The sequence below is a fragment of the Pacificibacter marinus genome (assembly GCF_900109555.1).
In the GTDB taxonomy this organism is placed as follows: Bacteria; Pseudomonadota; Alphaproteobacteria; order Rhodobacterales; family Rhodobacteraceae; genus Celeribacter; species Celeribacter marinus_C.
Genome location: NZ_FNZV01000009.1, coordinates 57672 through 155872, shown reverse-complemented (window position 1 = coordinate 155872; position 98201 = coordinate 57672). Strand labels below are relative to the sequence as shown.

Sequence of the window (98201 nt, the reverse complement as noted above, 5' to 3'; positions counted from 1 at the left end):
CGAACAGATCATTGCGATGATCAAGGAGCAGGAAGCTGGCGAGAAGACCGCTGATGTGTGTCGGCGGCACGGGATCAGTTCGGCGACGTTCTATAAATACAAATCGAAGTATGGCGGCATGGAGCCGTCTGACGCGAAGCGGTTGCGAGCGTTGGAAGACGAGAACGGCAAGCTGAAGAAGCTGTTGGCAGAACAGATGTTGGACAACGCAATGTTGCGAGACATCAATTCAAAAAAATGGTGACGCCCGTTGGAAAGCGGAAAGCGGTGGCGCATCTGATGGACGCTCATCAGGTCAGTCAGCGGCGGGCGTGTGAAGTGCTTCAGGTTGATCGTTCTTCGGTGCGGTATCTGTCGCGACGGGGTGATGATGCCGAGCTAAGGGATGCCATCAAGCGGGTTTCGAGGGAACGGCGACGGTTTGGTTGTCGTCGTGTCCACGTGATGATCACGCGGGAAGGTTTTACTGTGAACCACAAGAAAGTCAGGCGCATCTATACCGAAGAGAAGCTGCAGGTGCGCCGCAGAGGTGGCAGAAAGCGTGCTTTGGGCACAAGGAAGCCAATGGTGCTGCCGGATGGCCCGAACCAACGCTGGAGCTTGGACTTCGTGTCAGACGCGCTGACAGACGGGCGCAGGTTTCGCATCTTGGCAGTCGTCGATGACTTCAGTCGTGAGAACTTGGTTCTGGTTGCTGATACATCGCTGTCCGGACACCGCGTTGCTCGTGAACTGGACAAGGTGATCGCAGAACGAGGCATGCCGAAGACAATAGTTTCAGACAACGGCACTGAGTTCACCAGTATGGCGATCCTCAAATGGGTTCAGGAAACGGGTATCGATTGGCATTACATCGCGCCTGGAAAGCCCCAGCAGAACGGCTTTATCGAAAGCTTCAACGGCAAGCTTCGAGACGAATGTCTCAACGAAACGCTGTTTGGCACATTGCGCGATGCCCGCAACACGCTTGAAGAATGGCAGGAGGATTACAACTGGCGCAGACCACATTCAGCATTGGGCAACCTCACCCCGATGGAATTTTTGCAGAGAAAGGCAATGGACAAGATGGCGGCCTAACGCCAAAGATTTAACCCCAAGGACTCCGCGCAAGGCTGGAGGAGACTTGGGGCTCAGGTCAACGGTGGTAAGCCCTGCTAAAAATGCAAATGATCCTGCGTTGCATGTTTGCTTTAAAAATAGTGGATTACCGAGAAATCTTACGGCAATCACTGGTGTCTGCAAGGATGCCTTTAAAGGCCCTTCTAGGGGAGATCGAGAATAGTGAAATTGCTACCAACGAAATTACGGAAGCTGACAGGCCGCCATTTAACTCGTGGCGAGCAATGAAAACACACACAATTAGAGAAAATCCTATAATGATTGATACGATTGCGACTGCGACCGGAATTATATCTTTAACGTGTTCCTCGCCAATTTCTTCACCAAACTTGAACATTTTTTTCCCCGTGGAGGCTATTGCACAAAAACAAAATGCTACAGAATGCTCAGGAAATGTTTAACGGCTTAGAAAAATCGGCCTAGCTCAATCAAGTTTATTGGCAGTAACTTGGCAATTCCATAGAACTCTGAGCTGACTTCTGTTCAAGTAAAGCATAACGACCAAATGAAAATGATGGGCAATCCAATCCAAGTCCTGCCCTCACAAGCTCTCCTGCAATATCGATCTCATCGACGAAGCAGACACCTACAAGTCGGTCGAAGGTCCTCTCACCACTCATCAAGCACTCAATGGGTTGGTCAAGATAATGATTTTCCATGAAGCGTCGCGCATCTTCGCCGAACGGATCAGAGAGCTCGGGTGCATGAAGACCTTGAATGCGCACTTTCTGTGCTGCAACTGTAATGGTATCTCCATCAGTGACACTGTCGACAGTCCCTTGCAACGTTTTGTAACCAAGGTCGATGTAAAGGCTTGGTGTAGGCAAGCTATGGAGGTCAAATTCCGGTTCAACAGTCACTGTCGACTTCACGTCTTCGCCGAAGATAGGCACGTCATGCTCGGCATCCACGTCGAGGAAATTCTCAATCACCATGTCATCAAGTGTTTTCAGATCAACGGCGAAGACAACTCTTCGCGATAATACACGATCTTCTTTACTATTCGTATCGAGGACGGGCCGAGCTGAAGAATAACCGACTGCGGCAAGACGAGATTTGGCCCAATCCTTAAATTCTGTGGCATCAGCGAAATCAAGGCAACGTTTGTATACGTTTGCGGCACGTGCTTGGCTTAAATCCAAGTTGTTTCGGAATGCACCATCTGTGTTAGTGCCATTCCATTCCGATGAAGCATGACCCTCAATCTGAATATTTCGTAGTGATGTGTCAAAGCCATATAAAACCTCAAGCCACGGAACGCAAAAGTTGGATAAAACCTCTTCAAAAACAGGTTTAATATTGGATCGTCCTGGGTCAAATAGAAGGCTTTCCGGAAACACAACGTTACCGTTGTCGAGTATTTCCCCACCCATCGACGAGATTAGACTGCCGGCCCGCTTTCGAATTTCACTGGCAACCCGTTCTCCACTTATTAATTCAGCGTCACGTAGATGTTCAATTGAGGCTAGCAAACCTTGCATTTCTTCAGCACTCAGACCTGTGGCTTGATATTCGCGCAATTTCTTTATCGAATCCAACAGTTCATTTGGCGCATTATTTGCAACATCTATGATAGCGGGAAAAGCCTCAAGCTCTGTCAACTCTGCCAAGCTCAATTTTGTATTTGGTTCGAGTTCAACCGCAGCTTCCGAAATACGCTTAACAACATCCTCGTCCAGAAGGCGTATTCTGTCCGCAACCTCTTGAACGGGTATGCCAGAGAACTCTTGCAATACAATAAGTGCATCGCGCAGTCGGCCTTCACCACCGGCAGCGACGACCAACTGCTCGAAGCTTTTACTATCCTCAAGTTTCTGTCCAAAACTTTGCAGTTGTTCACGATATAACACCGCTGCAGCTCGTTGACCCGGGGTGAATTCGTCATTGAACTTTGTAGCTTCTCGGGTTGTTTCCATCCACAAACTTAGAAGTAAAAGTAAAATAAAACATATGAGCATAAAGGCTTCGGCTGCCGTCAGTCCCATGACGGTTCCGCGTCGGTAATTTGCTTCTCTTGGCGGAGGAAGGCTCATTTAATCACGTATTCACAGGGCCGAGTGAAGGCACTTTGTCTTCCGACACAATTGGACGTTCTTGAGGTGCCGAGCTTGTGTCTTTTGCGCTACGGACTTCGGCTTGCAACTTTAATATAGTTTCAGAAAGGCCTCGTATTTGTTTCCCAAGATCAGTTTCCAAACGTTGGGTGAAATCGGGCATTTCATTGATGCGTTTGACTTGCGCTTCAATGGAATTTGAAAAGGTATCGAGTGCTTTTGAAGTTCGGTCTGAGTCTTTTTGGAGCCTTTCAGCGTTAAGAGAAAAGGCAACAGTCAGCTTTTCGCTGTCGGTTAGGACTGCCATAGATGCTTGAGAGAGTGATTGCTTTGACGCATCAAGCATTTTTTCGTTCGCGTCTCGGACAACCTCAATTATTCCATTACTATTCTTTTGAACGTTCAAAATTGCGGTTTCGAGATGGGTTTTGATCGTAGCATTCAAATCGGAAATTTGTGTTGATGTCATAGCCAAACTTTGTTGGGTCTGAGCTGAAATTTTGGTCACCGTTTCAGACAGATCACTTACCGTATCTTCGAATGCCTCCTTCAATGACACTTGTGCGGCAATTCTGGCATCCTTTGAACTTTTTAGAGCAGAATCCGTATTTTCAAAGATCTCATGAGTGATAGTCCCAAGGCGGCCACTTATAGGATCAAGGCCACGATTGAACGCTTCAAGGATTTCGGCATGAATTTTCTCAGACATTTTAGCACGATCGTCGGATAATTCAGTATGGTGCTCATTCAATGTTTGGCGGATCTCGACGCCTAAATATCTCACACCCCGAATAGCATCTGCGATTTCAGAGCGAAATAAGCGCATTGCATCGTTAAGCGCTAAGCGCGCTTCTCGATCCCGTGCGACAAGATCCAATCGAAACTGAAGACAGACAACGCGAACAGTAACACCGACAATCGTAGAGCTTAGCGCAACTCCAAAACCCGAAATGACATCGCTGATGAACTCCGTTTGGCCTGAGTGACCAGCCAATTGATAGAGTGTATGTGCTAACGATGTGAGCGTCAGGACAAAGCCGAGATAGTAAGCGTTGTCGCCAATCTGGTCACTCTCAAGTTGTGTTCTCGGCAGGACGGAAACGATAATGGCGTAAAAGACAATTAATAACCCCGAATAAAGGGCAGGAAGCCAGACAGGTGTGTTAATTTCTTTCAGTATAAGACTTCCGCATATGCCTAGCACAAAAACCGTACCCAACAGATACTTATCTGCATTGTCACGTCCTTGAATACGGAACGTTTGCCTGCGTGAAACAGCCGCCATCATAAATCTCCCACGAGTTCATAGTGCAAAGATGTGACGCCTTGTGCATCGAAATATCGGGCCCAAAAATTCTCAAGGTCAGGCTGGAATGTTTCTCGCACTGGAAGTTGAAGTAGAAAAACTTCCATACCCATCAAAGCTCTTGAAAGACGATTGACCGCGCCAGATTCAGTGAAGGCATCCCAATCATCGCCTTTGTAAAAGCTCAAGGTATCACTGTGTTGGGCGAGGTTTGAAAAGATAACGAGTGTTGTGGGTTTCTCATTGGCAAGAAAGTCTGGAACGCGTGACAGCAACTCTTGTAAGTTTTCAATGATGGGTGAACTATCTGCAGTTGATACTACCATTAGTGACGCGAGAATGGTTTCCATCGGCTTCTCAAAGTTCTCCCGATAGGTCGCAGCCACACGCATTACATTTTGAGTTAATGCATTTGCTTCAGAAGCTGGCTTACAGAGAGACAAAAAGGATTTTTCTCTTTCTAAGGAGTTCGGTGCAACAACACCGATGCTAATACGTGTTCCGGTTTGCACATCATTTATCATCCGTTCTACTTTTGTCTTCGCGAAGGTGAGTTGTGTCATCGAAACGGGATCTGTCTGATCAATCAAAAACACTAGATTCCCCATAGAGCCTCGTTCTGGACAAAGTGAAACTTGATCGATTTTGTCTTGGGTTTTTGCTGAGTATAGAAACCAAACAATCCCGCTGGCCAATAATAGAGCTAAAATGGTTAGTAACAATGATCCTATTTTTAGTGCCGCAGACCCGCCGTTTCGATTTGTGCGTCTACGTTTTGCCATCACAATTCACCTTTTTCTTCGGATTCGTCATCAAATAGAGGCATTTTCTCGGCTCGTTTTTTTGTAATTTTAGTTTTTGCGGCGGGAGTTTTGCGCGTCTTCTTTGGTTTCTCTTTCTCAGTGTCCTCTGGCGTTAAAACTTCAGTGTTTTTTGATGCCCTAAGAGAGGGGGCATTAATTTCAGAAAGCAGATTTTCCAATTCTTGGTTGCTTTCACGAGACTTTCTATCAGTTCGACCTGCTTTTACGTCCTGAACCGTTGAGAATGCTTGGAGAGAACGTTTTTGCGCACGTGTCAGTCGTTCTACCCCCATGTTCATGAGGGCTTCCATCTTATGAATCTCAGCTTCGACAAAACCCGTTTTTAGCCCGTCTTCTTTGGAGACGGAAAAGTCAACAAACTCAAATTTATGGTCCGTATTGAAATAGCTTGGAACAGGCTCACTGCGGGCTACGGTATTTGCTTCGCGGTAAATTCGGATAAGCTGGTTTGCACAATTTTCGATGCTATTTAAGAATGTGGTGAGATTGTTGGAAAGGGATCCACGGCTGTTAACTGCCGCTACGGCAGAGCGTAAATTTGAACGTCGAGCTTCGACTTCTTGACGCAATTCATCTTTCTGGGATTGAAATTGATTGTTCAGTGTCTCTGCAGCTTCTTCATATAGTTCAGCGTATTCAGAAATTGAATTTTCCACAGAATTCCAAAGATTATTATATCCTGGAACGGGATCAAGTTGCGAATACCCCTTCAAAAAACTCACCCCAGTGATGAAACACCCGACTAGAAATAACATCCAGGATTCAAGGGATCCTATGTTTAATGGCGCTGTAAGCGTATTAGCCACTGCCGATGACAAAGCGCCGTTCCAGCTTTCATATTCGAGCGCATCACGAAAATGAGCAACTGCCAGATTAAAAGCTAATACAACTGCGAGCCAAAGTGACAGCGATAGAAGGCCGATGATCCTATGAAAGAGGCCCTTGAGGTTTTTATAACGTGTCATGATGCCGGATAGAAAACCGATTGCGATGTTGACCAGTGAAATCATCAAGGCTTGACCTACACCGCCTACAAGTCCGAGGTCATGACGTTCTGCAAAAAACTGTCCATTGATAATACCTTCAATAAAAAACAAAAACAAAATTAGTGAGGCTGTAAAATATAATGGTGTCCTATCTCTAGGAGGGCCAACAAGTTGGTTCTTTGTCTGGAAGTGTTTTAGCTTCATCTGGAAACCCTGAACCCGATCACGGGAGGTATCGAGGTGGTTATCCTCCTGGTCCTCCAATTGTTGAAGCTTAGAGACACCGTCAGCAATTTTTAGTTTTATCTCGGTGCTATCGGATTGGGCGTCAGAAATTCGGGTGCGATAGGTAGCCATCTCATCATCAAAATTATTGAGCGCTTCCTTGCGAAGGTTAGAGATTTCTTGGACCGCATCCAATTCTGCGCGAGTAAGCGTGGTCTGTTCGGAGGTTGGAATATTTTTCTTTCCATCTTCTCGCCCCCGTTTCTCAAGTCGCAGATTCTTAGCAATAGAATCGACATTGATGTCAGGGAAACGATGAAGACTCGGATCAAACTTGATGCCTTTGCGGCTGAAATAACCAAGCACTAAACGGACCTCTTAATTTAGTTAATAATTCATTCCTATCACCTATCCTGATCTTTACAAGGCAGGGAGGAAACGGCTTGATATACTCATTCTGTTTTTTTTGCACTACTATTGGGCAACGACATGAAGACGCATCAGGTATTGATGCTTCGTATGGTCCACCGAGTGCGTTGCCGCATGAAGCCAGACTTTTTAGATCAGCCTGTAACCAGACCATTTTGGACCATATGCTTGGGGCATTTCTGTTCGGTGGGATTACCGCTGCTCTTGCAAACAAACCAAGTGTTGCCGCATGCGTGCTGCCCGTTCAACCAACCAGAGACCAACGCGGGTGGCCATTGGGGCAGGGCGATACTTTGGGGCAAGCACTTTGGATTGCCCGTAAGTGCCGCGCTGGGTTTCTATCACCGGGATGTCTTCGCCTTGCAAGGCTTGAAGGCCGCTCAGGAGGACCTGCAGGGCTAAACCGCGTCAGTAGTTACACCATTGTAGATACGGAAACTGGCCGCTTGGATTCGAAACTCTCGACCATCCTGACACTCCTAAACGGCCTCGGGTTCTCTCTTATGGTGGTCCCAAACCACATGGCACATCGAGTAAAGCTGCTTGAGGCAGTCGAGCTCAAGCCCGAGGCAGAAGAATATTTAGGCGAAATTAACGGTTGGTATTTTGACATGGATCTGACCAGGTGAGCGATAAGCTAAATGCCTTCATTGATGAAATTTTGGTCGGGTCTTTCAAAAGGGATGTCTTAAACGAGCGCGTTTGGTGGCACGAAAACGCGACAGGTCCATTTTGAAACAAGGGAAGTGATGCAACGATTTTCAATCACGGTCCCACTTCATCTAAACTTCTTTAATTTTTCTCATCTTCCAAAAACACTAAATCACTACAGTACTACACCTTACTTTATGCGAAATAAATTATCCTAAAACTTTACTCCAGCGTTGCTTACTTCGAAGTGCACAAAAAAGTTTCAAATGGTCGATGTAAAATTATGCATAAAAATCAATTGGATAATTTTTTATACCATATACTTTTGTGCATTTGGCTAAAAAAACATTTTGCAGGAAAAAGCCATATCTCCTCCAATAGTTGTAGAAACCGAATTGGAGAAATAGCAGATGAAGATTAATTTAACGGTGATTGCAAGTGATGAGCCGCGTCGGTTGACGAAACACATCACGCTCCAGAATAAGGAGCTCATTACGGAGGCGGGTGGCTATATGACGCGTGGCACATATGCCGTGCGCCAGCTTGAAACACTCGAGGATTTCTCGGAAATTCTGGCATCGCTTCGCTCGAACGAAGCACTGGTTTATGGTGTTCCGAAGGGCGCTGCTGCAGGAGTCGTCGTGACGAAGTCTGCACTTGAGAACATGCCTGAGGACAAACGTCAGGGGCACATTGCGCGGTCAAATGACTGTTTTGAATGGTCCAGTGGACCTGGTATTTTCATGATTGATATCGATCCGCCAAAACAGGGCTCGGCGCTGACCAAAGAAGATGCGATCGCAAGTGTCCGCAGTGTCGCTCCCGAGCTGAGAAATGTACCAATGCTTTGGTTCCCCTCATCCAGTAGTTACATTTTTGCTGACGACGGCAGCGAGCAGAGTGGTCTGCGCGGACAGCGTCTTTATGTGCCTGTTTTGGATGCCAGAAAAATCCCTGAACTCGCGGATGCTCTGTGGAAGCGAGCGTGGGCGTCAGGACATGGATCCATTTTGGTGAGTAAAGCTGGACAGATCCTCAAGAGGACCTTTTTTGACAAGTCGGTCTATCAGCCCTCACGTCTTGATTTCGCCGCCGGTGCCAGCACAGGAAAAGGTATCATTCAGAAACGCGGAATGCCGGAGCTCGTAGAATGAAACATTCAGATAAATTTCTCGACGCCGAAAAGGTCACCGTAGACCAAGAAACCTTGGACCTTGCTCAACAGAACATGGACGAGGCCGTCAACGCCGAGGCAGACGCTGCAATGAAGATGCGCGATGCATGGATTTCCGCACGGGCAAAAGACATGCCTGATGTGCCAGAGGCGGTTGCAATTGAAACGTTGGAGCGTGCGATTGACGATCAAGTGTTGTCGGGGGCTTTTGTGCTGAGCTTGCGCTGTCCGAAAACCGGATCGCTGCGCCATCACTCCGTGTCCGAAGTTTTGACGAACACGGGCGCGTTCGATGGTTGGGATGCGCTTGACCCGATCGACATTAATTCTTCGGAGGCAAAGGTTTCTGGAAAACTCCGCCTGAAGGGCAAGGCACCGCATCTTGATAGTTTTTCCAGTGGTGCTTGTAGATATCGCCTGCAAAAGGACATCGACGCACACGAGGCCAAGCGTGTGGCGGTGGAAGTGTCTCGTTGTGATCCCGCATCAACGGTGGACCGCTGTGTGGAGGCTTTAGCTGGTGCTGGAAAGTTTTACATGTCTGGGCAAACAGTGCTCACCATTAGCAATGGTGCATCGCGACCATTGTCTGTGAGCCGCCTTGATTATGAATTGTCGAGGATTGTCGCACCGTATGCGGCTGTTGAGACGAAAGGTTTTGAGACACAAAAGTCAGTCCAGCTTTCGCCAAGGTCACTCAATCAAATCCATGAACTCCTTATCGACCATTTGCCCAAGCTTTCGGCCGTCGTGTACCATCCTGTGCTGCGTCCTGACGGGACGTTGATCAAAAGTGCAGGTTATGATGCTGCGACGGGTGTCTACGTTAATAATGGTGTCTCTCGCTTTCCAAAAATTGAAACAGAGTTCGACCCTGAGCGCATCGAAGAGCTTGTCAAAACCTGTCTCAAGCCGTTTCGCGAGTACCGCTTTGCAGACCACCGCAAGGGGCGCACCGCCATGCTTGCAGCTGTTCTCACAGCTGTTTTGCGCCCTGCGATGGAGACTGCGCCCATGATCGCCGTGACGAGCCCTGAAATTGGCGTTGGAAAGAGTTTCATCGCTCAGGCTCTTGGCATTATTGCGACGGGAGACCTGCCCAAGATGAAATCCGTGGAGCGGTCAAACTCATCAGAAATGCGCAAACTTTTGTTTGCGGACCTGCTCGAGCAGAACCCAGTGATGGTTTACGACAACATGGACGGCGCGTTCAGGAATGAAGTGCTGACGTCGTTCATTACGACACCGGTATGGTCGGACCGTGTTCTTGGAGAAAGCAGGACAGGCGGCAGTATTCGCAATACGGCGCTTCTGGTCACCAACGGTGTGAACATGTCCTTTCCGCGCGGCATGAGCCGCCGCTATCTTCTCATCGACCTGCGCCCGCCCTGTGACAATCACATCACGGCTGACTTCGGGTTCACGCCACATGGCGAGGCCAAACTGCACCGTCCCGACATTATTGCTGCCGCATTGGGCATCGCCGTCGCTGCGCGTCCTGAAACGCATTATGGTAGGACATTGGGATCGTTCGAGACGTGGACACGTCTTGTCCGCGATCCGATTTTGCACCTGATGAGAGAAGTTCCTGACATTCATCTTTGTGACCCACTCGACCTGTTTGTCGAGGCGATGAGCAATGCCGTTGATGATGAAATCTATAGAACGTTCCTCGAGAAACTCTTTAAGCATGTTGGGGGTGAGGAGTTTGAGGCAGATCAAGCTCGCACCGTCATTGCTGAAAAGGTAGATATCAAGGATTTGGTCTTTGAGATATCAACGTCAGAGCCGACGCTTTCGAACCGCAGCGTTGCCGCGATCCTCGGAAAGCTGCGTGGCCTCAACCTTAATGGGGTGCGCCTCACGTCGAAGAAACGCGCCGGACGCAACCTGTGGAAGATTGAAGGGCTGGAGTGAGGTGGGCCTTGGAGTACCATTGCCAAGGACTCGCAGGCCGGCATGTCAGGGCGTCCAGTTTACCTCAATTTGCTACGGGTATGCGCATACTGCCTCTGCAATTGGCGTACACCATGAGAAAGGTGAGCATGACACATGTGATAGCAATGGCGGCTTATAGGGCGTGCGGTTGTTCGTTCTCTGAAAGAAACTTAAAAAAATCAAATTTATTGATCGTTTAATAATTAAGTGGCGAACCTCATGGTTGTTAAACGATCAACAAATTAACGAAGGATCTCTCGACGGTTTTCGGGTTTCATTTCTGAAACGATGCACTTGATGTACCAGAGGATGCCCCTGTCGAGACGGAAACCTTCGCATCCTGTCCGGACGCCTCCCCATTCAAAATTCCGAACAAATCCTCGCGCGTCAACTCCCGCTTACGGATGAGTTCCCGCGCAACCCGATCAATGACATCGCGTTGATTTGAGATGATCTCTGTGGCCCGTGCTTCGGCATGCAGAATCTCTCGGTTCAAGTCAGACACGAGGTAATGACTGGGAATACGAAGATGCAATTCTTCTGCGTGGAGGAGGGTGTCTGGGTAGAATCCCCAAGCATGGCGCATTTTAAACGCCAAGTCAGTTGCCATACGCAGATCGGTTTCCGCGCCGGTAGACACGTCCCCAAAGCACAGCATTTCCGCGGCACGCCCTGCGAGTAATACAGCGAGATGCGCCTTGGCTGATGCCAACGTGAGTGGGCCTTTTGGTGTGGACAGAAGTTCACCGCCTGTCTGGGTGATGCGTAATTTTTCGAGGCTCAGTGCACCCAGAGCATGCCCCACAACCGCATGGCTGGCTTCATGAACAGCGACGCGGTGCTCCAATTCTGGCGCCATTGCAGGGCAGAGTGTCTGTGCTGAATCGCGCAGATGTGTGTCATCAAGCGTCTCGCCTCGGTGTCGCGCGCGACCACGGGCATCTCGCACAATGGCCGTGACTTGGGCAGCAGACACACCAACAAGTTGATCTGCAATCGGGATGAGCTCTCCGGTACAAATGTCACCCCCGATAGCAATTTCAAGAATGCGGAGAATTCCGGAATGATCCGGATTTCCAAACTCGATCTTTCGATCAAAACGACCAGGCCGAATGATGGCTGGATCAATCATTTCAGGATAGTTTGTTGCCCCAAGAATGATAACGCCAGATGTGCTCGCCAGACGTGTCAGGTGTTCCAACAGGGCGTTCACAACGCCTTTGATATAGTCAGAGTTCCGACTGGGTTTGTCGCGGCGAGAAAAACTATCGAGTTCGTCGATAAAAAAGATCGATGGAGCACGGCGGATGGCATGGTCGACTGCATTCGAGAGGGCCAACAGCATGTCACCTTGATGTCCCGCTTTTTGGCATTCGGCGTAGCTTGTTGAGATTAATGGGATATTGGCGGTCCCAGACAATGCCTCTGCCAGCAGGGTCTTGCCATTGCCCGGAGGCCCGTAGAGCAAGAACGACGCAGTAACCTCGGACCAATCCAACTCTTTGGCTCTCCACGCCGATAAGTCGGCCAGGAGCTGATCGAATGCATCACGGGTGAGGGCAGGGAGGGACATGCTGTCGAGGGTGATGCTTGAGCGTTTCCGCAGGTCTTGGGCCTTTCGGACATAAGCTTGCAGGCGCGTGGCAACCGCGAGCGATGTGTCCGCGTGAAGCGCCGCGCGCAAAGCAGGAAAGGACATCTCTGCTAGATCCGCATCCTTTGGCAAGCGATCACGAATTTCTCGTTCCGCGAGCTGTTCGGTGCAAGAATGTGTTTGCCGCAGCACTTCGATCAAAAGATCGCGCGACACGGGCGGTAATACAAGATGGCCTGTGACCAGAGGTTGAAATGGTTTTGGCAGGCAGTCCGCACTGGGCACATAGACAAGCGCGCTTTGCCCCTTGGCGGTCTGCAACCCCAGGTCAATATTAAAGCTGCGCGCTGTGCGATCCGCGTCAGAAACACTGTCGTGGGGATCACCGTAAGCAATGGACTTGATGTGGCGATGCGGAGGCAATTCCGGAAACAGCTGTCCGACTTTGGCCAGAATACGGTCCATGACCCCCGCGACACGTTTGCGTTCCTCGGCATCGCCAATCTCAATCAAGGTCAAGGCTTGCGGCGCCACAACCGCCTCCAAATTGGCTCGGTTGGGAAACGCGGCAGAAAACTGAGCCCCAATGATCATTAAGCTGAGAGAAAACTCAACCCGTCGACGCGGCGGCTGGCGATCGACGCCCTGTGCCCATGGATCGATCTGTTGCCCAATGCAGGTTGAGTAGTCGGCGAGGGTCAGAGTGGGCGCCAAGGGCAGGGGCACCTCAAACGCGGGGCCGGTGGAGAGAGGCGAAGTGTATAGCGCACGTAAAAGATCGCGTTGAAACTGCAGAGAGAAGCTGTCGTCAGATTGGCTCATTCCGGAATGTCCTCATTGCTATGCCCAAGCCGGTCCTCGATGTCATCAAGCATCGCGTGAATGGTCGGCTCTGCTGCGGGATCATAAATCTCGGAGGCCGTGTTGATCGCATCGCCGTAAGCGGCTTTCGGGATGGCCCATTCCGGATACTCCTGTTTCAACGTGCGATGACAGCGCTCCTCCTCCTGACGCGCCAGGTGGCCCGTAGGCATCGGAACTGTGCGAATGATCTCCGTTGGAACTGTGATGGCGATGCCCAATTGATGACGCAGGCGTTTTTGAGGCCGTACGCCGTACCCCAGTTTGATGACGGGGAGATCAGGAAGATCAATCCGGAAGAGATAAATGAACGATGGCTGTGCTGTGCGTCCAGTCCAACAGCCTGAACATTTACAATCTCCCCAGAGCATGTTGCCGATCATGACATCCTGCAGTTGACCGCAGCTATGGCGGTACTGGCGATATCCGCGTTTGCCACTTTGGGCAGGGCCGATCAGCTCCCAATCAAAGCGCAAGGCTTCTTGTTTATAGCGCGCTTCGCGGCAGATATCGCAGCTCAGGGCGTGGCCCCCTTCAGCTGCGGCTTTCATGCGATGATGCTGCCGTTTGACCGTGTGCCCGCAGGCCAGTTTAATAACAGAAATTTGCGCAGACTTTGGATCAACGCCAAGATATGTAGCGCCCACGGTTTTGGCCTGCGCAGTTCTGGCTTTCCGGATGCAATGCGGACATTCCGGAATGTTATTCAGGACGACGTTTATGCGTTTGGGCTGCGTCCCATCACAGTGATGACAGCGGATCAAGACATGCAGTCGATCGATGACTCTCGCAATGATTGTGAAGTCTTTAGACTGTGCTGCTTTTTGCCAGTGTGGCGGAACTTTGCCCCGATGAATGGGGTAGCTGTGCGCCCCAGAGCGAATGCTGGTCTGAGACTGACAAGAAGAACGCTGAGACGAAAGGTCGGGCTTAGATTTGGACATGAAACTCTTTCTGTAACCTGAAATTGATCGCACCAAAGGGTCGGGCGCAGCTAAGGCCCGGCTTTCGAAGACTGAGTGTGTTTGAAATCAGGTGATCAGAAGGTCGCTGACATCAGGCCGTGGTAAGTTGTCCTCACTCTGGCAAAGCCCATAAATCGCAGCCATATCGATCAGCTCAGCAATGCGGTCGTTTGGAGTGGCGCCCGTCTGAAACGCTGCGACAGCATTGTCCATCACTGTCATATTGAGACTCGCGCGTTTTTTACCCTGCAGACGGTTCTGAAGCATCGCCGTGAGTTGGAACGCGACATTCACCAGTGTGGTGTGTGTGAGTGCGACAGGGGCAAAAGTCGACAGGCACAGCTTAACGCGCGCCCAAGCCTCAAAAGCCTCCACATGTTTTTCGATACGGGCTTCGTGGTCTTTCACAATGCAATGTTGATAATCGGCTGTCATAGCGACCAAAAGTGCATCGCAGACAGCTTCCAAAGCATCGATGGATTGTTCAGAATTCCAATTGGATTTTGGGGTTACAAGAACGCCTTTTGGCGTGATAGATACAACATTATCCATAGTGATCTCCTTGGCAGATCGTTGTGGTCAGCATGTGGATTGGAGTTCCCGCTCCTTTCCTCATGTGTATCTATATAATAATTGATATTAAGAAATCAAGTAATCATTCGGAGTCAACATCGTGACAGCGCGAGGACGGCCAAAAACAGATACGCAACCCGTCATGGTCCGCCTGCCAACTGAGGTCATCGCCGAGATAGACGCAGCGCGAAAGCAACAAGACGATCTGCCCACAAGACCCGAAATGATCCGCAGGATGATTGATACGTGGTTGCGAGAACATTCAGGCGACAGTTGAGTGCGCGCAGCAGGTAAGCTTCAGGAAGCCCACTGGCAGGTTTTAAATGGATGTGTCGCTGTACCGGATCACAGCCATGCATCTCACCACTTTAGGCAATACTGCCGAAAAACAGTAACTCATTGGAAATACTGAAATGAACAACGTCAACGGCATATTGCTGATGATCTTAGCTATGGCCGGATTTGCGCTCGAAGACTTGTTTGTGAAGTTGCTATCCAGCAGTATCTCGACGGCTCAAATTCTGATCGTCATGGGGCTCGCCAGTTCTTCTATCTTCGCGGCAATGGCGTTCAATAAGGGCCATAATGTTTTTGCAGCGCAGTCTTACTCTAAGACAATGATTGCCCGGGCAGTCGTTGAAGCGATGGGGGCGATAGCGTTTGTAACGTCACTTTCATTGGTTCCGATTTCCACCGTTGCCGCAGTTTTTCAGGTCACGCCGCTGGCTATCACTATGGGCGCTGCATTGTTTTTAGGCGAACAAGTCGGGTGGAGACGTTGGACTGCTATCGCTGTTGGGTTTTTCGGGGTGATTGTCATTATCAGACCAGGTCTTAGCGGGTTTGATCCCGCCGTGCTTTACGTCCTTGTCGCAGTTGTGTGTATCTCCGCACGCGATCTTCTCACCCGGCGCATCCCAACCAATATCGCATCGACGGTCATTTCATTCCAAGCCTTTGCATCGCTGATTTTCGCCGGAGCACTCCTGCTTGTTCTGAGTTCAGATACGATGGTTCAAGTTTCAAAATTGGAAGTCGCGTACTTTGCAGGTGGAATTGTGTTTGGCGTGGCAGGATACTACGGCCTCGTCACGGCCACACGGATTGGGGATGCCTCAACCGTTACCCCGTTTCGCTACACACGCTTATTATTTTCGATTGTCGTCGGTGTAATTGTCTTTAACGAACGCCCCGATGCTTTGACACTTCTCGGAGCTGCAATCATTATTGGAACGGGATTATTTACGTTCTTGCGTGAACGCAAACTTTCGTCTCGATAGGCAATGGATGCGATGGTCTTTCGCACTCAATGTATGTCGCAGCACGGGTGGCGACTTGCTGGTATGAGCCGAGATGTATGCGCTTTCTGTGGCGGCCTGTGTTCGGCACCCGATCTCAATTCATGAAGAGTTTCTTCGCCCTCCAGATCTGAGATGTTAAACAAATGCCCCCGCGAATAACGTCATCTACATGAGAGACAGCATCCAACCCCAAAATAGCGGCAAGCCTTCGCAACATGGCCAATCTCTTCAGCGTAGCGCAAAATCCGCAGCTTACGTTGAATCTCGCGTTGATCCTTGTTCATGAACATCTCCTTCTTCCCAAGTCTGGGAGGTTAACGGAAATGCCTCGCGAGTAACGACATATCTACACTGCTCGAACTCTTCTTCTCTCGGGTGTTCCCATGCCTGTGATCTTCAACACGGAATAGGGGCCGCATTGAAGATGTGGCCCGTCGAACGCTTTGGATTGATGGACGAAGGAAGCAACCTTATTGATGCCGTTGCATAAACCTGCGTTCATGCCCTGTGCATGCACTTTCTGCCTCTCGGTCGCGGGGGGGGAGCAACATCACGAGGCCCACGCAACCTCCAATTCGAAACAGAAGTCGTGCAGTTTTTCAGTCAGTTCGTCTTCGTGCGCGTGGAACAGATGGTGTGCTTCAATTAGGCCATGCTTACCATTGACCCGGTCTATATGCAGGCCCACATTCGCACCGAAATATTCGAATATAATCTGAATCCCTTCAGTCACGCCATGCGCTTCGATAGATACGTCCATCGTATAGAAAAATTTGTCGATGCAGCGGACAGAATTGACCGTGATTATCGTTGTGTCTTTTGTCATGTTCTTTGACCTTTCGTGTTTGTGAACATCTGATTTCAATTGATGCGCTTTTTCTGAAAGTTCAAATTCAGTATGGGAGTTATCCACATAATACATCGATATTATGTGTGACTTTAGGCCAAGGACTTAAGGTGGTTCCGCAAACCTGATCAGGTTGTCGGCTTAGCTGAGATGTAATGCGATTTCAGATGGGCCTATAAACCCGACCTATTTTTTGAAAATTCCGCCCGTTTTTTGGCGAAACGTCACAGTTTTGGGTGTTTTGTCACGCTCTGTGACATCGTTGTGACAAATTTTGTGACACGTAACTATATGAAAATTATATATATTTATATGTTTGTCACAGTATTACAAGAAATACAGAATAGTGTTCATGCACGCATACACACACGCGCGCGCATGTACACACGCATACACGCGCACGCACATGAACTCATATTTTGGTGTGACATGTGACAACGGTTAACTCATTGATATTAAACAATTACCGTGTCACAGTGGCTTTTATCTAAGTTTTAAATTAAAAAATATACTATATATATCAGACACTTACGAATATTTTCAAAAATGGTCGCCTGTGACATTTTCTGTGACGCCGGCCCAATACCGCTGCGCTCGGTCTCAAAGGTTGTCCCTATGGGGTTGGTTCTATCTCAGCACAATCGTGGATGACTACAGCCGCTACATCATCTTATGGAAGCTTTGCTCCGACATGACGAGCAATGTGTGATAAATGCGCGGGACCTCGCATTGCAGGCGTCAGGATGTGACTAAGTTCACGTCATCCACAAACCACGCCTGTTCGGCGCAGATGTCGTTGAGATATCAATTTCGGCCATCCATCTAGGGTCTTAGCAGCCGTCTGGGTTAAAGGCGCGATCCAAGCTGCATCAGCGAACAGGGATCCTTGTTCGGCATTCTCGGTTTCGGGCCTGCCGTATTTCGCGATGGATTCCTTTGATGCCTCGACGCAAAATCTGGTGTCTGAACTGCCCCTTGTTGGATGCGGCAGGGGAATGAATAGCAGGGAGGTGATGCAGTGGTTTTCAGTCACGGTCCCACTTCATCTAAACTTATTTAATTTTTCTTATCCCTCAAAAACACTAAATCACTACAGTACTACACCTTGACGTCGTTCATTCCGACGCCGGTGTGGTCGGACCGTAACCTTGGCCTTACCAGCCTCTCACCGCTGAGCTCTATGCGAGAACTTTTGACTGCCCTGAAAGTTCACAAAACTGGGCGAGGGCGCAAGTAATCGATCTTGATGTCGGCCCCGTGTTCGAGGCGCAAAATGATCACGGGAGGATAAAACCCCAGAAATTCGAAGCAGACCACGCAAATGTGGATAACTTTCCCGATGCTGCAGATTTTCCTTTGTTTGAGAAAATTAAGACATATTTAGCTACATCGATAACGAAACAGGGAGTTTGAAATGGCGCGGAATTACAATCATAGCCTTCAATATATCGCGGAGACGATCAAGAAACTCACCCAGCAGATGGGCAAGAAACCGATCTATCGCGAAGTGCGGGCGGCACTCCCTGGTGGTGCTGGAAATGACAGGATTGCAGCTGCGTTTAAATTGGTGCGCGCTTCAAGCGAGCCTGAATCCGCATCTGGATCTGTGGGACATCAGGAAACGGATATGACGAAAACGCAGAACTTCGCCAGCGCTCTCTTGGCGGATATTGAGAAGCTTATTCCTGGTCGCGAAGAGGTGTTGGTTCCTCTAATTTCAATGATACACAAGGCAATCACTCAGGCGCTGCATGCTCAGGAGGAAGAAGTATCTGCACTTAAAGCACATGTCACTGAACTTAAAACTGAATTGATTTCGGCACGCGATGAGGTCACCAAGCATGAGAAAGCTATCGGGGCAGCTCATGAGGCAACAGCCACTGCACAAAATGCTGCAGGCGAGCAGATGACGCGCATGAAAGCCAAGCATCAAAAATCATGTATGAAAATTGCTCAGAAGGCCTATAGCGATGGCCTGAACTATTGGGTTCCTTATGACGAGGATGACATGCCCGTAAGGCTCCTGTTCCTGTCTCGTTGTGTACCGATCGTCGTCTATTTTTTCCGCCGCTTTAGGTCATCTGTAGTGACGCGGATTTCTTCTTCAACGTGTGCTCCACGGTAAACATATGAGGTTTCATGGCGCATGTATTGCCCTTCGCGGTCTGCGCTGAGCCAGTTGAAGGACCCTACGCAAAGAAGATCATCATCTACTGCCACAATCTTGCTGTGTAATTTTTCGAGGCGGTGAAGTGAGACGCCAATATCTCTAAGTGCACTGTCAGCTTCGTCGATCTGAGTTGCACCACTTGCTGTCAGGCTGGCATTGAGCAGAGGGTCGGCATAAATATCGATGGTTGCGCCACGTTCAGTGGCCGTTTTCAGAGCCTTTAGGATACCGGTGCGCTTCATTGTGCGCAGTTTTATCCAAGGGCTTACGATTAAATATTTTTGTCCCTCGCCCGAGAGTATTTTTTGAATAAAGGCATCGTGTTCGACAGCATCACGCAGGCTTTGAATCTCGCTGTTGCGTTCTTGCAGATCAAGTCGTGGCATGGGCTCAAAGTCGAGATCCCGTCCCGGGCGATCCAGAAACGCGGACAGCAGCGCACGCGGAGAGCCAGGTGTGGCGCTGGCCAAAAGATCCATATCCCCAAACAGCAAGAAGCTGTCTTTCGCTCGTGATACAGTCACGTTCAACATGCTGGGTGAGGCATCGATAAAACCACCATCGGCGTGTTTCGAATAAACAGAAGAAAAGATCACGACAGGCCTTTCTGCACCTTGCAGGGCATGGACTGTGCCAATCGTCATACCGTCGCGACCCAAAGTTGAGATTTTCTGAGCGGAACAGGCCGCACGTAATGTGCGGACTTGCGCACCAAATGGTGTGACAATCCCGACGATCTGTTCGATGGGGCGGTTGTATTTTTCTTCAAGAGCTTCGCGATTTTCGGCGATCCAAGCAGCGATCGTCTGCGCTTCTGTTGGGTTGATGCGACTGTTCCCTGAACGGATCGCACGCCCGTCGACATGGACATAGCCCATAGCGGGCAAAAGGGCATCACTCGGGACCGCACCTCGCATTGGGCGCAGTTTCCCTTTGTAACAAAGGGCATTGCTAAAGCTGATGATTTCGTCGTGGCAGCGTCGATGCTCAAATAGCCAAAGCCCCTGATCTAGGTCCGGCCATGGCGAAACTTGGCAAGCCGCTTGGGCTAAGCGCATTGCGCTTCCTGACGTGCTGCAAAAGGCGGTGGACTTTAGCGATTGAAACCCTTCGGTTTCAGACAAGAATTTCGTTTTGCGCAGATTTCCAATGTCGACCGATCGGGGCAGGGATGAGATGGGTTCGATTTGTCGTGTGTCTCCGATCACCAGAGCGCGCTTTGCAAGCGAAAAGGCCGCACCTGCAACCTCGGGCAGGACTTGTCCCGCCTCATCTATTATCAACAGGTCGATGAAATTATAAAGATATTCGTTGGCCCATTTCCCACCACTGCGCCTGCTGTAAGCAAGTTTTGTCGGTAGGGTCGCAAATGTAGAAACAGCGCAAGGCGTGAGCATCATACGTCGATGCCAGCGGGGCACGAGTGTTGCTTTGCCTCTTTTGTTGGCCGAGACGGCAATCTCAGCAAGATCCTCTTCCATTGCCAAGAGCCAACGCCCTTCCCAATAATGGGTGGCAAGGCGGAACATGTCGAACCGCATGCCAAGGTCGAGATGATCCTCAAGCCCATCTTCTCCGCCCAACCTCTCCAGCATTGCCTGATTTTCCGCTTCGGCACAGGCGAATGCCGCACGCAGCGACTTGATTTTCCTGAGAGTATCCTCACTGGTTGCAAGGTCTGCGTCTGCGGTTGATGTCTGTTTTAAAAGATGGCGATCAATGTCTTCGACGCGGTTAAGGTTTTCAATTCCTTGAAGCCCTGACAAGGCTATCCGTGTTCTCAGGGTACGCTTTCGTTCAACAGAAGGAATAAAGCTGAAGACTGCAGTCAAACTCGATTCCGCTGCAATGTGGTGATCAAATGCGGCGCGATAGTTGCGCAATGCGTGAGCTTCCACAGATTTTTCTTCAACCAGCGCTTTTGCATGTTGCTCTGTGGCCTGCGGGTCAGGGCCGAGGGGGTTAGCCATGACTGTGGCCTCGACCAAACGCTCGAGGCTGAGGTCCGCATCGTTAAGTTTTTTAACAGAGGCCATTATGGACTGTCGTAGGGCCTCAACGAACTCTGTGATGCCCCCGATTATATCTGGGAACGCAGCACGGGCCGAGGTCAGCCACGCCACTTTCGACGCCTCGAAGACATCGACGGTTTCCATACGGGTTTGGAACTCCTCGGTTTGATATTTTTCTGCGGCCTCCCGTCTGCGCGAGTTCGCGGGAAGAAAAATTCCGTAGCTATCAACTTCAGGAAGCCAACGGCCTGCAAAAGGTCCTGCGCCTGTCGCAAAGTCTTGACCAAAGGCATCAATGATATTCGTGACCGCCTGATTGTTTGAGGAGGCGGCCACAATCACAGGTGGGGCGCCACCTTCGAGGGCTGCACGTACCCAAAGCCCCGCCACAGCCGACAAGAGCATGGTTGTCTTGCCTGTGCCTGGTGGGCCATTGACCGCGATCACTTCACCTGTCTGTGCTGCATCGAGCCAAGCCAAAACTTGTCTTTGTTGTGCCGCCAGTGGGAAATCTGGATTCGAATGGCCAAGACGCCTAGACAGTGCCCGTTCAACCATAGGGTCGACGGCAGAAGTTTTTCGTGGGGCTGCAAAATTCTCAAGCAAAGGGGTGTTGGGCTTGTCTGTGAGAACTTTATCGTAGAGATCAAGGTTGCTGCGCACAGTCACAGCGGCATCCTCCGCTGGTTCCAAAAAACCATATCCTGCGGGTCGGTAATGTTCATCGCCCTCTGGCCATCCCTGCGTTACGGCGTCGAGCATCTTACGACTGTGGGCCAAATATCCTGCCCAGTCATATGGGTTTTGCAGATGCAGTGGATCAGTCGTCAGAAAATCGTCTAGTGTTGCGACCTGTCCAATTGAAAATGCATCGGAGGGCAGCGGCGTCAGAACATCTCGGGCGATGGTGCTGCGCTGAGGAAGAATGCATCCCTCTCGATCGATCACGGCTTCGGTCACGACTGGGCCGACAAGATCGGGACGACCATCTCGGACACCAGAACCGTGGGATGTGCGCCGTGCCACGACAAGGGGCCATAAGCGAACACCGATTGTTTGTGCGCGCGGCCGATCCTTGAAAAGCTTATTGATTGAGGTGGTTGGCAAGCGTCCATCACGCAAACTTTCGGGCGACACCTCTATAAAGCGATTTCGATCTCGATGGCTGTAACTGCCCTCTCCAAGAGCTCCATCTGCAAGAGATGTGCGCCAATAGCACAAGATAGCGTCGAGAGGTCCTGTCATTGCATATCTCAAAAATCAGGTCTGTTAATCCACTTTGCTTTTCCAATTCAGAAGACGCAAGTGGTGTGAATGTTATTGCGTAATTTTTTCAGTGTTTTATCCGACGATTCTAACAAAGTTCCATTGGACGTGTACACACCAAATCAATCGGGCTCAGGCAACGCCTGAAAGCCCCCACTTTTGATAAGGTTCAAGCCGGTCATTTGGACAGCTCCGATCCTCGTCTCACACATGGGAAACCGCAGCCACACTACCGTAGGCGCCATCAGTGAAAGGCAGGAAAGGGGCGCTCGCTCATATCTACGTGTGATATACTGACATTAACCGCGGCAGTTTCTCAATTGCCTCCCGCTTAACGCTGAGTGGTGTTTCGTCGCGATATGTGGATGTGTTGGTCCCTTCTTTCTCATCATTATCGATGTGGCCCACCAAGTCAGTCCGCGTAACCCCAAGTACATCATTGCAGTGCAACAAGGTGTGGTTGACGTAATGTCTGAGGCTATGAATGCAAAGTTTGCGCGGGTTATCATCTAATGAAATATTCATTGCTTTGCGCCAAGCGTCATCAAAACGTTCCCCGAATTTTTCTACCGACAATGCAGGATCTTCGGCTTTTGAGCGCTTAGATCCTTTTCGTGGTACAGGTACAACATCGGGAAATAGTAGCTTGTGACCCTTCTTGGCGATTGAACCGGCATATTCAAGAAAGCCAAGTTCTATCAGATGGGAATGAATAGGCACGACGCGCGTCAACTTATCATCTTCGTTGATGTCCGCCGCTTCACCTTTGATGCCGCGGTAGACGTTGGACTGGATCACGAGGGCAGGGATGCCTTCTATGACCTGAACGTCTGACGCCAACATACCCGAAATCTCAGCCCGTCTTGCGCCAGTATAAGCCAAGATGAGCGGAATCCAGTATTTTCCATCTTGCACAACGGTTGTGCCCTGCTCGTGGCGGCGCCCCGCCGAGTGCGCTCCTGTCCAAATCGTGTGGGAAAACAGTTTACGGGCTTCATCTATACGAAAAACAGCACGTGCTTTATGTTTGTTGCGTGAAGATTTCTTTTTCGGCTTCAGGTTTTTCGTGTCGAGATCAGGCAGCGGAATTCCTTCTGCCTTTGCGCGTGCAATCACCAATTCAACTGATTTCACATGACGCCGACGCGTGCTTGCGTCTAAGCCAAGCTCATTGGCTGCCATATGCTTGCCATTCAAGTACACCTCTTCAACTGTGCGGTGTGCATCTTTAGAAGAACGTAAGAAGTTTTTAGGGAACTTCTTCAAGCTATCAGACCAGTGGGCCAAGTGCGCCTGACGAATATCGGTGACATTGGCAATGCCGGTAATAAACATAAAACGACGGATATCTGATCCTCGCTGTTTTTTGACGTCATTACTCATGTTGTTATCGACTGCAGATCGCCAGAAGATATGTGCGATATTATTTGACCATTCTTCTGGTGTGGCAAGTTCAGCGTATTCCTGTTCGTCATAAAAATACTCTTCAAGAGTTTTCATGGTCTTACATATATTTTTTGAAGTGGCGGATGCCCCAAAGTTTTGCGGTATTTCTGGTGTTTTGGTGCTTATGGCTGAGGGCGCAGCAGGCAGTGAGGCACTCAGAGCAGGATTCTCTTCGGGGGTGGTGCCCACGCACGCTGTTGCCAGATGTTTAGTATGACTTACCGTCTTAAGTTCACCATTATCAACGTGGGACTCGGATCCCAATTGAAACTTTTGCAATGCCTGCAGGCGTGCGCGAAAATGTGACCCACGAAGCTGCGCCAGATGTTCTTGGTCATTGATGACTTCATTTGTTAAATCCGTGAAGGTGGAGCACAGTCGATCGGTAGTTGGTTTTGAAAAGGCCTTGCGAGCTTCAACAGCATACAAATGCAAGAGTGTATCTAAGGTCTCTTTGTCCCAAGTTGGATCAATGTCATTCATCGGAAACTTTTTACGAATACCGCGTTCAAGAAAACTCTGATAGATAATGGGAAGCAGATTTAGTATGCGCTCATTGAAATCTGAGTACCGACCCTTCATCCGAGAGAAATTAACCTGACGATTCAGTTCCGAGATGCAATTTTTGAGGTAATGCTCGAAATACCGAGACACAATATCGTCTGGTAAAGCTGGTTTAAGCAAAAGAAAACTATCAAACATTTGGTCGAACTCCATCTTAAGGCACTCAATCCATTTAAGTGCAAGATTTTGATCTGTCGTCCCCAATGTGATGCATACTGGCGAGAAAAATGTGGATAACCCTGGGATGCGGCGGCGAAAGTAGAAGCGATTGCGTTTGCAGTAGAGGTATTTTTGATTTGTCACTGTGGACCTCAAATTTGAGGCCATCGCTTACGAATACTAAAAATCGGTACCCTGTGAACCCTTTGTGAGACGCCAGTGAGACGAATTTAAGGGGAGAAACGAAAGTGGTTGGAGCCACTTTCGTTTTCTCATCCATATCAACAACTTAAGTTGTTTATGGCTCCGGCGGTAGGGATCGAACCTACGACAAATTGATTAACAGTCAACTGCTCTACCGCTGAGCTACGCCGGAATGTGTGGGCTGTATAGCCATGGGGTTTGGAGGCCGCAAGAGGAATTTGTGACAAAATTCGACTTTTTTTAAACTTTGTCATTTACCAAGGAAAATACAGCGGTTTCGCTTAAGCTTGGTGTGGCTGAAACCTTGTATTGTTGTTGCAGATCAATGAGGTGGGCGAATGTGTTGCGCATAGCTGCCTGAAACGTGAACGGGTTTAAATCGCCGTAGACCGCTTGGGTGATCTCTGGCAGCGTGCTGTTTTTGCTGCTCAAAGCCTGTAAAACTTGGGTCTCGCGTTGGGCACGGTGATCCAGCAATGATGTGATCCTTGCGTGGGCGGTTTCTAGCGCGTCCCCATGCCCAGGATAGAGCGGGCCGTCACGGCGCGCCAAAAGCGCTTGGCAACTGCTGCGAAACGTTTCGGCGTCTCCATCGGGGGGTGAAATCAACGAACTGGACCAGCCCATAATCAAATCGCCGCTGAACAAACGACCTTGCCACGCAAAGCACAAATGATTGCCCATATGCCCAGGGGTGTGCAGCGCAGTGATCTGACCTGCGGCGGTGTGAAGCGTCTCACCATCCCCAAGACAAATGTCAGGCGTGAAATCCAGATCAACACCTTCGCCACCCCCCAAATTGAATGTCTCAGCCAAAGCCTTCATCGTATCAGACCGGCCTGCCAAAGCATCGCCAAAGGCATAAATCGGCGCGCCTGTGGCCTGCGCCATGTGCCGTGCGCCTGCGCTGTGATCTTTGTGCGCATGGGTCACCAAAATATGCGACACCCGCGCCCCGTCTGGCAGCACGCTGTGCAACGCATCCGCATGCGGCCCGCTGATCGGACCCGGATCAATCAACACGCGCTCTCGTCCCATGCCCAAAATATAACTGTTGGTGCCCCAAAACGTCATCGGCGATGGGTTGGGGGCAATCACCCGCACAAGATCTGCGGCAAGCTGGGTGATGGTGTCTGGGCGTTGCATCGTGTGTTTCCTCTTTGCAAGCCACGCGCACGCAGCTACCAATGGCCTATGGTATTTTCATGGCTCAAAAAATATATGCCGCGCGGATTGTATGGCCGTGCTGTGCTCATCTTGTTGGTGCCAATCGTTGTATTGCAACTTGTGGTTTTGATCGCCTTTTCGCAACGCTATTTTAGCGATGTGACCCGACAATTGATGCGCGGTGTGCAAGCCGAAGTGTCGTTTTACACCGATGGCTTGGAAAATCTTGATGCTGCCGTGCTGCCAGAAGTGCTGGTTGCGCTTGATATGAAGCTTGGGTTCACCTCGTCCTTTGGCGATGATGTGGCGCCCGTGCAAACCCGCAGGCCGTGGTATGATTTTTCAGGCATCTTGATTACGAGCACTTTAATCGAAAATGTTCCAAATATCGAAGGGGTCGATTTAACCACAAATGATCGTCTTGTGCAGCTGAGCATTGCCACACGTGCGGGGCGCCTTGGGTTGGCGATCCCGCGTGAGCGTGCCTCGGCCAGAAATCCGCACCAGTTAATCTTGATGACCACTGTGACCAGTGTGATCATGGCCTTTGTCGCGTCTATTTTCTTGCGCAATCAACTGCGCCCGATCCGGCGTTTGGCGCGCGCCGCCGAAGCATTTGGTCGCGGACGCAATGAACCGTACAGGTTGGCTGGCGCTTTAGAAGTACGTGCCGCAGGGGCCGCTTTCGTTGACATGCGCGCGCGCATTGAACGCCACCTTGAACAGCGTACTTTGATTTTATCAGGGGTGTCCCATGACCTGCGCACGCCGTTGACGCGGATGAAACTAAGCCTGTCACTTTTGCAAGTCGATCCAAGTTTGGACGACGATATTGCCGCCATGCAAGAGGATTTGTTGGAAATGGAGCGGCTCTTGGACGAGTTCTTGGCCTTTACCCGCGCAGATGCGTTGGATGCGCCGCAAACGGTCGATGCCAATGTGATTTTATCTGCCGCGCACACGCGGGCTGTGCGGGCAGGCGGGCAGGTTGAACTGTATGCCTGCGATCTGGGTGAAACTATGATGTCGGCGCGCCCTGACGCTTTGGCGCGGGCTTTGGACAATCTGATTTCCAACGCTCTAAGATATGGCAAACGCGCGCGTCTGTCATTGACTGTGCACGAGCGCTCTGTGGTGTTTAGCGTCGAAGATGATGGTCCGGGGATTGTTGCATCAGACCGCGAAAAGGCATTGCAACCTTTTGTGCGTCTAGATGAAGCCCGCAATCAAAATCGCGGGTCTGGGGTTGGGCTAGGGTTGGCCATTGCAACCGATATTGCCCGAAAACATGGCGGCAGTTTACGTTTGGGCGACAGTGTGGAATTGGGCGGATTAAAGGTCGATTTGGTCATCGCACGATAGGCCCACGCGCATCTCAAATATGCGGCACACATAGCAGACGCAAATCCGACAGTTGCCATACCAATAGCCGACGCCAAACATACCGCCCAAAACGGCAACGCGTCGTTGCCTTTTGGTGTACTTTGACGCAGCATCCAGTGATAGATTTGTTTGAAAAAATACCCTGAAATTGATTGCGCATGCACACATCCAACACCAACACCAAAACCAATCTGCAAGCTGCGATCGACGCGGACCGTGGTGTGGGCAATCGCATCACGCTTGGTGATTGTCTTAAAGATAAACCTAGCAAATCTGTCTGGCACTGTACGCTTGATGGCGAAGATGTTATTTTAAAGTATTACAGTGGCTTAGGTGCTTTTTCTCAGGTTGAAGAAGAGTCATTTCTTGTTCGAAATATTGCAGATATTTTGGGATCAGACACCCCCGCGCGGGGGCCGAAACTGCTGTTGTCGCGTCCTGATCTTGGCTTTTATTGTCTGGAAAAATGCCCCGGAATTTCGGGGGATGCGCTCTTGATCCCAGATGAAGACCCTTTGCCGTTTTTAGTGCCCCGCGCTGCGCTGTGGTTGGGGGTGTTGGTGAAAAAAACAAGTAAAACCAATATGATAACTTCAAATTATTGGCGTGATGTGATGAGCGCACAGACTCATTTTGAGTTGGTAAATGACACTGCACAGCAGCTTTATGACGCCATTTTGCAAAAGGCGCTCATCCATCTGCAAGGGGCCGCAGGGTTGGTCACAAAATCTGTTATCCATGGTGATTTCCACTTGGGTAACCTATTGATCAGCCAAGATTATATCTACGGTATAGATTTTCAAGCCAAGAACATTGGGATCGTGGTGCGTGATGTGGCGCATTTTCTCATCAAAACCAACGCCAAATGCCAAACCGCAGGCACGATCTTTGGCTTTGATGAAAGCGTGATTGCGCCGTTTCGCAGTATCTTACCCGAGGGCGAACTTGATCGTCTTTTGCCCGTATTTTTGGGTGTGGAACTGCTCAACAGTTTCAAAAATGACAGACGTTGGACCCCGCGAACTGTGCAGCGGCGCAATGATTTGGCTGAGCGCTACATCACCTGCTAACGCCGTCGCAAATTGTGCAACGGCGCTGAGCTGGGATGTGGGAAATGCCTTGAGTGCGCGTAATCAGCGGATCAATTCAAGTTGCAGCACCCATGGAGTGTTTCAACACCGCCTTGTCCGTTTGGCTTTAGCAATTGAAGGGCCATTGAATACGATATGTCAGACATTCCGTCGGAACACATTTGTGAGTTTAAGGTTCCGGTGTAGGATTGTGCAGCGAAATCATAGGGGTATCCGCCACCTATGGCAGGTGTCGTTTGCTTCAACGCCGTGATCGGATCAGGCCCATTGATTAAAGATGTATACTGTACAGAGCGATCTTCTGCGATGGTAAGTGTCCAAAAAGGTTCGGTGCCACGACAGATGATCCCAAGTGGAAACCCGTCTGGAGTGGTGCCCGCACTGCTTTCGTTAGCCCGTGTCAGATAGCTGGAATTGATGTACCCAATCTGACCGTTGAGCGTGATTTGCACCCAATCTCCCGAAGCTGTGCCATCAACGCCCACCAATTCGCCCGGCTCCAAGCTGCCAATGCGACCGCCTGTTGGCTGGGGCGCATCTCGCACCCAAAGACGGTCATTTGCAGCCACGCCGGTCACGGTGAACACAGCGGGTAATACCCCACCATCCGAGGCAATCTGCGGACTGGCAGAGGGCATCGGTGTTGGCGTCGCGGTCTGCCCCTTGAGATAGGATGTGCTGACCCATCCTGCATCACCACCAAAGCCAATCATGGCCCATTTTCCATCACGGCTTTGTTGAATTACATGCACCATTGTGTCATTGCGCAGCGCCCCGATTGCTGCAAATTCAGTCCCTGCGCCACTGCGCACAACCAGACCGCCATCGGGGTCATCAGCGGCGATGCCCGTGACGATATTTGTGCCAATGGTGGCCTTAGGCATGTCGCCGCGTAACAGGTGTTTGGCAAAGACCCAACCCGCCGTTTCACCATATTGAATACGGGCCCATGTTTGATCAATGTTGTACCCAATCACGTCGATATACGTGTGCTCATCAAGGTCACCGATATCTAGTGCGGACGCAGACGGCCCTTGGCGGACATTCAAGGTATCTCCATCAGCAATATCAACGACTTGCATCATTTCAGCACTGCAAATACCCGCCCACAAGCTTAGGGCACTTGCTGTGATAAATGTGAAAGATTTGGGCATAAAAGAACAGAGCATGAAGGGCCTCATGGTTTGAAAAGGGGACGTTATTTTAAGATATTTGGTCAGGCCCACGTCGCGCGCGGGCCTGATATGTCGGTTTTATGCAGAGATCGACATTTTTATTTGTAACAAGACTTTGCGATGTCTGCCGGGGCGACTTTTTTCTCGATCATGTCAAGAATTTTGCCTGTTTCACAGCTTTGTATATGTGTGCCTTTCGCGACGGATTCGACGCTTTTGGCTTTTGCAAGACTTGGCGCAGCCTTGGCTTTGGCCATAGCTTGCGCGCCTTTTACTTTGCCGACCTGCTGTTCGCCTTTGACGGCATCAATTTTCATATAGCCTGCGGACATCAGCTTATCGATGCGATTGGTGTCTTCTCCGGTCAGGTCCAATTGTCCGCCATGAATATAGTCTCCGTCCAGTTTTTCGGACAACCAGCAACCGATATAGTCAGCGTTGCGTGCCATACAGCCTTCAAAACTTGCGTGTGCTGGAGCTGCTGAAAGTGTGGCGGCACCTGCAAAGAGGGTCGCTGCAAAGAGTGTTTTGAGATTGAAGTGAGTCATTTTGATAGCCTTTTTATAAGTGGAAATGCACTGACAATCATCGCCAGAGGTTAGAATAAAGGGTTATTTTCGGACCGATTTTACGTCACATTCGGCCTGAATTTTTTCAAATGGAACGCGCTTTTCGAACAGGGTCAGCGTTTTTTCGATGCCGCAGGATGATGTGTAGGGGCCCTTTTTAAGGCCCAGCGCATCTTTGGTTTTGCGCGCTTCATCAAAGGCACCAGATCGGGACAATTTCGTCATGCGCTCTGTGAGTGATGCAAGCCGTTCTTCATCCTTGAATTTGACTTCCGCACTGCCTTCCTTAAAGCATTCAATGGGGTTTGGACTGAGACAACAGCCAACAATCCAATCCAAATCATTTGCCGAAGCGGGGGCACTGAAAAGTGCGCCCAATGGCAACGCGATGGCAAATGCGATGTTCCTAATGTGGGTCATTGTTATGTCCTTACTGTTTAGGCAGTTCTTTGAGTTTCGGGCATGGTTTTCGTGGCGCAGTCACGCTCATTTTCGTCGGACGTGCGATGGCTTCAGAGTTGAATTTTAATTGAAGTGTGTCGCGCGTCGTCTGCATCAATACGTTTGGACACGGTCGAAAGAACAAGGTCTAAGCCCGCCGTATCTTTTAGGCCGTTAAAGGTTTTGAATTCGTCTTGATCCAAAGAAAATGGTTTGATCGGATGAGAGCCGGGGTCTTCATTAATAATGATATCGATGCCACCGATCGGATCATTTCCGCTCGCAGAAAAACTCGGCGCGGTGGTAAACATCAACGCGGTGGCAAGAGCTGCGGCATGAGCCGTAAATTGACGTTTACGCATCAAATTTTGGGTCCTTGTTACAAACTAATTCGGTTAACTTATTTGCCTAAATCATCGGCTCACAATCGATGACGTATCGGTGAAGATTATGCGATATCAGGTGTTTTATATCCAATAACACCTTGATAAAAATCTATTTTTTTATGCAAATACCGTTGAGTAGTATCTTGCATTTGTCAGCCTCGGCTGCCTCATCTGTGGGGCGCGGAACACTGCCCGTATCTGGGGCAGGTTTTGGCGTTGGATTGATCTCCACAGGCAGGCATTTCCCGCCAATCATCGGCAGTCCATTGGTGCAACGACACTGAGTCGGCGAGACGTTTTGCGCGTTCTTTGGATCAAGGCAAACACATTGATCACCACGCAAACGTGTGGTCGCCGCATCACAGACCAACGCGGGTGCATCGGGTGTATCTGGGGCAGGTTCTGGATCGGGATTGGGCGCAGGCACAGGTTGTGGGGCAGGGACTGCGTCAACCACACAGCCTTTGCCGCGAACGAATGTGAACCCACCACCACACTGACAAGACGTTGCGGTGCGGCGTTCCATATTGTCAAACCGACACGCACAGGATTCGCCTTGTTTCACCGTTGTTGCAGGCTCGCATTGCAAAGAGGGCGCTGGCATATCTGGCAAATTGGCCGTCACACAAGATTGCGCACCTGCGCGCGCCAATGGCAGACCCAAAGCTGCAAACAATGCGTCATCAAAATCTCGTCCAACCGGCAGGCCAAGTTGTTTTTGCAATACCGCTAAAGCAGCATATGTTTTGCTGCCGGCAGCTCCATCAACAGGGCCTGCATTCAGACCGCGATCATTCATGATTTTTTGGACCAAAGCCACACGCTGCCTGCGATCTTCAGTGACCCCAGTTGTGGCGCAGTTTTGATAACTGCCGCCATTACGCAGACCGTTCACTTGAACGCGCAGATCAATATGTGTTGATGCACCGGGGGCCAAATTGGCGGCAGATTTGGTGCAAGACATCGCATTGCGCACAACTGGGCCACAGCGCCAACCATTGTTTGAAAGTGCCGTTGCCGCGTGCATTTGCGGTGTGCCGCCCGTGTCTGTCATCACAAGTCGCCCCAAATATGTTGTGGTGCCGGTGTTCGTCACTGAAAGACGGAAACCACAGTCATAGGTTTGGCTGGCACGATTGGGTTCGCAGGCCGAGGTTTGCGATTTGACGATTGTTAGGTTTGGGGTGATTACGGGCGTTACTTGCGGTTGAACCTCGGCTTCTTGTTGTGGTTCTGGGGGCATTTCATCGTCGCCCATATAGACACCTGCCGATTTGGGTATCGCTTGCAACGCTGTCATCAATGAAAGCTTTTGCGCGCCCGTCATTTTGCCTCGGCTTGGACAATAGGCCTGTGCGATGGCTTCAAACGCGGGAATGATCAAATCAGAGGATGGAATGGAAATAACGTCGGTGCTTTGCGGATCAATGGCCACATTGCCGCCTGCAACGACAAGATTGTGTCCAAGAAACTGAGTGAGGCGCGTCGCGACCCCCGCACCACCGATGGTAATCCCCACAACACGGCTGCCTTGCGCGCGCAAGGCATTTAACGCAGGAACGGCTTGAGTGATGGGGTAGTTTCCTACAGGGCCAGTCGCGGGAGATGGTCTATTGGGAAGTCCATCCGTGATGAACAAGACCAAAGGCTTGTCGGTCAGCGGTGAGACAACCAGATTGGCCATTTCAAAGCCCGATTGCCAATTTGTTAGACCCAAAGCACTTAAGTTTGAAATCGCGGCGTCCAAAGCTTGTGATGGCAGCACAGCCGAACTTGCGCCTATAGGTGCGGCGGTTGTGCTAAAAGCAATGGCACCTGATTTTGAACCACCGCCTTCAAAAATATGCAGGGCGGAAAGTACGGCCTGTTTGGTCAACTGCAAACGGTTGTGTGTATTCATCGACCCAGACCGATCAATCACAAACAATGTATCAAAACCACAGCCCGCAGGGGATACGACAGTCACGGGAATGTCCGTATCCACACTGATGCTTCCTGTGCCTGGCGTTGGGGTCAATGGTGGGGCAACATGGTCGATGATCGGTCCCGGATGGGCTTCGCCAGTTCCCAAAATAGGCTCGCTGGGCTGTGCTGGATCTGCAATGACGGGTTTACTGCCGACAACGGCGGACAATGGGAAATTAAGCGGCACACATAGTTTTTCGGTTCCAAGTGGACCTGATGGGGCACGTAAGTTGAGCGTTGTAATGTAGACCCACGTGCAATTCATCGCCTGCGGTCCTGAAAGAGGACGTCCGCCTGAACCAGAAAATGTTGCGGTATAGGGCACGGTAATTGTGCCGCTGCCATCTGAACCAATGTAGTTATGGCTCATACCGCTGCCTGAGTTGTAGCCTGCAGGGGTTCCTGTCGTCGGCCCCCAACTGCCCATGCCCATCGTTGGGAATGGCATTAATGAGGTCAACGGGGTGTGAATGCCATCAAGTTGCAATTCGTCGCGCAGATAAATTTGATGCGGCTGTTGAGGGTCAAATCCTTCAAGTTCAACGATAATTTCGCAATCAACGGTCCAAATTCCATCACTTCCACGCACACCCGCAGCGCAATTTTTTGAGATATCAAGACTTGGCGTTTGTGGGGCAGGTGGGCCTGCGATCACATCGCAATCATTGGCCACTTCAAGACCATTGGCATGTTCTTTACCCAACAAAAGCGAGGCACAGTTCTGCGCGCCGAAAAGATCCATTGACGCATTCATCAAAAGATCGACCGTCAGTGTTGACGTGCCTGATGCGGGGAATTGGCTGCCTTGAATGCTGCAATTGGGTTGGGTGCCTTGCCCCGGTGCCGCGAAAGGCGGTGTCGCGCAAACCCAAGGATCGGCCGAGGTTAGGTTTTGAATTTGCGCTGCGCCTGGGTTTTGACCAAAGCTAAGGTTTTCGGTCATCCACAGCGTCCCTGTAAGGGGCGCGCCGTTCGTTGTGACCGTCAGTGTGCATTGGTAGGGCTGCACCCAAAATGTTGGACTAAAGGTCATTCGGTCGCCCGAAGGCCCGCATGTTTTTTCGATGTCAAACGTCGGCTCGACGTCACGCTCGATATCGATGCATTCGGATGACCCGACAACTTTGTCGCCGATGCGCACTTGGGCGCAGTTTTTAAAACCTTCTTTGACCAAAGCTGCGGTTGGAATCGAAATTTGCGCGTCAATCCGGTGGTTCGTGTTGCCGTTGAAATCCGCTGCTGAAATGGTGCAAGACGCGCCGTTCGCAAATGCAGGCTGCTGACAGAGCCACCCATTCGGAGCGGCAGGCGTGCCTTGTAGTGCTTGGATGTAAGTCGTGGCAGGTGCGCCAGAGACGGTTGTGAACAATTCATCAAGCGTCAATGGAGACGTGAGCGTGCCACTGCTGGGCGGGCTGACGTAGATTGAACACAGATAGTGCGCCGTTCCATTTTCAACGCCCATGGCGCGGCAGCCCTTTTTTAATCCAAAATCGACGGGATCTTTTTGGGGGACAGGATCTTCGCAAGCTATTTCAAGCGACGCGTTGTCCATGTTCACGCTGTGCCCCAGTTCGACCATATAGGCATAGACTTGCCCTGCGGTGACGGGCACTTGGGTTGAGATGGGGGTCCATGGGTAGGCCTGAGTTGACCCCGCGCCCAAGACAAATCGCAGTTCTTCGTTGTCGAATTGCGTTTTTAACGCTGAGACAAGCTGCGCATTGGGACCCGTTTCAACCGCAAACCCCGCAGGAAAGGGGGGCACTTGAGATGAGACAGGGAAAACTGCCAATCCGCCCTCTGTGGCGAAAAATTGACTTGGATCGGCAGGTGTAGGTGCTCCGTTTCCGATCACTGTCGGACCACTGAGACCGTGGTCTTCGCGGTTGGTCACATAGAGGGTTGCCGTTGCCGTACCTGAACAACTTGGCGTGACATATTGCCAACCCAGCATTGGAATGGTGCCGCTGTCGATATAGTATTGATTGGTTCCTGCAACTGCGCCCGAGGCGTCGGATTCTGGCCCTAAATTGCTGTAATTGTATCCGCCCGCACCATCAACCGTTACAAGATTGTGGGCATTTTGAATGATGCCGCCTGTGTTCATGAGGGTGGCAAATGACCATGGGGTCAGGTCTTTGGGACCAGCGTTTCCAAGGGCGGTTTGTGGCGCTGCATCAAACCCGCTATCGACCAATAGGTTTTGCGCCTGTGCGTATGTCGGAGCAATCAGCGTGACGCATATAACAATTGTTATAACGCGCAAAATTGAAGGGACTGGGAAAGATGCGGTCATTGGGCGACATTCCAATTCAAATACTTCAAACAAACCACCAGCTTGTGCGGCGGACTAGAAATACGAATAGGCCTCAGGTCACTCTATGCGAACTACCATTTGGTAGTTCAGGTTCATTTTTGATAAATTTGACCATTTGATCTATGAATATTTTCAATTAAATCGTTATTTAGCAGTGCATTATAGTAATGGTCTGGATATCCATACCATTTAAGCCCATGACTTGTGGATGGGAAAATGTTTAAGTCATCACATCGCCTAGGTAGGCTTTGTTACCATGTTGCTCGCCCAGTTTTATGAGGTATCCGTCCATGCAAAATCTGCTTGAAACGCTTGAAACGACTCTTGCTTTGGCCGTTGACGACGCCCAGTATTGGGATCCCGCACTTGATATTGTCGTTGAAATTTTAGGGGCTCGGGGCGCGCTTATGCCCGCGATTGATCCTTTTTTTCGCGGTATGTGGATGGCTGGCACCAAAGAGATGAAAGACGCTTTGCCTGCCTATCTCAAGGAAGGGTGGTTCAAGAACGATCCGCGTGAAAAAGTTCTAAAGCTTATGATGCAAAAGGGGAGTGCTTGTGATCATGATGTCTTTCCTGACCGTGCTCAAAAAGACCTGATCCCGATCTTTCGCGACTACCTTTATCCGCTTAATTTCGGGGTAAGCTATTGTGTACGTATTCTGACGCCAAACGGCTATTGGGCGATGGCGATCCATTTTGACAACGACCATCCGGCCATCAGCGCAGCAGATAAAATTCTTATCGAACGCATTCAGGCGATGTTTGACAAAGCAACCACCCGCGCAGATGAGATCGCTCATAAAAAAATTGCCCAGTTCGCCCAATTTTTCAAAGGAACGGAATCTGAGGTTTTTGTGCTGGATGTGGATGGGGCTGAGTGTTTTAGCATTAATAGCCAAGGAAAACTGCGAAAACAAAACCGCATAGGATATTTGCTGCCTGAAGAAACCAGCGAAAAGATTGCCACCGAAATTCGTGAACTTTGCGTCAGTGACCCCAGCTTATCGATCAGTCGCGCCTATCAGTTTGATACGGGCAAAGTCAGTACCAACGTTTTGATCATCCAAATCCCCCCAAGTTTGCGCCATTTTTTCATGCACTTTAAAGTGTGTGCCATCCGGACTGAATGCAGCGTCGCCACAGGTTTGAAACACACGCGACTTCGCGAAGATTACAGCCTGACCGTATCAGAAATCATCGCTATCGATCTGCTGGTGGATGGCAACACCCCAAATATGATCGCGGATATTCTCAGTCTTAAAGTGTCAACTGTGCGCCAACGATTGAAACAAATTTTTGAAAAGGTGCAGGTGAACAGCCAAGTGGAACTGATCGGGTTTCATAAAAACCTATAAGGCCTTCGCCGAGTGATGCGTGTGGCAAACTTTCGGCAATAAAGCGCATCATTTATCACAAACCTGTGTGGCTCTTGGATATGTCCGATGGTCTGCTTATGTTATATGGGAATAGGCCTTAAAATGGACTTCAATTCTTAACTTTGGATTCACCATGATCAAACATCTACCGCTGCGTGCCTTTTGTGTGTCCGTCTTGATCGGCACTCTTGGGGTTTTACCCGTATCTGCCGCTCCAATCGATCGGCTTATGGACTTGATGAAGTTTGAAGAGGTGATTGAAGTTCTGGCCGAAGAAGGCCGCAGCATGGCGGATGAAACCGCTGATGCGGACCTTGGTGTGCCGCGATTTGCATGGGACCAAATGATGGTCCGCCTTTACGACGAGGCGACGATGAAAGATGCCTTTCGGGCTGAGTTAAACGATGCTTTGGGAACAACCGATTTGACCCCAATCGTTGCGTTTTTTGAAACCGATCTGGGGCGTCAAATCGCTGATCTTGAATTAAACGCCCGCAAAGCCATTGCAGATGAGGCCGTTTTGGCGGCCGCAGGTGATCTTTGGGCCGAACTTGATCCGCAAAGCAAACGCGCACAATTGATAGAAGACTACGTCACAGTAAATGACTTGATCGAACTCAACATTGTTGGCTCACTCAACTCTGATATTGCCTATTATCGCGGGTTCAGCGCGGGCTCTCCTGGCGATCTTGCTCTGGATGAATCCGAAATCATGCGCGAAGTGTGGGCCGGTGAGCCTGAGGCTCGTGCGCACGTAAGTGAATGGGTGTATGGCTTTTCCGCCTTGGCGTATGAGCCCCTGAATGAAGCCGATTTTGGCGCTTATGTTGATTTTGGTCGGTCCGAAGCTGGTCGGGCACTTAATCTCGCTATGTTTGCGGCATTCGATAATGTCTACGCAGATTTGGCGCGCGGCCTCGGTGCGGGAACTGCGACATTGCTGAAAAATTTCGAAGGCGAAGAGTTATAAGGCCTTTAAGCTGTTCGGGTTCGGGCGTTTTGCGGTGATATCTAAAGAAACCTTGCCAAACGCCCATTGCAGTCTTGACATGTTGCCCTGAAAACTTGATACACGCGCCACTTGGCGTACCATAGGTGCAGCCGAGGGCTATTGATTTGGGAAATCCTGTTTTGCAGATCTCATTCAATAGGTTTTGAAAAATCTCGTCCCCACTGAGGGACGCGCTGTTCGAGGCATCAAACACTGGCGCATTGGGGCAACCTAGATGCAAAAGGGCCAAAGAACGCGGGTATATTGAAAGGACGACTGCATGTTCGCAGTTCTGAAAACTGGCGGTAAGCAATACAAAGTACAAAGCGGTGACGTTTTGCGCGTTGAAAAGCTCGCTGTCGCAGCTGGTGAAAAAATCCAGTTCAACGAGATTCTCATGGTTGGTTCCACTGTTGGTGCCCCTTTGGTTGAAGGCGCTGCCGTTCAAGCCGAAGTGATCGACCAGATCAAAGGCGAAAAGCTTATCAACTTCGTTAAGCGTCGTCGTAAGCACTCTTCCAAACGGACCAAAGGCCACCGTCAGCAACTCACATTGTTGCGTATCACGGATATCCTTGAAAAAGGTGCCGACGCTTCTGGTGTAAAAGCCGCTGTAGGTGCAAGCCTTGCACGTAAAGAAGCACACGGTGCTGGTTCAACTGCGGCTCCAAAAGCTGCAGCCGCGAAAAAAGCTGCTCCTGCAGCTGCCGCTGGTGCAGACGATCTGACTGCAATCAACGGTGTGGGTCCTGCTGCTGCCAAGAAATTGGTTGAAGCTGGTATCACATCTTTCGCAGCACTCGCAGCCGTAGACGTTGACACATTTGACGCAGTCAAAGTGAAAGCGGACTGGGTTGATCAAGCCAAAGCTTTGGCGAAGTAAGTAGAGTTAAGGAGAGCACACCATGGCACATAAAAAAGCAGGCGGTTCATCCCGCAACGGTCGCGACTCAGCTGGTCGTCGTCTCGGCGTTAAACTCTACGGTGGTCAGGCTGCAATCGCAGGCAACATCATCGTGCGTCAGCGCGGCACAAAGTTTTACCCAGGTGAAGGCGTAGGCCTTGGCAAGGATCACACAATCTTCGCAACAGTCGAAGGTAATGTGAAATTCCACAAGGGTCTTAAAAAACGTACCTTCATTTCCGTGCTTCCAGTGGCTGAGGCCGCTGAATAAGCCGACCTTGATGGTTTAAAATCTAGGGATCGGCCATTAGGCCGGTCCCTTTTATTTTGTGATGCCCCGTGTCTTGGTAGGGTCATCTACTGACCTTATGTAAACAGTGAACATGTTAAAAATATCGACAGTTTCCTTGTCTAGGGACTGTTGCCAGCGCCCCTTGGGAGGGGGACGCTATTATGAGTTACTCTTCGAGGAGGAGAGATATGAAATTGGACCATACCATCGTGCGCGACATTGCTGTGACACAAGTTCCGATTAAAGCGGATCGTTTTACACTGCGCGCGCCTAAGACGTCTGACGTTGGGCTGTTGTCACTCTATGCGGGTGATAAACGCGTTGCCATGGCGTCGCGGTCTTTGCCGCACCCCTTGCCGCCGGGCGCGACCGAAGCCTTCATTGCCAGATCGCTTGACCCCAAAGTTGAGCTTCACACCTATATTCTCGATGGCGAAACTGCCGGCTTGTCCGAAGTGCTTGGTGTGATGCAACTTAAGCCGCTTGAGCGTGGTCAATCCGAGGTCAGCTTTTGGGTTGCGCCGTCTTTTTGGGGCACCGGTATTGCGTCATCTGCACTCAACGCGCTGGTCGCTGCCAATCCTTTGGGAGACAAGACTATGTTTGCGGAAATTTTCCAAGACAACCAAGCCTCGGCACGTGTTGTGACCAACGCAGGCTTTGAATACTTGGGCGATGCGGAAACCTTTAGTGTGGCGCGTGGAGCGCGTGTGCCGACATGGACTTATGTGCGTAAACTCGATTGATCCCATGTGATAAGATCAAGGGCATCCCGTTATAGGCGCCCTTGATCAACGCGAATGTGCGCTGGGATTTGCACATAGTTTTGCCGCTCTGGTTTGACTTTGAGTGCGCAAAGGTAGGTACCAGTCGAAGCCTTTGGCAACGGACCGCAATAAAACAACTAAAATTATCGAAACTGCGGGGCAAACAGACCAAATCCCGCATTTTAACTCTTACGCCCGACCGCTATCACGCGCATAAGGCACATTGAAATTGCCGCGCCCGCACGTTAAGTCTCGGGTCTGAAGGGATCCCTACATGAAATTTCTCGATCTTTGCAAAGTTTACATTCGCTCTGGCTCAGGTGGCAACGGCTGTGTGTCGTTTCGTCGTGAAAAGTACATCGAGTATGGTGGCCCAAACGGCGGTGACGGCGGCAAAGGCGGTAACGTCATTATCGAGGCCGTAGATGGTTTGAACACGCTTATCGATTTTCGCTACCAGCAGCACTTTTTTGCCCAAAACGGGCAGGGTGGTATGGGCAGCAATCGCACAGGCAAAGACGGCAAAGACATTTATCTACGCGTGCCTGCTGGCACCGAGATCATGGATGAAGATCAAGAAACAGTTCTATATGACGTGACTGAAGTTGGCCAAAAATTGGTCTTGGCCAAAGGTGGCAATGGCGGTTGGGGCAACCTGCACTTTAAATCCTCGACCAACCAAGCGCCGCGTACGTCAAACCCTGGCCAAGATGGCATTGATCGCACCATTTGGTTGCGCTTGAAATTGATCGCTGATGCGGGTCTTTTGGGCATGCCTAATGCGGGCAAATCGACGTTCTTGTCCGTGACATCGAACGCACGTCCAAAAGTGGCTGACTATCCGTTCACAACCATGCACCCGAATTTGGGCGTTGTCGGCATCGACAATACCGAATTTGTTGTGGCCGATATTCCGGGACTTATTGAGGGCGCGTCTGAAGGTCGTGGTCTGGGGGATTTGTTCCTTGGTCACGTTGAACGCTGCGCTGTGCTATTGCACCTTGTGGATGGCACATCTGAAGATGTGGCACATGATTACAACGTTATCATCGGCGAGATTTCCAATTACACCGACGAATTGGGCGACAAACCACGGATCACTGTGCTCAACAAAGTCGACAGCCTGACCGAAGATGAAATTGCCGAAAAAACTGCAGCGCTTGAAAAAGCCAGCGGCGGGCGTGTTTACACCATGTCTGGTGTCAGCCGTGATGGCGTCGACACTGTCTTGCGTGCTTTGAAAGCTGAAATTTCTATGGACCGCTTGCGCGTCAAAAAAGCCGACGGAGGCGATGAGGAAGATACATCGTGGCGACCTTAACCGATGCAAAACGTGTTGTCGTAAAGATCGGTTCGGCCCTTTTGGTCGAAAACGGCGCTTTGCGGTCAGACTGGTTGACGGCTTTGGCGGCTGATGTCGCGATGTTGAAAGCACGGGGGATGGATGTGATTGTGGTTTCATCCGGCTCTATCGCTTTAGGTCGCGGAATTTTGAAACTTTCCTTTACAGAATTGGCGCTTGAGCAGTCTCAAGCCTGCGCATCGGTCGGGCAAATCCGTCTGGCGCGGGCGTATCAAGAGGCGCTTGAACCTCACGGCATCACCACAGCACAAGTGCTTTTGACACTGGATGACAGTGCAGATCGCCGTCGCTATTTGAATTCTCGTGCCACTCTCGCAGCCCTTTTGGCGCTTGGGGCCGTGCCAATTGTCAACGAGAATGACACCATCGCCACTGATGAAATTCGCTATGGTGATAATGATCGTTTGGCGGCACAAATCGCTGTCACTGTTGGTGCGGATCAGCTGGTTTTGTTGTCAGATATTGACGGGTTGTACACTGCCAATCCTAACACTGACCCAACAGCCGTTCACATCGCGCAGGTTTCAAACATCACGACAGATATCGAAGCTATGGCGGGCGATCCTGTATCAGGTCTGTCCAAAGGCGGGATGAAAACCAAAATCATGGCGGCTAAAACCGCGATGGCGGGGGGGTGTGCAATGGCCATCACCCAAGGGGCAGTGAACAATCCGCTGGCGGCGCTGATGAACGGTGCTCAGGCCACGTGGTTTATCCCGTCGCAAGACCCAGAACGGGCGCGTAAAAACTGGATCGGTGCGATGAAACCCAAAGGGTCCATCACCATTGATGCGGGCGCTGCGCGCGCTTTGATAAAAGGTAATTCGCTGTTGCCAGCAGGAGTCACGGGGGTATCAGGCCAATTTGGCCGTGGTGACCCAGTTGAAATCCTTGGACCGGATAAGGTCCGCGTTGGACTGGGGCTCATACGATACACCGCTGCGGAAGCAGCGACGATCAAAGGGGCCCAAACACAAGATATTCAAGCAATTCTGGGCTATTCAGGCCGTTCTGCTTTGATCCATAGGGATGATATGGTGCTATGACAGATGTGAACATTTCCGAGCTGATGCAAGACATCGGTAAACGTGCAAAAGCGGCTGCGGCTGAGTTGGGCTATGCCTCTGCTGAACGCAAATATGCGGCCTTGATTGGGGCGGCTGATGCGATTTGGGCCCGCCGCGCTGAAATCATGACTGCCAACGATAAAGACATGGCATTCGGGCACGACAAAGGTCTGACCGATGCCATGCTCGACCGGCTTAAACTAGACGAAGACCGTATTCGCGGCATCATGGATGCGCTGCGCACCGTCGCCGAGCAAAAAGACCCAGTCGGCGACGTGATTGCCGAATGGGACATGCCTTCTGGTATTCACATCAAGCGGACACGCACACCGCTTGGGGTGATTGGTGTGATCTATGAATCGCGCCCGAATGTGACGGCTGACGCTGGTGCTTTGTGCTTGAAAGCGGGCAATGCGGTGATTTTGCGCGGTGGATCTGAGAGCTTTCATTCTTCTGGTTTGATCCATGAATGCCTTGTTGAGGGGCTTGTCTCGGCTGGTCTGCCAGCTGATGCAATTCAACGCGTGCCGACGCGGGACCGCGAAGCCGTGAAAGAAATGCTGACCATGACCGACTATATCGACGTGATCGTACCGCGCGGCGGCAAGGGTCTTGTCGGATTGGTGCAACGAGAGGCTCGCGTGCCTGTTTTTGCCCATCTTGAGGGGATCGTCCACATATTCTTGGATGCCTCTAGCGATCCGAAAAAAGCGATGGATGTGGTAATCAACGCCAAAACACGGCGGACTGGCATTTGCGGCGCTGCCGAATGTTTGTTGATTCACAAAGGTATAGCGGACACTCTTGGTGTAGATGTGATCAAAGCACTGATCGCGGCTGGGATTGAAGTGCGTGGGGATAAGGCCCTGCAAGCTATCAAAGGTGTTGTGCTGGCCACGGATGATGATTGGGGCTGTGAGTATCTTGATAGCATCATTGCAGCCAAGGTTGTCGATGATATTGATGGCGCAATTGCGCATATCCACGAGTATTCATCATCGCACACGGATTGCATTATTTCCGAGACGCCCGACCATGTGGCACGGTTTTTTGAACGTATCGACAGCGCCATTTTGATGCACAATTCGTCCACGCAATTTGCCGATGGCGGTGAATTTGGCATGGGGGGCGAGATTGGAATCGCAACAGGCAAGATGCACGCACGCGGGCCTGTTGGGGCGGAACAATTGACATCGTTCAAGTATTTGGTGACATCAAACGGGGCCACGCGGTCTTAGGTTTGGCTGTTCTGGCAGAAATGACGGAACGTTACTTAAAAAGGCGCGCCCGATGTGGCGCGCCTTTTGTGTGACCTCTTGGGAGGGAAAAGGCCACAAACCTCTATGCGATCAAGCGCAACATACTATCATCCGTGTGTGTCGAAATACGACGATTGAGACTGTCTGCTTGTAAAGGTGCCAAAATAAACTGAACTTCTGAAGGTTTCAGGCCTTCGGTGGTGGTGACTGCGCCCAAACGCGCCCATAAATCCGGTGAAGGATCAAGCCGATCCGAGTTTGCGCAGATTTTCCATTGTCCATCGTCATTGCTGATGCGAATGATCCCACCACGCGGCAAAGCGGTTTCAATACACAGCATCATCAGGCAAGCAAGTTTCACTTCTTCGCGCAGCATGTCTGTTTCAGGCAGCCATTCATATGTTAAGCGTGCGGTGGCCATCGCATTGAAAATAGACAACATTTCTTTTCGTCCGGTCATTTGACCAGGGGACGCCATCCCAAAGGCAATGCGAAAAAACTTCACACGTGCATTTGCATTTTCGACACTCTCCGCGATAAGGCTCAACTCAGGGCTTGTATCGCCAGTTGACATGGTCAGCAATTCAACGCCATTGGAAATTGCACCGACAGGACTGATCAGGTCGTGGCAAATACGAGAACCGATCATGGCGGCGATGTCCCGGGTCAAATCTTTGGTCATTTTATCTCCTGAAGTGGGGTGAACATAAGGAATGCGCAGTGAAAGATGATTTAAATGCAATGTTCGAACCTGGACAGATTGTCCGCCATCCAAGCCAACCGGATTGGGGCAAAGGGCAGGTGCAATCTAATATTAACGGGAAATTAACCGTTATGTTTGAACAGGTTGGAAAAATCGTCATTGACAGTCGCCGTGTTGCGCTCCTTGCGGTGTTTGAATAGCGGACCTATTTTTAAGTCGTTTGACCATGCAGGAATTGTACGGTTCAAGTTCGGGCGTTTAGGGTAATCTGCTTGTGGTTAAGGTTTGATTTAGATCGCCTGTTATCCCTATGGTGGCGATTTGACTTTGATTTACAACTATAGAGTGTGCTCTCGATGTTCCTTTGGTGTGCTGTGTTGCATTGATACCGCGAACCCCGTAGAACCCGTCCACCACATCCTTTTTAAAAAGACCCCACATGAGTGACCTCGATCCTAAGTTCGAACTGCGTTTTGCGACGAGCGCTCAAGATTTGCGCGCGGCGCAGCGGCTTCGCTATCGGGTTTTTGTGCAAGAATTGGGGTCGAGTGGCGAAATGGTTGATCACGAGGCCGAACTTGAAGCTGACGCTTTTGATCCCGCTTATGACCACTTGATGCTGATCGATAAAAACCGTTCGCCAGACCCGCTAGAACAATGTGTTGGCGTGTACCGTCTTTTGACTGATGAAAAGGCCAAAGAGATTGGCGGATTTTACACCGAAGACGAATATGATTTGACCGTGCTCAAAGCCTCTGGAAAGCGGCTTTTGGAGCTGGGCAGATCCTGTGTGGCCCCTGAATATCGCGGAGGCACAGCGCTGTATCATATGTGGGCGGGTCTTGCGAAATACGTGTTTGAAGGCGGGTTTGATGTCTTGTTTGGCGTGGCCTCGTTTCATGGCACCGATATGTCCAAACTGGCCGAACCTTTGTCTTTATTGCACCATCGCCACTTGGCCCCAAAAGCGTTGCGGGTGCGCGCTGTAGAAGACCAGTTCCAAGATATGAATTTGATCCCAGAGGCAGACATTGATAGGCGCAAGACCATGTTGTTGGTGCCTGCTCTGATCAAAGCTTACTTGCGTCTTGGGGGCACTGTGGGCGAGGGCGCCTTTATTGATCACGCATTTAACACCATTGATGTGTGCTTGATTTTGGACATCGCGCAAGTGTCACCACGTCAAAAAGAAATGTACACCCGCGAGCGTATTCGATGAGCGCGCCTTTATGGGACAGCAAAATTCCACCAACTGAAACGGGCACTGAGCGGTTTGATATGGTGCGGATGGTTCTGCGTGGCTCTAGCATTATTGCGCTGATTGTTGTGTGCTTGGTGTTGATGTTGCTGACGCGGGCTATTGAGCGACTTGTCGTCGGCGCAAGGCGGCCTTGGTCGTCACAGTTTCCAAGATTTGTCTCGCGGGTGTCTTTGCGCATCATGGGCATTCCCTTGCACACGGTCGGCACGCCGATGAAAAGCCATGGGGCCGTTGTCGCAAATCATTGCTCATGGCTTGATATTTTTTCGCTAAACGCCTGCCAACGCGTGTTTTTCGTCTCAAAGGCCGAGGTGGCCAAGTGGGCAGGTATAGGCCCGCTCGCCCGCGCCGCTGGTACCGTGTTTATTGCACGGGATCGCAAAGAAGCGGGGCGTCAAAAGGCCCTGTTCGAAGAGCGTCTGCACATGGGGCACAAGCTTTTGTTTTTCCCCGAAGGCACATCCACTGACAGCTTGCGAGTTTTGCCGTTCAAGCCGACGTTGTTCGCGGCCTTTTTTGCCCCTGAGCTGCGCAATGAGTTGTCAATTCAGCCGGTGACTGTGCGCTATACATCGCCTGAGGGCGCTGATCCGCGCTTTTATGGCTGGTGGGGTGATATGGAATTTGGACCGTCTTTGGTCAAGTTTCTCAAGGCGCGTATACAAGGCACCATTACGATTGTATTTCATGATCCCATCGCGGTGAATGATGTGCCCAACCGTAAAGATATGGCGCTTTTGTGCGAAAAAGCTGTGCGGTCTGGACTGCCAGATATTCCCGAGAAATACATCGAAGATTGACATATAAATTGACATGAAAAAGGGGCCATAAGGCCCCTTAAATCGGTTATGAAGCAAATCTTTATGTCATCGCTGCGATCAAAGCCCCTAAGGCGGCGCTTGGGTTGTCTTTGGTCCAAATTTCATCCCCAATGGCAAAGAAATCTGTGTGTGGAGACAATGCCTTGATGGTGTCCACGTCCAGCGCGCCCTCGGCCACGACGGGCACTTCGATCATCGCAGACCACCATTCAAACAGTTCTTTTTCTGCTTGTGTGCCTGTGCCCAAACCGCTCGTGCCCGCTGGACCAAAGGCGACGTAATCAGCACCAATTTCGCCAGCTGTCATGCCATCATGACGGGTGGATCCGCAGTATGCGCCGACAATCGCATCCGCACCCAGCGTTTTGCGCACATCACGTACCGAGCGCGCGCCATCCAACAGATGCACGCCATCAAGCCCGTGTTTTTCGACCAAGGCCACATGGGAGTCGATGACAACCGCCACATCACGCGCATGGCAGATTTCGCGCACAGCATCAGCCGCACGGCCAAGGTCAATCTCATCTTTGCTGGCAAGCGCCAAGCGCACACATGCAATGTCGTGATCATCCAAAATCTGCGCCAACTGCGCGGGAAATGTTGCGACATCGAAAGCCGAAGGCGTTAGCAAATAGATTTGCGGCACTTCGGATTGGTCTTGATCGGACATGGGTGACTCCTTTGGCGTTTTGCCCGATATAGCGGGTTTAATGGCCCTATGAAAGGCTTCACAATGCCCCGCGCCTTGCGATTTCACACGCTTGCGCCTATTACCCGCCAAAGCAAGCGCTTGATATAAGTAAAGGTCCGCACAGATGCCCATCAACACCAGCCCAGATGCCCCAGATTTTGACCTCTCAGGTCCGACACCTGTGTTCGTTTTGGTGCGCCCGCAAATGGGTGAAAACATCGGTGGCGCAGCGCGTGCGATGTGGAATTTTGGCCTAGACCGGATGCGCATTGTTGATCCGCGTGATGGCTGGCCCAGCCAAAAAGCTATCGCCATGGCGTCGGGGGCGGGGCGTCTTTTGGACGAGGCTGGTATGTTCGATACTGTGCCTGATGCTTTGGCCGATTGCGACTATGTGTTTGCCACCACAGCGCGGATGCGTGACATCACCAAACCCGTGATGTCGCCCGAGCGCGCTATGGAACATGCCCGTGCAATTATCGCCAATGGCGGTAAGGTCGGCGTGATGTTTGGCCCTGAACGTGCCGGGCTTGAGAACGAAGACGTGATCCACGCCAACGCTTTGATCACCGTGCCGATTAATCCCCAATTTCCTTCATTGAATTTGGCGCAATGTGTGTTGCTCACCGCCTATGAATGGCGTCGTCAAACCGCAGATATCGTGCCTGAAGTGGTCGAAATGGCGGGCACCGATTGGGCGGGTCATATCGAGGTGGAAAAGATGGGCGATCACTACGAAGAGACGCTGGAAAAAGCGGGTTTCTTTTACCCCGAAGCCAAAGCGGCCAGCATGAAACTGAACCTGCGCAATCTTTGGTCGCGGATGCCGATGACAAAAATGGATGTGCAGATGATGCACGGCATGATGCGGCAAATGAAACGTTGGAAAGAACGCGGATAGCGGCCTTTTGATGGCGTTTATTCATTTTTTGCCGCGGCAAAGCGCCTTAGGTGCGTGTGAACGCTTGCCCTCGGGCGGGGTGCTGCCTAGTTTCCCCTGCAAACACTGCACTATAGCGCACAATTAAGGGGCTCACACCCATGGCTCAAAAAACAAATAGCAAACGCAGCATCTTTCAAGAGGTCGGCACGGACACCAAAACCCCCGCAGCCCCCAAAGGTGGGTTGATCGACACGGGGCGCGCAGGGGCGCGCAAAGGCATTCGTGCATGGCTTTTGGTGCTGTTTGCCATGGTCATGGTGATGATTGCCGTGGGGGGCATGACGCGGTTGACGGACTCAGGTCTGTCGATCACAGAGTGGAAACCTGTAACAGGGGCAATGCCGCCGATGAGCGCAGAACACTGGGCATCAGAGTTCGAAAAATACCAACAAATTCCAGAATATAAGTTGCAAAACGACGGCATGTCTTTGTCTGAGTTCAAATCAATATATTGGTGGGAATGGGGCCACCGTCAGCTTGGCCGCACCATCGGTCTTGTGTGGTTTATCGGCTTTGCGGGGTTTGCATTGGCACGGAAAATCCCCACAGGTTGGACCAAAAAACTACTGCTTGTTGGCACTTTGGGCGGCGTACAGGGCGCAATCGGCTGGTGGATGGTCTCGTCTGGTTTGACTGGCGATCGTTTGGATGTGGCATCCTATCGCTTGGCCACACATCTGGGGCTTGCCTTTGTGATCTTAGGATTTATCGCGTGGTACGTTTTTGAACTCAGCCGCTCAGACGCGGAATTGATGCAGGCACGGCGCAACAAAGACGCAAAATTATTTGGTCTGTCCACGGGGCTGCTGCATTTTGCATTCCTGCAAATCTTGCTGGGCGCTTTGGTCGCGGGCATTGATGCTGGGCGTGGATTTACGGATTGGCCACTGATGGGCGGGCAGGTCTTTCCGCCCGATCCCTTTGGCATCACGCCGCTGTGGCGCAATTTCTTTGAAGACGCGGGCCTTGTGCAATTCATGCACCGTATGGCGGGATATCTTTTGTTCGCCTTTGGTCTTGTGGTTTGGACCCGTGGTCGCAAATCTGCCAATCGCACAACTCAAGCGTCGTTTAACATGATGGCCTCGGTGTTGTTTTTGCAAGTGGCCTTGGGCATCGTCACAGTGCTTAACGGTGCGCCGATGCATCTTGGGCTGGCACACCAAATTGGCGCTGTGGCGTTGTTCATTACGATCTTGCGGGCCCGTTTTCTAAGCCATTACCCCAAACCTCAATCCGTGCGAGGGACGTCAAAATGAGTGCATATAACGACTTGATGGGGTTTCAAAAAACCACAGAAGCGCTTGGGTCCGTCGCTGGGCGGCTCAATTGGGATCAAGAAACCATCATGCCCGAAGGCGCCTCTGCGCAGCGCGGTGAAGAGTTGTCTGCGATGGAAACTGTGTTGCACGCGCGTCGCACGGACCCCCGTGTGGGCGACTGGTTGGCGGCTATTGATGTAAACTCATTGGATCAGGTGGGCAAAGCCAATTTGCGTCACATTACGAAATCTTATGCGCGCAATACCAAAGTGCCAGCAGCACTTGCGGCTGAAATTGCCAAAGTTACTTCTATGGCACAAGGCGTCTGGGCCGAAGCTCGTGCTACAGATAATTTCGCCCATTTTGCCCCGACATTTGAACGGGTTGTGGCCCTCAAACGCGAAGAAGCATCAGCCTTGGCTGATGGCGGCGATCTGTATGACGCGATGTTGCAAGACTATGAACCCGGGTCATCTGCGGCGGAATTGTCTGCGATGTTTGGAGCGTTGCGCCCCCGTTTGACGGCCTTGCGCGACAAGGTTTTGGGCGCAGATCAACCCAAAGGTGTCAGCGGCACATTCGATGCAGACGCGCAAATGGCGCTGACCCGTGAGGTGGCCAAAAGCTTTGGCTATGACTTTAATCGCGGACGTATCGACAAGGCCGTGCATCCGTTTTCTAGCGGCTCAGGCGCGGACGTGCGCATCACCACGCGCACTTCTGACGATGATCCGTTCAACTGTTTGTATTCCACGATCCACGAAGTCGGCCATGCCTGTTACGAGTTGGGCATCGATGATCAGCACATGTTCACGCCACTTGGCGCGGGCGTGTCGATGGGCGTGCATGAAAGCCAATCGCGCATCTATGAAAACCAGCTGGGCCGCTCGCGCGCTTATACCGAATATCTGTACGGTAAAATGCGTGACAGCTTTGGTGACTTTGGCATTGAAAGCGCCGAAGGGTTTTACGCCGCTGTGAACCGCGTCACCCAAGGCTTTATCCGCACGGAAAGCGATGAAATTCAGTACAATCTGCACGTGCTTTTGCGCTTTGATTTGGAACAGAAAATCATCAATGGTTCGCTTGAAATTGCCGATCTGCCCGAGGCATGGAATGCACGGTTTGAGGCGGATTTTGGCGTTAAAGTCGACAAGGTGTCAAATGGCTGTTTGCAAGATGTGCACTGGCCTGTTGGTTTGTTCGGATATTTCCCGACATACTCTTTGGGCAATGTCTATGCGGGCTGTTTGAACCAAGCGTTGCGCGGTGATGTGCCGGATTTGGACACGGCTTTGCGCACAGGCAACACGGCTCCCGCGACAGATTGGTTGCGCGAGAACCTGCAACAGTTTGGCGGTTTGCGCACCCCGAATGACACGATCAGCCATGCTTGCGGATTTAAGCCAAATGAAGTGCCATTGCTGGAGTACCTCGAAGAGAAATTCAACGGCATCTACGGGTTATAAACCATGACACTTGCCATGACCAAAGCTGCGTTGTCTGCGCATTTGGAACGGGATTTTGGTCCCATCGGTGCGGATTTAAGCATTGAAACGGTGACTGAAACCAGTCTCACGTTGCGACTGACTCCGCACGGTGGCCACATCCGTTTGGGCGGCACTGTGTCTGGTCCAAGCCTGTTTTTACTGGCAGATGTGGCGTTTTATTTTGCTATATTGGCGCGGCTTGGGTCTGTGGAAATGGCCGTGACCACCAATGCCTCTATCGACTTTATGCGCAAGCCTAATGGTAAATTGCCCGTTTTGGGCACGGCCACGGTGCATAAATTGGGCCGTACTTTGGCCGTGGGACAGGTTTTGATGCGCAATCCGGGGCGTGATGATGTTTTGGCGCAGGCATCAATGACCTATGCTATTTCGCCCAAAAGAGACTGATCCCCACAGGTTTCAAAGCGCATTTTGGACAACAAACCACGGGGCCACGCGCGCACGAATAAACGGCCACAGGGCAGGGCTGCCACGGTTGATTTTATCGCCAACGCGTACGTCCAGTTGATGCAGTTTCACATCGTAAGTGCGCCACGAACCGCCATCATTGGCCAAATTGTGTAACACAGGCTGCGCGCGGTCGATGGATTTGGCATAGAGCGCTGTTGCGGTCTGCGCTGCTTCAAATTCTTCCCAAATGCTGCGCAACTGTTGGTTTTGATCCGTGGGCAATAGGCCAAACAGGCGATCAGCCGCTTTGATTTCAGCGACTTCTTGGGCTTTTTGCGCCTCGGTCGTTACCGTGCCGTGGATCGGGTTGTCGCCGGCGTCCACTTCGACAATATCATGCAAGATCATCATCAAAATCGCGCGAGAGACATCTATATCGCCGCGTGCATGATCTGACAGAACCAGCGCATAAAGCATCACATGCCACGAATGTTCGCCCGAATTTTCACGGCGCGAGCCATCCATGATCGGCGTGGCGCGCAAGACGGCTTTCAACCGGTCTGCTTCGCACCAATAGGCATAGCGCTGCGCCATCACGGGGTCACAGGGACGGTTTTCAAACAGGGCTAATGTGAACTCGTAAAGTTCTGGCAGAATGTCTTTTATTTTCGATGCGCGGCCATGTTTCAAATTGCTCTCTACAATGTCGCGTTCTTCGGCCAGTTGGATTGGCGCGCCAAGACATTGCAGCGCAGGGGCAAGAAAATCGATGGCCTTGGCATAGCGTGCGGTGGGGCTTTGCATGTCTTCAAACGCGCGCCAAATCGCTGTGTATTTCAGCTCAAGATCGGTTGGCAGCAGGCCAAAAATTCGTGTCGCGGCCAAGGCTTCGGCGTCTTCGATATCTTGCGGGTTGTGGGTGATGTGGATCGGATGATCGCCTGCATCGATTTCAACGATGTCATGCAAAATCAGCATTTCGATGGCTTGCGCTATATCGACATCTGGCCCTGCTAAAGGGGCGCAGAGCACGGCCAAAAGTGCGGCGTGCCATGAATGTTCTGCTGAGTTTTCAAACCGAGCGCGGTCCATCACTTGATTGGCGCGATCTATTGATTTGAGCTTGTCGGATTCCAGCAAAAAAGCGAACTGCGCGTCTAGGCGTGTGGTGTCTTGTATGTCGCTGATCGTAGAAATTGAGGGAGATACGTTAAATGTCAATGTCATCTTCTGCACTTGGTGGCGGAGCTGTTGGAGCTTGCCCCGCTTTATATTCTTTCACGCGCTGTATAATATAATCGCGAGCACGACGTTCGGCCAAACGCACGCGGGCGGCGGTATTAAACGCCTCCTGCGTGGTTGTCGATGTCGCGCCGATCACTTGGGACACTTGTTGAATGAACTGATCGTCACCTATTGCGTCCATAGCTTTGATCGCATCTTTGGCAAGGTCATCTGCCAGATCATCCATGATCCCCATGTGCGACGTCCTCTAGCGTGTGTTTTCTGTCAAACGGCGGCGGACATAAGTGTCCACGTGGCCGATCATCTCATCCATATACGGTTCTTCAAAGAAGTGGCCGGCACCCTCGATTTCGGTGTGGGTGATGGTGATGCCCTTTTGCTCGTGCAATTTGTTCACAAGCGTATGGGTGTCTTTGGGCGGTGCCACGCGGTCGGCTGTGCCGTTGATGACCAAACCGGAAGACGGGCAAGGCGCCAAGAATGAGAAATCATACATATTGGCGGGGGGCGCTACGGAAATAAATCCGGTGATTTCAGGGCGGCGCATCAAAAGTTGCATACCGATCCAAGCGCCAAAGCTAAAGCCAGCGACCCAGCAATGTTTCGCATTCGGGTTCAGAGATTGCAGGTAATCCAGCGCGGAAGCTGCATCTGACAATTCGCCGATACCTTGATCATATTCACCCTGAGAACGTCCAACACCGCGAAAGTTAAAGCGCAGCACAGTAAAGCCCATTTTGTGAAAGGCGTAGTGCATGTTGTACACGACTTTGTTGTTCATCGTGCCGCCAAACTGCGGATGAGGATGCAAGATGATTGCAATCGGAGCATCTTTGGCGCGTTGTGGATGGTAGCGGCCTTCGAGGCGGCCTTCTGGGCCTGGAAAAATCACTTCGGGCATTGAGGTCCCTGTCTCCTTAGAAGCCATAACTGCTTTCGGCCCGCAGGATGCGGGGCGCGCGGTCTGGGACTCCCATTATGGGGTGTCGTTTTACGCTCGTTTTGTGCACCAGTTTCGGCTATTGTTGACGAATTAGATCAGGAACTTTAGAAGCATTCTAAACTTACTGGTCAAAATGGCGTACGAGTTGCTATGGAGTTAAGCCGCCAAAGCGCTAACGTCAATGATTTTGCTCAAGAATTACCCTCTTTGCGGGGGAATTATCGTGAAAACGGGGCAAAACTGAGACAGGTAAGGCCGATAGGTCGTTTGGACCGCCACCGATTGGGAGATCGATACATGAAGCTATCAACAAAAGGGCGCTATGCGATGGCCGCTTTGGCGGATCTGGCACTGCAAAAAGACGGAGCTTTGCTGTCTTTGTCCGATATTTCCAAGCGCCAAGATATCTCGTTGCCGTATCTTGAGCAACTTTTCGTCAAGCTGCGCCGCGCCGAACTTGTGGTCTCTGTGCGTGGCCCCGGTGGCGGGTATAAATTGGCGAAGATGCCATCAGAAATTCGTGTGTCTGATATTTTGGAAGCTGTCGATGAAACGGTGTCGGCGATGCACACAGGGGCAGGGGCGTCTGGCGGCGTGTCTGGCAGTCGTGCGCAATCTATGACCAATCGGTTGTGGGAAGGTTTGTCGGCGCATGTTTACGTATTTTTGCACCAAACCCGCTTGTCTGACATTACTGAAAATGGCTTGCGCCCTTGTCCTGCGGTTCCGAATTTGTTCGAAGTCGTTGATGACGTAAAGGTGGACTGACCTAAGATGGCACGCGCGTCTCGCATATATTTGGATTACAACGCGACTGCGCCGCTGGCTCAGGCCGCGCGCGATGCGATGATTGCCGCCATGGATGTGGTGGGCAACCCGTCGTCTGTGCACGGCGAAGGCCGAATTGCCAAAGGTCTGATCGAAAAGGCGCGCGGGCAAGTGTCCGACGCTTTTGGTGCCAGTTCTGCAGATATCGTGTTTACCTCTGGCGCGACCGAAGCTGCGGCTTTGGCGCTGTCTGGGCGGGGCTTTGCCTGCGCTGATGTGGAACATGAAGCGGTGTCATCGTGGTGTGAAACATCCCTGCATGTTGATGGGCGTGGCGCTGTGACCTGCACAGACCCGCGATCAAACACGTTGCAATTGGCGAATTCTGAAACTGGGATTGTACAAACGTTGCCAGAAGGGCTTGCGGTTGTGGATGCCACTCAAGGGTTTGGAAAACTGCCTATCGCGTTCAATTGGTTGGGCTGCGATATGGCGCTGATTTCGGCTCATAAAGTTGGCGGCCCCAAGGGGGTTGGCGCTTTGGTGCTCAAACAAGGTCTAGATATTTCGGCGCAAATATTGGGAGGCGGACAAGAAATGGGACGTCGCTCTGGCACGGAAAATCTACTTGGGATCGTTGGTTTTGGGGCTGCGGCCCATGCCAGTGCTCAGATGTTGGCTGACGGTGTTTGGGATCAAGTGGCCGAACGCCGCGATCTGTTGCAAGCACGTCTTGAAGATGGCGCAGATGACATCATATGTGTCGGGAAAGATGTAAAACGTTTGCCCAATACGCTGAGTGTGATCATGCCGCATTGGAAGGGCGAAACACAAGTGATGCAAATGGATTTGGCTGGATTTGCCGTGTCGGCAGGATCGGCCTGTTCCAGCGGTAAAGTGAAATCTAGCCGCGTTTTGCGTGCCATGGGATTTTCTGATCTTGAGGCATCTTGCGCGATGCGCGTATCACTTGGACCAGATACGACTACCGATCAAATAGAGCGGTTTGCCAATGCTTGGATTTCAGCATATGCCCGCTGGAAACACCGCGCTGCTTAGATATAAGTCGCTTAAATATTACAGGCCCCGAATGGGGCGCATAAGATAAAATGGGCCAAAAGAGCCTAATGAGACGCACATAAAGGAGTGATCCGCATGGATGACATTGCAGTCAAAGATCAAGTTCAAGTCAAAGATGGCGTTGAGCAAGACACAGTCGATGCGGTTCAAGCGCTTGCTGGAACTTACAAATACGGCTGGGACACTGATATCGAAATGGAATACGCCCCAAAAGGCCTATCCGAAGATATCGTACGTCTTATTTCCGAGAAAAACGGCGAACCTGAATGGATGCTGGATTGGCGTCTCGAGGCGTACCGCCGTTGGTTGACTTTGGAAGAACCCAACTGGGCGATGGTCGATTACCCTAAGATCGATTTTCAGGACCAGTATTACTATGCGCGTCCCAAATCGATGGAAGAAAAGCCTAAGTCTTTGGACGATGTTGATCCCAAACTTTTGGCGACCTACGAAAAGCTTGGCATTTCTTTGAAAGAACAAGCGATTTTGGCTGGCGTCGAGGGCGCTGGGGAAACGCCTGCGGATGGCGAGCGTAAAGTGGCCGTCGATGCGGTGTTTGACTCTGTCTCTGTTGGGACGACCTTTAAAAAAGAGCTCGCTGCTGCAGGCGTGATTTTCTGTTCCATCTCAGAGGCGATCAAAGAGCACCCTGAGTTGGTTAAAAAATACCTTGGCACCGTTGTGCCCGTGTCGGACAACTACTACGCGACGCTGAACTCTGCTGTGTTCTCGGACGGGTCATTTGTCTACATCCCGCCAAACACACGTTGCCCGATGGAGCTGTCCACATACTTCCGCATCAACGCGGAAAACACCGGCCAGTTCGAGCGTACGCTGATCATTGCGGATGAAAAATCATACGTGTCCTACCTTGAGGGCTGTACCGCCCCAAAACGCGACGTGGCGCAATTGCACGCCGCTGTGGTTGAGATCGTTTTGCTAGAAGATGCAGACGTGAAATATTCCACCGTGCAAAACTGGTTCCCTGGCGATGAAGAAGGCAAGGGTGGCATCTATAACTTTGTGACCAAACGCGCCGACTGTCGCGGCGATCGTTCCAAAGTGATGTGGACCCAAGTCGAAACGGGCTCTGCCGTGACGTGGAAATACCCGTCCTGCATTTTGCGCGGTGATGAGTCACAAGGCGAATTCTATTCCATCGCCATCGCCAACAACATGCAGCAGGCAGACACTGGCACCAAAATGATCCACCTTGGTAAAAACACCAAGTCGCGGATCGTGTCCAAAGGCATTTCTGCGGGCAAAGCGCAGAACACCTACCGTGGTCAAGTTACCATGCACCCACGTGCCAAAGACAGCCGCAATTACACCCAGTGTGACAGCTTGCTGATCGGGTCTGATTGTGGTGCACACACAGTGCCGTACATCGAAGTGCGCAACAACACATCGCGCGTTGAACACGAAGCCACGACATCAAAAGTCGATGACGATCAACTGTTCTACTGCCGCGCACGTGGCATGGGCGAAGAAGAGGCCGTGGCCTTGGTCGTCAACGGGTTCTGTAAGGAAGTGCTGCAAGCGCTGCCGATGGAATTCGCGATGGAAGCCCAAGCTTTGGTTGCTATTTCTTTGGAAGGCTCAGTGGGGTAACGCATGTCTGGTTTTCTTCAAAGCCCGCGATTTCGATACGCATGGATGGTCTCGCTTCTTGCTGGGGTCTGCTTTCCATTCGTGTCCGCGGCTTTGTCGGACGGATCAGACATGTCTTATCTGATGCGGGTCAACCAAGATTTCTTGCGAAAAACATTTAGCTTTGCGGCGGTGTTTTTCGCAATTCAATGCATCTGGGCGATTTTTCTGTTTCGCCGCGACCAAAACCATTCTCAGGAGGCTTCTAAATGATCATCTCCACAACGCCTTCTGTCGAAGGGCAGCCCATCACAGACTATAAAGGCATCGTCTCGGGCGAAGCTATTATGGGCGTTGGTTTGGATGACGAAGTGATCAACAACATGCTGATGGTGTCTGCATCGGACATGGCTGTGAAGCTGACATAATCAGATGTCTCAGGCAGCACCCCACCATACATTTCCCCCAGAGGGACCAGAATTGACCTTTCCGTTTGAGGTCACTTTATGGGTGCGCGAAGCCTATGATTTGGCCACTACAATCTTAGAATACGGTTCAGGCGGATCGACTGCTATGGCGTCGCAGATGTCTGGAAAAACCGTGTTTTCGGTCGAAAGTTCGGCGTCATGGCACCATGCTATGGCGGTTTGGTTCGATGATAATCCACCTGTGTCTGATGTTCGGCTGCATTACCAAAATATTGGAAAAACCCGTGAATGGGGCTGGCCAGAAACCGATGCAAACTGGCGTAAATATCCCAAGTACCCTTTGTCAGTTTGGCAGCGTGACGATTTTCAACATCCTGATTTGGTGCTGATTGATGGGCGGTTTCGAGTGGGGTGTTTTTTGACCACCTTACTGTCGATCACCAAACCTGTGACCGTTTTGTTTGACGATTACGTAGGGCGCGAAAAGCAGTATCAAATCTGTGAAACCTTTGCACCAATCACGCAAACCCAAGGGCGCATGGTGGAATTTAAACTTGAACCCACGCAGCTTGATCCCACACGATTGCTGGATGTGATCACCGCTTTTGGCAAACCCAACTGAAAAGAATTGACCTTATGACCCCTGAACTGTTTTCTCTTCTTGCTATGAAATCCATTGGTGTTGCCATTGGGGTGTTTGTCGGTGTTGTTATCGGTCTCAATGTGCGCGCGCGCAAAGGCAATCGTCAAAACCTGTTCCGCGATTCCGTGTTTGCCACAGCCTTTCTCGCGTCGATGATTGCATGGGCTTTCGTGATCATCATGCGTGCGGTACTGGGCTGAATTTTTGATGACCCGTCCCTCACATACCCTTTTTATGGCGCCGCCCCGCTCTTGCCATAATCGTACATTAACCATGATATTGTTAGTGTATAAGAGGGCTTTTGTTTATGGACCAAAGGACAGAATTTCAAAATCGTATCAATCGAGTTGCGGACCTCAACCGCGATCGAACACAGCAGGTTGGACTCTCAAAAACACTGCGAACGCAGCGCAGCGAGCGCATCAACTCGGTGATGGAACGGCAAGACGCGTGGGACAAAAAGCACACGCGTCATGGCGATGCGGACCCAAAGACAACAAAGTCTTGGCCTCACATGTTCTCAGTGGTTCTTGCTATCTCAATAGGCGGGATATCTGCTATCGCGGCGCGCTTTACGCTGTTCCAATCCTCCCGCTACATGGGAGTCGATTTATCGCCCAGCATCGGGCTGACGTTGGATATTTTTCTAGCCATAGCAATCGGATTTTGGGTCAGAGAACTCGTGTCTCTGTCGGCTTTTCGCCAAATAGGCGCGCAGTTCTTGGGGATTTTCCTAGCCTTAATGACAATGCACAATGTGGTTCATCAACTACCAGATTCATTCGCGCGTCTGCTTTCTCCGGAATGGGTGGAACATGTGAAACAAAGCACGCAACCCGGAACGTTGCAGTTTCGCGAGGCCGAACCACGCATCTAACGTCACCTTTTGAACGCATCAGTTTGGCCCCGCAGTGCCATTCTCGTTCCTTAATCTCTTCGCAACTCGGGCAGGATACAACACCCTGTCCAAGCCGGAGAGACACACACCATGTACCCCGAGCAGAAAAAAGCGTTCGACGCGCGCATGGCTCGCATTCAGGCGGGCAGCGCCAACACATCGGGCACGGTGCTGTGCGGGGTCCAAACCGAACCCACCAAACAACAGCACGTGCCGCAGGGCAAAAAACGGCGCGGGGCATCTCGCCGTGCTATTATGGCCAAAGGTCTACGTTCAGCCATCTTACAAATTCTAATTTTGGGCACGGGTCTTATCGTGTTCATTCGTTTTGTGGGTCTTTAACATCTGTTAACGCCCCTAAACTGCCAGTGATTGCGCGCTCTTTGGGGTGCCAATTGGCCAATTCATCACATACAACGCACACAGACGCCTGCCGCATGGTTCACATGCGCGCTGGCCTTTCCGCATGAAGGATAAAAAATGTTAGAAATTAAAAACCTCCACGTGAAGCTTCAAGACGAAGACAAGCAAATTCTTAAAGGTGTAAACCTGACTGTCGAGCCGGGCAAAGTCCACGCGATTATGGGGCCAAACGGATCCGGTAAATCCACCACATCCTATGTCCTGTCTGGCCGCGACGGCTATGAAGTGACCGAAGGGTCCGCAACACTTGACGGCGCAGACCTGTTTGACATGGAACCAGAAGAGCGCGCCGCAGCGGGCCTTTTCTTGGCGTTCCAATATCCTGTTGAAATCCCCGGCGTGGGCAACATGACGTTCTTGCGCACAGCGGTTAACGCACAACGTAAAATGCGCGGCGAAGTCGAATTGACAGCGGGCGAGTTTTTGAAAGTCGTGCGCGAGAAAGCCAAAGCGTTGAAAATCGATGCAGAGATGCTCAAACGTCCTGTAAATGTTGGCTTTTCTGGCGGCGAGAAAAAACGCAACGAGATTTTGCAAATGGCAATGCTTGAGCCAAAAGTTTGCATCTTGGATGAAACCGATTCCGGTCTTGATGTTGATGCGATGAAACTCGTGGCCGAAGGCGTGAACGCATTGCGCGATGGCAAACGGTCTTTCGTTGTGATCACGCACTACCAACGCCTGTTGGACCACATCAAACCTGACGTGGTGCACATCATGTCCAATGGTCGCATCATCAAATCCGGTGGCCCTGAATTGGCTTTGGAAGTGGAACACAACGGGTACGCGGATATTCTCGCGGAGCAGGAGAACGCTTGATGACACGGGCACAAATGAAACAACGTAAACGCGATGAAACTGTCACGCGTCTTGAGGGACTTGTTCTTCCCAAAGGGGCTGACTGGGCAACCGAATTGCGCCAAGCGGCCCTTGCACGCCTGCTTGAGATGGGGCTTCCCACCAAGCGTGACGAGTATTGGAAATGGACCGACCCGACAAGTTTGACGGCTGCTGTTCCTGTTAAAGCTGAGCTATTCGAAGGTAATGAAACACCGTTTTTTAATGCGATTGATCGCTTGAAAATTGTGTTTGTCGATGGTGTTTTCGATGCGTCTGCCTCAGACGATCTGTCTGGCGAAGGCATTGAAATCACGACCCTGTCACAAGCTCTCAGCGCTGATATTCACTGGGCAAAAGACGCTTACGGCGTGTTAGAACTTGCGGGGCAAACCCCTGTTGAGCGTCCTTTGGCGGCGATGAATACAGCCTTTGCAACGGATGGTGTTGTGATCCGTGTGACGGGCAAGGTCACCAAACCTGTCTCGTTGATTTACAAGCACGAAAACGAGATCTCAGATGCGATTTTGCACAACTTGGTCAAGCTTGACGAGGGGGCTGAATTTACGCTTTTGGAAAATGGACCTGCTGCTGCACGGTTCAATAAAGTGTTGGAAGTCGACATCGCTGATGGCGCATCTTTTCATCATATTCGTGCCCAAGGCCGCGATCATGAACGCCGTGCTGCCACGCATATCTTCACCCGCTTGGGCAAGGAAAGCTTGTTTAAATCCTTTACCATGACGGCCAATGGCATTTTGACCCGCAACGAAGTGGTGATCGAATTGACCGGCGACGACGCACAGGCCCATGTGGGGGGTGTGTGCATGGGAGACGGTGAATTCTTGCACGATGACACCGTGTTTATCACCCATGACGCCGAACGCTGTGAGTCACGTCAGGTGTTTAAAAAGGTGCTGCGCAACGGTGCGACAGGCGTGTTCCAAGGTAAAATCTTGGTCAAAGATGGTGCGCAAAAAACCGATGGGTATCAGATTTCTCAATCACTCTTGCTAGACGGAGACAGCCAATTTTTGGCCAAACCTGAACTTGAAATCTACGCTGATGATGTGGTGTGTTCGCACGGGTCCACAACGGGCGCGATTGATGAAGAAGCTCTGTTCTATATGAAATCTCGGGGCATTCCGGCCACAGAAGCGACAGATTTGCTGACCTTGGCCTTTTTGGCCGAAGCCATCGAAGAAATCGCCCGCGAAGACATTGCTGATGATGTGATGCAACGCCTTGAAGCGTGGCTTGCACGGCGTAAAGGATAGTCATATGGGCGTCGTTTTAGATATTTTACGCACGTACCGCACCCCACGTGCGGTGCTGCGGCATCGCATCGGCCCACAGGTTGATGAAAGCGGCGCCTTGGTCACTGTCATGTTGGCTTGTAGTCTGATTTTCGTCGCGCAGTGGCCCCGTTTGGCCCGTGTCGCGTTTGAAGCAGAGCAAGATATCCAAGTCCACATCGGTGGGGCACTGTTGGCATGGGTCTTTATAATGCCTTTGGTGCTTTATGTTTTGGCAGGGGCGCTGCATCTCGTGTTGCGCCTCGTTGGCGGTAAACAATCCGCTTATGAGGTTCGCATGGCGACCTTTTGGGCGCTTTTGGCGGCTGCTCCTTTGTGGTTGCTTTATGGTCTTGTGGTTGGATTTATCGGCACAGGGGCAGGGGTGACGCTTATCGGATTTATTGCCTTTGCGGCATTCACACTTTTCTGGGGATTGGGGCTGGTCGAAGTCGCCTTTCCGAAAGAGGCCTCTCATGTATGATGTATCTGCCATCCGTGCGCAGTTTCCAATCTTGTCGCGCGAGGTCAATGGCAAGCCGCTGACCTATCTCGACAGCGGGGCGTCAGCGCAAAAACCGCAGGTGGTGATTGATGCAATCACGCGGGCTTATTCAGAAGAATATTCAAATGTTCACCGTGGCTTACACTTTTTGTCTAATCTTGCGACCGACAAATATGAAAGCGTGCGCGGTATTGTTAAGACGTTTCTAAATGCCCCACACGAAGACGATATTATTTTCACATCTGGCACCACAGAAGCCATCAATCTGATCGCCTACAGTTGGGCCATGCCACGCCTGAAAGCTGGGGATGAGATCGTTTTGTCGATCTTGGAACACCACGCCAATATCGTGCCGTGGCATTTCTTGCGCGAACGCATGGGCATTGTGATTAAATGGGTTGATTGCGCCCCTGATGGCAGCTTGGATGCTCAAGCGGTGATTGACGCGATGGGGCCTAAAACCAAATTGGTTGCTGTTACCCATATGTCCAACGTCACAGGCACGCGGGTTGATGTGAAAACCATCTGTTCTGCTGCGCGTGAAAAAGGCATCGCGACGATGATCGATGGGTCGCAGGGGGCCGTACACGGGCCTGTCGATGTGCAAGATATCGGTTGTGATTTTTATCCCATCACGGGTCATAAACTATATGGTCCCTCTGGGTCTGGTGCGATTTATGTCCACCCAGATCGCCAAGCCGAGATGCGTCCCTTTATGGGCGGCGGCGATATGATTGACACCGTGACCCGCGAAACCGTGTGTTACAACAAGCCACCGATGAAGTTCGAAGCTGGCACGCCTGGCATTGTGCAAACCATCGGTATGGGTGTGGCTCTTGATTGGCTGATGGATATCGGCATGGAAAATATAGCCCAGCACGAAGCCGAAATTGCGCGTTATGCCAGCGCCAAGCTGCAAAGCCTGAACTGGTTGCAAGTCCAAGGCACGGCTCCTGACAAAGGTGCGATTTTTTCATTCACCATGGCTGGCGCACATGCGCATGACCTGTCCACAGTGCTCGATAAACGCGGCGTAGCTGTGCGGGCAGGGTCGCATTGCGCGATGCCGCTGATGGAACACTTGGGCGTCACTGCCACTTGCCGCGCGTCTTTTGCGATGTACAACACTAAAGAAGACGTCGACACATTGGTCTCAGCGCTTGAGTTGTGCCACGATCTATTTGCCTAAAATATGAAAATCAGGGGCGGTGCGAAAATCGTTTGCACCCCCCAAACCCTTGGCCTATACCGACCAAAGACGCACCCATAGCTCAGCTGGATAGAGCGCTGCCCTCCGAAGGCAGAGGCCGCAGGTTCGAATCCTGCTGGGTGCACCATAAAATCAATGACTTAGCAATTTCACATTTTCTTTGGATCTGTTACGCGTAACGGAAACTCTCATTTCCGTCTTCTTTCTACGGCTCTTTTTGCAGATTCCATGAAGTCAGGGGCATGGTGCCCATAGACTTTTTCAATGGTTTCTTGGCTGGTCGCGAAGTATCCCGATGCCTCCCATGTTTTAACGCCGTTTTGCAGCGCCCAGGTGATTGCTGTGTGCTTTAAGGTGTGTGGCGATACGTCTGTCAGCCCCGCTTCTTTTGCAGCTTTTGCGAAGCCGCGTTTAGGGTCTTTGATCATACCTCCATTGTACTCGACTGCCCAACGGCATCCTTGCGACTGCCATCGTTTAAGGTGCCCTAATAGTTGGCGTGGAATCGGGGCAGGTGTACGGCGCTTTTTCGTGATGCGTTCACTTTCGGACATGCGAAACATGATGCCAGCCTCGAGGTCAAACCAGCCGCCGATTGTATTTTTGGAGAAACCCATTCTGATTATCGCGTCTTTGCGCGTTCCTGTGTACAGGCCAATTAGGATGAAGCGCGCAATGTGTTTTGACTTGTGGCCACGATATGCTGACGTCAGACATATATAAATTGGAGCGGGTAACGAGAATTGAACTCGTAACTAAAGCTTGGGAAGCTGCCGTGATACCTTTTCACCATACCCGCTCTGTTGGACCTGATTAGGGTCTCTCATGCGCAGCGTCAAGTCTGTAGCTGCGCCCGAAATACAAGTTTATCCGCGCCGCCCGCGTCTGCGTCCTCGTGTGCCGTCACCGCCGCCAGTGTTAAAGGACGGATCGGGCAGGGGCACGATCGCCCGTAGCCCTGAAAACGGTGCAGTTGCATGCGGAATGCCATTGGCTTCAACGAAATGTTCTTGAAAACGCGGCTCAATCGCGGTCTCAACCTTGGTGATTTGTTGCACCAATGTTTCGACCTCGCGCCGTGCTGCAACGTTCAAAAGTGCGATTTGCGCGCCTGTACCTGCGGCGTTGCCCGCAGAGGTTACATGTTCCAATGGACAGTCAGGGATCATGCCCAAAACCATCGCGTGTTTGGGCGAAATATGTGCGCCAAACGCGCCAGCCAGCACCACACGGTCCACTGTATCGGTGCCAAATTCATCCATCAACAAACGCGCGCCTGCATAGAGCGCGGATTTGGCAAGTTGAATAGCGCGAATGTCGCCTTGGGTCACTTCTACAACAGAACCGCCGTCTGCTGATCCGTCAAACAAGAGATATGCGTGGGTGCGTCCCGTTGGGCGACAGCGCGCTGTGCCTGTGGCCTCTGCCGATCCGATCAAGCCGCTGGCATCCAAAAGACCAGCCATGCGCATTTCTGCCACGGCTTCGATAATACCAGATCCGCAGATGCCCGTGACACCTGTGGTGGCGGTTTGCACGGCAAACTCAGGGTCCGTGGACCACAGATCACAGCCGATAACTTTGAAGCGCGGTTCTTTTGTCTCAAGGTCAATCTCAACGCGTTCAATCGCACCGGGGGCTGCGCGCTGACCGCTGGAAATTTGCGCACCTTCAAAGGCTGGCCCCGTCGGGGATGAGCAGGCCAAGACACGGGTTTTATTGCCCAAAATTATCTCAGCATTGGTGCCAACATCGACAATTAATGTCAGTGGATCAACGGTTTGCGGTGCCTCAGACAGGGCTACTGCTGCGGCATCTGCCCCGACGTGGCCCGCAATCAGAGGCAAGATATAGACCTGTGCATTGGGCGCGAAATTCAATCCGATCTCTTGCGCGGGCACATCCAATGACGATGACAGCGCCAAAGCAAAGGGCGCTTGGCCCAAAGGAATGGGATCAAGACCCAGCAAAAGATGGTGCATCACAGGGTTCATCACAAACACGGTCTCGTAAATATCCGTGACTGAAATACCTGCTTCGCGCGCCAAATCTTGCGCCAAAGTGTTCATCGCATCGCGCACAGCCGCGGTCATATCCGCCGCGCCGCTTTCATTCATCATCGCATAGGATACGCGCGACATGAGGTCTTCGCCAAAGCGGATTTGCGGGTTCATCACACCGCCAGAGGCTTTTACATCACCGCTGATCAGGTCAGTCAAATGCGCAGCAATGGTGGTCGACCCAAGATCGACAGCAAGCCCAAACAGGTTTGGTTCAGCGAACCCTGCCCAGATGCCAATCACTTTCGTTTGGCCCGCACGGGCGGTGTGCAGTGCCAAAGTGACGGCGTTTTTGCCATCAAGCAGCGCGTTTTGCAGCTGCGCCAACATATTAAAGGGCAGGGTGACGCCGTTGATGCTCCAACTGTTTGCAAGCGCCATCTGCGTGCGTTCCCAATCGCCAGCGGGATCGTGCATATCGGCCTCGGCGACCTCAACATAATAGAGCCGCGTTGCTACATCCATTTCGATATGGCGGGTTGTGGCGGCTTTGCGCACGACCTGTTTGTGAACTTGGCTTTCCGCCGGAACATCCAAAACCACATCGCCGGTCACGCAAGCCTGACAGCCCAAACGGCGCCCTGGTTTGAGGCCGCGCACACGATCATAGCGTTCTTCAACCGCGTTAAATTCGGTCAACGCGTCTGGATTTGCGCTGATCCCATGCTTTGAATGATCGCCAAACGATGGCTGGACCTGACATTTGGAACACACGCCACGCCCACCGCAGACGGAATCAAGATCGACGCCAAGTTGACGCGCTGCCGCCAAAACGGTGGTGCCGCTGGGCACGCGGCCGCGTTTGCCAGACGGGGTGAAAATCACCAACGGATCTTGCGATGTGTCTTGTGTGGTGTCGTTCATGTCAGGGCACTCATTTCAATTTACTGATGTCTTCATCACGCCATTCACCACTTTTCAGCCCGCCAATCGTCCACGGTCCAATGGCCACGCGGATCAGGCGCAGCGTGGGAAATCCAACATGGGCGGTCATGCGGCGCACTTGGCGATTGCGGCCTTCAGAAATGGTCAATTCAAGCCAGCTATCAGGCACAGATTTGCGGTAGCGCACGGGCGGTGTGCGGTCCCACAGCATTGTCGGCTCTGCAATACGGCGTGCTTTGGCTGGACGGGTCATGCCATCTTTCAATTCAACGCCGCGCCGCAGGTGATCAATCGCTTCGTCAGAAATATTGCCCTCGACTTGCGCCAAATAGGTTTTGGCCATTTTGTTTTTCGGGTTAGATATCTTGGCTTGAAGTGGACCATCATCGGTGAGCAGCAGCAAGCCTTCTGAATCGCGATCCAATCGTCCAGCGGGATAGACCGCAGGCACTTTGACAAAATCAGACAAGGTGGCGCGCTTGGTGCCGTCTAAGCCTTTGTCGGTGAACTGAGACAGAACATCGAAAGGTTTGTTTAGGGCAATCAAGCGCGCCATTGTCGTATCCTTTGTCTTTAAACCTTAACCGCGACGCCGACGTCCGCCACCACGACGCCCACCACCAGAACCGCCAGCCTCAGCGGCAGTTTTGGCGGCCTCGGCGTAAGATGCGCCATCTTTCATAGCGTCTAAAATGCGGCTAAAGCTGATCCACTGGGTGCCGTCTGGGTCGTGGTTCATCAGTAGGTTGGCCGCGCGGATGGCTTCCATTTCTTGAGACCGCACAGGGTTCATAATCGCAGACGTCATGCCCGCGCCAATCGCCATGGGTAAGAATGCGGCGTTGATGCCGTGACGATGCGGCAAGCCGAATGACACGTTTGAAGCGCCACACGTTGTGTTCACGCCCAACTCATCACGCAAGCGACGTACCAGTGTAAACACCTGTTGGCCCGCTGAGCGCATCGCGCCGATGGGCATCACCAGTGGATCCACCACGATGTCATGGGCTGGAATGCCAAAATCGGCAGCGCGCTCGACAATTCTTTTGGCCACAGCAAAGCGCACATCTGGGTCTTCAGAAATGCCTGTGTCATCGTTTGAAATCGCCACAACGGGCACGTTGTATTTTTTGACCAACGGCAACACCAACTCAAGGCGCTCTTCTTCTCCGGTGACCGAGTTCAACAATGGGCGGCCCTCGGACGCTTCAAGCCCAGCTTCCAAAGCGGCAGGAACAGAGCTGTCGATGCACAAAGGCACATCAACGATGGCTTGGATGCGTGTGATCAATTCGCGCATCAATGGCGGTTCTACAAAGTTGTTGTCCGCGTAACGGGGGTCTTCGGCCATTTTGTTGGAAAAGACAGCGCCTGAATTGATGTCCAAAATGGTCGCGCCACACAGCACTTGTTCAATGGCATCGCGTTCAACAGTCGAGAAATCACCAAGCTCCAATTCCGCCGCAAGTTTTTTGCGTCCTGTGGGATTGATGCGCTCGCCGATCACGCAGAATGGTTCGTCAAAGCCAATCACGGCGGTTTTGGTTTTGCTTTCGATCACGGTGCGGGTCATGTGGATCATCCTTATTGGGGCAGGTGGTCGCTGTATTTGGCATAAAGTGCCGAACATACACGCGCCAGAAAAACGTTGGGCTGTTTAAGCGGTCGGGGCAAAGCCATTGTTATCGACAAACGCTTTCAAAGTCTCTTTGTCAAAGGCTGCATCCAGTTCGGCGGCTTTGGAATCAGCTGCGGCTTGGGCATCGCCCGTCACATCGCCGCCTGACACATCGCGCCATTCCGCCATGTATGCGTCGCCTTCGGTTGCGCCAATGCGCATGGCAACACGGTCGATTGCCTGTTCAAAGCGTTCCGGCAAAACAGCGCGCGCCGCTTTGCGACCACGGCCAATACGGACCTGTGCAGGAATATCGCGCCAGTAAATGAGTGTAAGTTCTGACATGTAAGCCTCGGTTCAATAGTTACGTCGCAGGGATGCGTTGGCGTTAGGACTAAAGAAAAGGCGGGATCAATACCAGTCACGGAAAGTCGTCTGAATTGGAAAAATTCTCAACAAGGTTATGAGCCACATCCAAAACGCACGATAAGATCACATAAAACGTGATGAATCTGTCGCTTACTAGGCTTGCAGCTTTTCCAATTTTGAGCGTAAGATCAAACCAACTCAAAATGGAGGGCGTGTAATATGGCGCCCAAGCGTCCCTATGGTGCGGGCGCGTTCCCCAAAGCGGTCGAGCCTCTCGCACCTGCAAAAGTCGACCCTGCGCAGCTTTATGCCGCGTTGGACCTCGGCACAAATTCGTGTCGCATGTTGATTGCTCAACCCAAGGGCAGTCAGTTTCATGTGATTGATAGCTTTTCCAAATCCGTGCAGCTTGGTGCGGGGTTGGAACAGACTGGACGTTTGTCCAGAGCCTCAATTTCTCGTACAATTCAGGCGCTAAAAGTGTGTCGTAAAAAGCTTGAAAAGCATGACGTAAAACGCATGCGGCTTGTCGCCACCGAAGCTTGCAGACGTGCGCACAATTCGCGTGAGTTTATGCGCGCGGTGCGTCGCGAGGTCGGCATCGATCTTGAGATTATCAAACCAGAAGAAGAAGCACGCCTTGCCGTGATTTCGTGTGCGCCGCTGGTGTCGACCAAAACCGAACAGCTTTTGGTGGTGGATATTGGTGGCGGGTCGACCGAATTGGTTTGGATTGATCTGTCATCTGTGCCGCGCATCGAACGCCCACGCGCGATCATGCGGTTGCATCGTGGGTTTCACAACGCTGATAGTCCGTTTCCTCACGCCAAAGTGGTCGACTGGATTTCCGTACCGCTTGGCGTTGCCACGCTGAAAGATCAATTCCAAGACGTCGATGATGACTCCGCACGCTTTGCGTTGATGTCTTGGTTGTTCGAAGAAAAGCTGGCCGATTTTGCGCCCTATGCCAATGACGCCTGTCGTGAGGGATTTCAGATCATCGGCACATCGGGAACGGTGACAACAGTTGCCGCATCGCACCTTGGGTTACGGCGTTATGATCGCAACAAAGTCGATGGGTTGCGAATGACATCCGAGCAAATTGACCGTGTGATCCGCGATTATCTTGATCTTGGCCCAGAAGGTCGGCGGCGTGATCCGCGGATTGGTCGGGATCGCCAAGAATTGATCATGTCTGGCGCTGCCATCTTGCAAGCGTTGTTGCGGATTTGGCCAACGGACCGCTTGTCTGTGGCGGATCGTGGTCTGCGTGAAGGTCTGCTGTATGCGCAGATGAGTATGGATGGGGTTTTGGAAGAAACCGTTCCATAGCTGCGCTGCATTATCTTAACGTAATAAATGAAAAACGCCCCGTAACTGGGGCGTTTTTTTCGTTAATTTAGGATTTAAACGCGTGAATCCTACGGAATAATACGCGTGTATTTTGTCCCTTCAACCGTTGCCCCAGCAATCAAACCTGCTTGTCCAAAGACAACAGCAATCACAGGTGAACTTGAGGTCGTGGTATCAGCAGACAGGTTTTCACCACGGTTGTTCAGCGCATATTCGATATCAGCACCAGCGGCCCAACCAGGTGAGCTGCGGAATTTCAACAAAGCGTCATTGGTCATGAAAAACAGCACATGCGCATATTGCTGTGCGCCGATTTGCAATCCGAATGAGGCTTGCGTTGATGAATAATAATCAAGCGTTGTGTTGTTGACCCGCAAAACACCGCGTCCATAAGAACCGCCCAGGCCAAGGCCCGCTTTGGTCACCAATGGCATCACCAACATGCCTACAGATTTATCACGCAATTCTACGGTGTTGGGGTATTGGCTGAACAGATACTGCAACGACGCATCGGCGCGCGCATCAATACGTGACGCGCCATTGCCGCGCAATCCGTTGTCACAGGCCGCAAGGGCCGTTGCGCCAAGGCCGATCATAAATGTTCGACGGTTTGCTGTTGAAAGTGTTTTAGTTGTCATCTGTGCCAATGCTTTGGTCATAGAACTGCCTTTTATTGTGTCACCGCCATGGGTGCTTATCCTCATGAAATCAGGCTCTGTGGCCCTTTTACCCAGCTTACAATGCGCATGCAGGGGTTGTCATTGCTTATTGGTCATTTGGTCGCGTTTCGGCAGATTTTCCCTAAACTTATGATCAATGAGTCTCTTTTATCGGGTTAGCGCGTCAAAATTCGCGCAACTTCGGGCGCAAAATACGTCAATATCCCGTTGCAACCCGCGCGCTTGAAGCACATCAGGCTTTCCAGCATGGTCTTTTCTCGGTCAATCCAACCATTTTGCGCCGCCGCTGCAATCATCGCATATTCGCCAGACACTTGGTACGCAAAGGTCGGTACGCCAAACCGATCACGCACGGACCGGCAAATATCGAGATATGGCATGCCGGGCTTGACCATCACCATATCCGCACCTTCGCTCAGATCGCGCTCAACCAGACGCAGTGCTTCTTCGGCATTCGCAGGATCCATCTGATAGGTCTTTTTGTCACCTTTAAGCGCACCAGAAGCCCCAACAGCATCGCGAAATGGACCATAAAAGGCAGAGGCATACTTGGCAGAATAGGACATAATAGTCACGTTCGAGTGACCACCGACTTCAAGCGCACGGCGGATCGTCCCAATGCGCCCATCCATCATGTCCGATGGTCCGATGATATCTGCGCCCGCTTCAGCTTGCGCGACGGCCATTTTAACCAAGGCTTCAACGGTCATATCGTTGACGATTTCCCCGTCGACAACGAACCCGTCATGGCCATTGATGTTGTATGGATCAAGCGCCACATCTGTCATGATCGCAAGCTCGGGCACCTCGGCTTTGATGGCACGAATGGCACGATTGACCAGATTGTCACTGTCCCATGCGCCAGCGCAATCTTCGGTTTTAAGATCTTGTTCTATATATGGAAACAAGCAAATAGCAGGAATGCCCAGCTCAAATGCTTCACGGGCGGCTTTGACCAAAAGGTCGATCGACAAACGGTTAACGCCGGGCATAGATACAATCGGTGTGCGTTTGTTTTCGCCGTCTTGCACAAAAACCGGCCAGATCAAATCATGCACTTCCAGCGCATTTTCACGGACCAGTCCGCGCAGTGCGTTCATCTTACGGGTGCGGCGCAAACGTGTCAGCGGGTAGGGTGCAATTGTGCGAGTCATGATCTGTCCTTTCGCGCATATGAAATGCGAATTCTATCAGCTATGGGGTGGCATGGATTTTACCGCTCATCAAGGGTGGGAATCGCCGCGCCCGCAGCTTAAAGTCTTTCAAGCCGTTATAAATATGCCCAGAGATCAGAAAGAATTGCCGTTTTGAACCTCTATCAAACTATTTTTGAAGTGATCGACATGCGGTCCTTTTCGAACTTGTGGTACTGGATCGCTCTGGCGGTTCTATGGTCCACGGCCTCTCATTATGTATTGGGCGTGCCTTACGATATGGCGCATAAGGCGGCCCATGAAGGCGGCGAAAAGATGAAGGATGTTGAGAGCATGATCCGCATCAACATCGGCCGCATTCTGAATATTGCCGAAGTGTCAGGGCTTGTCATGATTGGGCTTGTCAGCGGGATTTTGACGATCTTGTTTGTGCTGGGGGCATTCTACGGTGTCGAATTGGCCCAAGCCATTTTCCTGATGGCGCTTCCTATGAGTATTCTTGGAGTGATGAGCATCAAAACTGCCATGAAGATAAGAGAAAATAATCCAACAGGACTTGCTCTGATTTCGATTTTAAAGCGCCATAGGTTCTTTACGCAATCCATTGGAATGTTTTCCATTTTTATCACTGCGATGTGGGGCATGTACCAAAATATCGCTACAGGTCCATTGGGCGGATAATAACATGAGCACCAGCACCCATATCCAAGTTGGCGGCGCGCCAGAAGGCTTTGACGCCTATTTATTAGCCCAAGAGATTGCCAAGTCCGACGGCGCTGTGATCCATGTGGCGCGCGATGATAAACGTCTGGCTGCGCTGCGCACGGCCTTGCGGTTTTTTGCGCCTGATTTACCTGTTTTAGACTTTCCTGCGTGGGATTGTTTGCCGTTTGATAGGATGTCGCCCAATGCGGATGTGTCTGCGCACCGCATGGCAACTTTGGCGGCTTTGGCCCATGGTGCAGCCCCTAAGCGTTTCATTCTGTTGACAACTTTATCGGCTGCGACCCAACGCGTACCTGCGCGTGCCACGTTGAACGAGGCCGCGTTTACCGCCCGTGTCGGCGAACGTATCAACGAAGCAAACCTGCGTGCTTTTTTGGTACGCATGGGGTTCACACAGGCTCCGACTGTGGTTGAGCCCGGTGATTACGCCATCAGAGGCGGGATCATTGATGTGTTTGCGCCGGGGCATGATCTGCCTGTGCGGCTTGATTTCTTTGGGGATGAATTGGATGGTTTGCGACGCTTTGATCCGGCCACCCAACGCACCACGACAAGCCTAAAAGAGGTGACCTTTACGCCTGTATCAGAAGTGATTTTGGACGAGGCGGCGATCACGAGATTTCGTCAAAACTATAGGATAGAATTTGGATCTGCTGGCTCGGATGATCCCGTTTACGAAGCTGTGTCAGCGGGCAAGAAACATGCAGGGATCGAACATTGGTTGCCGTATTTTCATGAGCGTCTAGAAACGCTTTTTGATTATATACCAAAAGCAACAATTTCCCTTGATGATCAATCGACTGCTGCACGTCTTTCACGCTGGGATGGCATTGTAGATCAGTACGAAAACCGCTCTGAGGCGCTCAAAGCCAAAGGTCGGATGGACAGTGTTTACAAACCGTGTCCTCCAGAGCTTTTGTACCTCAATGATGCCGCTTGGGAGGCGCAAATTGAAGGTCGCCGCGTGTTGCATTTTCATGCGTTGCCGTTGCCCACTGGGCTGGGCGTGATTGATGCAGGCGGTGTTTTGGGGCGTAGCTTTGCACCAGAAAGACAAGTTGAAAAACTTAACCTTTTCGAAAGCTTGTCTGACCATATTAATGCAAAACGTAAAGAGGGCCAAGTGATTTTGGCCACATGGTCTGAGGGTGCGCGCGACCGTATTGCGACGCTTTTGCATGATCAAAACCTGACCGGCACAACCGAAATTGGCGACTGGCGTGATGTGCCCGAAGGGATTGGTGGGGTCTATCTTGCCATTTGGCCATTGGATGAAGGATTTGAGGCCAATATAAATGGGGGTCGCGTGACTGTGATTTCCGAGCAAGATGTGCTTGGTGATCGCCTGATCCGTCGTCCAACCCGTAAAAAACGTGCTGAAAACTTTCTGACAGAGCATTCAAACTTGTCCGTTGGTGATTTGATTGTGCATGTCGAGCATGGCGTCGGTATTTACCAAGGCCTCGAGGTGATCTCAGCTCTTGGTGCAGCGCATGAATGTTTGCTTTTGGAATATTCTGGCGGGGATCGACTGTATCTTCCTGTTGAAAACATTGAACTTCTAAGTCGCTATGGTCACGACGAAGGTATGCTTGATAAGCTTGGCGGTGGGGCGTGGCAGGCTAAAAAGGCGCGCATGAAAGAGCGCGTTAAGGAAGTGGCTGAAAAACTCATCCGCATCGCCGCCGAACGCCATATCCGCAAAGCGCCGATCATGTTGCCGCCTGATGACATGTGGGAAGCATTCTGCGCGCGCTTTCCTTATACTGAGACCGAAGATCAGATGCGCGCAATCGAAGACGTGCTGGACGATTTCGAAGCGGGCCGTCCGATGGATCGGTTGATTTGCGGTGATGTTGGATTTGGTAAAACCGAAGTGGCAATGCGCGCGGCCTTTATTGCTGCGATGTGTGGTGTGCAGGTCGCGATGATTGCACCAACCACGCTTTTGGCGCGACAACACTACAGGTCCTTTGCTGAGCGGTTTCGCGGATTTCCGATCAATGTGCGACCGATGTCGCGCTTTGTCTCGGCTAAAAATATGGCGCTCACACGGGATGGCTTGGCCTCTGGCGAGGTGGATATCGTCGTCGGCACCCACGCGTTGTTGGCTAAGAATGTGCGCTTTAACAACATTGGCTTGATGATTGTCGATGAAGAGCAGCGTTTCGGCGTTACACACAAAGAGCGCCTTAAGTCGCTGAAATCAAACATTCATGTTCTTACGCTCTCCGCCACCCCCATTCCGCGCACCTTGCAAATGTCGCTGACTGGAGTACGTGACTTGTCGATCATTGGCACGCCGCCGGTCGATCGTTTGTCTATCCGAACTTATGTGTCTGAGTTTGATACTGTCACGATCCGCGAGGCGCTTTTGCGTGAACATTACCGCGGCGGGCAATCATTTTTCGTGGTTCCACGCATCAAAGATGTGCCTGAAATCGAAGATTTTTTGCGCCGCGAAGTGCCCGAAGTCAGTGTGGTTGTCGGTCATGGTCAAATGGCCGCGGGTGAACTCGATGACCGTATGAACGCGTTTTATGATGGTAAATATGATGTGCTTTTGGCCACCACAATCGTCGAAAGTGGCATTGATATTCCAACCGCGAACACGATGATCATCCACCGCGCTGATATGTTTGGTTTGGCGCAACTCTATCAAATTCGCGGCCGTGTTGGTCGCGCTAAAACCCGTGCATATGCGTATTTGACCACCAAGCCGCGCTCTCCTTTAACGCCCACCGCCGAAAAGCGTCTACGCGTTTTGGGCAGTCTCGACACGCTTGGCGCGGGATTTACGCTGGCGTCGCAAGATCTTGATATCCGCGGCGCGGGAAATCTGGTTGGTGAAGAGCAATCAGGACAGGTGAAAGAGGTGGGGTTCGAGCTGTATCAAAACCTGCTGGAAGAGGCGATTGCCAAGATAAAATCTGGTGATGAAGCGGTCAATTTGGATGATGATGGGCAATGGGCACCGCAGATCAATCTTGGCGTACCTGTTTTGATCCCAGAAACCTATGTGCCAGATTTGGACGTGCGTTTGGGGCTGTATCGCCGCTTGTCCGGTCTGCGTACCAAAGTTGAACTCGAAGGGTTTGCCGCTGAATTGATTGACCGGTTTGGTAAATTACCCAAAGAGGTCAATACTTTATTGGTAATCGTGCGGATCAAAGAAAAATGTCGTGAGGCAGGTATCGGGCGTTTGGATGGCGGGCCAAAGGGTGTGACCATTCAGTTCCACAACGATAAATATGCAAGCCCTGTTGGGCTGGTCGATTTTATTCAAAGCCAAAAAGGCTTGGCCAAGGTCAAAGACAATAAAATCATCGTGCGCCGTGACTGGAAAAAAGACAGTGACAAAATCAAAGGCGCGTTTTCGATTGCCCAGGACCTAGCGAAATTCGCCAAGGTTGTGTCCAAATAGTGCGCAGATATTCCGCTTGGTAAATAGGCGGTTTTGACAAGAAATTCATTTGATTTGGGGCAGGGCGATTGTGCCTGCCCCCACCGTTTTACGGCAAAATCAATGCGTCGTGTCTGTTGCTCCTGCCATCAATTCATCAATGACTTCGACCCAGAGCTTGCTGTTTTGCGCGCCTGATACCGCGTGCTGTTGGGCGACAACAAACATCGGAACGGCAGTAATGCCGCGTTCGCGCGCGTGGGTGTCGCGTGATGAAATTAGCTCGACATCTTGATCGCTGCTCAAAAGGCGCATCACAACCGAAGCGTCCATTCCGACAGTATCGGCAATATCTGCCAGCACTTCATGATCACCGATATCACGGCCTTGGGTAAAGTAGGCGGCAAAAAGCGCGTCCACCATTGACGTTTGCAACGCTTCAAGTCCCGCCCAATGGATCAACCGGTGGGCGTCCATGGTGTTTGGGGTTTTCTTGATTTTGCCAAGATCGGCATCAGGCAGCTCTTGCGCGAGCGTGTCGACAATCGGGCGATACGCCGTTTTGGCGCCCTGTGTCCCGCCGAACTTTCCCTCAAGATATGCACGTCGGTCCATACCGTCTTTGGGCATGTCGGGGTTCAATTGAAAGGGGTGCCATTCGACAACGAAAGGGTGGTCGGGGCGCTGTTCAAGAGCTGCCTCAAGGCGGGCCTTTCCAATGTAGCACCAAGGGCAAATGGGATCAGAGAAAATATCGAGTTTGATCATTTGGCTTGGTCCAATCTGTCTGAAAGTTCATGTTCATAGGTTGCTAGCGTATTTGCAGACGAATGAAAACCGAATCTACGAAAAGGAAAATATTCTTGCCGCTCACGATTTTATAAAAATCAGATGTTCTCATTGACCTACATTTAGGGATTTACAGGGTTTGCAACTTTGCAAAAGGGCGGAGGTCCACTTTTGTTCTCTTTTTGTTTGCGTAAAAATTAAGGGCGCGCTTGATGGAATTGTTACGTTTCGCGTTGCGTGACTTGGGCGTGAAAACGTTGTTAAGGTATTGTAATCAAATAGTTCAATGGGTTTCCGATCATGGCATTTTATTCTGACAACTCCTTCACTTCCTTCCAAGGTCGCGCTCTTGGTCGCCATGGCATGCTTTCTTTGCCGCATCGCCTACGTTTGCCGGTTGTCACATTGGCATTGGGTGCGCTTGCATCTTTGGTGATCGCAGCCGGGGCTTTGGATTGGCTGCCTGTTGGCGGATCGTTGACACATGAATTGAGCCAAATCGAATACCTCACAGGCACGGTTGAGCAGATCAAAAGATAAGAACGCTTCCGCAGCCCACAACCAGTTTAGGGTCAGGCAAATACCCCCTCGAGCAGTGTTTCCCAAGACGACTGGCGTTTGACCCCAATACCCCCCGAAGATGCGAGAAACAGCATCCGGGGGTTTTTTTATGTTTGGATTTAAGAATTCGATCTGGCATCTGTCACGGCTAAAATTCTGGTGACAGATGAGATGCTCTACAAAATGTCAGCGGACAACCGTGACACTTGTTTTGATCACCGTTTTGGTGATTTTAGCGCCTGTTTTTACGCCCACGCGCGCAACGCCGCAGCCCGAAACTGCGGCGCACAATATCATACAGAGTAAAGTTTTATGGATCAAAGCCACCCTTGCACGGTGCGCGATGCGCCAGAGATATCTTCACCGACGCCTGCAACTGTGCCGCAAGACGCCAAAACTGTCATCAAAATTAAAGCAAATATCGTTTTCATTACTTTTTCCAGTACCATACATCAGGTTGCCAACCGATCCAGTCGCCATAGATCGGCAATGTTTCGGGGAATTTTAACTCTTTTGCGTGCGCAAGACGAGAGATATTCCACTGGTAAATCGGAATAACGTAGCGCCCAGATGTTAAAACACGGTCCAAGGCGCGGGTTGCAGCAAGAAAATCATCTTTGCTGGGCGATGACAGAATGTTGTCGATCAACGTATCAACTGCGTCAGATTGGATGCCGATAATATTCCGCGATCCTTCGGTCTGTGCCGAGTCAGAGCCCCAATATAGTTTTTGTTCATTGCCAGGTGACAACGACAGACCGCGGCGGAAATTGGTCATGCCGAATTCGAACCTGTTCATGCGCTCTGTGTATTGCGGCCTGTCGACGACTGTCACCTTGGGGGAAATGCCCAGCTGTTTGAGCGCCGTGACATAGGTGTCTATGATCGATTGGTTTTCGTCGTCGCCAACTTGCAAAACGATTTCAAACGTAAACGCGGCGCCATTTGCATTTTTCATCACGCCGTCTTGTACGGTCCAGCCGGCCTGTTCAAAAAGCCCCAAAGTGCGCCGCATGGATTTGCGGTCGTTTTGCGTGCCATTCGTTTGCGGCATCGCATAGCCGTCGATGGCACCGGGCAATAATTCGTCCGCGAAAGGTGCAAGCAGTTCAGCCACCTTGCCTGTTGCAGGTCCATTTTTCATGCCAAGCACAGAGTTCGAAAAGTACGAAGTGATGCGCGACTGTTTTGATCCAGTTTGCACTTCGTTGATGTATTCAAAGTTAAATGCTTCGATCAAAGCTTGGCGCACACGCCAGTCTTGAAATTCGGGCAGGCGCGTGTTCATTGCAAATCCGGTCATGCCTGATGGGCGCTGGTGCGGCACAATGGATTTGACCACATCGCCTTTTTCAATGGAGGGGAAATTGTATTGGTCTTCCCATGTCTGCACATTGAATTCACGGTGCGCGTTCAATTCACCGGCTTTAAAAGCTTCTATTACAAGGCTTGAATCCGCGAAAAACTCCCAACGGATAGTGTCTAGATTTGCCTGTCCTTGCATGAATGGCACATCTTGGCCCCAGTAGTCAGGATTTCGGGTCAATTCGACAAAACTGCCCGCTTTGAAATCCGAAACCACATAGGGCGCAGATCCGATTGGGATTTGGTCAAAGCCGGATTTGGTGAAATCTTTGCCATCCCACTGCGCCTTTTTCAAAATAGGGCGCATGCCGACAAGCAAGGCCAGCTCGCGGTTGTCGGTGTTAAAGGTGAACTTGACCGAATGTGGGCCGGTTTGTTCCAACTTTTCGATTTGCAGCCACAAAGAGGCGTAGCGCCCGTGGCCTTCGGTGCCGAGTTTCTCATAGGACCACATCACATCTTCGACCGTCACAGGGCTGCCATCCGAGAATTTCGCCTCTGGGCGCAGTGTAAATTCAACCCATTTGCGATTCGGCCCTACATCGATGGATTCGGCCAAAAGGCCATAAAGCGCGAAAGGTTCGCCATAAGAGCGCCCCATCAAACTTTCAGCCAACATATATCCCAACTGCCAAGGCGTAGAGCCTTTTTGGATAAACGGGTTCAAACTATCAAAGGTGCCACCTTCGCCCGTGACGATTTTTCCGCCCTTGGGCGCATCTGGGTTGGCGTAGGGTAGAGACACGAAACCTTGTGGTAGGTCGGGGTCACCATACATAGCGATGCCATGTTTTGGTTCGGCAAAGGCTATTGAGCCCGCCAAGCACAGAGCCAAAGCTGTCGTTGTCTTTATTGTTTTACCGAAAAACTGCGTTGCCATTGTTAAAGCAATGCCTCCATGCCTGTGGTTTTATTACATCGCAGCTTAGGCTGCTTGGGGTGGGGTTTCAAACTTTTAGCTTGGAGGGCCGTAAACTTACGCGTATAAAGAGGTCACTGCTCGATAGGTTTCTTGCCTGTATGAAACCTGCCTCAATAACTTTGCGCCCGCCTTGTGCGGGCGTTTTTTTTTGCCTTGTTTCACATATAGCCAAGCTGGCTTGACCATTTTGCGCTTGCACAATGTGGTGTAACCGGAGCCTTTTCCCAATCACATGTCTCGCGGACAATAGAAAAACGATTCTTCCATCAAGGTATCGATTCTGCTTTGCTTTGCATGTGCAGCATCTATTCTGGCCATAAGTACGGTGAAAAAGCACAACGGCAGGAGAAAACGGATGACTCTCAACGGCAAAACAGCGGTGATCACGGGATCAAATTCTGGCATCGGCCTTGGCGTGGCACGCGAACTGGCCAAAGCTGGCGCAGATGTGGTTCTTAATTCCTTTACAGATACCCCAGAAGATCACGCATTGGCGCAGAGCATTGCAGATGAGTTTGGCGTCAAGGCACGCTATATTTCGGCGGATATGTCCAACGGCGAGGCCTGTCGCGCATTGATAGAACAGGCTGGCGTTTGCGATATTTTGGTGAACAATGCCGGCATTCAACATGTCGCTGCAATCGATGAATTTCCCACTGATAAATGGGACGCAATCATCGCGATCAATATGAGTTCAGCGTTTCACACCACCGCAGCCGCGTTGCCCAAAATGCGTGCCGCTGGTTGGGGGCGGGTGATCAACATTGCTTCTGCTCACGGATTGACAGCATCACCGTTTAAGTCCGCGTATGTCGCGGCCAAACATGGTGTTGTTGGCTTGACCAAGGTCACAGCATTAGAGACCGCCGAAGAAGATATCACTGCCAATGCCATCTGCCCTGGATATGTTTTGACTCCACTGGTTGAGGCGCAAATCCCTGATACAATGGAAAAATATGGCATGGACCGCGAGACAGTGATCCGCGAAGTTCTTTTGGAACGCCAGCCGTCAAAAGCCTTTGCCACGGTCGAACAACTGGGCGGAACATGCGTGTTTTTAGCGTCAGACGCTGCAGCGCAAATGACCGGAACAACACTATCAATTGATGGTGGCTGGACCGCGCTTTAAGGTCAAACCAAGCTGTCTTGACGTGGGATATCCGCGTCAGGGCAGTGTTTTGGGCGGTGTGGTTGGATCTTTGCCGTTAGGGTAAACCAACCCTGCTGAGATGACCAATTTGGCGGCGTCTTCAACAGTCATGTCCAAGATAATCACGTCAGATGTCGGGAAAAACAACAAAAACCCCGATGTCGGGTTTGGCGTGGTTGGGACAAAGACAGATATCATCGTCTCAGACCCGGGGGTCCGTGATGCCACTTCACCTTTGGCGGTGGTGGACACAAAGCCAACAGCCCAAATACCTTTGCGGGGGTATTCGATCAAACAGGCTTTATCAAAGGATGTATCTGTTTGCGCGAAAACGGTTTCTGCTATTTGTTTCAAACCGTTATAGATCGACCTTACCACAGGCGTGCGATCAACAAGACGTTCGCCCCAGCGAATAAACGAACGCCCGATCAACCCTTTTGCCAACCAACCGACGATCACCGTGAACACTAGGAAAATGATCACGCCAACGCCGCGTAAATTGGCCGGAAGCTGATTAGCAGGGTCGGTATATCCAAGCAAGCGATTGATCACTTCGCCCGGATGATAGGCTTTGGGCACAAAGGTCAAAACCCAGCCATCGACCCAACCTGTGACGGTCCAAATGACATAGGCGGTCAGGCCAATCGGCGCGACCACAACCAGTCCAGTGAAAAAGGAAGCCCGCAAGGCCCCGAACATGCCGCGACGTTGTATAGGCGTGGGCGTCTGATCATCAAATGGGTTTGTCATATGAACGTATAGTACCTAATTTTGCGCAACTGTGTGTCTAGGCGAACCTAGGCACACAATCATGTAGACACAATAACAGCCGCAGCTGAATAACGCCATTTTGAGTATTAATTTCAGCCTACGCACATAAAGCGCGCGCAATTTGCGAGGCCAAGCGAGCGTTGTTGCGCACGAGCGCGATATTTGCAGTCAAAGACCGTCCTTCGGTCAATTCAAACATCCGACCAAGCAAGAATGGCGTAACCTGTTTCGCGGCGATGCCTTTGGCTTCAGCTTCACTCAGAGCTTGTTCCACAAAGGGCATGATCACATCAACGGGGATTTCATCTGCCGCAGGGATTGGATTGGCGATCAGTTGCCCGCCCGGAAGTCCCAAAAGCGTGCGCATGTTGGCCGATTTGGCAATGTCTTCGGCCGTGTCCAGCCGCAAAGGTGCTGCATGTTCCGAGGCGCGCGACCAAAAAGCGGGCAGGGTGTCTTGACCATAAACGATGACAGGAACCCCTTGGGTTTCAAGCACTTCCATCGTCTTTGGAATGTCCAAAATCGCTTTTGGACCTGCGGCCACAACCGTAACAGCTGTTTGCGCTAATTCCAAAAGGTCGGCTGAGATATCAAATGTTTCTTCTGCGCCGCGATGAACGCCACCGATGCCACCAGTTGCGAACACTTTTATGCCCGCCAAATGCGCAGCAATCATTGTCGCAGCTACGGTTGTTGCTCCTGTGCCGCCCGTGGCGATACACACGGCCATGTCGGCGCGTGAAAGTTTGGCGACGTTTTGCGCTTGGCCGAGGCTTTCAAGTTCATCGTCCGTCAATCCGACATGGATCACGCCGTTCAACACCGCGATGGTCGCTGGCGTTGCGCCTGCTTCGCGGACATCTGCCTCAACCACGCGTGCGGTTTCAACATTTTGCGGATAAGGCATGCCGTGGGTGATGATCGTGCTTTCAAGTGCAACAATTGCGCCGCCGGCGTCTTTTGCGGCTTGAACCTCTGGGGACAGAATTAGCGGAAGAGTAGGGGTCATATGTCAGTGTCTCCTGAGACGTAAAGGGCCGCAGCTTCAAGAGCTTGGCTAAGGGAATTTTCGTGGTCTGCACCGTCGATTTCAGCAGCAATATGCGCTGCCATAAAGGTGTCGCCCGCGCCAGTGACGCGCGCCACCATCACAGGGGGCGGTGTTTGGGTAAATGTGGCGTTTTGGGTGGCCAGCGTCGCATCTTTGGCTCCATCGGTGACCAAAACGCGGTGCGCACCTTTTGCAATCAAGGCCGAGGCCCCCGCAAGCGAGGTGTCAAAGGTCTGGTGGCACAAAAGCCCCGCTTCTTCTAAATTCACATACAGCGTGGCGCGAGGGTGATCGAGCAAGGGCAGCAGCCGTTCGGCTTTGCCCGGACTGGCGGGGGCCACGCGCAGATCAGCGGCCCCAAATAGTGGCGACGTGGAAATTTTGCGCAGCAACGCAACAGTCAGATTTCCATCCAACGCAATAGGCCCAGTATAAGGTGTGTTTTCGCTGCCAAGACGCCCATCAGACAGGGCGCGTAAAATTTTGTCACCTGCGGCCTCAAGCGAATGCGCGTCGGCGATCGCAGCGATCAGGCCATTCGCACCCTCAACCGCCATATAAATGTCACTGGGCAAATCTTCGGATCGGTACACGTAATTGGTGCCGATACCGCGCACATTTGCCGCCTCGATCAATTCATCGCCTTGAGCATCACGCCCCACGGCACTTAACAGATCGGGTTTCAAGCCAAAGCGTGACAATGCCATAGCGATGTTCATAGCAACGCCGCCAGGCACACGAATGATCCGCCCCGGCACATCAGATCCGACCCGCATAGAGCGATCTGACCTGCCGATAACGTCCCACAGGACGGAGCCAATACAAAGGATATTTGATGTCTGTGTCATAGCTCTCATTGGCGCATTTTTTGACCAAATGGCAAGGGTTTCAACGGGGCAAGTTTGGTAATAAACGGCGATTGGCCCGCGAATAGGTCTGATCAGGTGAATAAACACTCAATTCGTATGAAAATGGGGCTTATTGACTTGCGCAAAGGGCAAAGCCACCCTATTAGCTGCGTCACTTCACAGGCGGAGGCGGGCCCTCGAGGGAGAAATCCTTGAATGGTCCACCGGTTGGGGCGTGTTGCAAAGCATGACTCTGAAGACCCTCCGCTCAGGTATAAACCGGAAAAGGAACATGAATATGGCTCTTCCAGAATTCACTATCCGTCAGCTGCTTGAAGCTGGCGTTCACTATGGTCACCAAACTCAGCGTTGGAACCCGCGTATGCAGGAGTTCATCTACGGTGAGCGTAACGGCATCCACATCTTCGATTTGACACAAACTGTTCCAATGCTTGACCAAGCGTTGAAAGTTGTGCGTGACACAGCTGCTAAAGGCGGTCGTATCCTTTTTGTTGGTACCAAACGTCAAGCTGCTGGTCCTGTTGCTGAAGCTGCTGAAAAATGCGCGCAGTACTACATGAACCACCGTTGGTTGGGTGGCACGCTCACAAACTGGAAAACTGTTTCCCAGTCTATCGCGCGTCTCAAAATGATCGACGAAAAACTTGCGTCTGGCGCCGAAGGCCTGACCAAGAAAGAGCGTTTGGGCATGGAACGTGACCAAGGTAAATTGCAAGCGTCTTTGGGCGGTATCCGCGACATGGGCGGCGTGCCTGACCTTATCTTTGTTATCGACGTAAACAAAGAAGATCTGGCGATCCTTGAAGCAAACAAATTGGGTATTCCAGTTGTTGCTGTTGTTGACTCTAACTGCCCACCAGCTGGCATTGATTACATCATCCCAGGTAACGATGACGCGTCACGCGCAATCACTTTGTACTGTGACCTTGTTGCACGTGCGGCTCTTGATGGCATGACCGAGCAAATGGGCGCCGCTGGCGTTGATTTCGGTGCTTTTGAAGAAGCTCCAGTAGAAGAAGTTGTTGCTGAAGCTTAATTGCGTCGCTGACTTTACAAATATGTTACGGGGGCAGGGTAGACCCGCCCCCGATACCTTTTAAATTCTAGGAGATCCGGCATGGCAATTACTGCTGCAATGGTGAAAGAACTGCGCGAAGCTACAGCCGCAGGCATGATGGACGCGAAAAAAGCGCTCGTTGAGTGTGATGGTGACATGGAGGCCGCTGTTGATTGGCTTCGCACCAAAGGTTTGGCAAAAGCCGCCAAAAAAGCTGGCCGTACAGCTGCTGAGGGTCTTGTGGCCGTTGCAGTTTCCGGTGGCAAAGGTGTTGCAGTTGAAGTGAACTCTGAAACTGACTTTGTTGGCAAAAACGCTGAATTCCAAGGTATGGTTGGTTCCATCGCAAACGCTGCTTTGTCTGTGAACACAGTTGAAGAGTTGGCTGTTGCAAACATCGGTGGTAAAACCGTTACCGAAGTTGTGACTGAAAAAGTCGCGACAATCGGTGAAAACATGGGCTTGCGCCGCATGGCTGCACTCGAAGGTGACCTTGTTGTGTCTTACGTGCACAATGCTGTGACTGACGGCATGGGCAAAATCGGTGTTCTCGTGGCCCTTAAAGGCGGCGATGACGCGTTTGGTAAACAGGTTGCGATGCACATTGCAGCTGTAAACCCTGCTGCTTTGTCCGAAGCTGATCTTGACGCATCTGTTGTTGAGAAAGAAAAGCAAGTTCAAATGGATATCGCACGTGAATCTGGCAAGCCAGAAGCTGTGATTGAAAAAATGATCGTTGGCCGCATGAAGAAATTCATCGCTGAATCCACTTTGTTTGGTCAGGCTTTCGTTATCAATCCAGACCTGACTGTTGAAGCTGCTGCTAAAGAAGCTGGCGCTGAGATTACAGGCTTTGTGCGTCTCGAAGTCGGCGAAGGCATTGAAAAAGTTGCAGAAGACTTTGCTGCTGAAGTTGCAAAAACAATGGGCAGCTAAACGGCTGCACTTTGAAGAACTTGGGGGAAGGGGCCGCGGAAACGCAGGCCCCTTTTTCATGTGTAAAGATACTCTAGGCTGATGAATGGTTTAGCTGTGTATAGGGATAAAGGAAAAGCGCAGCCTCGAAATGAGACCGCGCCTTAAACATGCTATACAACCAGTCGGGATGAGAAACTGTACAGCTATACAATCTAAAAAGGATCACTTCGTCTAGAATAAACGAGCAATCCCAACATGCCAGCGCAAGCCAGCTTCTCAGATCAGGTGAGCCAAATAAGAGCGATCTCCAATCCAATTACCCCAGAAGCAAACTTCTGTGATGAGGCATGTTTAGAATGCATCATTAACGTAAGGTAAGGAAAGTGGGGAATTCCATACCTTTGGCAACAAAAATCAGTTTAAAAACAATGCGACATGATCGTTTTAGTCAAGCTACTATCTTTTGTAGAACTGGTTCAAGAGCGACGCTTTTAGAATAGCTTGCGCTGTCGTTTCAGCATCCAAAGCATCACGTGCCAGCTTTAAGTGTTTTTCAACAGTTGCACTTGTAAGCCCCATGATTTGAGCAACGTCTGCGCATGTTTTACCATCGCCAACCCATTCCAAAACCTCGCGCTGTCGCGCTGTCAACTGCCGCAACTCAAGTGGCAGGGACATGATTTTCAGATGGAAAACATTACATAATATACTGATTTTATTTCCATTTTCTTTCCATATTGCATCAGCCTGCGCCTGTGTGCCGGTAAAAGGAAGCATCGACAGGCCAATGGCACCTTTAGACCGTTTTGTACCGTTTCTGAAACCAATTGTGTAACCATGTGACACACCAAAGGTGCGATTGAATTCAACGGTTTCGCGTGCTTTTTCAGAGAGGGTCTCGTAGATTTCACTAATATAGGACCACGAACACACACCATCGTTGTCAGCCGCCCAATTGACCACAGGACCGTGCTTGTAGCGGCCTTCGTCGAAATAGCCTTGGACATAATCTGATCCAAGATTGGTTAGAACCAGATGATCGGCATTGTCGCCAAACCCTTGTTCCGTGTGAAACCGAGTGAAGCCATACAGGACGTTATGAAACCCAAAATCCTGCATCGTGTTGAGTAAAACTTCCCAGGCATCTTCAATGGTTTTCGCTACCAAGATGCGCTCTAGCGATACCTCCATGTTTCCACCCCAAATATTTGTTTCGATAGTGGAAACAATCTAATCTCATTTAATCTATTGATGCAATCCATGTGAGGCGACATCACAGTTAAAGGTGAGCAATTTGGCGGGCTTGCTTAATATTGTGCTGTATATCAAATTTATTATGATACTAATATAATTATAATACATAATACTGATTATCGGATATTGTGAAATGTAAATAAATACCCTTGATAAAGCCCTATTTGAGCCCAGCACAGTGGAAAGTTTGATTATTTTACTGAGGCTTGAAAGCAGCAGTTGTCATCTGAGCATGGCCGATCAAATCCAATGGGCATGCATCGTAAAACAAACTGCTGCTCTATCGCTTTAACCCAAAGCGTATCCTGCACCACGCACAGTGCGCACGGGATCTTCACCACCGTGTTGGCACAAAGCTTTACGCAAGCGCCCGATATGCACGTCTACGGTGCGCGTATCGACATAGATGTCACGCCCCCAAACGCGGTCTAGCAACTGTTCGCGCGACCACACACGGCCCGGTTTTTCCATAAAGGTACTGAGCAAGCGAAACTCAGTCGGTCCGAGTTTTAAAGGGTTTTCAGAACGCGTAACCTTGTGTGTTTCCGCGTCGAGCTTGATATCTTCATACGCAAGCACCTGCCCCACGGCAGCTGGTCGCACACGACGCAATTGAGTGCGCACACGTGCCATCAATTCGATGACAGAATATGGTTTGACGACATAGTCATCCGCACCAGTTTCCAAACCGCGCACACGATCGACATCTTCAGACCGTGCAGACAGCATGATAATCGGAATTTGACGCGTCTCAGTGCGTGACTTGAGACGACGACAAATTTCAATTCCAGACACACCGGGCAGCATCCAATCCAGCACGATGAGATCTGGTGCATCTTCTTCAACAAACATCAATGCATCGTCGCCGTTTTCAGCTCTTGTTACTGAAAACCCTTCGGATTCAAAGTTATAGCCCAGAACCTCTCGTTGTGCCGGCTCGTCTTCGACGACAAGAACATGAGGACGATCAACAGACATTATGGAGCCTCCAGACCGAGGTCAGTATGCGATGTCAGATCGCCTTTTGGACGGGCATCTTCGGGCATTTCGCCCGTGACAAGATAGATCACTTGCTCGGCAATAGACGTGGCATGGTCGCCCATGCGCTCGATGTTTTTGGCGATGAAATGCAGGTGCATACAAGCGGAAATATTGCGTGGATCTTCCATCATATAGGTCAGGAATTCACGGAACAATGCGTTGTACATTTGGTCCACATCCAAGTCGCGTTGACGCACTTGTTCGGCCAGTTCTGCATCGCGTTGGATATAGGCATCCAGCGCCATTTTGAGCATTTCTTCCACAGCGCGCGCCATACGGCGGATAGAGGCACCTGCCCCGTCGATTGGCGTCAATTCCGCCAAAACACCGGTGCGTTTTGCCAAGTTTTTGGCGTAGTCACCACAGCGTTCCAAGTTGCCAGCGATCTTCATCACAGTCAAAACTGTGCGCAAATCACTTGCCGCAGGAGACCGCAATGCGATGACGCGTGCGGCTTCTTCGTTGATTTGTTCTTCCAAAATATCGATGGCTTTGTCTGCCGCGCGTACTTTGGCAGCGGTTTCAACATCACGATCTTCCAAAGCTTGCGCTGCGGCTGTGATGTTGGCTTCTACCATGCCACCCATTTTCATGATCAAGGCTTGGATAGCTTCTAGGTCGCGATCAAACGCGGATGCGATGTGTTTGTCATTGTTCATTTTTTCGCTCCTTAGCCGATCCGGCCAGTGATGTAGGATTCCGTACGCGGGTCTTGTGGGTTGGTAAAGATTTGGCCTGTTTCACCGTATTCAACAAGGTTTCCGAGGTGGAAAAACGCTGTCTTTTGGCTTACGCGCGCTGCTTGCTGCATGGAGTGCGTGACGATGACAACGGAAAAGTTTTCGCGCAACTCGTCAATCAATTCCTCGACTTGCGCCGTTGCAATTGGATCAAGCGCAGAGCAAGGTTCATCCATCAACAGGACTTCAGGTTCGGTCGCAATAGCGCGGGCAATACACAAACGCTGTTGCTGACCACCAGAAAGACCTGTGCCAGGCGCATGCAGACGGTCTTTGACCTCGTTCCAAATCGCGCCACGGCGCAGTGATTTTTCAACGATGTCATCAAGATCCGCTTTGGAGCGTGCAAGACCGTGAATACGTGGGCCATAAGCGATGTTGTCGTAGATCGATTTTGGGAATGGATTAGGCTTTTGAAACACCATCCCAACTTTGGCGCGCAACTGTACGGGATCAACGCGTTTGTCGTAGATGTCTTCGCCTTCGATCTCGATCTTGCCTGTGACGCGACAGATGTCGATCGTGTCGTTCATTCGGTTCAAGCAGCGCAGGAATGTGGACTTGCCACACCCAGATGGGCCAATGAAGGCTGTAACAGTTTTGTCTTTGATCTCAACGTTTACGTCTTTGATCGCGTGCGTGTCGCCGTAGTAGACTTGAACGTCCTTGGCGGAGATTTTGATATCATTCATGTCGACGTCTCTTTTTACAATTCGCATATCGTTCATTTTGATGCCCTTTCTACCAGCGACGCTCAAAGCGGCGGCGCAAGATAACGGCGATGATGTTCATGGTCATCAAGAAGCCAAGAAGAATGATGATCCCACCCCATGCACGTTCATAGTATGCGGGGTCGGCACGTTTTGCCCATTCATAGATTTGTGCGGGCATAGCGGAGTTCGGGTCGAGAAAGCCTGACGCGATCCCATCGGGCATGTTTGAGGCGATAAAGCCAACCATACCGATGAGCAGTAAAGGCGCTGTTTCCCCCAAAGCCTGCGCCAGACCGATGATGGTCCCTGTCAGGATGCCGGGCATCGCGAGTGGCAGCACATGGTGGAACACTGATTGCATTTTTGACGCCCCAATGCCCAGAGCAGCATCGCGAATGGACGGCGGCACAGCTTTCAATGAGGCGCGGGTGGAAATGATGATCGTTGGCAGGGTCATCAGCGTCAAAACCAAACCGCCAACCAGCGGCGCAGATTGCGGCAGATGGGCGAATTGGATGAACACAGCCAAGCCCAAGATACCAAACACGATGGATGGCACAGCCGCGAGGTTTGAGATGTTCACCTCGATTAAATCTGTCCATTTGTTTTGCGGCGCGAACTCTTCAAGATAGATCGATGCAGCAACGCCGATGGGCAAAGCCAAGCACAGCACAACAATCATCATAAAGAGTGATCCGACCATAGAAACACCGATCCCAGCCTGTTCAGGACGCGATTCAGAGGCATCGGCCCCAAAGATGAAATCGGCATTAAACTTGGTATCGATGAGACCAGCTGTGACCATCGCATCGGCTATATCCAAATGCTCGGCATCCAGATTTTTGTCACGCGCCAGCGCATCACGGTCCACACGGCCTTTAAAGTAACCATCCACACGAGAGCCAGCCAAAAGACGGAACTCAATGGTTTGACCGATCAATTCGGGATTGGCCAAAACCACATCACGCACTTGCGCAGGTGCAGAGGATGACAGCAATTTGCCCAGATCGGCAGCTTTTTTGAACGGGTTTTCTATACCGTGCTCTTGTAAGCTGGCCACAAGCGCGCTTTGCACCAAAGGTTTGTACCCAAATGTCGTGACTTTTTTCATCACGTCGATGTCACGCACACCTGATTTATCAAGCTTGCTTTCGGTCAATTCAATCGGAATGGTGATAAACGTCTGCTTGAATGCAGGGGTGCCATTGCCGATGATAGATGTGAGCAAAGCCACCAGAAAGAACAGACCCAAAGCGATGGCACCAACGCCGTAGGCTTTGAAACGGGCTTCTGACGCGTTGCGTTTTTTTGTCCGTGCATCCAGTTTCAGCAGCGAGTTTTTAGCGGCACCAGAAGGATTGGATGGGAATGAAGACGGGGATGTGGGGTGATCAGACATCAGTCGTACTGCTCCCGGTATTTGCGCACAATCACAAGTGCGACGATGTTAAGGCAAAGGGTGATCACGAACAGTGTCATCCCAAGGGCAAAGGCGACCAAAGCTTCGGGGGATGAAAAATCTGCATCGCCGGTCAACTGGCTGACAATCCGCGTCGTCACGGTGGTCATCGCCTCAAAGGGGTTCATCGACAGGCGTGCCGCAGCCCCTGCCCCAAGCACAACAATCATGGTTTCCCCAATGGCACGCGACGCGGCCAAAAGGATCGCACCAACAATACCTGGCAAAGCGGCGGGCAAGATAACCTGTTTGATTGTCTCAGATTTGGTGGCACCAAGCCCCAAAGACCCATCGCGCATGGATTGCGGTACAGAGTTGATGATGTCGTCAGACAGCGATGAGATGAACGGGATCAACATCACGCCCATCACCAGACCCGCAGTGATCACCGCAGAGCCGCCTTGCATCCAGTTTACGCCAAAGCTGCCGTCTTTTCCGAACATGCCGACAAGCAGCGGACCAACTGTGAGCAAAGCGAACAACCCGTAAACGATTGTGGGGATACCCGCGAGCACTTCCAACAAAGGCTTGGCGATGCCGCGTGTTTTTGGTCCTGCATATTCGGACAGGTACACAGCCGCGAACAAACCGATTGGAACAGCGACCAACAAGGAAATGATAGAAATGTAGAACGTGCCCCAGAACAGTGGCAAAATCCCCAATTCCGATCCGCCGCCAAAGGAAGGCGCCCAAGTTGTGCCGAAAAAGAAATCAGCCGCAGGATAGAGTTTAAAGAATTCGATGGTGTTGAAAATCAGTGAAAATACGATCCCGACGGTGGTTAAAACCGCCAAGGATGCAGCGCCTATCAACAGGGCCAACACCACTTTTTCGACTGAGTTGCGCGCACGGTGATCTTTGTTGGTCACTTTCAAAGCCATGGCAAACCCTAGAATGGCTGCGGCGATGACTGCGACGGTCATGATCCAACCACCGATATTTGACTTTATGCGATACTCTTGTGCGGCTGTCAGAATGTCGTCTTCAACATCAGTGCCAAGCGCCACACCCAAACGGCCCAAAATGCCGCGCACATCATCAGTGCCCGTCAAGTTTTGAGCGGCATGTGGTGTCAACGCGCCTTGTGAGACTGCGATATCGAGCCCGTCTGCGACACGGCGCACATCGGACATCAGCAAATTCAATGCGCCGCTATCGGCGTAATTTTCTGTGGGAATATGGGACGCCACATTGGCTTGAATAATCATCGGCTGCACAATCAACCACAGAACCAAAAGGCCCAAGCTTGGAATGATCGCGGACAGCATTACATTCGACCCGTAATAATTGGGCAAGGAATGTAGTTTTCGTATATCTCCGTCAGCATCCTTCATGACGCGGGCGCGTCCTAGGATAAAGCCGGCAAGTCCTAGGACCAAAACCGTAATAAACAGCCATAGCGCGGGCATGAGCAGCTCCCCTTCGCGTCTCAATCAATGACAGGTTAAGTCCCGCCCCTTTTTCGGGTGAAAGACGGCGCAAGGGTCCCTGCGCCGTCTTAAATTTTATCGCAAGCGTATCGCTTACTTCATCATCACTGTGCCAGCTGCAACAGCAGCTTGTGTGTCGGCAAGTGCGGGGTCAGATACGAGACCGTATTCTGCCAATGGGCCGTCTGGGCCAGCCATGTCGTCAGATACAAAGAAGTCTGCGTATTCTTGAAGACCAGGGATCACACCGATGTGCGCCGCTTTGATGTAGAAGTAGAGTGGGCGTGACACAGGGTATGTGCCTTCTGCGATGGCTTCAGTTGTTGGAACAACACCGGCCATAGTCGCGACTTGCAATTTGTCTGTGTTGTTTTCGTAGAACGCCAGACCGAAGACGCCAAGACCGTCTTTGTTGCTGTCGATACGTGCAAGTGTTTCTGTGTAGTCGCCGTCGATGTCGACTGACAGACCGTCTGTACGGATAGACATACATGCGTCTTCAGCTTCGTCTTCGCCGCCTTTAAGTTCAACGAACTTCGCGAAATCGCCAGACTCTTCACAGCCAGTCAAGATCACTTTTTCGTCGAAGACTTCACGTGTACCGTGCTTTGTACCAGGAATGAACGCCATGATAGGCTGCGCTGGGAACGCTGGGTTCACTTGGTCCCAAGTTGTGTTTGGGTTTGCAACAGCTGCACCATCAACGATGATTTCAGCAGCCAAAGCTTTGTACCAATCTTCTTGTGTAAACTCAAAAGAGTTGCCGTTGATGTCGGATGCGAAAACGATACCATCGTAGCCGATACGCACTTCAACGATGTCAGTCACGCCGGCTTCTGCACAGGCTGCAACTTCTTTGTCTTTGATTTTGCGTGATGCGTTGGCAACGTCGATTGTGTTTTCGCCAAGACCTTCACAGAAACGCTTAAGGCCAGCAGAAGAGCCGCCAGATTCAACAACAGGTGTTGGGAAGTCAAAGTTTTCACCGAATGCTTCTGCAACGATAGATGCATATGGCAATACTGTGGAAGACCCAGCAACCTGCACCTGATCACGGGCTGCAGCGGCGGTGATGGACATGGCAGTGATCGCCAAGGCAGAGGTGGTCAGTTTAACAAAGGACATATGTAGCTCCTGAATTTCAAATCTGAGAGGCATTTGGTTTCTCTCTCATGGGGCGGTTTACGTGGGCTTCACTATGCTTTTGTGAACTTAGTGTAACAGTTTCATGACAAAGCACGAGTTTCTTGAAACTTTATGACTTAAAATTAAGAACTGTGACGCATCTTTCCCAAAATTTCGATCATTCGTAGGGCAAAATCACGGAAAAGCAGCTGCCGTTGCCCGCATGGCTTTCAATACGTAAACGACCACGGTGTCGGTTCAGGATATGTTTTACAATCGCAAGACCCAGCCCTGTGCCCCCCATTTCGCGTGAGCGATGCGCATCGACGCGGTAAAACCGTTCCGTCAGGCGCGGAATGTGATGCACGGGAATGCCTTCGCCTTGATCTGCAATATCCACGCGCACTGCGGGCCCTTGCATGGTTGGTTCAACCGCGTGTGATGTGATGCAAATCGATACTTCACCACCATTGGGGCCATATTTGATCGCGTTTTCAATCAAGTTGGTGAACACTTGGGTCAATTGATCTTGATCCCCAAGAATTCGATCCTCCGCATCCGCCCCCTCAAGTCGCAAAGAAACATTACGTGCTCCAGCAAGGGGTTGCAGCGTTTGCACGACAGAGCGGACGATGGATGGCACGTTGACCGGATCACGTGGACGCACCCGTCTGTCCGCTTCAACACGGCTCAAAGACAAAAGATCGCCAACGATTCGGTTCATCCGCTTTGCTTCGTTGTCCATAATCGACAAAAACCGCTTGCGCGCGTCTGTATCATTCGCTGCAGGGCCCAGAAGGGTTTCAATAAATCCCAGCAAAGCCGTCAGCGGTGTACGCAGCTCATGGGATACATTGGCAACAAAATCGCGGCGCATTTGGCTGGCTTCTTGCAGGTCGGTTTTGTCCTCGAATGCCACGACAACATAGCCCGCGTCTTGCGTGATGGCGGGGCGAACTTTGACGTCGAAATGCAAATCTTTTGAAGATTCAGAAACGCGGTAAGGGGCTTGTGCAGCCTCACCCAGCCGCAAGACATTTTCAATTGCATCCAACAACATTGGTTGGCGCAAGACAGTGATATAATGCCTGCCCTGCACGCCTTTCCCAAATAATTCTTCGGCTTTTTCATTGGCAACGACGACCCGTTCATCGCGCCCGATAACGATCAAAGGCAGCGGCATAGCTTTCGCCATTTCGATCACAAGATCATTGTTTGGCCCATTGGTATTTCTTGCATCGTTCATCGTTTGATCTTTCACTATGTGCAGCTTTGGATACGGGTGCTACGTAACGCGTATATGACGCTTTAGCATGTGATTTCGCGCAGTGGTTGTTTTTCTACTTGATGTGAATTTCAAACCGCACCTGATTTGCAAAATGGTAATTATTCCCAAAGTGAGAAAATTGTTGTTGCAATTCAGCGGCTTTCCGCCTTTTCTAACCAGAATAAAAAACTGTAACACGGGCAAAGCAGCACAAATGGGTAACATTTCGACCGTTAAAGACTTTGATGTCATCACAATGTCGCGCACCGAGCGTCATAAAGAAAAACAAATGATGTTGCTGGTTGGGGAGTCAGGTCAGGTTAAACGATTTCCGGCCATTTCATCTGAATTAACCGGCATTTTATATGTGGAATTTCAGGCGCTCTCTCCTGAGTTATTTTCTGCCCTAAAGCCAGACTTGGTCATGTCAGAAGCCATTGGTCAAACATTTGACTGTTTAGAGCTGGCAGGATTTTTGGATCAGGCAGGATTTGTTGGAAAATACAGGATCATGTTGGATGATATTCCGCGCCCAGAAATCATCTGCCGCGAAGTGCGCCACCTGCATCCGATGTTGGATTTTGGCGTGGCGCAGCCGCACGGTTCTGCCATCTCAATGCAACTAAACTAAACGCTAGGACTCGCTGAGCCTTGGCCTAGAGTTAATCCAAGCAGAGCTTAGATCCTATTCAATCCGCACAAGCCCATCCCGAAAGCGACGCGCGTTGATTTGGTAGTGCTCTGCGGACTTTTTCAGAGCCTCAATTTGCATTTCACTAAGTTGTCGCACAACTTTTCCGGGTGCCCCCATGACAAGCGACCCATCGGGGATTTCTTTGTTTTCTGTGACCAATGCCCCTGCCCCGATCAGACAGTTTTTGCCGATCCGCGCGCCATTCAAAACAGTGGCCCCCATTCCGATCAAAGTATTCTCACCCAAAGTGCAGCCATGCAGCATCGCTTTGTGCCCGATGGTACAGCCCGCTCCGATGGTCAAAGGCGATCCCATATCGGTGTGCAGCACACAGTTTTCTTGAATGTTGCTGCCTGCGCCCACGTCAATCATTTCATTGTCGCCACGCAACGTGGCACCAAACCAAATATTGGCACCAGCCCCAAGGCTGACTTTTCCAATAACATTTGCATCATCTGCCACCCAGTAGTCACCGTTTTCAGGTAAAATAGGTGCGTGATCGTCAAGACTATATAATGTCATGTTTCTAGGTCCTCAAATTCACCCTGCAAACCACGGACCACATCCAAAAGACCTGGTTGTTGACGCCTTTGCAGGCGTTCGGCAGAGACGATGGTTTTCAAACGCTCAAAAGACGTGTCCAGATCATCATTGACCAGCACATAATCATAGCTGTCCCAGTGACTGATTTCATCCCAGCTTTGACGCATCCGTTTTTCAATCACTTCGGCACTGTCTTGGCCGCGAGTTTCCAAACGGCGGCGCAGTTCTGTGATTGAGGGCGGCAAAACAAAGATCGACAACACGTGATCACGCAACGATGAGTTGGCAATTTGCTGTGCGCCCTGCCAGTCAACATCAAACAAAACATCGCTACCGGCCTCAATCGCCGCGCGCACTGGACCAGCGGGTGAGCCATAGTAATTGCCAAAGACCAAAGCGTGCTCAAGCATATCACCACTTGAAACCATCGATTTAAAGTCATCTTCGGCAGTGAAGTGATATTCAACACCGTCTTGTTCCCCATCGCGTGGTGCGCGTGTGGTGGCTGAGACTGAAAAGCTCAGCGATTTATCCCACTGCATGAGGCGCTTTGCCAAGGTGGATTTGCCCGCGCCTGATGGCGATGACAATATAATAAGAAGACCACGACGATCGGCTGGCATTTTATCCCTCCTTATATTGGACGGTTTTTTATACTGTGCGGATCGATGCTTGACCACCAATTGAATGAGACAAAAGTGGTGGGATCATGCTGCAATACAACAATAAGGCACGGGGCGCGGCGATTCTAAAAATCACAGGCCAGAATAAGGCAAAACCATGTCTCATCCTTTGAACAGGCCCGCAAAGCAGCCCTATTTGGCCCCTAAAAAATGAGACGTGAGTCGTTTTGGTTTTTCTATTTTGGAACCAATGCCCCCGTGGCAGAAGCTTTAGCATCTCAAACTGGCCTTTTAGGCAAGGCGTATTATCCTTTTGAAGTTTGATGTGAGTTATTCATATAAAGCATTGGTATTTATATATTAATTATAATTTCATCGGCCAGAAATCCATATAATTCACCATAATTTTGCTGTTTTATCCTTAAAGGTCAGTGTGCGCGTTAACCATTCATTAGGAAATTCCACCAATTTGGGCAAACTCGTGGCATAATTCTGGTCAAGCGAGCAGACACACACTCTGCCAAACCAGAACACAGCAGCAAATGCACACCAGAAAGCTGCAACTCATAGGTGATACAGTGAATATTAATTATTTCAGCGGTTCAAACATCATTTCTCTTCTGCCACGTCGCAACGAAACGGTTTTTCCTGCGTTGCGCGAAGTCGAAGCGTATTGGGACGGTCTGCGCAATGGCCGCCCAGTGCCAGCGCGGTCGGATATCAATCCTCGCGGTATGCAGGCAGCGCTTGAGTTCACGTTTATCTTGGAACGTATTGCCCCCGGCGTGGCGCGGTTCCGCCTTGCTGGTATGCATTTGACAGATTTGATGGGCATGGAAGTGCGCGGTATGCCACTCACCGCAATGTTTACGCCAGAAAGTCGTGCAGAAATTTCAAAAGCGATTGAGGCCGTGTGTGAAACACCTCAGATCACCACAGTCACGCTGAAAGGCGAACGCGGGATTGGTCGCGGGTCTTTGGATGCGCAGCTTTTGCTGTGCCCTTTGAAATCTGACCTTGGTGATGTGAATCGTATTCTTGGCTGTCTCCAATCCAAAGGTGAAATTGGCCGTCAACCACGCCGCTTTAAAGCTGTCGCGACGACGTCACGCCCTTTGCTTGGTGCCGCAACAGAAGAGGCGCCTATGATGGAAGGTTTGACTGAAAAGGGCTCGCCCATTCCACAAGGGTTTGCAGAGGCGCGCAAAGCCTATCTTGAGCAAAAAGACAAAATGACGCCTGAAACACCATCAACTGAGCCCAAGCCTGTGCGCCCAACGGGCAAGCCCGTTTTGCGTTTGGTCCCCTCTGAGGATTGATCCCAAAACAGTGCGGTGTGCAAAAGGCGCAGCTTTAGGGTTGCGCCTTATTTTTTGATCGTATGACAACAAAAAGGCCGAACACAATGTCCGGCCTTTCGTAAAATATTTTTGATCAGCTTAACGTGCGTTTTGTGACAGTTCTTCAGCCACCAAAAACGCCAGCTCCAAAGCTTGTGATGCGTTCAAACGCGGGTCACAGGCTGTGTGGTAGCGATCTGACAGATTTTCATCTGTCACTTCAATCGCGCCACCGGTACATTCAGTCACGTCTTTGCCGGTCATCTCGAAATGCACGCCACCAGGGATCGTACCCTCAGCGCGGTGCACCGCAAAGAATTCCTGAACCTCTTGCAAAACACTTTCAAACGGACGGGTTTTGTACCCGCTGTCTGATTTAACAGTGTTGCCATGCATCGGATCACAAGACCAAACAACGTTTGCGCCTTCTTCTTTTACAGCCGCAATCAAGCGCGGCAGGTGATCTTTTACTTTGCCAGCCCCGAAACGTGCGATCAGGGTCAAGCGCCCTGCTTCATTGTTTGGGTTCAGCTTTTTCATCAAAATCTTAAGATCTTCAGCAGTCGTTGTAGGACCACATTTCAACCCAATTGGATTTGAGACGCCAGAACAAAATTCAACATGTGCGCCATCTGGTTGACGTGTGCGATCACCGATCCAGATCATGTGACCCGATCCAGCAATAGTATCGCCCAAAGTGCTGTCCACACGGGTCAGCGCCTCTTCGTATTCCAACAAAAGCGCTTCGTGTGATGTGTAAAAATCAACCGTTTTCAATTCGTTGTTGTTGTCGGCAGTCATGCCAGCGGCGCGCATAAAATCCAGCGCGTCTTGGATGCGATTGGCCATATCGCGGTATTTCTCGGCTTCGTCGGCCTCTGTGAAGCCCAGAGTCCAACCGTGTACGCGGTGCACATCGGCAAACCCACCTTTGGAATAGGCGCGCAGCAAATTCAAAGACGCCGCCGCCTGCGTGTAGGCCTGCAACATACGGTTTGGATCAGGAATGCGATCTTCGGGTGTGAATTCGAACCCGTTGATGATGTCGCCGCGGTAGCTCGGCAACTCAACACCATTCGATGTTTCTGTCGCAGCTGAGCGTGGTTTGGCAAATTGACCCGCCATACGTCCGACTTTGATCACGGGCACTTTTGCACCAAAGGTCAAAACCATCGCCATTTGCAGCATCACTTTGAACGTGTCGCGAATTTGGTCTGCACCGAATTCGGCAAAGCTTTCAGCACAGTCACCGCCTTGAAGCAAAAATGCCTCGCCACGAGATGCAGCTGCCAATTGCGCTTTCAAAGTTTTGGTCTCGCCAGCAAAAACAAGAGGAGGATACTTTGAGAGTTGTGCCTCAACAGCATTCAGCGCAGCCTCGTCCGTATAGTCGGGCATTTGCACACGCGGTTTGTTGCGCCATGCTGATTTTACCCAATCCGTCATTGTCTCTACTCCGGGAAATTAGTTCATTTGCGTGTAAATCGAACCGAACACCGCATTTTGCGCGCTGCCAGTTCTGGGGTTATAGGCCGAGGGCGTGGGTTGGAAAACCCGAAATATGAAAAAACCAATTCAAACGTTGTGCAATTGGTCAGATTATTGCCCCTATTCCTTAGGGACCATCGCATTTA

Annotated in this window: 90 protein-coding genes, 3 tRNA genes and 2 pseudogenes; 47 read left to right on the top strand and 48 right to left on the bottom strand. The window is 51.1% G+C overall.

The window, feature by feature from the left end:
• Positions 1 to 1077 (top strand): IS3 family transposase gene (locus BM025_RS12745; protein WP_090875365.1). Its coding sequence is split into 2 segments (ribosomal slippage), with 1078 coding nucleotides annotated over them: positions 1 to 227 and positions 227 to 1077; the frame shifts between segments, so codons are not numbered across the junction. This gene is flagged as partial in the annotation.
• Positions 1078 to 1553: 476 nt separating this feature from the next.
• Here the strand turns inward: BM025_RS12745 and BM025_RS12735 are convergent.
• Genes BM025_RS12735 through BM025_RS12720 form a run of 4 tightly spaced genes read right to left on the bottom strand, consistent with a single transcriptional unit; the run spans position 1554 to position 6880 of the window.
• Positions 1554 to 3104: an OmpA family protein gene (locus BM025_RS12735; protein WP_170842194.1), complete on the bottom strand. Its 1551-nt coding sequence runs from the start codon at positions 3102 to 3104 to the stop codon at positions 1554 to 1556.
• 52 nt (positions 3105 to 3156) lie between these two features.
• The gene (locus tag BM025_RS12730; RefSeq protein WP_139204575.1) at positions 3157 to 4458 is read right to left on the bottom strand and encodes a hypothetical protein; all 1302 of its coding nucleotides are present in this window, start codon (positions 4456 to 4458) and stop codon (positions 3157 to 3159) included.
• Positions 4458 to 5261 carry a hypothetical protein gene (locus BM025_RS12725; protein ID WP_085849941.1) on the bottom strand — a complete coding sequence of 268 codons (804 nt, stop codon included), beginning with the start codon at positions 5259 to 5261 and terminating at the stop codon, positions 4458 to 4460. The genes BM025_RS12730 and BM025_RS12725 overlap by 1 nt, the downstream gene beginning before the upstream one ends.
• Positions 5261 to 6880 carry a hypothetical protein gene (locus tag BM025_RS12720; RefSeq protein ID WP_085849940.1) on the bottom strand — a complete coding sequence of 540 codons (1620 nt, stop codon included), beginning with the start codon at positions 6878 to 6880 and terminating at the stop codon, positions 5261 to 5263. Before BM025_RS12720 ends, BM025_RS12725 begins: the two co-directional genes overlap by 1 nt.
• 227 nt (positions 6881 to 7107) lie before the next feature.
• On the opposite strand from BM025_RS12720, the gene BM025_RS12715 reads away from it, so the two are divergent.
• The 3 genes from BM025_RS12715 to BM025_RS12705 all read left to right on the top strand — a co-directional run bounded on the left by BM025_RS12715 (position 7108) and on the right by BM025_RS12705 (position 10685).
• A complete protein-coding gene (locus BM025_RS12715) occupies positions 7108 to 7572 on the top strand; it encodes a hypothetical protein (RefSeq protein WP_085849939.1) in 465 nt (154 codons plus the stop codon).
• Between the two features lie 432 nt (positions 7573 to 8004).
• Entirely contained in the window at positions 8005 to 8748 is a 744-nt protein-coding gene (locus BM025_RS12710; RefSeq protein WP_085849938.1) for a hypothetical protein, read from the top strand.
• Entirely contained in the window at positions 8745 to 10685 is a 1941-nt protein-coding gene (locus BM025_RS12705; RefSeq protein ID WP_085849937.1) for a hypothetical protein, read from the top strand. The genes BM025_RS12710 and BM025_RS12705 overlap by 4 nt, the downstream gene beginning before the upstream one ends.
• Positions 10686 to 10980: 295 nt before the next feature.
• On the opposite strand, the gene BM025_RS12700 is transcribed toward BM025_RS12705, so the two are convergent.
• From BM025_RS12700 to BM025_RS12690, 3 genes are all read right to left on the bottom strand, one after another.
• On the bottom strand, positions 10981 to 13122 hold the full coding sequence (locus BM025_RS12700) for an AAA family ATPase (RefSeq protein WP_085849936.1): 2142 nt from the start codon (positions 13120 to 13122) through the stop codon (positions 10981 to 10983).
• On the bottom strand, positions 13119 to 14105 hold the full coding sequence (locus BM025_RS12695) for a hypothetical protein (RefSeq protein ID WP_085849935.1): 987 nt from the start codon (positions 14103 to 14105) through the stop codon (positions 13119 to 13121). Before BM025_RS12695 ends, BM025_RS12700 begins: the two co-directional genes overlap by 4 nt.
• A gap of 87 nt (positions 14106 to 14192) precedes the next feature.
• Positions 14193 to 14678, bottom strand: coding sequence for a hypothetical protein (locus BM025_RS12690; RefSeq protein ID WP_085849934.1), 486 nt, complete (start codon positions 14676 to 14678; stop codon positions 14193 to 14195).
• Positions 14679 to 15112: 434 nt separating this feature from the next.
• Here BM025_RS12690 and BM025_RS12685 point away from each other — a divergent pair, with 434 nt between their 5' ends.
• The gene (locus tag BM025_RS12685; RefSeq protein ID WP_085849933.1) at positions 15113 to 15979 is read left to right on the top strand and encodes a DMT family transporter; all 867 of its coding nucleotides are present in this window, start codon (positions 15113 to 15115) and stop codon (positions 15977 to 15979) included.
• 203 nt (positions 15980 to 16182) lie between these two features.
• Here the strand turns inward: BM025_RS12685 and BM025_RS18950 are convergent.
• Both BM025_RS18950 and BM025_RS12680 read right to left on the bottom strand, forming a co-directional pair.
• Positions 16183 to 16284: pseudogene (locus BM025_RS18950) on the bottom strand (IS481 family transposase); the annotation flags it as partial.
• A gap of 266 nt (positions 16285 to 16550) precedes the next feature.
• Positions 16551 to 16826 (bottom strand): hypothetical protein, encoded by a 276-nt coding sequence (locus BM025_RS12680; protein WP_139204574.1) that lies wholly within the window; start codon positions 16824 to 16826, stop codon positions 16551 to 16553.
• Between the two features lie 637 nt (positions 16827 to 17463).
• Here BM025_RS12680 and BM025_RS19755 point away from each other — a divergent pair.
• Together BM025_RS19755 and BM025_RS12675 are read left to right on the top strand one after the other, a co-directional pair.
• Positions 17464 to 17597 (top strand): annotated as a pseudogene (locus BM025_RS19755) (DDE-type integrase/transposase/recombinase); the annotation flags it as partial.
• A gap of 664 nt (positions 17598 to 18261) precedes the next feature.
• A complete protein-coding gene (locus tag BM025_RS12675) occupies positions 18262 to 18972 on the top strand; it encodes a hypothetical protein (RefSeq protein ID WP_085849931.1) in 711 nt (236 codons plus the stop codon).
• On the opposite strand, the gene BM025_RS12670 is transcribed toward BM025_RS12675, so the two are convergent.
• The 4 genes from BM025_RS12670 to BM025_RS12655 form a co-directional block, all read right to left on the bottom strand.
• Positions 18903 to 22274 carry an AAA domain-containing protein gene (locus BM025_RS12670; protein ID WP_085849930.1) on the bottom strand — a complete coding sequence of 1124 codons (3372 nt, stop codon included), beginning with the start codon at positions 22272 to 22274 and terminating at the stop codon, positions 18903 to 18905. The genes BM025_RS12675 and BM025_RS12670 overlap by 70 nt on opposite strands.
• A gap of 300 nt (positions 22275 to 22574) precedes the next feature.
• The gene (locus BM025_RS12665) at positions 22575 to 24608 is read right to left on the bottom strand and encodes a site-specific integrase (RefSeq protein ID WP_139204573.1); all 2034 of its coding nucleotides are present in this window, start codon (positions 24606 to 24608) and stop codon (positions 22575 to 22577) included.
• Positions 24609 to 24765: 157 nt separating this feature from the next.
• Positions 24766 to 24840, bottom strand: a tRNA-Asn gene (locus tag BM025_RS12660).
• A gap of 68 nt (positions 24841 to 24908) precedes the next feature.
• Positions 24909 to 25814 carry an MBL fold metallo-hydrolase gene (locus tag BM025_RS12655; RefSeq protein ID WP_085849928.1) on the bottom strand — a complete coding sequence of 302 codons (906 nt, stop codon included), beginning with the start codon at positions 25812 to 25814 and terminating at the stop codon, positions 24909 to 24911.
• A gap of 75 nt (positions 25815 to 25889) precedes the next feature.
• Between BM025_RS12655 and BM025_RS12650 the strand changes: the two genes are divergently transcribed.
• Both BM025_RS12650 and BM025_RS12645 read left to right on the top strand, forming a co-directional pair.
• Complete coding sequence (locus tag BM025_RS12650; protein WP_244515681.1) at positions 25890 to 27197, top strand: ATP-binding protein; 1308 nt, start codon at positions 25890 to 25892, stop codon at positions 27195 to 27197.
• A 179-nt stretch (positions 27198 to 27376) separates the two neighbouring features.
• Positions 27377 to 28288 carry a phosphotransferase gene (locus tag BM025_RS12645; protein WP_085849926.1) on the top strand — a complete coding sequence of 304 codons (912 nt, stop codon included), beginning with the start codon at positions 27377 to 27379 and terminating at the stop codon, positions 28286 to 28288.
• A gap of 71 nt (positions 28289 to 28359) precedes the next feature.
• Here the strand turns inward: BM025_RS12645 and BM025_RS12640 are convergent, their stop codons facing one another.
• The 5 genes from BM025_RS12640 to BM025_RS12620 form a co-directional block, all read right to left on the bottom strand.
• Positions 28360 to 29478, bottom strand: a complete 1119-nt coding sequence (locus BM025_RS12640; RefSeq protein ID WP_170842192.1) for an SH3 domain-containing protein — start codon at positions 29476 to 29478, stop codon at positions 28360 to 28362.
• A 104-nt stretch (positions 29479 to 29582) separates the two neighbouring features.
• Positions 29583 to 30032, bottom strand: a complete 450-nt coding sequence (locus BM025_RS12635; protein WP_085849924.1) for a hypothetical protein — start codon at positions 30030 to 30032, stop codon at positions 29583 to 29585.
• A 63-nt stretch (positions 30033 to 30095) separates the two neighbouring features.
• Entirely contained in the window at positions 30096 to 30473 is a 378-nt protein-coding gene (locus BM025_RS12630) for a hypothetical protein (RefSeq protein ID WP_085849923.1), read from the bottom strand.
• A gap of 92 nt (positions 30474 to 30565) precedes the next feature.
• The gene (locus BM025_RS12625; RefSeq protein ID WP_085849922.1) at positions 30566 to 30856 is read right to left on the bottom strand and encodes a hypothetical protein; all 291 of its coding nucleotides are present in this window, start codon (positions 30854 to 30856) and stop codon (positions 30566 to 30568) included.
• Positions 30857 to 30989: 133 nt separating this feature from the next.
• Positions 30990 to 35144 (bottom strand): VWA domain-containing protein, encoded by a 4155-nt coding sequence (locus BM025_RS12620; RefSeq protein WP_085849921.1) that lies wholly within the window; start codon positions 35142 to 35144, stop codon positions 30990 to 30992.
• 311 nt (positions 35145 to 35455) lie between these two features.
• Between BM025_RS12620 and BM025_RS12615 the strand changes: the two genes are divergently transcribed.
• The 8 genes from BM025_RS12615 (at position 35456) to BM025_RS12580 (ending at position 43166) form a co-directional block, all read left to right on the top strand.
• The gene (locus BM025_RS12615; protein ID WP_170842191.1) at positions 35456 to 36523 is read left to right on the top strand and encodes a helix-turn-helix transcriptional regulator; all 1068 of its coding nucleotides are present in this window, start codon (positions 35456 to 35458) and stop codon (positions 36521 to 36523) included.
• Between the two features lie 154 nt (positions 36524 to 36677).
• Positions 36678 to 37514 carry a DUF2059 domain-containing protein gene (locus BM025_RS12610; protein ID WP_085849919.1) on the top strand — a complete coding sequence of 279 codons (837 nt, stop codon included), beginning with the start codon at positions 36678 to 36680 and terminating at the stop codon, positions 37512 to 37514.
• A gap of 301 nt (positions 37515 to 37815) precedes the next feature.
• The gene (locus BM025_RS12605; RefSeq protein WP_085849918.1) at positions 37816 to 38418 is read left to right on the top strand and encodes a 50S ribosomal protein L21; all 603 of its coding nucleotides are present in this window, start codon (positions 37816 to 37818) and stop codon (positions 38416 to 38418) included.
• A 22-nt stretch (positions 38419 to 38440) separates the two neighbouring features.
• Positions 38441 to 38710 carry a 50S ribosomal protein L27 gene (gene rpmA / locus BM025_RS12600; protein WP_085849917.1) on the top strand — a complete coding sequence of 90 codons (270 nt, stop codon included), beginning with the start codon at positions 38441 to 38443 and terminating at the stop codon, positions 38708 to 38710.
• A 209-nt stretch (positions 38711 to 38919) separates the two neighbouring features.
• Complete coding sequence (locus tag BM025_RS12595) at positions 38920 to 39477, top strand: GNAT family N-acetyltransferase (RefSeq protein WP_085849916.1); 558 nt, start codon at positions 38920 to 38922, stop codon at positions 39475 to 39477.
• Positions 39478 to 39772: 295 nt separating this feature from the next.
• Complete coding sequence (obgE, locus tag BM025_RS12590) at positions 39773 to 40819, top strand: GTPase ObgE (RefSeq protein ID WP_085849915.1); 1047 nt, start codon at positions 39773 to 39775, stop codon at positions 40817 to 40819.
• A complete protein-coding gene (proB, locus tag BM025_RS12585) occupies positions 40807 to 41907 on the top strand; it encodes a glutamate 5-kinase (protein WP_085849914.1) in 1101 nt (366 codons plus the stop codon). Before obgE ends, proB begins: the two co-directional genes overlap by 13 nt.
• A complete protein-coding gene (locus tag BM025_RS12580; protein WP_085849913.1) occupies positions 41904 to 43166 on the top strand; it encodes a glutamate-5-semialdehyde dehydrogenase in 1263 nt (420 codons plus the stop codon). Before proB ends, BM025_RS12580 begins: the two co-directional genes overlap by 4 nt.
• Positions 43167 to 43269: 103 nt before the next feature.
• On the opposite strand, the gene BM025_RS12575 is transcribed toward BM025_RS12580, so the two are convergent.
• The gene (locus BM025_RS12575; protein ID WP_085849912.1) at positions 43270 to 43869 is read right to left on the bottom strand and encodes a histidine phosphotransferase family protein; all 600 of its coding nucleotides are present in this window, start codon (positions 43867 to 43869) and stop codon (positions 43270 to 43272) included.
• Between the two features lie 59 nt (positions 43870 to 43928).
• Here BM025_RS12575 and BM025_RS12570 point away from each other — a divergent pair, with 59 nt between their 5' ends.
• The 3 genes from BM025_RS12570 to olsA all read left to right on the top strand — a co-directional run bounded on the left by BM025_RS12570 (position 43929) and on the right by olsA (position 45951).
• Positions 43929 to 44090, top strand: coding sequence for a DUF3553 domain-containing protein (locus tag BM025_RS12570; protein ID WP_085849953.1), 162 nt, complete (start codon positions 43929 to 43931; stop codon positions 44088 to 44090).
• A gap of 239 nt (positions 44091 to 44329) precedes the next feature.
• Complete coding sequence (olsB, locus tag BM025_RS12565) at positions 44330 to 45109, top strand: L-ornithine N(alpha)-acyltransferase (RefSeq protein ID WP_085849911.1); 780 nt, start codon at positions 44330 to 44332, stop codon at positions 45107 to 45109.
• Positions 45106 to 45951, top strand: coding sequence for a lyso-ornithine lipid O-acyltransferase (gene olsA / locus BM025_RS12560; RefSeq protein ID WP_085849910.1), 846 nt, complete (start codon positions 45106 to 45108; stop codon positions 45949 to 45951). Before olsB ends, olsA begins: the two co-directional genes overlap by 4 nt.
• Before the next feature lie 61 nt (positions 45952 to 46012).
• Here olsA and BM025_RS12555 read toward each other — a convergent pair whose 3' ends face one another.
• Positions 46013 to 46642 (bottom strand): thiamine phosphate synthase, encoded by a 630-nt coding sequence (locus BM025_RS12555; RefSeq protein WP_085849909.1) that lies wholly within the window; start codon positions 46640 to 46642, stop codon positions 46013 to 46015.
• A gap of 145 nt (positions 46643 to 46787) precedes the next feature.
• Between BM025_RS12555 and BM025_RS12550 the strand changes: the two genes are divergently transcribed.
• The 4 genes from BM025_RS12550 (at position 46788) to BM025_RS12535 (ending at position 50766) form a co-directional block, all read left to right on the top strand.
• Positions 46788 to 47564 carry an RNA methyltransferase gene (locus BM025_RS12550; protein WP_085849908.1) on the top strand — a complete coding sequence of 259 codons (777 nt, stop codon included), beginning with the start codon at positions 46788 to 46790 and terminating at the stop codon, positions 47562 to 47564.
• Positions 47565 to 47704: 140 nt separating this feature from the next.
• The gene (gene ctaA / locus BM025_RS12545; RefSeq protein WP_085849907.1) at positions 47705 to 48865 is read left to right on the top strand and encodes a heme A synthase; all 1161 of its coding nucleotides are present in this window, start codon (positions 47705 to 47707) and stop codon (positions 48863 to 48865) included.
• Positions 48862 to 50337, top strand: a complete 1476-nt coding sequence (locus tag BM025_RS12540; RefSeq protein WP_085849906.1) for a carboxypeptidase M32 — start codon at positions 48862 to 48864, stop codon at positions 50335 to 50337. Before ctaA ends, BM025_RS12540 begins: the two co-directional genes overlap by 4 nt.
• Before the next feature lie 3 nt (positions 50338 to 50340).
• Positions 50341 to 50766 (top strand): PaaI family thioesterase, encoded by a 426-nt coding sequence (locus BM025_RS12535; RefSeq protein WP_085849905.1) that lies wholly within the window; start codon positions 50341 to 50343, stop codon positions 50764 to 50766.
• Positions 50767 to 50778: 12 nt separating this feature from the next.
• Here the strand turns inward: BM025_RS12535 and BM025_RS12530 are convergent, their stop codons facing one another.
• Genes BM025_RS12530 through BM025_RS12520 form a run of 3 tightly spaced genes read right to left on the bottom strand, consistent with a single transcriptional unit; the run spans position 50779 to position 52915 of the window.
• A complete protein-coding gene (locus tag BM025_RS12530; protein ID WP_170842190.1) occupies positions 50779 to 51996 on the bottom strand; it encodes an HD domain-containing protein in 1218 nt (405 codons plus the stop codon).
• On the bottom strand, positions 51980 to 52249 hold the full coding sequence (locus BM025_RS12525) for a hypothetical protein (protein WP_085849904.1): 270 nt from the start codon (positions 52247 to 52249) through the stop codon (positions 51980 to 51982). Before BM025_RS12525 ends, BM025_RS12530 begins: the two co-directional genes overlap by 17 nt.
• A gap of 12 nt (positions 52250 to 52261) precedes the next feature.
• Positions 52262 to 52915, bottom strand: coding sequence for an alpha/beta hydrolase (locus BM025_RS12520; RefSeq protein WP_085849903.1), 654 nt, complete (start codon positions 52913 to 52915; stop codon positions 52262 to 52264).
• 339 nt (positions 52916 to 53254) lie between these two features.
• On the opposite strand from BM025_RS12520, the gene iscR reads away from it, so the two are divergent.
• The 14 genes from iscR (at position 53255) to BM025_RS12450 (ending at position 62761) form a co-directional block, all read left to right on the top strand.
• A complete protein-coding gene (gene iscR, locus BM025_RS12515) occupies positions 53255 to 53725 on the top strand; it encodes a Fe-S cluster assembly transcriptional regulator IscR (RefSeq protein ID WP_085849902.1) in 471 nt (156 codons plus the stop codon).
• Positions 53726 to 53731: 6 nt separating this feature from the next.
• A complete protein-coding gene (locus BM025_RS12510) occupies positions 53732 to 54784 on the top strand; it encodes a cysteine desulfurase family protein (protein WP_085849901.1) in 1053 nt (350 codons plus the stop codon).
• 105 nt (positions 54785 to 54889) lie between these two features.
• Positions 54890 to 56416 (top strand): Fe-S cluster assembly protein SufB, encoded by a 1527-nt coding sequence (gene sufB, locus BM025_RS12505; protein WP_085849951.1) that lies wholly within the window; start codon positions 54890 to 54892, stop codon positions 56414 to 56416.
• Between the two features lie 3 nt (positions 56417 to 56419).
• Positions 56420 to 56668 carry a hypothetical protein gene (locus BM025_RS12500; protein WP_085849900.1) on the top strand — a complete coding sequence of 83 codons (249 nt, stop codon included), beginning with the start codon at positions 56420 to 56422 and terminating at the stop codon, positions 56666 to 56668.
• Entirely contained in the window at positions 56665 to 56823 is a 159-nt protein-coding gene (locus BM025_RS12495) for a heavy metal-binding domain-containing protein (protein ID WP_085849899.1), read from the top strand. Before BM025_RS12500 ends, BM025_RS12495 begins: the two co-directional genes overlap by 4 nt.
• A gap of 52 nt (positions 56824 to 56875) precedes the next feature.
• Positions 56876 to 57445 (top strand): hypothetical protein, encoded by a 570-nt coding sequence (locus tag BM025_RS12490; RefSeq protein ID WP_085849950.1) that lies wholly within the window; start codon positions 56876 to 56878, stop codon positions 57443 to 57445.
• A 14-nt stretch (positions 57446 to 57459) separates the two neighbouring features.
• Positions 57460 to 57666 (top strand): hypothetical protein, encoded by a 207-nt coding sequence (locus BM025_RS12485; protein ID WP_085849898.1) that lies wholly within the window; start codon positions 57460 to 57462, stop codon positions 57664 to 57666.
• Positions 57667 to 57773: 107 nt separating this feature from the next.
• Positions 57774 to 58343, top strand: coding sequence for a hypothetical protein (locus BM025_RS12480; RefSeq protein ID WP_085849897.1), 570 nt, complete (start codon positions 57774 to 57776; stop codon positions 58341 to 58343).
• A gap of 111 nt (positions 58344 to 58454) precedes the next feature.
• Positions 58455 to 58706: a hypothetical protein gene (locus BM025_RS12475; RefSeq protein ID WP_085849896.1), complete on the top strand. Its 252-nt coding sequence runs from the start codon at positions 58455 to 58457 to the stop codon at positions 58704 to 58706.
• Between the two features lie 138 nt (positions 58707 to 58844).
• Positions 58845 to 59606: a Fe-S cluster assembly ATPase SufC gene (sufC, locus tag BM025_RS12470; protein WP_085849895.1), complete on the top strand. Its 762-nt coding sequence runs from the start codon at positions 58845 to 58847 to the stop codon at positions 59604 to 59606.
• A complete protein-coding gene (sufD, locus tag BM025_RS12465; protein WP_085849894.1) occupies positions 59606 to 60901 on the top strand; it encodes a Fe-S cluster assembly protein SufD in 1296 nt (431 codons plus the stop codon). The genes sufC and sufD overlap by 1 nt, the downstream gene beginning before the upstream one ends.
• A 4-nt stretch (positions 60902 to 60905) precedes the next feature.
• A complete protein-coding gene (locus tag BM025_RS12460; RefSeq protein WP_085849893.1) occupies positions 60906 to 61403 on the top strand; it encodes a YIP1 family protein in 498 nt (165 codons plus the stop codon).
• Positions 61396 to 62613 (top strand): cysteine desulfurase, encoded by a 1218-nt coding sequence (locus BM025_RS12455; RefSeq protein WP_085849892.1) that lies wholly within the window; start codon positions 61396 to 61398, stop codon positions 62611 to 62613. The genes BM025_RS12460 and BM025_RS12455 overlap by 8 nt, the downstream gene beginning before the upstream one ends.
• A 71-nt stretch (positions 62614 to 62684) precedes the next feature.
• Positions 62685 to 62761 (top strand) — tRNA-Arg (locus BM025_RS12450).
• Between the two features lie 61 nt (positions 62762 to 62822).
• Here BM025_RS12450 and BM025_RS12445 read toward each other — a convergent pair.
• From BM025_RS12445 to BM025_RS12420, 6 genes are all read right to left on the bottom strand, one after another.
• Positions 62823 to 63251 (bottom strand): site-specific integrase, encoded by a 429-nt coding sequence (locus tag BM025_RS12445; protein ID WP_085849891.1) that lies wholly within the window; start codon positions 63249 to 63251, stop codon positions 62823 to 62825.
• A 108-nt stretch (positions 63252 to 63359) separates the two neighbouring features.
• Positions 63360 to 63433 (bottom strand) — tRNA-Gly (locus BM025_RS12440).
• 67 nt (positions 63434 to 63500) lie between these two features.
• The gene (locus tag BM025_RS12435; RefSeq protein ID WP_085849890.1) at positions 63501 to 65558 is read right to left on the bottom strand and encodes an ASKHA domain-containing protein; all 2058 of its coding nucleotides are present in this window, start codon (positions 65556 to 65558) and stop codon (positions 63501 to 63503) included.
• 10 nt (positions 65559 to 65568) lie between these two features.
• On the bottom strand, positions 65569 to 66135 hold the full coding sequence (locus BM025_RS12430) for a pseudouridine synthase (protein ID WP_085849889.1): 567 nt from the start codon (positions 66133 to 66135) through the stop codon (positions 65569 to 65571).
• A gap of 24 nt (positions 66136 to 66159) precedes the next feature.
• A complete protein-coding gene (locus BM025_RS12425) occupies positions 66160 to 67152 on the bottom strand; it encodes a methyltetrahydrofolate cobalamin methyltransferase (RefSeq protein ID WP_085849888.1) in 993 nt (330 codons plus the stop codon).
• An 84-nt stretch (positions 67153 to 67236) separates the two neighbouring features.
• Entirely contained in the window at positions 67237 to 67542 is a 306-nt protein-coding gene (locus BM025_RS12420) for a virulence factor (RefSeq protein WP_085849887.1), read from the bottom strand.
• Between the two features lie 243 nt (positions 67543 to 67785).
• Here BM025_RS12420 and BM025_RS12415 point away from each other — a divergent pair, with 243 nt between their 5' ends.
• Positions 67786 to 68898 (top strand): Ppx/GppA phosphatase family protein, encoded by a 1113-nt coding sequence (locus BM025_RS12415; protein ID WP_085849886.1) that lies wholly within the window; start codon positions 67786 to 67788, stop codon positions 68896 to 68898.
• Between the two features lie 89 nt (positions 68899 to 68987).
• Here the strand turns inward: BM025_RS12415 and BM025_RS12410 are convergent, their stop codons facing one another.
• Complete coding sequence (locus tag BM025_RS12410; protein WP_244515672.1) at positions 68988 to 69578, bottom strand: lipid-binding SYLF domain-containing protein; 591 nt, start codon at positions 69576 to 69578, stop codon at positions 68988 to 68990.
• Between the two features lie 176 nt (positions 69579 to 69754).
• Positions 69755 to 70753, bottom strand: coding sequence for a porphobilinogen synthase (gene hemB / locus BM025_RS12405; RefSeq protein WP_085849885.1), 999 nt, complete (start codon positions 70751 to 70753; stop codon positions 69755 to 69757).
• 153 nt (positions 70754 to 70906) lie between these two features.
• Here hemB and BM025_RS12400 point away from each other — a divergent pair, with 153 nt between their 5' ends.
• Both BM025_RS12400 and mfd read left to right on the top strand, forming a co-directional pair.
• Positions 70907 to 71434 (top strand): component of SufBCD complex, encoded by a 528-nt coding sequence (locus tag BM025_RS12400; protein ID WP_085849884.1) that lies wholly within the window; start codon positions 70907 to 70909, stop codon positions 71432 to 71434.
• 4 nt (positions 71435 to 71438) lie between these two features.
• Complete coding sequence (gene mfd, locus BM025_RS12395) at positions 71439 to 74903, top strand: transcription-repair coupling factor (RefSeq protein ID WP_085849883.1); 3465 nt, start codon at positions 71439 to 71441, stop codon at positions 74901 to 74903.
• Positions 74904 to 75002: 99 nt separating this feature from the next.
• On the opposite strand, the gene BM025_RS12390 is transcribed toward mfd, so the two are convergent.
• Positions 75003 to 75650: a DsbA family oxidoreductase gene (locus BM025_RS12390; RefSeq protein ID WP_085849882.1), complete on the bottom strand. Its 648-nt coding sequence runs from the start codon at positions 75648 to 75650 to the stop codon at positions 75003 to 75005.
• A 321-nt stretch (positions 75651 to 75971) separates the two neighbouring features.
• Between BM025_RS12390 and BM025_RS12385 the strand changes: the two genes are divergently transcribed.
• The gene (locus BM025_RS12385) at positions 75972 to 76211 is read left to right on the top strand and encodes a hypothetical protein (protein ID WP_085849881.1); all 240 of its coding nucleotides are present in this window, start codon (positions 75972 to 75974) and stop codon (positions 76209 to 76211) included.
• Positions 76212 to 76549: 338 nt separating this feature from the next.
• Here BM025_RS12385 and BM025_RS12380 read toward each other — a convergent pair whose 3' ends face one another.
• Together BM025_RS12380 and BM025_RS12375 are read right to left on the bottom strand one after the other, a co-directional pair.
• Complete coding sequence (locus BM025_RS12380; RefSeq protein WP_085849880.1) at positions 76550 to 76663, bottom strand: entericidin EcnA/B family protein; 114 nt, start codon at positions 76661 to 76663, stop codon at positions 76550 to 76552.
• The gene (locus tag BM025_RS12375) at positions 76663 to 78477 is read right to left on the bottom strand and encodes an extracellular solute-binding protein (RefSeq protein ID WP_085849879.1); all 1815 of its coding nucleotides are present in this window, start codon (positions 78475 to 78477) and stop codon (positions 76663 to 76665) included. Before BM025_RS12375 ends, BM025_RS12380 begins: the two co-directional genes overlap by 1 nt.
• A gap of 397 nt (positions 78478 to 78874) precedes the next feature.
• On the opposite strand from BM025_RS12375, the gene BM025_RS12370 reads away from it, so the two are divergent.
• Positions 78875 to 79648: a 3-hydroxybutyrate dehydrogenase gene (locus tag BM025_RS12370; protein WP_085849878.1), complete on the top strand. Its 774-nt coding sequence runs from the start codon at positions 78875 to 78877 to the stop codon at positions 79646 to 79648.
• 36 nt (positions 79649 to 79684) lie between these two features.
• Here the strand turns inward: BM025_RS12370 and BM025_RS12365 are convergent, their stop codons facing one another.
• The 3 genes from BM025_RS12365 to BM025_RS12355 all read right to left on the bottom strand — a co-directional run bounded on the left by BM025_RS12365 (position 79685) and on the right by BM025_RS12355 (position 82342).
• Complete coding sequence (locus tag BM025_RS12365; protein ID WP_085849877.1) at positions 79685 to 80419, bottom strand: DUF502 domain-containing protein; 735 nt, start codon at positions 80417 to 80419, stop codon at positions 79685 to 79687.
• A gap of 118 nt (positions 80420 to 80537) precedes the next feature.
• A complete protein-coding gene (locus tag BM025_RS12360; RefSeq protein WP_085849876.1) occupies positions 80538 to 81452 on the bottom strand; it encodes a pseudouridine-5'-phosphate glycosidase in 915 nt (304 codons plus the stop codon).
• Positions 81449 to 82342 (bottom strand): PfkB family carbohydrate kinase, encoded by an 894-nt coding sequence (locus BM025_RS12355; protein ID WP_085849875.1) that lies wholly within the window; start codon positions 82340 to 82342, stop codon positions 81449 to 81451. The genes BM025_RS12360 and BM025_RS12355 overlap by 4 nt, the downstream gene beginning before the upstream one ends.
• Positions 82343 to 82640: 298 nt before the next feature.
• Here BM025_RS12355 and rpsB point away from each other — a divergent pair, with 298 nt between their 5' ends.
• Positions 82641 to 83399 carry a 30S ribosomal protein S2 gene (gene rpsB / locus BM025_RS12350; protein WP_085849874.1) on the top strand — a complete coding sequence of 253 codons (759 nt, stop codon included), beginning with the start codon at positions 82641 to 82643 and terminating at the stop codon, positions 83397 to 83399.
• A gap of 81 nt (positions 83400 to 83480) precedes the next feature.
• The gene (gene tsf, locus BM025_RS12345; protein WP_085849873.1) at positions 83481 to 84356 is read left to right on the top strand and encodes a translation elongation factor Ts; all 876 of its coding nucleotides are present in this window, start codon (positions 83481 to 83483) and stop codon (positions 84354 to 84356) included.
• A 438-nt stretch (positions 84357 to 84794) separates the two neighbouring features.
• On the opposite strand, the gene BM025_RS12340 is transcribed toward tsf, so the two are convergent.
• The 8 genes from BM025_RS12340 to BM025_RS12305 all read right to left on the bottom strand — a co-directional run bounded on the left by BM025_RS12340 (position 84795) and on the right by BM025_RS12305 (position 93346).
• Positions 84795 to 85529: a LuxR family transcriptional regulator gene (locus BM025_RS12340; RefSeq protein WP_085849872.1), complete on the bottom strand. Its 735-nt coding sequence runs from the start codon at positions 85527 to 85529 to the stop codon at positions 84795 to 84797.
• 351 nt (positions 85530 to 85880) lie between these two features.
• The gene (gene phoB / locus BM025_RS12335; RefSeq protein WP_085849871.1) at positions 85881 to 86570 is read right to left on the bottom strand and encodes a phosphate regulon transcriptional regulator PhoB; all 690 of its coding nucleotides are present in this window, start codon (positions 86568 to 86570) and stop codon (positions 85881 to 85883) included.
• Positions 86570 to 87292 carry a phosphate signaling complex protein PhoU gene (gene phoU, locus BM025_RS12330; RefSeq protein ID WP_085849870.1) on the bottom strand — a complete coding sequence of 241 codons (723 nt, stop codon included), beginning with the start codon at positions 87290 to 87292 and terminating at the stop codon, positions 86570 to 86572. Before phoU ends, phoB begins: the two co-directional genes overlap by 1 nt.
• A gap of 11 nt (positions 87293 to 87303) precedes the next feature.
• A complete protein-coding gene (gene pstB, locus BM025_RS12325) occupies positions 87304 to 88101 on the bottom strand; it encodes a phosphate ABC transporter ATP-binding protein PstB (protein ID WP_085849869.1) in 798 nt (265 codons plus the stop codon).
• Positions 88102 to 88114: 13 nt separating this feature from the next.
• Positions 88115 to 89485: a phosphate ABC transporter permease PstA gene (gene pstA / locus BM025_RS12320; RefSeq protein WP_085849868.1), complete on the bottom strand. Its 1371-nt coding sequence runs from the start codon at positions 89483 to 89485 to the stop codon at positions 88115 to 88117.
• Positions 89485 to 90954, bottom strand: a complete 1470-nt coding sequence (gene pstC, locus BM025_RS12315) for a phosphate ABC transporter permease subunit PstC (protein WP_085849867.1) — start codon at positions 90952 to 90954, stop codon at positions 89485 to 89487. The genes pstA and pstC overlap by 1 nt, the downstream gene beginning before the upstream one ends.
• Positions 90955 to 91068: 114 nt before the next feature.
• A complete protein-coding gene (locus tag BM025_RS12310; protein WP_085849866.1) occupies positions 91069 to 92100 on the bottom strand; it encodes a substrate-binding domain-containing protein in 1032 nt (343 codons plus the stop codon).
• 178 nt (positions 92101 to 92278) lie between these two features.
• Positions 92279 to 93346: an ATP-binding protein gene (locus BM025_RS12305; RefSeq protein WP_085849865.1), complete on the bottom strand. Its 1068-nt coding sequence runs from the start codon at positions 93344 to 93346 to the stop codon at positions 92279 to 92281.
• Positions 93347 to 93479: 133 nt separating this feature from the next.
• Here BM025_RS12305 and BM025_RS12300 point away from each other — a divergent pair, with 133 nt between their 5' ends.
• Complete coding sequence (locus BM025_RS12300; protein WP_139204570.1) at positions 93480 to 93998, top strand: hypothetical protein; 519 nt, start codon at positions 93480 to 93482, stop codon at positions 93996 to 93998.
• A 54-nt stretch (positions 93999 to 94052) separates the two neighbouring features.
• Here BM025_RS12300 and BM025_RS12295 read toward each other — a convergent pair whose 3' ends face one another.
• Both BM025_RS12295 and gmk read right to left on the bottom strand, forming a co-directional pair.
• Entirely contained in the window at positions 94053 to 94583 is a 531-nt protein-coding gene (locus BM025_RS12295; RefSeq protein ID WP_085849863.1) for a gamma carbonic anhydrase family protein, read from the bottom strand.
• Positions 94580 to 95227, bottom strand: coding sequence for a guanylate kinase (gmk, locus tag BM025_RS12290; protein WP_085849862.1), 648 nt, complete (start codon positions 95225 to 95227; stop codon positions 94580 to 94582). The genes BM025_RS12295 and gmk overlap by 4 nt, the downstream gene beginning before the upstream one ends.
• A gap of 578 nt (positions 95228 to 95805) precedes the next feature.
• Here gmk and BM025_RS12285 point away from each other — a divergent pair.
• Positions 95806 to 96546: a PAS domain-containing protein gene (locus tag BM025_RS12285; RefSeq protein ID WP_085849861.1), complete on the top strand. Its 741-nt coding sequence runs from the start codon at positions 95806 to 95808 to the stop codon at positions 96544 to 96546.
• Positions 96547 to 96666: 120 nt separating this feature from the next.
• On the opposite strand, the gene BM025_RS12280 is transcribed toward BM025_RS12285, so the two are convergent.
• A complete protein-coding gene (locus BM025_RS12280) occupies positions 96667 to 98013 on the bottom strand; it encodes a class II 3-deoxy-7-phosphoheptulonate synthase (RefSeq protein WP_085849860.1) in 1347 nt (448 codons plus the stop codon).
• Positions 98014 to 98201: the final 188 nt, after the last annotated feature.

What these genes read in the sequence shown, in the direction of transcription:
- BM025_RS12735 (WP_170842194.1), bottom strand. Translation starts at nt 3,104, where the DNA reads ATGGGACTGACGGCAGCCGAAGCCTTTATGCTCATATGTTTTATTTTA.
- BM025_RS12730 (WP_139204575.1), bottom strand. Translation starts at nt 4,458, where the DNA reads ATGGCGGCTGTTTCACGCAGGCAAACGTTCCGTATTCAAGGACGTGAC.
- BM025_RS12725 (WP_085849941.1), bottom strand. Translation starts at nt 5,261, where the DNA reads ATGGCAAAACGTAGACGCACAAATCGAAACGGCGGGTCTGCGGCACTA.
- BM025_RS12715 (WP_085849939.1), top strand. Translation starts at nt 7,108, where the DNA reads ATGCTTGGGGCATTTCTGTTCGGTGGGATTACCGCTGCTCTTGCAAAC.
- BM025_RS12710 (WP_085849938.1), top strand. Translation starts at nt 8,005, where the DNA reads ATGAAGATTAATTTAACGGTGATTGCAAGTGATGAGCCGCGTCGGTTG.
- BM025_RS12705 (WP_085849937.1), top strand. Translation starts at nt 8,745, where the DNA reads ATGAAACATTCAGATAAATTTCTCGACGCCGAAAAGGTCACCGTAGAC.
- BM025_RS12700 (WP_085849936.1), bottom strand. Translation starts at nt 13,122, where the DNA reads ATGAGCCAATCTGACGACAGCTTCTCTCTGCAGTTTCAACGCGATCTT.
- BM025_RS12695 (WP_085849935.1), bottom strand. Translation starts at nt 14,105, where the DNA reads ATGTCCAAATCTAAGCCCGACCTTTCGTCTCAGCGTTCTTCTTGTCAG.
- BM025_RS12690 (WP_085849934.1), bottom strand. Translation starts at nt 14,678, where the DNA reads ATGGATAATGTTGTATCTATCACGCCAAAAGGCGTTCTTGTAACCCCA.
- BM025_RS12685 (WP_085849933.1), top strand. Translation starts at nt 15,113, where the DNA reads ATGAACAACGTCAACGGCATATTGCTGATGATCTTAGCTATGGCCGGA.
- BM025_RS12680 (WP_139204574.1), bottom strand. Translation starts at nt 16,826, where the DNA reads ATGACAAAAGACACAACGATAATCACGGTCAATTCTGTCCGCTGCATC.
- BM025_RS12675 (WP_085849931.1), top strand. Translation starts at nt 18,262, where the DNA reads ATGGCGCGGAATTACAATCATAGCCTTCAATATATCGCGGAGACGATC.
- BM025_RS12670 (WP_085849930.1), bottom strand. Translation starts at nt 22,274, where the DNA reads ATGACAGGACCTCTCGACGCTATCTTGTGCTATTGGCGCACATCTCTT.
- BM025_RS12655 (WP_085849928.1), bottom strand. Translation starts at nt 25,814, where the DNA reads ATGCAACGCCCAGACACCATCACCCAGCTTGCCGCAGATCTTGTGCGG.
- BM025_RS12650 (WP_244515681.1), top strand. Translation starts at nt 25,890, where the DNA reads ATGCCGCGCGGATTGTATGGCCGTGCTGTGCTCATCTTGTTGGTGCCA.
- BM025_RS12645 (WP_085849926.1), top strand. Translation starts at nt 27,377, where the DNA reads ATGCACACATCCAACACCAACACCAAAACCAATCTGCAAGCTGCGATC.
- BM025_RS12640 (WP_170842192.1), bottom strand. Translation starts at nt 29,478, where the DNA reads ATGCTCTGTTCTTTTATGCCCAAATCTTTCACATTTATCACAGCAAGT.
- BM025_RS12635 (WP_085849924.1), bottom strand. Translation starts at nt 30,032, where the DNA reads ATGACTCACTTCAATCTCAAAACACTCTTTGCAGCGACCCTCTTTGCA.
- BM025_RS12630 (WP_085849923.1), bottom strand. Translation starts at nt 30,473, where the DNA reads ATGACCCACATTAGGAACATCGCATTTGCCATCGCGTTGCCATTGGGC.
- BM025_RS12625 (WP_085849922.1), bottom strand. Translation starts at nt 30,856, where the DNA reads ATGCGTAAACGTCAATTTACGGCTCATGCCGCAGCTCTTGCCACCGCG.
- BM025_RS12620 (WP_085849921.1), bottom strand. Translation starts at nt 35,144, where the DNA reads ATGACCGCATCTTTCCCAGTCCCTTCAATTTTGCGCGTTATAACAATT.
- BM025_RS12615 (WP_170842191.1), top strand. Translation starts at nt 35,456, where the DNA reads ATGCAAAATCTGCTTGAAACGCTTGAAACGACTCTTGCTTTGGCCGTT.
- BM025_RS12610 (WP_085849919.1), top strand. Translation starts at nt 36,678, where the DNA reads ATGATCAAACATCTACCGCTGCGTGCCTTTTGTGTGTCCGTCTTGATC.
- BM025_RS12605 (WP_085849918.1), top strand. Translation starts at nt 37,816, where the DNA reads ATGTTCGCAGTTCTGAAAACTGGCGGTAAGCAATACAAAGTACAAAGC.
- rpmA (WP_085849917.1), top strand. Translation starts at nt 38,441, where the DNA reads ATGGCACATAAAAAAGCAGGCGGTTCATCCCGCAACGGTCGCGACTCA.
- BM025_RS12595 (WP_085849916.1), top strand. Translation starts at nt 38,920, where the DNA reads ATGAAATTGGACCATACCATCGTGCGCGACATTGCTGTGACACAAGTT.
- obgE (WP_085849915.1), top strand. Translation starts at nt 39,773, where the DNA reads ATGAAATTTCTCGATCTTTGCAAAGTTTACATTCGCTCTGGCTCAGGT.
- BM025_RS12580 (WP_085849913.1), top strand. Translation starts at nt 41,904, where the DNA reads ATGACAGATGTGAACATTTCCGAGCTGATGCAAGACATCGGTAAACGT.
- BM025_RS12575 (WP_085849912.1), bottom strand. Translation starts at nt 43,869, where the DNA reads ATGACCAAAGATTTGACCCGGGACATCGCCGCCATGATCGGTTCTCGT.
- BM025_RS12570 (WP_085849953.1), top strand. Translation starts at nt 43,929, where the DNA reads ATGTTCGAACCTGGACAGATTGTCCGCCATCCAAGCCAACCGGATTGG.
- olsB (WP_085849911.1), top strand. Translation starts at nt 44,330, where the DNA reads ATGAGTGACCTCGATCCTAAGTTCGAACTGCGTTTTGCGACGAGCGCT.
- olsA (WP_085849910.1), top strand. Translation starts at nt 45,106, where the DNA reads ATGAGCGCGCCTTTATGGGACAGCAAAATTCCACCAACTGAAACGGGC.
- BM025_RS12555 (WP_085849909.1), bottom strand. Translation starts at nt 46,642, where the DNA reads ATGTCCGATCAAGACCAATCCGAAGTGCCGCAAATCTATTTGCTAACG.
- BM025_RS12550 (WP_085849908.1), top strand. Translation starts at nt 46,788, where the DNA reads ATGCCCATCAACACCAGCCCAGATGCCCCAGATTTTGACCTCTCAGGT.
- ctaA (WP_085849907.1), top strand. Translation starts at nt 47,705, where the DNA reads ATGGCTCAAAAAACAAATAGCAAACGCAGCATCTTTCAAGAGGTCGGC.
- BM025_RS12540 (WP_085849906.1), top strand. Translation starts at nt 48,862, where the DNA reads ATGAGTGCATATAACGACTTGATGGGGTTTCAAAAAACCACAGAAGCG.
- BM025_RS12535 (WP_085849905.1), top strand. Translation starts at nt 50,341, where the DNA reads ATGACACTTGCCATGACCAAAGCTGCGTTGTCTGCGCATTTGGAACGG.
- BM025_RS12530 (WP_170842190.1), bottom strand. Translation starts at nt 51,996, where the DNA reads ATGACATTGACATTTAACGTATCTCCCTCAATTTCTACGATCAGCGAC.
- BM025_RS12525 (WP_085849904.1), bottom strand. Translation starts at nt 52,249, where the DNA reads ATGGGGATCATGGATGATCTGGCAGATGACCTTGCCAAAGATGCGATC.
- BM025_RS12520 (WP_085849903.1), bottom strand. Translation starts at nt 52,915, where the DNA reads ATGCCCGAAGTGATTTTTCCAGGCCCAGAAGGCCGCCTCGAAGGCCGC.
- iscR (WP_085849902.1), top strand. Translation starts at nt 53,255, where the DNA reads ATGAAGCTATCAACAAAAGGGCGCTATGCGATGGCCGCTTTGGCGGAT.
- BM025_RS12510 (WP_085849901.1), top strand. Translation starts at nt 53,732, where the DNA reads ATGGCACGCGCGTCTCGCATATATTTGGATTACAACGCGACTGCGCCG.
- BM025_RS12500 (WP_085849900.1), top strand. Translation starts at nt 56,420, where the DNA reads ATGTCTGGTTTTCTTCAAAGCCCGCGATTTCGATACGCATGGATGGTC.
- BM025_RS12495 (WP_085849899.1), top strand. Translation starts at nt 56,665, where the DNA reads ATGATCATCTCCACAACGCCTTCTGTCGAAGGGCAGCCCATCACAGAC.
- BM025_RS12485 (WP_085849898.1), top strand. Translation starts at nt 57,460, where the DNA reads ATGACCCCTGAACTGTTTTCTCTTCTTGCTATGAAATCCATTGGTGTT.
- BM025_RS12480 (WP_085849897.1), top strand. Translation starts at nt 57,774, where the DNA reads ATGGACCAAAGGACAGAATTTCAAAATCGTATCAATCGAGTTGCGGAC.
- BM025_RS12475 (WP_085849896.1), top strand. Translation starts at nt 58,455, where the DNA reads ATGTACCCCGAGCAGAAAAAAGCGTTCGACGCGCGCATGGCTCGCATT.
- sufC (WP_085849895.1), top strand. Translation starts at nt 58,845, where the DNA reads ATGTTAGAAATTAAAAACCTCCACGTGAAGCTTCAAGACGAAGACAAG.
- sufD (WP_085849894.1), top strand. Translation starts at nt 59,606, where the DNA reads ATGACACGGGCACAAATGAAACAACGTAAACGCGATGAAACTGTCACG.
- BM025_RS12460 (WP_085849893.1), top strand. Translation starts at nt 60,906, where the DNA reads ATGGGCGTCGTTTTAGATATTTTACGCACGTACCGCACCCCACGTGCG.
- BM025_RS12455 (WP_085849892.1), top strand. Translation starts at nt 61,396, where the DNA reads ATGTATGATGTATCTGCCATCCGTGCGCAGTTTCCAATCTTGTCGCGC.
- BM025_RS12445 (WP_085849891.1), bottom strand. Translation starts at nt 63,251, where the DNA reads ATGGGTTTCTCCAAAAATACAATCGGCGGCTGGTTTGACCTCGAGGCT.
- BM025_RS12435 (WP_085849890.1), bottom strand. Translation starts at nt 65,558, where the DNA reads ATGAACGACACCACACAAGACACATCGCAAGATCCGTTGGTGATTTTC.
- BM025_RS12430 (WP_085849889.1), bottom strand. Translation starts at nt 66,135, where the DNA reads ATGGCGCGCTTGATTGCCCTAAACAAACCTTTCGATGTTCTGTCTCAG.
- BM025_RS12425 (WP_085849888.1), bottom strand. Translation starts at nt 67,152, where the DNA reads ATGACCCGCACCGTGATCGAAAGCAAAACCAAAACCGCCGTGATTGGC.
- BM025_RS12420 (WP_085849887.1), bottom strand. Translation starts at nt 67,542, where the DNA reads ATGTCAGAACTTACACTCATTTACTGGCGCGATATTCCTGCACAGGTC.
- BM025_RS12415 (WP_085849886.1), top strand. Translation starts at nt 67,786, where the DNA reads ATGGCGCCCAAGCGTCCCTATGGTGCGGGCGCGTTCCCCAAAGCGGTC.
- BM025_RS12410 (WP_244515672.1), bottom strand. Translation starts at nt 69,578, where the DNA reads ATGACCAAAGCATTGGCACAGATGACAACTAAAACACTTTCAACAGCA.
- hemB (WP_085849885.1), bottom strand. Translation starts at nt 70,753, where the DNA reads ATGACTCGCACAATTGCACCCTACCCGCTGACACGTTTGCGCCGCACC.
- mfd (WP_085849883.1), top strand. Translation starts at nt 71,439, where the DNA reads ATGAGCACCAGCACCCATATCCAAGTTGGCGGCGCGCCAGAAGGCTTT.
- BM025_RS12390 (WP_085849882.1), bottom strand. Translation starts at nt 75,650, where the DNA reads ATGATCAAACTCGATATTTTCTCTGATCCCATTTGCCCTTGGTGCTAC.
- BM025_RS12385 (WP_085849881.1), top strand. Translation starts at nt 75,972, where the DNA reads ATGGCATTTTATTCTGACAACTCCTTCACTTCCTTCCAAGGTCGCGCT.
- BM025_RS12380 (WP_085849880.1), bottom strand. Translation starts at nt 76,663, where the DNA reads ATGAAAACGATATTTGCTTTAATTTTGATGACAGTTTTGGCGTCTTGC.
- BM025_RS12375 (WP_085849879.1), bottom strand. Translation starts at nt 78,477, where the DNA reads ATGGCAACGCAGTTTTTCGGTAAAACAATAAAGACAACGACAGCTTTG.
- BM025_RS12370 (WP_085849878.1), top strand. Translation starts at nt 78,875, where the DNA reads ATGACTCTCAACGGCAAAACAGCGGTGATCACGGGATCAAATTCTGGC.
- BM025_RS12365 (WP_085849877.1), bottom strand. Translation starts at nt 80,419, where the DNA reads ATGACAAACCCATTTGATGATCAGACGCCCACGCCTATACAACGTCGC.
- BM025_RS12360 (WP_085849876.1), bottom strand. Translation starts at nt 81,452, where the DNA reads ATGACCCCTACTCTTCCGCTAATTCTGTCCCCAGAGGTTCAAGCCGCA.
- BM025_RS12355 (WP_085849875.1), bottom strand. Translation starts at nt 82,342, where the DNA reads ATGACACAGACATCAAATATCCTTTGTATTGGCTCCGTCCTGTGGGAC.
- rpsB (WP_085849874.1), top strand. Translation starts at nt 82,641, where the DNA reads ATGGCTCTTCCAGAATTCACTATCCGTCAGCTGCTTGAAGCTGGCGTT.
- tsf (WP_085849873.1), top strand. Translation starts at nt 83,481, where the DNA reads ATGGCAATTACTGCTGCAATGGTGAAAGAACTGCGCGAAGCTACAGCC.
- BM025_RS12340 (WP_085849872.1), bottom strand. Translation starts at nt 85,529, where the DNA reads ATGGAGGTATCGCTAGAGCGCATCTTGGTAGCGAAAACCATTGAAGAT.
- phoB (WP_085849871.1), bottom strand. Translation starts at nt 86,570, where the DNA reads ATGTCTGTTGATCGTCCTCATGTTCTTGTCGTCGAAGACGAGCCGGCA.
- phoU (WP_085849870.1), bottom strand. Translation starts at nt 87,292, where the DNA reads ATGAACAATGACAAACACATCGCATCCGCGTTTGATCGCGACCTAGAA.
- pstB (WP_085849869.1), bottom strand. Translation starts at nt 88,101, where the DNA reads ATGAACGATATGCGAATTGTAAAAAGAGACGTCGACATGAATGATATC.
- pstA (WP_085849868.1), bottom strand. Translation starts at nt 89,485, where the DNA reads ATGTCTGATCACCCCACATCCCCGTCTTCATTCCCATCCAATCCTTCT.
- pstC (WP_085849867.1), bottom strand. Translation starts at nt 90,954, where the DNA reads ATGCCCGCGCTATGGCTGTTTATTACGGTTTTGGTCCTAGGACTTGCC.
- BM025_RS12310 (WP_085849866.1), bottom strand. Translation starts at nt 92,100, where the DNA reads ATGTCCTTTGTTAAACTGACCACCTCTGCCTTGGCGATCACTGCCATG.
- BM025_RS12305 (WP_085849865.1), bottom strand. Translation starts at nt 93,346, where the DNA reads ATGAACGATGCAAGAAATACCAATGGGCCAAACAATGATCTTGTGATC.
- BM025_RS12300 (WP_139204570.1), top strand. Translation starts at nt 93,480, where the DNA reads ATGGTAATTATTCCCAAAGTGAGAAAATTGTTGTTGCAATTCAGCGGC.
- BM025_RS12295 (WP_085849863.1), bottom strand. Translation starts at nt 94,583, where the DNA reads ATGACATTATATAGTCTTGACGATCACGCACCTATTTTACCTGAAAAC.
- gmk (WP_085849862.1), bottom strand. Translation starts at nt 95,227, where the DNA reads ATGCCAGCCGATCGTCGTGGTCTTCTTATTATATTGTCATCGCCATCA.
- BM025_RS12280 (WP_085849860.1), bottom strand. Translation starts at nt 98,013, where the DNA reads ATGACGGATTGGGTAAAATCAGCATGGCGCAACAAACCGCGTGTGCAA.